Genomic DNA, 112,905 nt, shown 5'->3' with positions numbered 1-112,905 from the left:
GCAGCGCTGTTCCAACCGCTGCGCCTCCAGCAGTTTGCCCTCACCGTTGAATTGGTCCAGCCGCTGCTTCAGCTCTTTCTTGATGGAAATAACCGCCTGATTTAGCGTTGGTTTTGGCGTCACATAGTGAGAGTTCGCATAGACGCGGATCTGTTCAAATGCCCCGGTCCGCTCACCCGTCAGCGGGTCAAACTCGGTGATTGCCTCCAGCTCCTCGCCAAAGAAGGACAGCTTCCAGGCGCGATCTTCCAGGTGAGCGGGGAAGATTTCCAGCGTGTCGCCACGCACCCGGAAAGAGCCGCGCTGAAAGGCCTGATCGTTGCGTTTGTACTGCTGCGCCACCAGGTCAGCCATCACCTGACGCTGGTCGTATTCCGCGCCGACCTTCAGATCCTGGGTCATCGCCGAATAGGTCTCAACCGAGCCGATCCCGTAGATACAGCTGACCGAGGCGATGATGATCACATCGTCGCGTTCCAGCAAGGCCCGCGTCGCCGAGTGGCGCATCCGGTCGATCTGTTCGTTGATCTGGCTTTCTTTCTCGATGAAGGTATCCGAGCGCGCCACATAGGCCTCGGGCTGGTAATAGTCATAAAAGGAGACAAAGTATTCCACCGCATTGTCGGGAAAGAAGCCTTTGAATTCGCCATAAAGCTGCGCCGCCAGGGTCTTGTTTGGCGCCAGAATAATCGCCGGACGCTGGGTCTCTTCGATAATCTTGGCCATGGTGAATGTCTTGCCGGTGCCGGTGGCGCCCAACAGCACCTGATTACGCTCGCCCTCCTTTACCCCGGCGCTGAGTTCCGCAATTGCAGTTGGCTGATCGCCAGCCGGCGAAAACTCGGTATGCATGACAAAGGCCTTACCGCCTTCCAGCTTGGGGCGCTGCACGGCGTCACGCTCAACCATATGCACAGACTGCTGTTCTGGCGTCTTGGCTGCGGATTTGTCTGAATGGGCGTAGGGCATCCGGCTCTCCTGTGAGTCGCGCTGATTTTGGTCTGTTTTTGTTCTTGTTCAAGGGGCATTTGTTGTAATTTCGGGCGCGGGCCTGTTGCCGCAGTGCAAAACCTGTTGAATACGCCGGATTTGTCACCTTGTAGCAAAGGCCGATTGGGCGCATAAATGCGCCAAGACGAGTCACGAGGAGAGCCCATATGCGAGCGCGGATTTACCGGCCAGCCCGAAACGCCATGACATCCGGAATGGCCAAGACCCGCAAATGGGTATTGGACTACGCCCAGGCAAGTGCACGCGAAGTCGATCCTTTGATGGGCTGGACCTCTTCCTCTGATACACAAAGCCAGGTCCGCCTGCGCTTTGACAGCAAAGAGGCCGCGCTGGAATATGCGCAGGACCACGGAATTGATGCCGAAGTGATCGAGCCAAAGGCGCGCAAGGCCAATATCCGTGACGGTGGCTATGGTGAAAACTTCGCCACCGACCGGCGCGTTCCCTGGACCCACTGACCGGCCTCCAACCGGATGGAGATCCGAACCTCAGATCCAACGCTTCCAGCGCTGCGCCCTCTTATTGAGGGCAATCAAAGCCATGGCGCTGCTGCAACCGCTGCGGACAGCGACCATACCTTTGGTGTCGAAGACCTGAGCCACCCGGCCGTACGGTTCTTTGCAGCCTTTGAGGGAGAAACAGCCCTGGGCTGTGGCGCCTTCAAAGCACTGCGTGATGGTACCGCAGAGGTGAAATCCGTGTTTGTCTGTAAATCCGCACGGGGTCGTGGGGTGGCGAAACGGCTGATGGATCATCTGGCAAGCCAAGCCGCAAAGGCAGGTTTTTCGGCGCTGGTACTGGAGACAGGATCGTCGCTGTGCCCGGAGTATGACGCAGCCCGAGCCCTATATGAACGTCTGGGCTACGCCTATTGCCCACCGATTGAAGGCTACGGCGAAGACCCGATGAGCGCCTTTATGCGGCTGCCCCTTCCTGTCAAAGGCTAACAGCCACTGGCAAGTAAACACAGGTCAGTAAACATTGGGCCGCAAAATCTTTTCAAATACCGCTGGGCGCCGCTGGTTGAGCGCTTCTGGCGTCTCTTTTGGAGATCACAGTGGCCTGAGCACGTCACCACGGCAGATTTTCTTCCTCTTTAGGTGATCCAAAATTTGCACCCACCCGTAGTGTTGTTATGATCGAGCTCGTATTAGAACATCACTCTGCTGGCCCTGCAAAAACGGGCCGTCTCAGAACAGGAAGAGCCGTGCCGCGACCAGAGCAGCCAATGTCTCAACTGACGGTCTGGCTTATCGCGGTGCGGGATCACCGGGACCGAGACGCGTTTGCCGGGCTGTTTGACTATTTTGCGCCTCGACTCAAGGGGTTCATCATGCGCAGTGGCACCAGCGCAGCCCAGGCGGAAGAAATTGTTCAGGATGTGATGCTGACAGTTTGGCGTAAGGCGGCGATGTTTGATCCCCACCGTGCGCAGGCCTCGGCCTGGATTTATCAAATCGCCCGAAACCGTCAGATTGATATAATCCGTAAAGAAAACCGGCCAGTGCCAGACGAGTTGGCGCAGGACCCCGGATCGGAACCGGATGCCAGCCAGATCCTGGCGTTTGACCAGGAGGCAGAGCAGCTCAAAACCGCCTTGGACCTGCTGCGGCCCGACCAAAAAGAGATGATAGAGAAAGCCTATATGGGGGATCTCACGCATCAGGAAATAAGCCTTCAAACCGGACTGCCATTGGGCACTGTGAAATCACGTATTCGCCTTGGCCTTGACCGTTTGCGTAAAGAACTAAAGGGGTTGCGCTAGATGCATGCAATCACACACCATATTCCAGATGATATGATGGCAGCCTATGTCGCTGGCACGCTGCCTCACCCGTTTGCAATGGTTGTTGCAACACATATTTCGCTCTGCCCGGACTGCCGGGCGGACTATGGCGCACACCAGACACTGGGGGGCGCGGTACTGCAGCGCACCGAAAATGTTGCGCTCTCTAGCAGCTTAAAATCCAACGTGATGGCGCTGCTTGATGAACCGGTGCGACCTGAACCAATATATGACGCCCGCGACATCTATCCAGGCCCAGTCATGGAAGCCCTGAAAGGCCGTTCGCCGCGCTGGAAGACACTGGGCATGGGGGTCAGACAAAGCATCCTGTCTGCAACAGATACAGGATCCGTGCGGCTGTTGTATATTCCGGCTGGGCAAGCTGTTCCCGACCATAGCCATAATGGCCTGGAACTGACCCTGGTTCTGCAGGGCAGCTTTAGTGATGAAACCGGGAGCTTTGGTGTGGGCGATGTTGAAATCGCGGATGAAGAGCTGGAACACACGCCCATAGCCGATGCAGGGGATGCCTGTATTTGCTTGGCGGCAACCGATGCGCCACTGCGGTTCAACGCCTTCATGCCGCGCTTGTTGCAACCCTTTTTCCGAATATAGGCTGCCCAGGAAACCGTTTGTGCACAGCTGCGCACCTGACAAGTGGTAGCGCTCGATGCACTGCATCTACTTAGCGCATTAGGGACTGGGCTAAATAGGGATTGGGTTAAACAGGGACTGGGCTAAACAGGGACCGGGCTAAACAGGGACCGGGCGAAAAGGCGCGATCCGCCTATTTGCCGCGATACACCAGCCAATCGGGCAGCAGCGTCAAGGCCTTGATGGCCCATGAAAACGGTCGTGGAAAATCCGTGCGAAACCGCCGCGTCTGCATGGCCCAGAGCACATGTTCTGCGGCTGTCTCTGCGGACATCAGCTGCGGCATTGAAAAATCGTTCATGTCAGTCAGGCGCGTTTTTATAAAGCCGGGGTTAACAATGCGAATGGTGACACCGCTGCCGCGCAGATCGTGGCGCATCGTTTCTGCCAGGCTGATCAGCGCTGACTTGCTTGCCCCGTAGCCAACCGCTGCAGGCAATCCCTGATACCCCGCCAATGATCCAATCAACGTGATATCGCCGCTCTCCTTTGCGACAAATTCAGGTAGGATATGGCCCAACACCCGCACAGCGCCGGAAAAATTCACCTCCAGCATGCCCAGGGCTGTCTGGCTGTCCCATTCCTGGCTACGCATCGGGGCATAGGTGCCCGCGTTGTAAACCACACCATCAATCGGCCCCAGGTTTTTTACCGCGTCCTGCACCGAGGTCGCATCGGTCACGTCCATCGCCAGCGGTGTTGCTGATCCAAGAGCCCAAGCAAGCTGTTGTAACCGCTTGCCAGATCTGGCGGACAGAACCACATGCGCCCCCGCATCAACCAGCCCCTTGGCAATCTCCCGCCCCAGGCCTTCGCTTGCGCCGATCACCCAATAGGTCTTTCCCTCCAGCGTGCTCATTATCCAATACTCGACGTCTTGCTGTCAGAAATCAGCGGTTTCGGGGGTTCTGGCTTGCGCAGGAACGGCGCGCCCTTGAGCTTTAGCTTCAGGGCCTGCCAATAAATCAATGCCACAACCCGCACCGCACCCAAAGGACGGCGAATTGCCACCCTGGCCAGGCCCGCCGTTGTTGCTGGGGTTCTCAATCCATTCAATGTGGCCAGAACCCCCTCTTCTCCATGCTCATATGAGATGCGGATATTGAAGGCGCGTTCGGTCATACCAAAGTTGAAGAGATACCGCCCGGCGACCTGCTGAAACGGCGACACATGCATCAGTTTCTCTGCCTCGATCCGGTCAGATCGCTTGATGGGGCGGAAATCGGAATGGGCGCAAAAATAGCAGTGGCGGTGGCCAAAGGTGTTGTTCACTTCTGCAATAAACGCCCGCGGTTCCCCATCAACCACGGCGATCCAAAAGCTGACAGGATTGAAGTTGAACCACAAAAAGCTCGGCTGGGTGAGAAGCAACAGCAGCGCCTGCTCTACAGGAAAGCCGCGCTGGTGCAGTTCATTGCGAAACCACACAACCCCCTGCCCCTGCCCACGCGGCCCACCATGGTGATGGTCGTGCAGCGAGAACAGATTAAAGCGGTTGCGCGACAAAAGCGGTGGCGCCGCGTGGGTCATATCCGTCAACACATAGTCGACCCCATAGCGAAAGGCGTTGGCCAGGCTGCCACGGCGGCTGTGATAGGTTTGGGCTGATACAAGTTCAATCATGTGACCATTACGGAAAACATCGGCCTCTGGATCACCGCGCTGCGAATTTCCTTTATCAAAAGTGATCCGCTTGCCGATCCCCCCCGTATTCCTTGAAACATAATCACACATGAGGACCGCATGTTGGACCAAACCCAAGGCCCGCGCCGCAAAATAGCGATCATCGGAGGTGGCATTTCTGGACTGTCAGCAGCCTACTATCTGTCCGCCACCCATGACGTGACCCTATATGAGGCGGCACCGCGTTTGGGAGGCCATGCGCGCACGGTTTTGGCAGGGCAGAATGGCGATCAGCCAGTCGATACAGGTTTTATCGTTTTCAACTACGCCACCTATCCCTATCTCACCCGCCTGTTTCGCGACCTCGACGTGCCGGTGATCAAAAGCGAAATGAGCTTTTGCGCCAGTATCGACGATGGCAGGATTGAATACGGGCTCAACAGCCTTGCAGCGATCTCCGCACAGAAACAAAACCTGGTCCGGCCGCAATTTTACAAGATGGTGCTGGATATCCTGCGGTTTGGCAAAGAAGCCGAAGCGGCGGCGACGGATGACAGCAAAACCATTGGTGAACTGGTGGATGAGCTGGGGCTTGGGACCTGGTTCCGCGATCATTACCTCATGCCCATGTGCGGCGCGATCTGGTCTACGCCGGTGACCGATGTAGATGCCTTTCCGGCAAAGTCCCTGGTCAATTTTTTCCGCAACCACGCCCTGCTGGCCGGGACCGGCCAACACCAGTGGTGGACGGTCAAAGGCGGCAGCATCGAATATGTGCGCCGACTGGAGGCGGCCCTGCTGGCACGCGGCTGCAAAATTCATACAGGTTCACCAATCCAAACGGTAACCAGAGATACGCGCGGTGTAAGCCTGACGCCGCAGGAGCAATACAGCCAGCGCTTTGATGAGGTCGTCTTTGCCTGCCATTCGGATCAGGCACTACGCATTCTGGGGCAGCAGGCCACAGCTGCTGAAAAAGCCGCCCTGGGCGCGATCCGCTACCAATCCAATACGGCCGTTCTACATTGTGACCCAGGGCAGATGCCCAAACGTCGCAGCTGTTGGTCCAGCTGGGCGTATCGCAGCCAGGATGGGGGAGTTGGCGTGACCTATTGGATGAACCGCCTGCAGAATATTCCCGAAAGCGACCCGCTGTTTGTGACCTTGAATCCGACGCGGCCCATTGCCGCCGACAAGGTCTATGACCGGGTTGAGTTCGCGCACCCGGTCTTTGACCAGGCGGCGCTCGGGGCGCAGCGCGATCTGCGTGGCCTGCAGGGCCAGAACAACAGCTGGTTCGCGGGCGCCTACAACCGTCACGGCTTTCACGAAGATGGCATCGCCAGCGCTATGCGTATTGTTCGCATGATGAATGCGCCCTCACCACTGCTTCACAAAGGATCCCAGCATGACATTGACGCACAAGGCGATGAAATCGCAATTCCTGGAAACCTGCGCGCGACTGCGTGAGGGCCGACTGACCCTGCGGACCCCCGACGGGGAGCGCTATCAGTTTGGGGATCACGGACCAGAGGCCGAAATGCAGATCCGCGATTGGGCAGCGGTCTCTGCGATGGCGGCGCATGGTCAGGTGGGATTGGGTGAGGCCTATGTTCAGGGACTATGGGATACCCCCTCGATTGAGGGGTTGATGTCGCTTGCCATGATCAACCGCGAACATCTTGGCAGTTATGATCAGGCCAGCCCGTTCAACCGCGCCAAGTTTCGTCTTGTGGACAGGGTGCTGCGGGCCAATTCCAAACGTGGCTCCCGTAAAAATATCCGCGCGCATTATGATGTTGGAAACGAGTTTTACCAACTCTGGCTCGACGAAGGCATGACCTATTCCTCGGGTATTTTTGGCGAAACCGGCGATGATCTGGCCCAGGCACAGTCACGCAAAAACGAACGGGTCTTGTCCCGTCTCACCACCGGCGAACGTGTGCTGGAAATCGGCTGTGGGTGGGGTGGCTTTGCAGAACAGGCCAGCGCCGAGGGCCGCGATGTGACAGGCGTCACCATTTCACGCAACCAGCACAGCTATGCCGATTGCCGTCTTGATGGCCGCGCCGACATTCAGCTGCGGGACTACCGCGATGTGCAGGGAACATTCGACAATATCGTCTCTATCGAGATGATCGAAGCGGTGGGCGAAAAATACTGGCCCAGCTACTTTACGGCTCTGAAACAGAACCTGTCGGCAGGTGGCCGCGTCATGCTGCAGGCCATCACGGTACCGGATTCGTTTTTTGAAACCTACCGCACCTCCTCCGATTACATCCGGCAATATGTTTTCCCCGGCGGCATGCTGTTGTCGGATCGGGTGATTGAAAGCCAGGCCACTGCGGCGGGCCTGCAGGTGAAAAACAGTTTTGCCTTTGGCCAGGACTACGGCAAAACCTGCCGGATTTGGGCTGAACGTCTGGTCGCGCAGCAACGCAAGATCGAAGAACAGGGCTATGACGAAGGGTTTTTCCGCAACTGGCAGTACTACCTTGAAATCTGCGCTGCCTCCTTTGCGATTGGGCACACGAATGTCGTCCAGGTCGAGCTGGCCCATGCGTAGTCTGATACTTGGCCTCTGCATCTGGCTGGCACCAATTGTTGCGGCGACCAGCCAGGCCAGCAACCTGCCAAACGGCGCCGAGCAACGCGGCGAGGCAGCCTTCAGATTTCTGGGGTTTCAGATTTACACCGCGCGATTGTTCACCAAAGGCGGCCTGCCCCTGGACTGGTCGCAGGATTTTGGTCTGGAGCTGACCTATAAGCGCAATCTCAGCCAGTCTGATCTGGTAGAGGCCACCCTGCGCGAAATGGACCGCATGGGCAATGCCCTGCCCATGCGCGGGCAGCTGGAAAACTGTTATCAGGCTGTCCGCCCAGGGGACACATATCTGGCCGTCAGCAACGGCCCGGACGAGCTCACTTTCTGGCGCAATGATGTGGCGGTTTGCACGCTGTCTCATGCGGGTATCAAAACCCGGTTCATGGAGATCTTTCTGGGTGAAAACAGCCGCTCGGAGCGCTTTACACAGGCGCTGCTGGGGCAGTGATGCTGTATCCAAGAATTAGCCTTTATGCCCTGATGCTGGCCAGTGCCGGGATCCCTTTGTACATTCACTTGCCACAATACGCCGCCACCGATCTTGGCATCGGGCTTGGGGCCTTGGGGGGTGTTTTGCTGGCCATCCGGCTGTTTGATCTGGTGCAGGACCCGTTGATCGGCTGGGCCGTGGATCGATGGCCGCAAAAGCAGTCCAGCTTTGCTTGGCTCGCTGCCGGTGGGCTGACCCTGGGGTTTCCGCTTTTGTTTGGACTACAAGCCAGCCCCTATGTGTTGGCCAAGATGATCCCCATCCTGTTGCTGCTGTTCTCCGCCTACAGCCTGGGTATGATCTTGCTCTATGGGCGCAGTACTACCCTTGCCAAATCTGCTGAACCACGTGCAGTAATGACGCTGGCCGCATTCCGTGAAAGCGGCATGCTGATCGGTGTGATTTTGGCAGCGATTGCTCCGGCTCTCCTGGTTGGCATGGGGGCTGCGGGACAGGGCTATGGGGCATTTGGCCTGCTGCTGGGTGCAGTGGCAATCGTCACCGCCCTGCTGACCAGACCGGTCTGGTCACAGCCTGCGGTGGCCGGTCGCCCCCTCAGCTATGCCGCCCTGTCCCAGTCCGGGGCCACCAGTCTGCTGATCCTGGCGGTCCTGAACAGTCTGCCGGTGGCCCTGACCTCCACCTTGTTTCTGTTTTTTGTACAAGACTACCTGAACTTACCAAAACTGGCAGGGCCACTGCTGGTACTGTTCTTCCTGTCTGCCGGTCTCAGCGTGCCCTTGTGGACCCTGGTCAGCCACAGGATCGGGGCCAAAGCCACGCTGTTGATCGCCATGCCTTTGGCCATTGCCAGCTTTGTCGGAGCCGGGTTTCTAAATCCGGGAAACGCCTATGGCTTTGCTCTGATCTGTCTGGCGTCAGGGGCGGCGCTGGGGGCCGACATGCTGCTGTTGCCTGCCCTGTTCAGCATTGCCCTGACCAAAGCAGGCCTAAGCGCGGGAACAGCCTTCGGTATTTGGTCCTTTGCCGGAAAACTTGCCCTGGCCCTTGCAGCCGCAGTCACTTTGCCACTGCTACAGGCATTTGGCTTTACCCCTGGCACACACAACAGGCCAGAGGCGCTGTCGGCGCTTGTTGCGGCCTATGCGATCCTTCCTTGTGTCCTGAAATCCGCAGCCTTTTGCTATGCTCTACGGCTGCCCAGTGAAAGCTCCTCCTGATGAAATTGCTTGTCGCCTGCCTCGTGATCCTACTTGTGGCCATAGTTGCCAAAACCTACCTCTTTAGTTTCCGGTTCCAATCGCCACAGGATTACGCTGGAACCGGCCCGCAGTTTGATCTCAAGACACATCTGTCTGGCGAGATCCTGTCCGAAGGGTTGATCTTTGGGCCAAATGGCAAGATGACCAACAGCTTTGTTGCAAAAATGGTCGGCACCTGGGACGGGGACACAGGCACCCTGAGCGAAGAATTCACCTATTCAAATGGGAAAACCCAAAGCCGGAAATGGTATCTGACCCTCGGTCCAAACAATACCTTTACCGCCACAGCTGATGACCTGGTGGGAGAGGCACAGGGGGTGGTTTCCGGGTCAACCGTCCGCTTGCGCTATGAGATCATTCTTCCCGAAGATTCCGGGGGACACACCTTGCAGGCCACAGACTGGATGTACCTTACCGCCGATGGCGCGATCATGAACAAGTCAGAGATGCGAAAATTTGGCCTGAAGGTCGCGGAACTGGTCGCGACAATGAGACCAAATTAAAAACCGCCCAAGCCATGGCCCCAGTTTGAGGGCTATGCAGGATTTTCAAGGCACCTCTGAAACGGCGGCCCCAATTGAAACAACACCCCTAATTGCCGCCGGCAGTCTGCTGCCCGCAGGTAAGGTTGCGAACGTAAATTCTTTTTTTCGGGCCGCCATTCCATTTCTCTAGCAAGTTGACAAGGCAGAGGATTTGACTGATACAGCCGAGACAAGTGCGGGCCGTTAGCTCAGCTGGATTAGAGCAGGGAACTTCTAATTCTCAGGTCGGGGGTTCGAGTCCTCCACGGCTCGCCAAACTTGTCATCTCTCCAAGTGGTGCGAAATGCTGCTCGATAGAATCTGGGTCCATTGTCGACGTCTGACCTATCATGACGAGCTTTGAGCCGCTGGGAGCCTCGGGGGCCTCTTGCCAGCGCCAGCGGGGGCCAACACATTGCAACAGCATTGCGGTTTCGGGTGCCTCCGCCAGTCGAACAAATCCCTTCAGGCGCAAGATACCACTGGGTATATTGTTCAGTAGCGCCTCTATCTCAACACGTTCGATCGGCTGAGCAGCGCTAAACAGCATCGTTGCAAAGCCATGGTCCTGACGACCGCCGCCCTCTGTGCCAATGAGCGCAGGTGCACTCGCCGCGTCGAAAATGATAACGGGCGGCACAGCACAATGAGACGTCCGAAAGATCTGTGCTCGGGGCGCAAGTGCGGCCAATCGTGCGGCGATTGCGTCAACCTCAGGCGCGCTGAGGAGATCGGTCTTGTTCAGTAGAACAAGATTGGCAGGGGCAACCTGACGCTGGAGAAGATCGTCCCAGCCTGTCGATCCCGTGTTCTCCGCCGCATCCACGACCGTCACGATGCAATCGAGCGTGACGCCGTCAACAGCGCTCGCGACATGGGCAATTCCTGCAGGGTCGGATACGCCGCTTGCTTCGACGAGGACGGCATCTACCGGCTCTTCGCGCTCGCTTATTTCAGAAAGCGCACGCGCCACCCCGCCAGACAGGCTGCAACAAATACAGCCGTTGTCGAGCGCTGTTGTGTCGCCTGTGACATTGCCGATCAGCGCCGCGTCGATGTTGAGCGCAGCAAAGTCATTTACCAGCGCGGCGATCTTCATGCCATGTCCCGCCGTCAGCAAATGACGCATCAGCGTGGTCTTGCCCGCCCCGAGAAAACCGCTAACGACGACCACAGGAAGTGCGGCGCGGCGCATGTCGCTTCTTGTGCGGTTCAGCGCTGCCACCTCGACCAGTCCGGAGAGAAAATCGACAGTGTCGAGGGCGCGGCGCAGTTCGGCTGGGGTGGTATTTTTCGGCGTCGTTGTTGCGGGGCTGTTCATGTCGATGGCCTGTCAGTTGTCGGTGGGGAAGATTTGGCCCGCCAAGACCGTTGCGTGAACGCGGATGTCGCGAATATCGTTTACGTCGACCTCGTAAGGATCATCGTCCAGCACTGTAAAATCAGCATGTTTGCCAACTTCGACACTGCCGAGAACCGCATCGCGCCCGATCACATGCGCGGCGTCGATAGTGATCGCACGCATGGCGCGGTCCACGCCGATCCGCTCACCGGGGGCCAGCACGGTTTTCTCGTCCAGCGCGATCCGGTTGACCGCGATCCAGACCGCCGAAAGCGGGCTGATCGGCGTCAGCACCAGCGAAAAATCCGAGTGCAGCGCAAAGACGACGCCTTCGCGCTCGAGGCTGCCAAGCCGAGCCGTGGCCTCGGTGCGATCAAAACCAAAGCCGCTGTCGGCGTGCAGGAGCGCACGGTAGTGCACGAACATGTTGTTGACACTGGCCAGCCCGCCTAGTGCCTTCAGCCGTCGCGCCTGATCCGGAGTGCTGATACAGTAATGCTCGATCGTGAACCGGTGATCAAAGCGGGGATGCGCCAGTTGCAATTGCTCAAGCAAGTCCAGCGTCATTTCGACGGTTGAGCTACTCCCCAATCCTTGGACAGGATCTGGCGTGATTTAAGCTACTCTTTGCATCTGCTGATCGGGGTTGGTTGTTTCGTTTCTCTGCCAATAGATCACAGCGGGTGGTTTGCCGCCAAGGGCGGAATGAGGGCGCTTGTGGTTGTAGAACGCGATCCACTTTCTGACGCCAGCTTTGGCCTCTGATCCGGTCTCCCATGCGTGCAGATAAACGCATTCGTATTTCAGCGACCGCCACAGTCGTTCGACAAAGATATTGTCGAGGAACCGGCCTTTGCCGTCCATTGAGATGCGGATGCCGGATCGACGCAGGCGGTCGGTCCAAGCAAATGACGTGAACTGGCTGCCCTGATCCGTATTCATGATCTCGGGTGGGCCGAACTTGTGGATCGCTTCATTCAAGGCATCAACACAGAACTCGGCTTCCAGCGTGTTTGAGATACGCCACGCCAGCACCTTGCGCGTGTGCCAGTCCATGATGGCGACCAAATATAAAAACCCACGCCGCATCGGCAGGTAGGTGATGTCGGCGCACCAAACTTGGTTGGGCCGATCCACGCGCAAGCCGCGCAACAGATAAGGGTAAATCTTGTGACCCTTCGCTGCCTTGCTGGTGTTGGGCTTCTGATAGATCGGCATGAGGCCCATCAGCCGCATCAGGCGTCTGATCCGCTTCTTATTGACGAGGTGATCGTCATTGCGTAGGTGCCATGTCATCTGACGCACGCCGTAAAACGGCGTTTCCAGGAACTGCTTGTCGATCAGGCGCATCAGATCGAGGTTCATCTCACTTTCGCCCTTCGGCTCATAGTAGAACGAGGACCGCGAGATCGACAGCAGCGAACATTGCTTGCTGACTGACAGACCTTTTAGGTTCGGCTCAATCATCTTGCGCCTCACTTGCCGGTCCAAGGTTTGAGCTTTCTGGCCAAAAAATCGTTGGCGACGGCCAACTCCCCAATCTTGGCGTGCAGGTCTTTGACCTGCTCCTCATCGACTTCCGGTGCCTTCCGTCCGCCACGCTCAAATACGCCCGATGCGCCTTCAAGTAATGCGCGCTTCCACTGATGGATCATCGTTGGGTGCACGCCAAACCGAATGGCCAAATCGCTGACCGTCTCTTCGCCTTTCAACGCCTCCAACGCCTCCAACGCCACCTTGGCTTTGAATTCTGGATGATGTTGCTTCCGTTTCGACATTCCTGATCTCCTTCGTGTTGAAGATCAGCAGACAACAAATAGCAGCTTACGTCAGTGTCCGAATTTCGGGGGGTAGCTCAGATGAACTGATGTCGATTGGCATCGATATCGGCAAAGATACGTTTCATTTGGTTGGTTTTGACCAAGATGGGCAGCGCGTTCTGCGCAAGCAGATCAAGCGCCTCGCTTTGATAACGACATTCGAGAAGTTGCCGCGTTGCGTGGTCGGCATGGAGGCGTGTCTAAGCGCTCACTTTGTCAGCCGCACCCTGCGCAAGATGGGTTTTGAGCCTCGGATCATCCCTGCGATTTACGTGAAGCCTTTCAACAAGGGACAAAAGAACGATTACAACGATGCTGAGGCCATCGCAGAGGCTGCGCTGCGGCCGAACTTGAAGGCGGTCTCCGAGAAGACGCAGGACCAGCTCGACCTACAGGCGTTGCATCGTGTGCGCTCACGTCTGGTGTCGCGTCGTACAGCAACGATCAATCAGATCCGCGCCTTTCTGATCGAACAAGGGATCACTGTCCGCAAAGGCCTGCGCGCGCTGAATAATTCCTTTGAAGCGATCCTGGAGGAGCGCAAAGATGAGATATCACCCCGGATGCGTTCGATCCTGATCGGCCTTTACGGCGACTGGATGTGGATGGATGACCGTATCGACAAGGTCTCAGCAGAGATCGAAGAGATCAGTCGAACCGAAGAGAACTGCCGAAATGTCATGACGATCCCCGGTATTGGTCCGATGATTTCCACGGCGATGGTCGCGGCGGTAGGTGAAGGCGAAGCCTTTGATCGCGGTCGTGACTTTGCGGCCTGGGTCGGCCTCGTTCCCCGACAATACAGCACCGGTGGGCGAACGATCTTGGGGCGGATCTCAAAACGAGGAAGTCGATATCTACGGATGCTGTTCGTCCAAGCAGCAAAAGTCATCATGATGCGGCCACATCGATGGCCCGACTTTAGCTTTGGCGAGTGGCTAATACATGCATCAGAACGCATACATCGCAACAAGGCTGCCGTCGCCCTTGCAAATAAACTGGCGCGCATGGCGTGGAGCATTTTGAGACATAAAACGGCATTTGACGTGCCAAGAGATGAGGTTGCTGTCGGTATCTGATCGACCCTCAGCAATCCAAAGGAGTTCGCGATAGATAGCAAAGCATGGAACGGAAAAATTACGCCCCCAGAGTCTGACGGCCCAAATGGTCATAATCGACCTGTCCGCTAATGAGATCACGGCGCGTGCGTAACCCCAACAAGGCCACGACCCGCGTGTCGATCAACAGGCCGGATACATATGAGCGACTTCCGAGATCATGCCAGAAATCATTTGCGAACAGCAGCTGGTACATACATCTGGGCCGAGAGCAATGATACTCGCGCAGTTTCTATGAGCGTATCATGGGGGGCCAAAAGTCCCGATGTTACGATAGGGCTTAGTCGCCCGAACGGGATAGCCAATGGACCGTGCGACTTTCTTATGGGTAGCTTTGCCAAACTGTGACATTGCCGAACGCCGTTTCGGAAATGTTCGCCAAGCGGCAAATATTCTGGGTGTTTTCAAGGGCGCGTTTTTTGAGCTCGACAGGCTAACCCGCTGTTTCAAATTAGGGTATTGGGTTCTCCACGGTCCGCCAAACTTGTCATCATGTTGCCTATTCAGCCAACTCCCTGCAGAGGGCGGAATTGGGCAATGCCATGCTGTCAAGAATGGTGAAATGGTTGTGATCCTTTTCGATAACCAGATTGGTATCCGCATCCAGGCCATCCCACATCATCGCCAGCAGCTGCGATTGGCGCAAAAATTCTGGCCGTTCCGCGCCACCAACCCAGGCTGTGACCTTGGCCTCAGCAATCGGTCGTCGCAAGGCGGCGCTTTCGGCAGCGGCTTCCGCCTCCGTCAGCTTTAGGGTCGCGTTCATCGCAGTACGCAATAAAGGGCGCAGATCGTGCAATCCGCTGATTGATACCGTCTTTTCAATTCTGGCAGATGTTTTGGGCGGTAGCAGGCTGTCGCAACAGATCATTCGGGTCGCAAGATGTCCCCCCGCCGAATGGCCTGCCAGCCGAATGGGGCCATCAACGCGGTGTCCGACGGCCTCGATGGCTGTTGCGATTTGTTTGGTTATGTCTGAAATCCGCGCCACTGGTGTCAGGGTGTAGCTGGGAATGCAGACCGCCCAGCCATGCGCCCGCGCGCCTTCTGCCAGATCAGTCCAATAGGATTTGTCCAGCCGCATCCAAAACCCGCCATGCACAAAAACCAGAACGCCACGGGTCGGGGTGTCCGGCCAAATCAGATCGAAGACTTCCCGCGCGCTGTCGCCATATGAGATATCGCTGTCGATCCGCACCGGTCCCCTGCGATAATCTGCAGCGCGCGCTGCCCAGAAACCGGGCAGCGCATCAGAGCCTTTGACATGCCCCATGTTGTTGAAGGCATCATCCCAATCGCGCATGTCACTATACTCCGTTTTTGTCATCCGTTACCCGGCCTGATACTTGGGCGCCGAAGCGAGGAATTCACCATAGGCGTCCGCATCGGGAAACGAGAACTGTTCAGCCAGAGGGTTTGACCGCTTGGTCTTGGTTGCCCCCATATCCGCCAGCAATTCATCAAAATGCTTGAAATGGAACGGGGCCGAACACAGGCCGCCATAGACCTGAGCAGCCGGACGTTCCTTGCGCCGCCAGTTCAGCATCATATCGATATTGCTGTTCATCTCATCCGCGCTTGGTTGTTGAGCAAGTTTTCCATCCGCATAGCGCACCAGCCAGTTGGCAATCATTTCCGCCGACAAAATGGTGCAGAAACTGGAGTTGAAACCGACAAATCCCACCTCAGGCAGATCCGGGTTCACCGACAGGCGATAGACCCGGTACTGACCATCGCTTTCCATCAGCTTTTCGCGGTATGCCTCGGGCAAAACAGGAACCCCCAATTTCCACCCCACGGCCAGAACCGAAACATCACATTTCACCCGCTCTCCGTTGGTGAAGACCACGCTGTCACCATCATAGTGGTCTATCGACCCCTGAACGAGGTTCAGCTTGCCGGATTTCAGCGTTTCAAAGAACCCCGGAGTGACCAGTGGCAGCGAACAAGAGGCTTCTTTCTCGATCGGTGTATCCGGTACCATGTTCCATTTCTTCAGCCCTAATTGAAGCTTCAGCATGGTTTCCAGCCCGCGGAAATTGGCCCAGACCAGCGGCTTGGTGACTGCGGCAAACAGCTTTTGCAGCGGGCTCCGCCCCCAACTGTTAAACTGCATCTCCTGTGCGCGCATATAGAGCAGGTGTTTAAAGTTGATGCCGCCAATGAAGTAAGGCACCCGCCACACGTTTTTGCGGTAGACCATGGTCACCTGTTTGGCCCCATGATCCGCCGCGTTCACTGCAATATCGGTTGAAGACTTTGAGCCCCCCAAAACCACCACATGCTTACCCCGTGCGGTCTCTGAATCGGTATACTCCGAGGAGTGCATGACCTGCCCCCCCTGCGCGATAAATGCCTCCTGTCCGGGGTGGGAAATGATGTTCTTATAGGAAAATTGCCCGGTACAGATCGCAACAAAGTCAAATTCTTGCTTGCGGGTTCGCCCTGCACTCTCCAGCGTCAGCGTCCAGCCCGGCTTGCCATCGGCGCGCCGCTCCATTCCCACCACATCCGTGTGCAGCTGATACAGCCGACCAAGCTTGTGCTTGGCGGCATAGGAATGGATATAGGCGTGCACCTGCGGACCCTTTGGCCATTGCGGATAGGCATCCGGCATCGCCATATCGGTAAAGCGATACAGCTCCTTTGGGCTTTGTGTTTGCACACCAGGGTAGGAGCGCGACAATTCCCAGACGCCGCCAAAATCGTGACTGCGTTCAAACCCGATGACGCGGTGGCCTTTTTCGTCAAATGCCTTGGCTGCGGCTAGGCCCGCAACACCGCCGCCAATGACGGCAACTGTTTTTCTACTCACCATCTGGGCTCTCCTTACGCCTCTGGGGGTGGCGGCAGAAAGTCCACCTCATGTAGGGCGGAGATACGCACCAGTTCTTCTGGCTCCGTTACCCCATCCAAGGCACAGAACAGATCATAGATCTTGCGCGACGGAGCCACGCCAAAGACGCATTTCGCCTCGGCCCCTGACCGGTTAAAAACTCCATGCGCCAGGCCCATGGGCATACGGATCAAATCGCCTGGTCCGGCTTTGTTGGGTTTTACATTGCCCTCTTCATAGCCAAAATCCACTTCCAGGTTGCCCTCGACGACCAGGATCCATTCATCCTGGGTCGGATGAACATGCGGCGGGACAAAGGTGTCTGCAGGCACCACCGCGTGCCAGATCATGGCATTGTCGGAGTGCAGTTTGGGGGTGTAAATCTGGCCTACGACGTTCCATACGGCGCCTTCGAGACCTGTGTCGGTTGACGTAACTCCGGCTGTTTCTTTCATGTTATTTTTCCCTGTTATGACAAAATGTCACAAACAGCGTACTGCGCAGTCTCGGTTTGCTTTGTCCAAATTGCGCAAAAAAATGCATTCTCGAAAGTGCTTGCTTTAAGTTTAAAACTTTTTAGGCTGCTTGGGATGGGACCTGTATTCCTAAGCAAATCGGCCGACCCCCTGCGCAGGCACCGCCTGTTGCGGTCAACTGACGTTGACCTTGTACGCGCCTCAGTAGCTGAACAATTCTGCGATCACGATCTGATCCCAGGTGCCGCGCATGGCAGGTTTGACGCCTGCCATAGCCAGGCCCAAGGGCAAAGCCTGTCGCTGAATTACATGCGGTATGGCTGCGATGTGACGATCAACCCCGGAGAGCTGAGTGACTTTTATCTTGTTCAAATTCCACTGCTTGGCGCCGCCAAGGTCCGCAATGGACGCAAGACGGTAGAGGCAACACACAGAACCGGGTCGGTTCTCAATCCAACGCGCGACACCCATATGGTCTGGTATGGGGGCTGTGAGAAACTGTTGCTTCAGATTGACGCCACCGCGTTGCACCAGATGGCCGAGCGGATTTTGGGGCATGCGCTGACTCATCCCATCGTTTTCGATCCCGAGGTCCAGTTGGAATCACCTGCGCTACAAAGCTGGGAACGAAAATTCCGGGCTGCCGTCGCTGTGGCCGACCAAAAAGGCGCCTTCGGAGACAGCCAGCATAAGCACCAAACCCTGTTCGAAGAGGAATTGATAACAGGGTTCCTGATGGCGCAACCCAGCACGGTGCATCATCTGATGACCCAGGCCCAACCGCAGGTGTCGTCACCGCAGATCAATCGCGCCCGCACCTATATCCTTGTATAGGGCGGTTGCAAATTAGGCCACGGTAGCGCCGGTATTTTGCCGGGGCGGGCGGCGCAAAAGTCGTCCACTTTTGCTCTCACTGTCTTTGCAGGGAGGGCCGGAGGATTTTCACCGTGGAAGTATATTTAGCCGTGCGCCGCGCGCATTTCGATGAGGGGCGCAGCAAACGTTCGATCGCCCGTGATTTTGGCCTTGCCCGTGGAACGGTCGACAAGATGTGCGCGTATTCGTCTCCCCCTGGTTACCGCCGGAGCCAGAAAGTTCGGCGCCCGAAGTTGGAAGCCTTCACCGATACAATTGACCAATGGCTTCTGGAGGATCAGAACCGTCCGAAGAAGCAACGCCATACGGCGAAGCGGATCTTTGAACGGCTCCGTGAGGAAGAAGGCTTTACCGGCGGTTATACGACCGTGAAGGACTATGTTCGGGGGCATCGTCAAAAAGCGCGGGAGATGTTCATTCCACTCGCCCATCCTCCGGGTCACGGGCAGGCCGATTTCGGTGAGGCCGTTGTCATCCTGGGGGGCGTGGAACAGAAGATCCACTTTTTTGCCTTTGACCTGCCCTACAGCGATGCATGCTATGTGCGGGCCTATCATGCGGCGACAACAGAAGCCTGGATGGACGGGCATGTTCACGCCTTTGAGTTCTTCGGGCGCGTGCCGCTCTCGGTGGTCTATGACAATGACAGCTGCCTTGTTGCGAAGATCGAAGCCGGAGGGCGGCGTCGGCGGACGCAGATGTTCACGGAGATGTTGTCACACTACCTTTTTGATGATCGCTACGGCCGCCCGGGCAAGGGGAACGATAAAGGCAATGTCGAAGGTCTGGTGGGCTGGTCCCGGCGCAACCTGATGGTGCCGCTGCCGGAATTCCCTGATCTGGACAGCTTCAATGTCTGGCTCGAAGAACAATGTCTGACACGGCAGTCGGCTGTCTTGCATGGGCACCGGGAGACGATCGGGGAACGGCTGAAGCGGGATCTGGCTGCCATGTCGCCACTCCCTGCAATGCCTTACCAAGCCTGCCACAAGGCAACGGGCCGGGTCAGCTCCCAATCTCTGGTGCGCTACAAATCCAATGATTACTCGGTTCCCAGCACCTATGGCTTACGGGAGGTGACGATCCGTGCGTTTGTGGATGTGGTCGAAATCGGCTGTGGTGGTGGGGTCATCGCCCGTCACGCCCGCTGCTACGAGCGCGAACAAATGATCTTCGACCCTGTGCATTACTTTGCCCTTCTGGAGACGAAGCCCGGGGCCTTGGACCAAGCCGCCCCTTTGGTCGATTGGGAGATGCCCGACGAGCTGCAAACCCTGCGTCGCCTAATGGAAGCGAGACATGCCCGCCAAGGGCGCCGAGAGTTCATTCAGGTGCTTCGGCTCCTGGAAAGCTTTGATCTGCCGACTTTGTGCGCGGCGGTGCGGGTGGCGTTGCAAAAGCGGGCGATCGCCTTTGATGCGATCAAGCATCTGGTCCTGTGCCAAGTGGAGCGCCGCCCCGCTCGGCTCGATCTGTCCCTCTACCCCTATCTTCCCCGGACTGCGGTTCAGACGACAAAAGCCGCGAGTTACATGGCGCTCCTGTCGGAGGGAGCCGCATGACGGAAGTCCCGGACCTTCTGCTGGCCCATCACCTCAAGAAGCTCAAACTGCCCACCGTATTGCGCGAATACGAGAAGCAGGCGCGACAGTGCGCCGCCGAGGGGAAGGATCACATCCAGTTCCTCCACAGATTGATCGAATTGGAACTCATCGATCGGGAGCGGCGTATGGTGGAGCGACGGGTCAAGGCGGCGAAGTTCCCGGCGCCCAAAAGTCTGGACAGTTTCGACTTCCAGGCAATCCCCGCCCTGAACAAAGCCAGGGTGTTGGACCTCGCCCGTTGCGGATGGATCGAGCGGCGCGAGAACGTGATCGCTCTGGGGCCAAGTGGCACGGGCAAAACGCATGTCGCTCTTGGCCTTGGACTGGCCGCTTGTCAGAAAGGGATACCGGTTCGCTTCACCACCGCGGCGGCTCTTGTCCATGAGCTGATTGAGGCCAGTGACGAGAAACGGCTCCTGCGCCTGCAAAAGCAGATGCTGGCACCCAAGCTGCTGATCATTGATGAATTAGGCTTCGTGCCATTGAGCAAAACCGGCGCAGAACTCCTCTTCGAACTGATCTCGCAGAGATACGAACGCGCCTCGACATTGATCACCAGCAACCTCCCCTTCGAGGAATGGACTGAAACGCTCGGATCAGAACGTCTCACCGGCGCACTTCTTGATCGGCTCACCCATCATGTCTCCATTCTCGAGATGAACGGTGAAAGCTACCGCCTCGCACAGAGCCGAAAAACAACCCAGAACAACTGATCAGGAATTGCCCCTCACGGGGCAATGCGCCCGGGAACCCGCTTGCTATGTGAGGAGCCGCAGGTCCCCGGGCGCCTCTAAAATCAAACAAACGGCTCAATCCAAACTGGCCTACTTTTACGCCGCCCTAATGGACCAATTTTGCGCCGCCCTTGACATATCCTGGAAAACCTGACCGATCCGATCACCGTGGCCCAGATCGCAGCTGCCGCAGGCTGCAGTATCCGCAGCCTGCAGCTGAGTTTTCAACAAAGCCTTGGCTGCACCCCGGTTGGCTTTCTTCAACGACAACGCCTGAACCATGCGCATCTGCTGGCACAATCGCTGCCCAAGGACACCCTGGTCAGTGGCATCGCCTATGAAGCCGGCTTCTTTCATCTGGGCCGGTTTTCCATTGCCTACCGTGAGGTGTTTGGCTGCTCTCCCAGGGACACCCTGGCGCAGAACCGGTTCTCATAAGACTCGACAGCGTTAGGGGCTCACCGCTCCAGACAGCGCAACTATGCCTTCAGGTCGTGGCAACCACCCAATCCGGGCGGATCCCAGAACTGCGAATAAAGGGCGCGACATCGTGGCCGCGAAACAAGCCGTGATCCGTAATCAGGATGGTGCCAATGCCGGCCGCTGCGCCCCCCAGAACATCGGTGTGCAGCGTATCGCCCACCATGGCGATGCGGTGGCGGGGGATGCCCGCCAGCTGGTTCAGGGCGACCTCAAAGGCATTGCCATAGGGTTTGCCATAGAACTCCGCCCGCAGGCCCGTTTGGGCAATGATGTCATGTGCAATCAAGCCAGGTTCCAACGACAGCCCCTCCTCACGCGGGGCGACCAGATCCGGGTTGGCGACAACCAGCGGCCGGGGGCGGTGTTGCAGCGCCTGCACCACCGCAGCGGTATCAGCCTCGCGCCAACGGGCAGAGGACAGCAGCAGGATCCCACCGGCAGTGTTCAGCAGATCAGGATTGTCAGCCAAATGGGCAATCCGGGCCGTGGTCGGCGCATCGCTGAAATCATCGCCTTGGGCCGCGGCTGCGGCCCAAACCTGTGACGGCAGCAATGTGGTAAGATTGGCAAAAGCAACATCACGGCTGGAGACCACCTCAGAGGCGTCAAAGTCAAAGCCAAGCCGGTGGTATTTTGCCAAGATTTCGCCGCGCGTATAGCTGGCCGCATTGGTCAGAACGATCAGCCGCTTGCCCAAGGCGCGCAGCGCAGCCATCTGCTCTACCGCGCCCTCGATGGCCGTTTCGCCCCGGTTCAAAACGCCAAAGGCATCCAGAATATAGGCGTCAAAATCCGGCGCTGTATCGCTGAGATCCCGCCCGTTGCGGGAATCCTGACAAAAGGCTGCACTGGGCAAGGCTGCCCGCAGGCTCTCATAGCGTTGAAAAGCCCATTTTGTGTCGATCATTGGGGGTGCCTTGAAACTAAATACATCTGGCGGCCAGCAGGACTGGCCGCCAAAAGGCTTATAGGATTTTCTTGCGCATGTAAGAGGAAACCACCTCTCCGAAGACAACAAGCGCCAGGATAGTCAGCAACACCATCGAGACCTCGGGCCAGTTGAAGGTATCAATTGCCCCCTGCAGGATCATGCCGATGCCCCCCGCGCCTACCAGTCCCAGCACGGTGGATTCCCGCAGGTTGATGTCCCAGCGCAGGATCGCAATGGCAAAAAAGGCGGGCATCACTTGCGGCACAATGGCGTAGAGCACGATCTTGAACCGCGAGGCCCCGCAGGCCTCCAGGGCCTCGACGGGCTTGTGATCGATCTCTTCGATGGCTTCCCCCAGCAGTTTGCCCAGAAAACCGATAGACCGGAACATGATGGCGACAATGCCCGCAACAATGCCAGGACCAAAGATGGCCACAAAGAGCAGCGCCCAGATAATGGTGTTGACCGAACGGGACGACACCAGGATGAAGCGGCCAATCCACAGGGTCACCCGGTTCGGGGTGGTGTTCTGCGCCGAAATATAGGCAACCGGCAGCGACACCACGACGGCAAACATGGTGGCCAGTGTGGCGATGTTCACGGTCTGCCAGATGGCCTCCAGGATCGACGGCAGATTGCTGGGATCTGGCGGCATCATCCGGCCAAAGAGATCGCCCATTTGTGTCGGCGCGTCCCAGACCCATTCCCAGATTACGTCAATACTGCTGAGAGCCCAGGCCACGATCAGCAGGGTGAACATCAAACCGCTATAGCGCATCAGACGCTGGCGCAGGGTAAAGCGGGACCAATGGTCAAGTGTCTGCTGCAAAGGTTGACTGTCCATCATGCGATCCGCTTTCTGATAAATCCGCTCACCGCCTCTGACACCAGAATGACGCCGACAATGACCATGGTGATGGCCAGGGCAAAATCATAATCGTAACGGCCAAAGGCATTGGCCAGGGTGGCACCAATGCCACCTGCCCCAACAATCCCAACCACGGCAGAGGCCCGCAGGTTGCTGTCCAGCTGGTAGATGCCCAGGCCCACAAGCCGTGGCATGATCTGGGGCATCACTGCGTAGACCAGGGTCGAGAGAAAGCCCGCACCAACCGAGCGCATCGCCTCAACCTGGCCAAAGTCGATCTCTTCGATCCGTTCCGCCAGCAGTTTTGCCACAAAGCCAATGGAATAGACCACCAGCGTCAGGGCGCCGGCAAAGGGGCCAAAGCCAACCGCCTTGACAAAGATGATGGCGACAATCACCGGGTGAAAGCTGCGCGCCACGATAATGATGCCGCGCCCCAGAAAGTAGATCGGCTTGATCGAGATATTGCGCGCCGCCATAAAGGCCAGCGGCACTGACAGGGCAATGCCGCCCACGGTTGCCAGAATGGCAATCTTCAGGCTTTCCAGAAAGCCGTCGATCAACAGGCCAGAGCGTTCAAAGTTTGGCGGAAAAGCCCCGTTAAAGATCCGCTGCGCCCGGCGCATCCCGTCAGAGACCCGATCCCAATCAATGGGCAATGTGGCCAGGGTGACAACAACATAGATGGCAAGCGCGGCATAGATCCCGTAGCGAAGCGTCGGGTTTTTGATAAAGGCCGGCTTGCGCCAGCTGGTTCTATCGGTGCTCATGCCACGGCTCCGACTTCGGCGCGATCCATGGCCGGCACCCCGGCATAGATTTCATCCATTTCAGGCTTGTCCAGCTTGCCCGGCAGATCATCAAAAATGATCCGTCCGTAGCGCATGCCGACAATGCGGTCGCTGTATTCTTTGGCTTCGGTGACATTGTGGATGTTGATGATCACCGGCAATTTCAGCTCAGAGGCCAGATCGCGCAGCAGTGACATGATCTGCTCGGAGGTCTTGGGGTCGAGCGAGGCTGTAGGCTCATCCGCCAACAGAATTTCTGGGCGCTGCATCAAGGCGCGCACCACACCGACCCGCTGACGTTCGCCGCCCGACAGCTCATCTGCGCGTTTATCGGCGTAATGGGCAATTCCAACCCGCTCCATCAGCTCATAGGCGTGGCGGATGTCGTCGCGCGGATAGCGGCGGGTCAGCGCCGCCCAGGTGGAAATATACCCCAAACGGCCCGACTGGACGTTTTCCATCACCGTCAGACGGTCAATCAGATTGAAGCTCTGAAACACCATACCAATACGGCGGCGTGCAGTGCGCAACTCGCGGCGGTTCAGGGTGGTGAATTCGGTGCCGTTCAGATCAATTGAACCGGAGGTTGGCTCAACCAGCCGATTGATGCAGCGCAAAAGCGTGCTTTTGCCAGCCCCGGAAGAGCCGATAACGGAGGTCAACTGATCGCCTTCGACGGTCAGGTCCAGCTCCTTGAGCACAGGATCGCCGGAGCCATATCGTTTGGTCAGCTTTGAGATTTTTAGCATTGGGGGTCCTCGGGCATAGCGCAGCCGTGCCAATGGCGCGCGCCGCAGCGGGACGCACCAGGCTGGAAAAAATGGTCCCGGACAACGATCGCGCGCTGTCCGGGGTGTTTTGGAAGGGTCTGATTACTTACCAGCGAGCCCTTGTGGCGTGTATTCCACACCGTTGGATTTCTGGATCTGGCGGATGACCGCCCACTGATCCTGGTAGGTGATTGGAATGAATTTGCTCACGCCGGAGAATTCGTCCCCCAGCTTGGTGCCGGCAAAGTCAAAGGTGAAGAAGGCTTCCTTGATCTTATCGGCCAGCGCCGGGTCCAGGTTGTGGGCCAGGTTAAAGGAGGTGGTTGGGAAGGGATCGCTTTCCCAGATCATCCGCACATCCTCAGCGTCGTAAAGTCCACGTTCCGCCATGCGCTCAACCACTTCGGATGCCACGGGGGCCGCGTCATAATCACCTGCCACAACACCCAGCATGGATTGATCGTGAGAGCCAGAATAGGTCACTTCGTAGTCCTTGTCAGGCTCCACACCCAGCGTTGGGAACAAGGCCCGTGGCGCCTGGTTGCCTGAGTTGGAGGTGGGCGAGGTATGTGCAACCCGGCGACCTGCCAGGTCTTTCACTTCCTTGATGTCGCTGTCTGCCTGGGTAAAGACCTGCAGCTTATAGCCAAACTGGCCGTCCTCGGCGCCCATGATGGCAAAGGGCACCGCCCCGGCAAGGTTCACCGCAAAGGGTGTTGGCCCGGTAGAGAAACCCGCCACATGCAAGCGGCCCGAGCGCATGGCCTCCACCTCGGCGGAATTGGATTGCACCGCAAAGAACTGCACATCCTTGCCGGTGACCTCTTCCATGTGGGAAATGAAGGGCGCCCAGATATCTGCATAAACCGCCGGATCCTCAACCGGGGTATAGGCAAAAACCAGGGTGTCCGGGTTGCGCAGCTCTGCCGGGTCGGTTGGGGTATCCGCAACCAGATCGCCGTTGGCGTCACAATAGAGTTCGTCCAGCGCGCCACGGTCGGCGCAGTCTGCGGCGGCAGCGGCAAAAGCGCTCGCCGACAGGATGCCCAGTGCTGTTGCAGCTCGGGTAATAAATGGTGTCATGGTGTCCTCCCTTTTCACGCACGCCTTTAGACGGTCCTCCCAAGGCAATGCGCTGACAAGCCCAAGGTAGGAGCCCACAGCGCGCGGAAGCGAGTCCGCGTCTGTTAATGGAACAGACGAAAAGCCAGTTTAATGTTAACAATATTACAAACCCGGTTGCGCGGGCTTAAAATCTGGCATGATCTGCGTCACTGGATCGGTGATAGCCAAAGCACAGTGGCCGTCTGATGCCGCAGGAAGACACAGAAAGAGGGTGCATGCATATGAGCAAAGCCGAGCCGCTCATTGCGATTGTGGATGACGACGAAAGCGTGCGCACCACCCTTTCCGCCTTAATGCGCGAAAGCGGGTTTGAGGCCCTCAGCTGTCCCGACATCGCGTCGTTTATGGCGCTGGGAGACCCGCCGCCGGTGGATTTGGCTCTGATTGATCTGCGTTTGCGGGGCGAGTCTGGCTTGACCCTGGCCATCCACATCCGCGAACGCTACGAAATTCCCATTGTGATGCTGACCGGAGTGGGAGACGAGATCGACAAGATCATCGGCCTGGAAACTGGCGCCGATGACTATCTGATCAAGCCTTTCAACCCGCGCGAACTGGTCGCGCGCATTCGGGCCGTGCTGCGCCGCTATGGGCATGGCGGCGCAAAACCCACCAGCGCCGCCTCCGGGCAGGGCATTTTTTTTGGCAGCAAGCGCATTGATATTCAAACCCGTCGGGTGCTGGACGCCGAGGGCGAAGAAATCCCGCTGACCAATGCAGAATACCGCCTGCTGGAGTATTTTGCCCGCAACCCCAACCGGGTCATCCCGCGGCCGGAACTGTTGCAAGAACTGGGCTCAGATATGCAGCGCTATGTGGATCGAACCATTGATGTGCTGATTTTGCGCCTGCGCCGCAAGATCGAGCCCGTTGCCTCCAAACCGGTGCATCTGCAGACCCGTCGCGCCCAGGGGTATATTTTCCACCTATCACCAGAAGGCCAGTGATGCCCACGCTGTCAAACCTGAGTGTCCGGTTTCGCCTGTCGGCAGCAATTGCGGTTCTGTTTGGCCTGATCCTGTTGGTCAGCCTGATTGGCTTTCTGGTGTTGAACCGGACTGAGCTGTGGATGAACGTGCTGCACAAGGACACCCTGGCAGAGGTCTCCGAAGCCTTGGATCTGTCACGGGAATCTGCAGATCTGGCAACCTCGGCACCGTTTTTATATGCGCTTTTTCCGCCGTTTCAGCTGGAACAGGAAAAGGCCAAGGTTTTGGCCAACCTGGACCGAATTGAGGCGCTTTCGGCCGACGACCCTGCCCTGGACCTGCCAGTGGCACGGCTGCGGTTTGCCATTGATGATCTGACAACGGCCCTGGCACCGCAGACCGAACGGCAGGCCGCGCTGGATGCCATTGATCGCGACATGGTGCGGCTGAACCAGCGGGTGCGGCGGTTTACCGGGGATCGCACCTTGCCGCTGGCAGAGCGGGAAGTCTGGTCTGGTCTGCAACAGCTAACCGCCAGTGCAATTGGGGCGGGACGGGCCAATGCGCTCATCGAGCTGGGGGAAGCGCACCGTCGCTATTCAAAGCAGCGCGCAGCCTTACTGGCGCAGCTCTTGCCGGTTCATGGGGCGACATTTGCCGAGATTGAGCAGGCCACCCAGCGCGGCGAAAGCCTGTTTGTTCTGAAGCATCGCGATTTGGCGGCGCGGCTTGATGCGGAAAACGCGCTGTTTCGCATCCGGCAAGAAGCCCGCCGTGTCAGCACTTTTGCCGGGGCAAAAGTCGCTCAGGCGGAAAACCGTCTGTCACAGGCCCGCGCAGAGACCTCCAGCAACCTGGCCATTGCCAAAAACGCCTTTTTGGCCCTCACCGCCGCGAGCCTGTTGGTGGCGATCACCTCATCTCTCTATGTGTCACGCTACGTGGCGGGCAATCTGCAACGTATTGCTGAGGCCATGCGCAGGCTTGCAGCGGGCAACCACCGCACAGACCCGCCACAGGGACCAAACTCCGAGGATGAAATTGGCCAGCTCTATGCGGCGTTTCATGTGTTTCGCGAAAGCGCCCGCAAGCTGGAGCGCCGAACCCGCCAGATTGGTCATCAGAACGCACTGTTTTCACGGGTGTTTCGCAATATCAAGGATGGTGCGGCGATTGCCTCTTCCAAAGGGTGGATCGAGGCCGAAAACGACAATCTGCGCCAGCTGCTACGGCTGCCCCCTGCGCAAGGTACTGCCCATGCGCGGGTGCCTGATCTGATAGCGGCGTCCGGTTTTGCTCGGCGCACCTCGGCGAGCGAACATGGCGGGTTTGAAGAATATGCCGACCCCTCCGGCAACGTGTTGGAACTGCGCCGCTCACCTTTGCCAAATGGCGAAGAGGTCTGGCTACTGTCCGAAACCACAGAACGGAAACGAGTGGAGCAACGGCTGGAAGAAATTCGCCGGGTCGAGGCGCTGGGTAAGGTCTCTGGCGAGGTTGCCCATGATTTTGGCAATATCCTGTCTAGCATCTCTGGCAATCTGCACCTTCTTGAAACGGCGGATGCCGAAGAGGCCCAGCATCTGCATACCCGCCTCAGATCCGCCCTGGATCTGGGTATTTCGCTGACAGAGCGGCTGCTGGCTTTTGCCCGCAAACAACATCTGGAACCCCAGGTGACCGACATTGGCGTGCTGATCGAAGGCATGGCGGATCTGTTGGAAATTGCGGTGCCAAGTTCGGTGTCGATGGATTTTGAAATTCCACCAGATCCGGTGCTGGCCAGGGTGGATCCGGGGCAGCTGGAAAGCGCAGTGCTGAACCTCTGCGTCAATGCCGGTCAGGCCATAGGTGAGACCGGCCATATTCGCGTCTGCGTGACGGATGACGACGGGGCACAGCTGTCAATCCACGACGATGGCTGCGGCATGTCTCCCGAGGTGCTGCGCCACGCAACAGAGCCGTTTTATTCCAACCGCAACGATGGCAGCGGCACCGGGTTGGGCCTGTCGATGGTCGACGGCTTTGTCCATCAATCTGGCGGCCAGCTCAGCCTCCGCTCGCGCACAGAGCCCCCGCAGCAAGGCACCATAGTGACACTCAAATTCCCGGCGCTGACAGAAGAAACCAACCAATCCAATGAAATGCTGACACCCGGAACCGCATTGGTGATTGATGACGACCCCACCTACCTGGCCTCTGCGTCAGAGGCCTTGGAGCGGTTGGGCTATATCGTTGTTCGGGCCGGACGTTTTAGCGACGGCACTGCGCAGCTGCACCGCCTGCCGCGGCTGGACCTGGTGCTGAGTGATCTGAATCTGGACAATGGCGCATCCGGCTGGGACATTCTGCACCTTGCCCATCGGCTGTTTCCCAAGTGCCGGCTGGCCCTCATGTCGACCCGCGAAACATACCGTGTTCCACAGGAGCTTGAGGCGGCAGCGCGGCCGGCAAAGCTGCAAAAACCCTTTACGGATGCGATGATGCGCAAACTGGTGGCATCCAAAGGGTGACTTACATCCGGTGGGGCCGGACCACCCATCCAGACAGTGAAGATAGCCAGTGGTGCAGCCTGACCCGCTTAAAGCGGTTTTTGCAGCAAGGCGAGCACAGCGCCAGCCAACAACAAACCGGCGGCGGCCAGTAGGCTGACGCCGATGCTGTTGAACAGATCCCCAACCAATCCAGCGCCATAGGGCCCAAGGGTCTGCGCGACAGCAAACACAACAGTAAAAAGACTGATCGCCCCGGCCCAGCTTTCTGGCGGCAGGTTCTGGCGGGCAAAGTTGGTGACGGCCCCCGGCGCCATAAAGACCGACAGGCCAAAGACCACCGCCGAAATAAGCAGCGCGGGTCCGCTGGGTAGCACTACCGGCAGGGCGGATCCAATCGCGATGCCGGTCAGGATAAGGGCCAGCGGCACGCCAGAATTATAGCGGACCAGAATGGGCCGCCAAACCAGCGGCGACACACAGATGCACAGGCCGAGCATGACCCAGACCAGGGCAATAAACCCGGCGCTCGCCGCCTGTTCGGTCATCCAGGCTGACAAAAAGGTGAGATAGACAATATAGCCCAACCCAAACCCTGCATATCCTGCAAGTTCAGGCAGCATTCTGCGCACCGGCAAAGGTGCGGATCGCAGGGGGTTCTGCACTGCTGGCCGCAGTTGCAGCGCGGCCCACAGGCCCAGGGGCAGAAACGACAGGCTGACCGCGCCAGTCGCAATCCAGCCCATGGGCCAAGATCCGGGGCCAAACCGATCAAGCATCAGCGGCAGCGCTGCACCGGTCAACACGATGCCAACCCCGCCGCCTGATCCAAACAGGATCGCAATGGCCAGCGCGTTGCGCCGCGCATCGTTTTGAAACAGCCCCGCAGCCAGTGCCCCGGCAGAGGAAAAGGACATCGCGCCCAAGGTGCCCGCCAGAATACGCCAGAGCGTCTGCCACCACAGCGCCGCGTTCAGCCCTGTGGCCAGGATTGCTATGGTGGTGGTGACCAGACCAAATGCAAACAAGCGCGACGGTGAAATATGCCGGATCAACACCATGGTCAGGATCGCTCCGGCAACATAGCCCAGCGCATTGGCGGTGTTCAGCCATCCCGCCTGGGCATAGTTCCACCCCATCTCGGCTTTCATCGCAGGCAACATCACACCATAGGCAAACCTGGCAAATCCATTGGTTACAGTAACCCCCAGCGCCAGCCCCGTCAGCACCAGCCAGGGCCGGGTTGGACCCGCAGTGATGGCAGGACCATCCGGTGATGTTGTTGAAAGAGACATAGAAGCCTTGCTTTGTGCGACGTTCCTGAACCTGGAACCCCATCCGCCGCAAGCTGCCAATGAAAGGCCGCCCAAGCAAGCCAATTTATGCACTTGGGCGTGGTTTGTCACCGCGTCGTGACAACTCCGGACCCGCCAGTGTTCAGAGAGTTGGCCCAAAGAACACCCCAAAGCAGGCGCTGCTGCCAGGCCTGTCACAGGCTGCAACCTGGCTATCAATAGAGTATTTCTTGCCGCCGCAGGCTGTGCTACCCAGCCGATGAAACAGATAATGCACGGGTGGTGGTTTTGGAACGGTTCCTTTGGCTGGCAGTCGTATTGGCGGTAATCTGGGTGGTCGAGGTGGTGAACCTGATCTCTGGCTACGCGCTCAACCCAGCGTTCGGACTGCTCCCCCGCTCCCTTGGCGGTTTGGACGGGATCCTGTTTATGCCGTTTCTGCACGGCTCTTTGAGCCACGCTGCCGCCAATACCGCCCCCTTGGTCATTTTCGGCGGCCTTCTGGCGGCCACCGCCCCAAGGCTGGTTTTCAAGGCTTCGGCGCTTATCACTGTGCTAGGCGGTTTCGGCGTCTGGCTCTTTGGTGCATCCGCGATACATGTGGGAGCCTCGGGGCTGATCTTTGGCTGGTTCGGATTTTTGCTCACCCGGGGGGTGATGACCCGGCAACTGGTGCCTCTGTTGGTCACCATTGGGGTGGCCCTGGTATATGGCACGATGATCTGGGGGATCCTGCCGGGACAACCCGGTGTCAGCTGGGAGGCCCATCTGTTTGGCTGTGCGGCGGGGATCTTTGCAGGCTACAGCCTGAGCCGCCGAGCCTAAGTTCAGAATTCCAAACCTTTTGGTTTCAAGGCAGCCTCAGCCCGGGGGTTTCCCGGGCTGAGGCCTGCTTTTGGGTCAGTCTCCCTCTGCCACGCCCTGCGCCCGCAACCGTGCCCGACGTGCGCGGTAACTGGGCAGCAGCACCAGCAGCGCCGCACAGCACAACAGGCCCAGCGTCAGCGGCCGCTCCCAGATAAAGGCGGCGCCATCATAGAGCTGCATGGAGCGCGAAAAGTTATCTTCGAGCATGCCGCCCAGGATGAAGCCGATCAGCAGCGGCGCCAACGGATAATCGGCAAAGCGCAGCGCCGTGGCACAGACCCCAAAGCCCACCAGCAGCAACAGCTCGGTTGCGTTGTTCTGGCCGATATAGGCCCCCATCAGGGTAAAGAAGAGAATGAAGGGGATCAGATAACTGCGCGGAACCGACAGCACCTTGGCAATATAGGGGATCAGCGGCAGGTTCAGGATCAGCAGTACCAGGTTGCCAATGAACATCGACATGATCACCGCCCAGAACACTTCTGGCTGGTCGATCATCAACCGCGGCCCCGGCGTCACGTTCAGCGCAACCAAAGCCCCCAGCAAAATCGCCGTGGTGCCAGAGCCCGGAATACCCAGGGTCAGCAGCGGTACAAAGGATCCGGTGCAGGCGGCGTTATTGGCACTTTCTGGCGCTGCCAGCCCCTTGATCGAGCCTTTGCCAAATTGATCCTGTTCCTGCTTGGGCGCCAGGCTGCGCTCTACCGCATAGCCCAGGAAGCTGGCAATGGTGGCCCCTGCCCCCGGCAAGACGCCAATAAAGAAGCCCTGGACAGACTGCCGCCCGATGACTGGCGCAATGGATTTTGCCTCTGCCCGGCTGATGCGCAGATCGGTGATCGCGCCGCTATCGGCATCCTGCGCGGTTTTGGGCTTTAGCACCAGAAACAGCGCCTCTGGCAGGGCAAACATCGCCATTGCCAGGGTGATAAACCCAAACCCCGACTGAAGATCCATCAACCCCATGGTGAACCGTGGCAGATTGAACAACGCGCCTTCGCCAACGGTGGCCATGATCAATCCCAACGTGGTCATCAACAGCGCCTTGGCCACCTGTCCGGTGCCGGCAAAGGCGGCAATCGCCGACAGGCCAACAACCATCAGGGCAAAATACTCGGGCGAGTGAAACAACAACGCCACCGAAGACAAGGCCGGAGCAAAGATCATCAGCAGCAGCGCACCAATGGTGCCGCCGGCAAAGCTGGCGATGGCAGCAATGGTCAGCGCCTTGCCCGCCTTGCCCTGCCGCGCCATCGGATAGCCATCAAAACTGGAGGCGACAGTTCCCGCCACCCCCGGCGCATTCAGCAGGATTGATGAGGTCGAGCCGCCAAAGATGGCGCCATAATACACCCCCGCCAGCAGGATCAGAGCCGCCGACGGATCCCCCATCGAGATTGCAACCGGGATCATGATCGCAATGATCGACATCGGCCCCAGCCCCGGCAACATGCCGATAAAGGTGCCGATCAGGCAGCCGCCAATCACCATCAGCAGATTCTGTACCGAGAGGGCCGTTTGCAGGCCAATTAACAGTCCTTCAAGCATATCAGCCTCCCCAGAAACCAGGCAGCGGGCGCATGTAGATACCCAAGACCTGCTGAACCAAATACCAAACCACCAGAGTCGCTATCAGGGCAATCGGCACCAGATAGCGCCAGCCCCATTCGCCCAGAATAGCGGCCCCGAGAATAAGAAAGGCCGAGGTCGAGACAATAAACCCGACAGGGCGCAGGCACAGCGCATAGGCTACCATCAGCCCCAGCAGCATCAGCGCCTGGCTCAGATGATAGTCCCCCAACCGGCGGTAATTGATCTCGGCAGGCTTTTCCTCGCTCTTTTCCAGTCCAAACAGGATGGTACAACAGGCGATCACGCCAAGAATGGACAGAACCTTGGGAAAGGTGCTGGGCCAGATCGGGTTGCGTTTCATGAACGGCGCAAGACTGCTGTCCATGGTGAACCAGGCCGTATATCCATAGGCCAGACAAATACTTAACAGGATCAGTGCGATCCAGCGATCAAGAGCCATTTTCCCCTCCCTGCCCTTCAAAGGTGACAAGGCGATAGCCCGCCTTGTCACATGTCGTTTGCTCACCCAGTTGGGTGTTACAGGAAGCCCAGCTTTTTCATCAGATCGCCAATGACTTGTTCCTGTTCTTCCAGGAAGCCTTTGAAATCATCACCTGAGTTATGGATGTTGACCCAGCCATTGCGGGCGCGGACCTCTTCCCACTCGGGCGTGTCATACATCTTGGCCAGGGCGTCCTGATACATCGCCAGCTTGTCCTCAGACAGGCCGGGAGCCGCAAAGAAGCCGCGCCAGTTGACAAAGCTGGTGTCGATGCCCTGCTCCTTCATGGTCATCACATCCGGCGCCACGCCAACGCGCGCGTCAGAGGTGACACCGATGATTTTGACTTCCCCGGCATTGGCCAGGTTAATCGCCTCGGAAAATCCCGTCGACAGGGCTGCGATCTCACCCGAGAGCAGCGCCGCCATGGCCTTGCCGCCGGCGTCATAGGGAATATATTTGACCTCCAGCGCGTCTTTGCCTGCAGCCTCCATCACCATGGCTGCAACCAGATGATCCATACCGCCCGGAACAGAGCCGCCACCAATGGCGGTTTTCGATGGGTTGGCATCATAGGCCGCCAGCAGATCGCTCATGGAATTCACCGGGCTGTCCTTGCCGACAACAATGGCGGCGTAATCGCCGATGGTTCCAGCCACCAGCGTCAGATCGCGAAAGTTATGCGGGAACACCCCGGTAAGCGAGCGGATCACGATCGGGGTCGAGTTGACCATCAAGGTGCCGTGGTTGCTCTCGGCATTTTCGATCAAATAGCCGATGGCCTTACCGCCGCCGCCGCCAGACATGTTTTCATAGGACGCGGTTGCCACCAGCCCCGCCTTGGTCAGGGCCTCACCCGTTCCACGTGCAGTGCCGTCCCAACCGCCACCGGCCCCACCGGGGATCAGAAAGTGAATGCTCTCAAGCGTTTTATGACCCTCGGCCAAGACCGGAGTGGCCAGGCTCCCAACCAGGCTCAAGGTCGCAACTACACTCGCTATCAGGGCGCGACGGCCCATCTTGATTGTCATCATGATTTCCTCCCATTTGACAACTGTCCGAAAGGCGGCTCAGTTGAGAGAGACAAACATGAGAAGCTGTCACCGAGCTGTCACGCGATGAAAAAAGTGAAAAGAGCGCATGAAATTCCTTTTGGTCGAAGACAATATGGACCTGGCAAAAGCGATTTGTGCACGTATGCACCTGGATGGCCACACCATTGATCATGCAGGCAGAATTGACGATGCAATCGCCTTTTCGCAGACCGGAGATTACGATCTGATCCTGCTCGACATCATGCTGCCCGATGGCGACGGGCGCAGCTTTCTCAAACAGCATAGGGAGCAGAAACGCGACACAGCTGTGATTGTTCTGACCGCCCGGTCGCAGGTCTCGGACAGAATCAGCGTGCTGGATCTGGGCGCCGATGACTACATAACCAAACCGTTTGATCACGAAGAACTGCAGGCGCGTTGTCGGGCGGTGTTGCGCCGCAAGACCGGCACATCGCAGGCGGTTTTGCAGCTTGCCGACGTGAGCTTCAACCCGGTCGCCGGGGTGGTCACCGTCTGTGATAAAGTGGTGAACCTGCGCAATCGAGAGTTGCGTTTGCTGGAAGTGTTGTTCAATGCGCCGGGGCAAATTTTCCCCAAGCAGAAACTGGCGGACCGGCTGTTTTCCTACGACGAGGATGTCTCGGAGAATGCTGTTGAGGTCTATATCGCGCGGCTGCGCAAACATCTCGAAGGCTCTGGCCTAAAGATCACCACCCACCGCGGGCTGGGCTATCGGCTGGACCATGATTGAGGCGCCGCAAATCTCGGGTTCCCTGCGCAACCGGCTGGCTGTGACCCTTATCGGCGGGGCCTCACTGTTGGCTCTGCTGCTGTTTCTGGTGGTCAGAAACTACGCCGCCCAGATCGCGCAGCAGGGGCAAGACAGCATCCTCGGGGCCTCGGTCTCCTCTATTCTGGATGCCGCCGTGCTGCGTGATGATCAGGTGGAGATCGACTTTCCCTATGCCTCCTTTTCGATGCTGACCACACCGGCGCATGACCGGGTATTTTACGCCATCTACCGGGATGACCAATTGCTGTCGGGCTATGCGGATCTGCCGCGGCCAGACAATGCTGACAGCCCCGACAGCGGCGAACGCCATTATCAAACCGCTGCGTTCATCGGCAAGCCCATCCGTATCTCAACCGCCTCGCGCACCCTGCTCGGCGCCGACGTCAAAACCCACATCACCGTTTCCGTGGCGCAGACCCAGGACGCGCTCTCGGACCGGCTGAATGCCATCTCGCGCAATGTTGCCTCCTTTGGCATGGGCTTCTTTGTGTTGGTGGTGCTGTTGTCCTTTTGGGTCACCTCCATCACCATTGCGCCGCTCAATCGCCTCGCCACCTCGGTCGCCAGGCGCGGCCCCCAGGATCTAAGCCCGGTTAGCAAACCGGTGCCCACCGAGATGCTGCCGCTGGTGGGGGCCCTTAACAGGTTAATGGCCCGGCTCAATCAATCGCTGACCCAATCCGAAGACTTCATCGCCGAGGCCGCCCATCGGGTGCGCACCCCGCTTGCCACGGTGCGCTCCTACGCCGAAACCACCCTCCAGCGGGTCGATAAAGAACAAAACCGCCAGGCGCTCAGGTCGATGATCCGGGCTATCGACGAAAGCTCGCGCGCGGCGGGGCAACTGCTGGATCATGCAATGATCACCTTTCGCGCCGACCAGCTGGAATACCAGCAATTGGATCTGGTCGATCTGGTACAGGATCTGGTGCTGCGTCTCGCGCCGGTTGCGGAAATGAAAGACATTGATCTGCGGTTTCATGTAGATCAGCCGGTCCACTGTCAGGGCGATCCCATCCTGCTGCAAAATGCCATTCGCAACCTGATCGACAATGCGCTGAAGTATTCCCCAAGCGAAAGCACCATAGACATTCGGGTGTCCGCAAGTCCCCGGCCACAGGTGGAAATCCGTGATCAGGGGCCTGGGTTTCCACCCGATGAAATCTCCGATCTGGCCCTGCGGTTTTCACGCGGCAATAACGCAGCGGGCACAATCGGCTCAGGCCTGGGGCTGACGATTGCCCAGGATGTCGCCATTGCCCATGGTGGAAAGCTAACCCTGTCCAACCTTACAGGAGGCGGCGCATGCGTGTTATTTTCGCTCTGATACTCGCCCTTCTGCCACTGATGACAGCTGCACAGGCCCAGAACACCTGGGAAGAGCGGGCAATGTTTCGCGGCAGTAATGGCGGCCAGACACTCAGGATTCTATCGAGTACCGACGGATCCTTTTTTGCGCCCATCATCACCAGCTTCCTTGCCCAGCGGCCCGATCTGTCCATCGAATACTTTGTCTCGGGAACAGCTGAGATTGACCGCATTTTCCGCCAGGATCCCAGCCAGTTTGATCTGGTCATTTCCAGCGCCATGGATTTGCAGTTCAAGCTGGCCAATGATGGACATGCTTTGGCGATTGAAGATGTCACCACACCTGATTGGGCCCAGTGGCGGCAGAGCCTGTTTGCCTTTACCACGGAACCCGCAGCCATTGTCATTCGGCGCGCCGATTTTGCCGGCCATCCACTGCCACAAACCCGTCAGGACCTGATCCAGGCCCTGCGCAGCCGCCCCGAGGTTTTCCGCAATCGGTTAGGGACGTACGACATTCGCCATTCCGGGCTGGGGTATCTTTTTGCCACCCAGGATGCCCGGGCCTCTGAGACCTATTGGCGGCTGATGGAGGTGATGGGCAATCTGGGCACCCATCTGTATTGCTGTTCCGGCGATATGATCACCGACCTGCAAAATGGTAAGATCGCTGTCGCCTATAATGTGCTTGGCAGCTATGCCTCCGCCCGCACCACCGACACCGATGATCTGGCCGTCATTCTGCCCGCTGATTTCCCCATCACCATGATGCGCAGCGGCTTTGTTTCCGCCGGAACCACACAGCCAGGGCACGCCGGGGATTTTATTCGCCATCTACTCAAAATCCAGTCCGCCCCATTGGACCCCGGGGCCTTTCCCTTGCCGCCACTGATACCGGAATCCGGCTCCCCGCCCCAATCGGCAATCACGCTGGGGCCTGCCCTAATGACCTATCTGGACAGGCTCAAACGGCGCACCTTTCTGAAAGAATGGATCAGCGCCGTTATTCAATAGATGGCCTTAAGGAAAGAGCGGCCTTACCGATAGGTCAGGTTCCGATAAAATCTGCGCGCCGTTCCTGCAAGGCGGCGTGCAGATAATCCACCAGCAGACGCACGCGTAAAACCCGGCGCAGATCACCATGCAGCAGCAACCAGGTAGAACGGTCCTGGTTCAGTTCTGTGCCCGGCACCCGCTGCAATTCGGGGAATTCTTTTTGCACCCAGCTGGCCAGAAAGGTCATCCCGGCCCCAGCCCGCGCCATGTGCAAATGCATCTGCGGGTCGGGAATGGCGTGGCGTATCTTGGCCTCAGGAAAAGGCGAGCTGGCGATCATGTCCAACAGGCTTGGTTCCGCCCCATAGCCGATCCAGCTCAACCCCTGGCCCTTTGGTCCGGCGCCGGGCAAGACCCGTTCGATATAGTCCCGCGCCGCATATATCCCCAGTGACAGCGGGAACAGGCGACGGCCAACTGCCGCGTCCTCGACCTGCAGAACATGGCGGATCGAGACATCGGTTTCGTGGTTTTCAATGGACTCGATGCCAAAGGACAGGCTCAGATCAATGTGAATATCCGGGTAGAGCTTGCTGAATTCGGCGAGGATCGGCGCCAAAAGATAATGCGCCGTCATCGGATCCGCAGACAGGCGCACCCGCCCGGTTGCCTCCCGGTCCAACCCCTGCACCGCATTGAACCCTTTAAGCAACAGCGCCTCTGCCTCCAGCGCTTGCGGCAGCAGCGCCCGCCCGGCGGCGGTCAAATGCAGCCCATCACCACCGCGCCGAAACAGTTGCACCCGCAGCCCGGCCTCCAGGGCCTCTACCTGACGGCGCAGGGTGGCATGGGTGCTGTCGATGGCCTCTGCTGCGGCCCGAAGCGAGCCATGCCTGGCGACAGCCAAAAAGGCGGGGAGCGGTTTCCAATCCAACATGCCGGAACATTATCAATCCATACCGGATCAATTCAAGCCATTTCCGGAACGCAAATAATCCGCCATGCAGCCCCCGAACTCCGACTGAGTAAGGCAGAGCGATGACAAAAACATATCATGCATGGGCGATCCCGCGCTACGGCTGCCCTGAGGTGCTGGAGCCTGTGACCCCGCCGCGACACCCCCCAACGGGGCGGCAACTGCAGATCGAGATCAAGGCCTCCGCCGTGACCCGGGCGGATTGCATGATGCGCGCAGGGGTGCCGCGATTTGCCCGCGCCTTCCTTGGCCTGTCGCGCCCGCGCAACAATCTGGTTGGCACCGGCCTGTCCGGTGTGATCACCGCAATCGGCCCTGGGGTCAAACGCTTTGCTGTTGGCGATGCCGTCTTTGGAGAAAGCGGTCTTTCGTTTGGAGCCAATGCCAGCCACATCTGCCTGGAAGAGGACGCGCTGCTGCTGCAGAAACCCGACAGCCTGCCCCATGCACAGGCCAGCACGCTCTGTGATGGGCCTTTGACCTCGCTGCATTTTCTGACGCAGGTGGCCCAGCTGCACCCCGGCCAGCGCCTGCTGGTGCTGGGGGGCTCTGGCAGCTTGGGCAGTGCGGCCATCCAGATCGCCCGCCATCTGGGCGCCGAAGTCACCGCCACCTGCAGCACCCGCAACGCAGCGCAGGTCAGCGCTCTGGGGGCCCAGCAGGTGATTGACTACACCCGGCTTGATATCGCGGACACGGCCGAAACATTTGACGTGATCTATGACACCCTAGGCGCGTCTTCTTTTGGGCGGCTCAAGCATAATCTGGCAGCGGGCGGGCGGTATCTCTGTCCGGTTCTGGACGCAAAACTGCTTTGCGCTGCGCTGGCGACCTGGCTCTTGGGGGGACGCTGGGCACAGTTTTCAGCGGCGGGCCTGCAGCCCGTGCACCAGCTGCGGGACTTGCTGACCCAGCTGCTGGTGCTAACGCGCAGCGGGGCTTTGACACCTCTCATGGACCGGCACTATGGGCTGGACGAGCTGATCGCCGCCCATCGCTACGTGGACACCGGACGCAAGGTTGGCAATGTCGTGGTGATGGGATCAAGACCCGGATCAACGACCCAGTCGCAGCCACTGCCAGCCCCGCCGCCCCCGGCCATCCCCGATGCGAAGGACCGGGACCAGGGTTAGGCCTGCACTGCCTTCATGAACCGATCCCGGATCACTACAGGGTCCAGCGGGATCACCGGCATCTTGGCATTGCCACTGTCACATTTGACCACCAGAACCGTTGCCTTACCGGCCTCTAACGCCTGTTTCAGCGCCGCGCCGGTGTCGACGTCCTGGACCTCAACCACTCTGTCACAGCCTGCAGCCCGTGCCATACCGGCAAGACAGGTTTTTTTGCCGGTATAGGTCGGCTGATCCCCGGTCGAGCCATAAGAGCCATTGTCGATGATCATCAGAATATAATTGGGCGGCGCGTTATTGCCGATTGTTGGCAGGGTGCCCAGGTTGGTCAGCACCGAGCCATCGCCATCAATCACCACCACCGGTTTAGGCTGCGCCAGCGCGAGCCCCAGGCCAATCGAAGAGGCCAGCCCCATGGTGCCAAGCATATAGAAATTGCTTGGTTGATCGTCGATGGCGTGAAGTTCCTGGCTGGGAATGCCGATGTTACAAACGACAAGCTGATCCCGCAGCAAGGGCGCGATCTCGGAAAGGATTTCAGAACGGATCATTGTTCGCCATAGCCTCCCCAGAAATTGGCATCGGTCAGGATGGCCACTGGTTTATTGCACATGAAGGTATGTTTCAGAATCATGTCGAACTCCTCCACGTCGGACTGTTTGTGGAAATGATAGGTCGGAATATTCAACTGCGCCAACAGGGCCTTGGTGTGCAGCGCCATCTCGACCTGACAGGCCACCGGTTCACGCAGCTCACCGCGATAGGAGATCAGCATCGGCAGGGGCATCCGGTAGTATTGAATCAAGGTCGCCAGCGTATTGATGGTCACCCCGATCGCCGTGTTCTGCATGATGATTGCCGGACGCTTGCCCCCCATCCAGGCTCCGGCACACAGCCCCATGCCCTCGTCCTCTTTGTTGGCGGGAACATGAAAAACCTCGTCGCGCGTCTCAACTTCCTCGATCACCCCGGCCAGCTGTTTGCAGGGAACTGTGGTGACAAATGAAATGTCGTTGGCAACAAGATCATCCACGATTTTCTTGTCGATGTTCATTTTGGACATGCCTTTCCTTGAGCCCTTCCCCCTTGCTCTAGCAGAAGTTCTGCCCGGTGGCATCATTTCACGCCGCCAGGCTCGGGGGATCTATGGTCCCACATCTGGCTTCAGAGCCACCTTGTCACAGTCGGTTTTCATGCTACGCTTTGCCTGTTCTGAGGCCAGAATTTCGGCCTATATTGAGGAGTTTTTTTATGAGTAGTTTGAAACGAATTGCGATCTCAGCCCCCCTGGTTGCCCTGTTTTCCCTTGCACAGTCGCCTGCTTTTGCTGGCGGTGATGGGGGTGGGACCAGCGCCTCGAATGCGTTAAGCAACGCAGCGACCAAGTCTGTGGTGAAGACACTGTCACGGGGCACATCGCGTTGCAGGAAACAACCCGCCGCCTACCGCTACGATTGCTATCGCTGGGTTTACCGGCGCGCCGCAAACCAGTTGCGAACCAATGACGCCTATTCCGAAGCCCAGCAAGCGCTGGAGCAGGTCGAACGCAGCCTGGAAGCGGTGATTGCACAGAACCGCGACACCACGCAGCCCAAACGCAGGCGTGCTCTTGAAACCTATACGCCGGTCAAACCCGCCGCCATCCCAAGGGTAAAGCGCGCCACCATACAGGCGTTGGAAAAGGCCGAAACCATTTTGCTGCGGTCACCCGCAAACAAACAAGAGCATTACACCCGCATCGCAGAAGCGATAAATTCCAACAAGGTTCTGTTGCGCTCTGCCTTGTTGCCGGGCGGCATGATCCGTTTGGCTCAGACCTTGGTCTCAGGCTTTCTGCGCCACGGCTGACGCGCTGCCTACCTGCGGCCTTGCCGCCTGAGACGTCCCAGCGCGCAATGACCTGGCGGGCGCGGCGGCAAAGCAAAACCTATGCCGCCGCCCCTTGCCGCCGCCCTTACCTTGCAGCCTGTGCAACGCCACAGGCCCAAGAAAAGGCCAATAGCGTTACCGGACCACATGCACAGCACAGGCTGCATGGCGCACCACCTGGCTGGCGGTGGAGCCCAGCAGCAAATCCTGCATGCCTGGACGGTGAGATGAGATAATCACCAGATCGGGTTTGTTTGTCTCTGCCCAGTCAAGAATGGAACGCCCTGAGTGGCCTTCTATGACCAGGCTGCTGGCAGCGTTTGGCAGGGTTTTGGCGAGAGCAGCCAGCTCGGCCTCCAGCGCCTTGCGGGTTTCTGCCATATAGTCAGCGGACATATAGGAAATCGCATAGGCCGGAACCTGTTCGACCACATGCAACAGGGTGATCTTGGCATCTGGTGTGGCCAAGATCTGCGCCAGCTTAAGCGATGCTGAGACATCACGGTCTGGATCAAACGAAATTGGTACGAGAATATTATGATACATGAAAAGCCTCCTTGGCTACTCGCCTAAATCAAAGCATGCCCCCGGATCATCCTATGGACCTTGATCCAAATCAGGGGTTTTGCCCTTTGTGAATGTGTCCCGACCTTGAGGTCAAACCGCCTCAAATGTCGCTGCGACCTCATACATGACAGGCTCGAAACTGCGGCACAACTCATTGATTTTCCGGTTCCGCTCGCGCATCTCTGCGGAGCGTAGCATCGCCATGAAATCCTCGCGGCGGCGCCATTGTGAATAGTTTGCAATCCGCGTTTGGGCGTCATTCACGTGCAACCCCGCAGCAATAAATCCGGGCTGTTTGGATATGAACGCGCCATAGGCATCCGTAAGCGCATCCAAGAGATCCTGGCAGGTTCCCGGCGTCATTTCAAAGGTCGTGATAACCGTTTGGATCTCCGCACCATCGGTAATTTTAGGCATTGGCTTCTCCCTGGTTGTTTCGCTACCTGTGACAAGCCTACGATGATTACGCTGAGAAACGGACTCGTTTTTCAGCAGGCGATTGTCAGCGTGGGATGATCACACGTATAACAGGATCATGCTACCGACAACTCTCCGATAAGGCCATGCTCCGCCCTGCACATCTGTTTCTGGCGCTTTGGGCCGCAATCCTGCCTCTGGCTGCCAGTGCCGGAGCCTGGAAGCGCCCTGTGGATACCGGCTTTGCCGCGACCAGCTTTACCCTGCGCAGATCTGACCAGGGGTTGGTAAGCGAGTTTGGCTATTACCGGGATTTTGGCCTCTCAGCGCGGTTTGATCTGGGCATTGATCTGAACCAACAGGACAGCCAATCCGGCCATGTCCTGATCTTTGCCCGCCTGCCACTGCGCCAGGAGGCGGACAAAACCCAAATCGCCGCCGAATTCGCACTTGGTGGCAATCACACCAACCTGCAATGGCACCCGATGTACCGGCTCACCCTGTCTGCCGGACGCAGCAAGCCCACCCGGATCGGAACGCTCTGGGGTTCCCTAGATCTGAGTGTTGAACAGCGCGGCGACGCGGCCCACCCCCTGGGGAAACTGGACGGCAGTTTTGGCATAGATACCAACCGCGCACTCTCACCGCTTTTGCAGATTGAAACCAGCTTTGGCCAGGGGACCGATTTTGCCTACGCCATCACGCCTGGCCTGCGCATCAAGCTTGCTGGCCTGTCCTTTGCCAAAAAACCCATATTCGAAACCAGCGACCTGACCATCGGGCTTGAATATCGGCGCGCAAACACGCAGAGTCTGGGCCTCAAGATAGCCCTGTGGCAGCGCTTCTGACCCAGGCCCTCGCCAGATTTGTCCCCGCTCCCCCGATCCCAAAATTCCTGACGCAACTTCCTCAGCCCAAAAGACTGGTGCCATGACATCGATCCCCCCACAGGCCACCCCGAGCACAAACCCGATCCGCCCGACCGACGATAAGGCCCGCGCCCTAGCGCAAAGCCTGATGAGCCAAGCCCGCTTTGCCGCTCTGGCCACGCTGGATAGCAGCGGCAGCCCGCTGGTATCGCGGGTTGCCTTTGGCCTGTGCGCCGCAGGCCAACCGATCAGCCTGATGTCCAGCCTCGCCCAACACAGCCAGAACCTGGCAGCGAACCCCGCCTGTTCACTGCTGGTCGGAGAGCCCGGCCCAAAGGGAGACCCGCTCACCCATCCCCGGCTTAGTCTGGTTGGCACGGCGCAGTTTGTCGACAACCAAAGCCCGGAACATCAGGAAATGGCCACGCATTACCTGCGCAGCCATCCAAAATCCAAACTCTACATCGGCTTTACGGATTTCTCTTTTGTCCGTTTTTCTGTGCGGCTGGGCAATCTGAACGGCGGTTTTGGTAAGGCTTTCACCCTTACGCCAGACGACCTATCCCCTCCCAGCTAGGCTCTGGCCTACTTATCGACCCGCACCACCACCTGCACCTCGCCACGCAGGGATTCGCCCCAGTTCAACTTAACCTCGTCCCGGTTGCTGCCCTGTTCCAGCTGCACCCAGGGGCGTGGGTATTGATAAGTGCCACTGGAATTGCGCATGGGCCCAATGGCCACCACCGCATCCACCGCCCGCGCACGCCCCTGGAACGGCATGGCCCCGGCGGTCGAAACTGTCCAAGTGCTGGCAACCGTGGCTTGCTCATGGCGGATCCGCAGCGGGCTGGCCACCGCAGTGGAGATCCCATGGAAGGTATTGCCTTCAAAAAATACCGATTTGCTACGACTGAAATCAAGATCGGAAAAACTGGTATCCACCCGGTCAGCCCGGTCAATACTGCCATTGATCGACCGGAACTTATTTCCCGAGATGCTCACCCCATTCAGGAAATGCCCGGTGCCATAGGGTTTGATCACCACATAGCTGAACCAGGGCGCCACATCGCTGGACAGGAACACATTGTCGGTGATCGACAGTGCACTGAACGAAAACCCACCCGTGAAATTCGGGGTTGGATCCTGCTCGTTGGTCCATTCAATAAAGCAGTTGTCGACGTAATTGTCCGAAATGGTGCTGGCACAATAGGTCGAGGCCATAATCAGCCCCGCCGTGCGCACGCCCCCCGCGATACTGTCCCCCTGAAAGAAGTGATTTCCGGTGATGGTGTTATTGGCCCCCGCGAGCAGCGCAAAATGGCGAAACTTGGTCACCCGATTGTTGCGCAGCTTGGCGTCATTGGCATTGACGTTGATCCCAACACTGCTGCGGTTTGGGACGGTTGCGGCCTCTTCCGCCGACAGAAACTGGCAATTGTCCACCAGAATGCCCTGACACCCCGACCCGATCGAGGTAATGCCGCGATCCTTGGGCCGCGAAATAAAGCAATGGTCCAGGCTGAACACCGTCCCTGCCGAGGGCAGGCGCAGCGCGCTGCAGTGGGAGTTGCACTGGATTTCCACCTCAGTCATGCCAAATTTGCTCAGGGCGCTGAAGCCGCTGAAATCGAGCATGTATTTGAAATCCTTGAAGGTAAACACCTGGGTGCCCGCCGCATCATAAAGCGGTGCATTCAGGGTGATCTCACCAGCGCCGGTGTTTTTGCTGCGCACGTAAATCTCGCGGCCGACACCAGCGCCCTCCACCAGCGCCCCTACCGGGATATTGGCGATATTGTTGACATTTTTTAGCTTGCGCGGGTCATTGGGATCATAGGTGGCCTGCTCATTCCAGGTATCCGTATCCCAGGCCGCCCCGCCCGAGGCCGCCAGCTGGCCGTTACGGATCACCCGCCGCGTCGAATAGGAGCTGCGATTGGGCACCGCCGCCTGCATATCAATCGGCGCCGTCACCGTCACCATCCGCCCGGCCAGATCCAGCGATTCATGATCCGCAGAATTCAGCAAAGCTTGAAAGGCCTTTTTGAACCCCTCTTCCTCATTGCCAAAAGCCGCCGCATAGGAGGGAAAGTCAAAACTCTTGCGCAGCAGCAGCATCTTATCCACCGGCATCCGCAGGCTGCCTTCAAAAAACACCGGACTATTTAACGAGACGGTCTGCGCCAAAAAGTACTGGCCGGCAGGCACCAGGATCTGCCGACCCGCCGCCGCCGCATCCGCGGCCTCAAAGGCTGCGGTGTTATCCGTCACATCGTCCCCGATGGCGCCAAAATCCGTGACATCCACCACGCTCACCATATCGCGCAGGAAGGCGCTGGTCAGATCGGTGATCTCGATATCGTCGATGCGGACCACGCCACCATTGGGGCCAATCAGATCCAGTCCAAAGTGACCATAGGTGGCCGCCAGCCCCCAGGGCATATCAACGCCCGCGCGGCTGCCGGTGCCGATGATGGCGCTCACCTCCACCACCGTGCCATAGGCGGTAAGCGTGGTGCTGCTGCCCACCTCAATCACCCCTGCAACGTGGCTATCGCTGCTATCCCCGGCCCAGGCGGCAATCCGCACCGTTGGCAGGGCGCCGCTCACCGCCTTGATCCGGGCCTTCACCTGCAAATAGCAACCGGGCAAAAGCGGCGTTTTCCCCATGGAGCGCAGTTTTTGCGTGCTCGCCAGTTTCTGCAACTCCAGGCAGCCGGCAAAATCCGCATCCGCCACCACAATCGCCGCATTGGGAACCCCGTCATATGTGTCAGAGCCCGGCGTGCCCTCACCGCTCGACCAGACATCCAACCCCGCTTCAAACTCTGGCGGCATCAGCTCTAGACCCGCAGTAATCACCTTGTTCATCCCAAAACCCTTTCCAAGAGCGCGCATGCATATCGCTGACAAAAGCTAGAGATCCCGGTTTAAAACCGCCCGATCACGGCGTGCGCCCCCCCTGCACCCCCTTGATCCCCTGCAGCCGGACTTTGCTTTGGAGCCTGTCCCTCGCCTGAGGCCCGCCCGGCAGGGAAAGGTGGCTGCCCCAGACCAAATCGCCGAGGGGCCCCGCCTCTTAAGGCGGGGATGCGGCTATTTTGTTTGGCATGCAGCCGCCGCCCCCTGCCAGGACCTCAGATCAGGTGAGGGGCAGATCTTCAAAGCTTTGCTTGGGTGGGATCCTGAGCCGAAAACACCCCTCTAAACAAAAAAGAGAGCGCCCAAAGGGCGCTCCCAATTCTTCAAAGCGAAGCGTCACACCAAAAGGGCGTGATCTCAATCCGCCAGGGCCTGGTCCATCAGGGCACGGTCAATCAGCGCAATGGTCTCATCGAAGCCATACAGCGCGATAAAGCCACCAAAGCGCGGTCCCTGGCTGGCGCCCAGCAACACCTCGTAAATGGCGGTGAACCAATCGCGCAGCGGCTCAAACCCGTGGATTTTACCAATGGCAAAGACCACCGATTGCAGAAATTCCTCATCGGCAAAATCGGCCTCTGGCAGGGGCTCATCCTTGCCCAGAATGTCGTTCTTCTTGGCAATCGCCGCCAGCGCGGCCTCTGCCGATTTCAATGCATCCGCCAGATCCTGCAGCGCCACACGTTCCTGATCGCTGGGGGCGCGGAACACCTTGGTTGGTTTGACGTAATCGTTGAAATAGGCCACCGCAAAACCCGCCGCCTGATCCATCGTTGGATTGCTCTGCGGCGTCGCATCCGGGGCATATTTATTGATAAAGCCCCACATGGTTTCCTTGTCCTCAGCACTGGAGGCTGAGGCCAGGTTCAGCAACATCGAGAACGGCACCACCATATCCGACTCTGGCACATCGCCGGCGTGGATATGCCAGACCGGGTTGTTGAGCCGGGCCTTGGTGTCCTGGGTCGCATAGGCCCGCAACTGCTGATGATATTCATCAACTGCCTTGGGGATCACGTCAAAATGCATCCGCTTGGCGGTCTTGGGCTTGAGGTACATGAAATAGGACAGGCTCTCGGCGCTGGCATAGGTCAGCCACTCGTCAATCGAGATACCGTTGCCAGAGGTTTTGGAGATCTTCTGCCCATTGGCATCCAGAAACAATTCATAGGTGAAATGATCTGGCGCCCGGTGCCCCAGGATGCGGCAGATTTTGTCATAGATTGGCGTATTGGTGCTGTGATCCTTGCCGTACATCTCAAAATCGACCCCAAGCGCTGCCCAGCGCGCGCCAAAGTCCGGTTTCCACTGCAGCTTCACATTGCCGCCAGTAACCGGCACGGTCCATTCCTTGCCGTCCTCATCGTCAAAGGTGATGGTGTGGGTCTCGGCGCAGACCTTTTTCATCGGCACATAGAGCACCCGCCCGGTTTCCGGGTGAAACGGCAAAAAGATAGAATAAGTCTGGCGCCGCTCTTCGCGCAGCGAGGCCAGCATCACTTCCATGATCTCATCGTATTTTTCAACGGCGCGTTTCAGCACCTCGTCAAACTGGCCCGAGCCATAAAATTCGGTGGCCGAGTAGAACTCATACTCAAAGCCAAAGGTATCCAGGAACCGGCGCAGCATGGCATTGTTGTGATGGCCAAAGCTCTCGTGGGTGCCAAAGGGATCCGGCACCGAGGTCAGCGGTTTTTGCAGATGTGGCGTCAGGCTGTCGGCATCGGGCACATTGCCTGGCACCTTGCGCATCCCGTCCAGATCATCGGAAAAACAGATGAGCTTGGTTGGAATATCGCTGATCACCTCAAAAGCGTTTTTGATCATGGTGGTCCGGGCCACCTCGCCAAAGGTGCCGATATGCGGCAGGCCAGAGGGGCCATAGCCGGTTTCGAACAGGACATAGCCCTTTTCTGGCGCGCCCTTGGCATAACGTTTGAGCACCCGGCGGGCTTCTTCAAACGGCCAGGCCTTGCTCTTGAGAGCGGTGTCGCGCAAATCAGACATTGCTGTTCTCCATCAGCGGCCCCTGTGGCCGCCTAAATCCTGTCCCGCTGCCCTATGCAGCAGGTCGGCCCGGTCTATTGCGCAGATGCAGCATGAGTCAATGAACAGAGCCGGGCTTGCCTCGGTTTCAGTCGTTAAATTGCGCCTTTTCGACAATCCAGTCCAGAATTTGTCGCACATCCTGCCGCGCGGCAGCCCCGTCCCGCAGCCCGGCAAAATAGCCGCGCGCCGATGTGGTGGTGGGTGCCTGCAAGCGCAACAGGGCGCCGGTCTCGGTGAAACTGTCCAAAATCCCGCCCCAGGCAAGAAAGACTCCCTGCCCCGCCAACCCGGCATTGACCAGCATGGCATAGGAGTTGAAGTCCAGTACCCGCGCCCCACGCGGCATCACCTGACCTGCGGATTTGAACCAACTTGGCCAGTCATGCCACTGGCTGCGTGCCGTCTCCATGGTCAGAAAGGTCATGCGGGAGAATTCATAGCCCTGCGCCGTCATGCCGAGGCGCGCCAGATAGAGCGGACTGGCTGCCGCATAGACCTCATTGCTCAGCAGACGCGCCTCTGCCTCACCGCCGCCACCGGGCAGACCAAAGCGGATGGTCAGATCCCCGGGGCGCACTGCTTCGCCATACTCCTGGCTTATGATACGAATCGTCACCTCAGGAAAGGCCTGCTCCAGCTCTCCCAGGTGTGGAATCAGCCAGAAACCAACAAACCCAGATGGTGCCGTGACCGTCACAATTCGGGTTTCTGCAGCTTTTCTGATTTGTGAGACCGCGTCTTCGATCTGGCCAAACCCACTGTGCAGCGCCTGCAAAAGCTCCTTACCTGCATGGGTTATTCGGGCTGGTTTATGGGTTCTGTCAAACAGGTTACTGCCCAGATCGGCCTCCAGTGTCGCGATCCGACGTGAAATTGCCGGTTGCGAGACATTCAGTTCCTCTGCGGCCGCAGTCAGTGTCCCATGGCGGGCGGCGGCATAGAAGGCTGTGAGCCCTGAAAAGCTGGGTAAACGCTCCATCTAACATAACCTCAACGTATATTGCACTGCAGCTTTAACGCATTGAATGAAACAGAAAAAGCCCCTTATCTGAAACCAATCGCCACCCACTCACACAAACCCTACGGAGGCCTCAGCACATGCAACAGGAATTGCCCCAGGATATTGCGATGGACATTACCACCCTTGCCACTGATCTCAGCGACACCGAACAGCTGCATCAGGCCTCCAATCTGCCCCATCCCCCGCAGGACCACCTGATGGTGGTGGATGCCGCACAGGTGCCCCTGGCAGGCGGCACCGATGCTGCCTTTGGCGAGGTCCGCTGGCGTACCCTGATCAACAGCTGTTCTGAGAAATCCCGTGATATGGTGCTGGGCATTGCCGAGTTTGAACCCCATGGCCGTCTGCTGCCCCATCGCCACGATCCGGCCGAGTTCTATTTGGGCCTCGAAGGTGCCGGCACCGTGATCATCGACGGCACCCCCCATGAGATGCGACCCGGCGTCGCCATCTATGTGCCCGCCAATGCCGAGCACAGCACCCAGGCCGGCCCTGACGGGCTGCGCTTTGCCTATGGGTTTGCCGAAAGCAGCTTTGAACAGATCACCTACCGCTTTACCGGCGCAGAAGAGGCCCAGGCCTAAAATCGACCCCGGTTCCGGCTGTTTCTCGCCAGTTTCGCAGCAATTTCACATCAATAGGCCAGAGGCAGGAGTTGAACCCGTCTCTGGCCAAGCCTATCCTTGGGTTTGAAATGCGCACAAAGGATCTGCCATGACCGAGAAAAACGCACAATCCATGTCCCAGCAGGACTGCCTCGTGGCTCTGATGGTGGCGGTCTCTGCTTCGGACGAAAACATCCGCACCGCCGAGCTGATCAAGATCCAGTCTGCCGTGAACATGCTGCCGGTCTTTGCCGATTACGACATTGACCGCATGACCCGGATTTCCAACACCGTGCTGGATCTGTTTGAACAGGAAGACGGTTTGGAGGCCCTGTTTGGCCTGATCCGCGACGACCTGCCGGAACGCCTGTATGAAACCGCCTATGCGCTGGCCTGTGATGTGGCGGCCGCCGATGGAAAACTGGCTGAAACCGAGCTCGAGCTCCTTGCAGAAGTGCGTTATGAGCTCAATATCGACCGACTGCATGCCGCCGCCATCGAACGTGGCGCCCGCGCCCGCCACATGGTCTAACGCCGGCAGATTATCTTACCAGTCCATCCTGCTGCGTTTGCCCCGGGCTTAAGATCCAGAGCCGACCCCCGTTTGGCGCCTCTTCGCCGCGCCGGTTTCGACAAAATTGGTCTGGTCAGATTGTGCGGTTTTGGCCCTTAAAGACATCCCGACCCCACCATTAAACTGGCTCCAACATCGCCTTTGGAGCCAGTTTATGAACAAGCCACTCGACATCCGTACTGTGCCTTCGGTCTGCCCGCTGGACTGCCCCGACACCTGTAGTCTCAACGTCCAGGTCCAGGGAGATACAGTGGTCGCGGTCAAAGGCTCCACCGCGAACCCCTATACCGCCAATGTGATCTGCAACAAGGTGGCGCGCTACTACCCCGCGTTTGTGCATGGCACAGCCCGGCTCACCCATCCGCTCAAACGGGTGGGGCCACGGGGCTCTGGCCAGTTTGAGCGGATCAGCTGGGACGCAGCACTGGATATGGTGCATGCGGGGTTCAGCAAGGCGATCGCGGACCATGGTCCCGAAAGCGTGCTGCCCTTCAACTATGCCGGCCCCCATGGCGAGCTGGCCGGGGGCTCAATGGATCGGCGGTTCTTTTACCAGATGGGGGCCAGCCTGCTCAACCGTGGCCCGCTGTGCGGCGGGGTGCGCGGGGGCGCCTATGCCAGTCTGTTTGGCGCCGCCCCCGGCATGCCACCGGTACAGATTGAGCATTCCGATCTGGTGCTGGTCTGGGGCAACAATGTCACCGTTTCCAACCTGCATCTGGCGCCACTGCTGAAAAAGCTGCGGGCGCGGAGCGGCACTCTGGTGGTGATCGACCCCAAGCGGATCAAGATCGCCGAACAATGTGATATGTTCCTGCAGATCAAACCCGGCACCGACGTGGTGCTGGCCATGGGGTTGGCCGCCGAGCTGGAGCGGCGCCAGGCGCTGGATGAGGCCTTTATCGCCGATTGGGTTGCGGGCTTTGATCCCTATATGATCCAGGCCCGGCAGTATGGGCTGGCGCGGGTTGTTGAAACCTGCGGCATCAGCGCCGCAGAATTTCATGCCCTCGCCGATGTGATGGTGGCGGCAAAAAATATGGCCTGCGCCTTTGGCAACGGCATTGAACGTGGCCGGTCCGGCGGGTCAGCCCTGCGCGCGGGCATGGCGCTGCCTGCGCTGCTGGGTCACCATGGGCGGTTGGGGGCCGGCGTCATGGCCAAATCCGGCGGCGCCACCCCAAAGACCCAGGCGCGCCTGCACGGCGACCATTTGATCAAGCCCGGAACCCGGATCCTCAACATTGTTGATCTGGCCAATATCCTGCAGGACGACAGCCTAGAGGTCCCGATCACAGCCACCATGATCTACAATCACAATCCGGTGGCCACCCACCCGGATCAGAGCAACCTGATGCGCGCCCTGATGCGCGAGGATTTGTTCATCGCTGGCTGTGACGTGGTGATGACCGACAGCATGGCCTATTGCGATGTAATCCTGCCTGCTGCCTCACATTTTGAGTTCGACGACATTTATGGCGCTTACGGTCAAAACTATCTGCAACGGGCCGCACCGGTGATCCCCTGTGTCGGGGAAAGCCTGCCCAACACCGAGATCTTCCGCCGCCTGGCCGCCCGGTTTGGCTATGATGATGCCCTGTTTCAGGCCAGCGACAGCCAGCTGATGGATGAGGCCATCGACGAAACCCACCCGCAGCTAGAAGGCAAACGCCCCAGCGAGATCGCCCTGGATCGCGCCATCGAAATGATGGCCCCGGATGGTGAACCGCTGGTGATGTGCAAAAACGTCACCCCGGCCACCCCGTCCGGCAAGATTGAGCTGTTCAGCCAGGACTATGAGACGCGCTATGGCTTTGGCGTGCCACGCTATGACCCGGTGCCACAGGCCCTGCCGCTGACACTGATTACCCCCAGCTCAGCCAAGCGGACCAATGCCACCTTTGGCAGTGACACGGCCTCCGCCGGGCCGGAAATGCTGGAGATGCATCCCAAAGACGCCCAGAAACGGGGCTTGCAGGATGGCGCACTTGTCTCGGTCTGGAACGCGCTTGGCGCTGTCACCCTCCAGCTCAAAGTCACCGACACCACCCGCCCCGGCGTGCTGTACTCCCCCAAAGGCACCTGGCGCGGCAGCTCGCAGACCGGGTTCACCGTCAATACCCTGATCCCGGCAGATATCCGCACCGATATCGAGGATGGCGCCTGCTATCACGAGACTTTTGTCGAGGTAAAACCTGCCAAGGCATAGCTTTGGGAATAAAGCGCGCAGGACAGGGCTTGGGCTCCATATCCCAAGGGGGATACGGCACTTTTCCTGCCGCCGGTCACCATAGGCGGCAGGCCTCAGGTGCCGTAGCTTTGTCCCCAACGCTCGATCAGCTGTTGCTGCAGCCGCTTGGCCCTTTTGTTCCAACTCCGGGCGCCGGCCGGGCGCTCGCGTTCTGCCCGGTTGATGCGCGCCCGCGCCTTGGTATCGGCGGCAAAGATCACAAAGGCCAGAACCGTGCCGCTGGAGGTGGCCAAGAACCCCCCCAACCCAGAGACAAAATTCAGGGTTCCCGTTTTAGCGGTCACCTTGATCGGGTGGTTTTTGACAATCCGGCCATTGCCATCGCGCATCGGAAAGCTCTTGAGCAGCGGCTTGAGCCTGCCAGCTTTGTAGGCGGTGACCAGCACCTTGAGCAGGGCATTGGGGGCGACCCGCGAGGCCTCTCCCAGGCCGGAATGATCCACCATTCGGATCGCGCTCACACCGTATTTGGCACGCACCCAACGCGACATTTCAGCCGCCGAATCCTTCAGCCCCCTGGGGCGCTTGCCGCGTTTCGCTGTGGCCGTCATGCCGATCATTTCAGCCATCAGATTGTTAGAGTATTTCAGCATGGCCTTGAGCATCAAATCCAGCGGTGGGCTGTGGTGCTGTGCCAGCAAGGTGGCGGTTGGCAATGATGACACCCTTTTGGCCGCCTTTAGCTTGATGCCATGCGCGCGCGCCATGGTGCGAAACACATCTGCGGCATAGTCCGCCGGGCGGCGCACCGGCAGCCAGCGCGACCCGCCTTTGCCCAGCGCCTGGGAGGCCACGGTCCAGCTGTCCTTCCCGTTGCGATCCGCATAGGTATAGACAGGCAGGGCCCTATTGGCGACTTTCATCCGCGCCATGCTGACCTCGGGACGGTATTTTGTAGTGCGGGCGTCCATAGCGACGCTCCAGCTTTTACCGGCCCGTTTCCATTCAAAATGCACCCGGTTAAAATTCAGCGCGATACCAGCAACCGCGGGGCTATAGCCCACATGATCGGGCTGATCTGCATCAATGGTGGAAATGCGTGGCAGCCCCCCGTCCCACACCATGAACCCGCCGCGCACTTCGCGAACGCCTGCCTTTTTCAGCGCCGCCGCCAGCTGCGCCAGATGATCGGTGTTCAGCATCGGGTCACCGCCACCGGCCAGGATCAAATCGCCCTTCAGCACCCCGCCCGACAGGGTGCCCGTTGACAAAATCTGCGTGGTGAACCGGTAATCTGCTCCCAGACTGTCGAGCGCATAAAGCGCTGTCAGCGCCTTGGCGACGCTGGCCGGCGGCAGTTCCTCTTCGCCCGCATGAGATTCCAGTTCTTTGCCACTTGTGACCTCGGCAACGGCACAGGCGACCCGTCCGGACAGGTCAGACCGCGCCAAGAAGGTCTCCAGGCTACCCGCTGCACTGGCGCGGCTGGCAGCCGCGCCGCCAGAGCCAAGCCCAGCTGTGGCACGGGCCTGGGGCCGCAACGAGGTTTTTGGCGCATTGGCCAGAGCCGCTGGCGCCGCCAGAGCCGCTGCGGCGGCAGAAAGGAAAAAGCGTCTCGAAAACATGTCAGTCAATATCTAATAAAATTGCTACCAAACGGCAAATGAAGACCATATCTACTATTTGCGCCATATCTCATACCTTATCTGCGGCAAAATCACCTGCAAAAATGCTCCCAGCCTGACGGTCTCTCTGCCAAAGGGAGCCGCAAGTCAGGCCAGTTTGGCACGGCAAAGGGCCGTTAAAAAGGCGGCAATTGGCTCTTTTCGGGTCGATCTCACACCAGATTCTCACCCTTTGGCTGACGACCAGCCCCCCGTTGCCCGGATTGCGGTAGAACTCTCCGCGATCATCGGCACATTGACAAAGCACCAGGCCGGGGCCGTTGATCGGGCCAAAATCTGGCTCTGGCTGTCCTTGACCATCTGGCGGCGGTAGATTCGCGCCGCAGGGGACAGGCGCGCAGAAATGCGGTCTCCGGGACGCGCCAGGACGCCAATCGGCACAGTTTCCATAATCTGCTGCCAGTCCTTCCAATGGTGGAAATGCGCCAGATTATCCGCCCCCATCAGCCAGGTGAACCGCACCTGGGGGTAAAGCCGCCGCAACGCCCGCAGAGTTTCGGCGGTGTAGCGGGTACCCAGCCGCGCCTCGACATCGCTGATCCGCACCCTTGGGTGATCCATCAGCGCCTGTGCGGCTGCAATGCGGCGTTCCATACTGGCAGGCGCACGGGTTTTCAGCGGATTACCCGGCGAAACCAGCCACCAGAGGCAATCCAGGTCAAACCGCTGCAAGGCGGCCCGACTGATCTGCACATGGCCCTGGTGCGCCGGATCAAACGACCCGCCGAGCAAGCCCACGGTCATGCCGGGGCGCAGATATGGAAACCCCTGCCTCATCTAAGGCTTGATGCACATAAATCACCGGAATTCCAAGCCCCAAGCACAGGGTGATACCTCAATAGAATTGCAAAAGTTGACCACATGTATTGGCACTGGGTCGCAAGAAAATCGGCGACAAACTGTCAGAGCAGGTCCAACGCATCAACGGCCCGCACGTCATCGTCTTGGATGTAACCACCCGTGAAAATTGTCGCGGATTATTTTGATCCCTGCGTTCTTCCGGCTGACTATTAGAGTTTTGTGCCGGAGAGACATCAGGCCCGCGCCTGTCCTTGGGGAGGGGCGAATGCGCCTTCGTCATACTGAAAACATGCCTCCGGCCTGACGGGAAAGTTAGGCGCGGGATGGGCCACGGCGTGGCACGTTCCAAAGCAGTGGATGACCTTTTCCATATCTCATGATCAACGTGACATTGCCCCTTGGCCTGCCATCCGCTATCACACCAGCCAGCACGAATTTCCCCATCATGGAGCAGTCACATGGCCGCCTATCAATACGTCTACCACATGCAGGGTGTCTCCAAGACCTACCCCGGTGGCAAAAAATGCTTTGAAAACATCCACCTGTCATTTCTTCCCGGCGTGAAAATCGGTGTCGTCGGCGTCAACGGCGCCGGTAAATCGACCCTGATGAAGATCATGGCCGGTCTCGACAAGGATTTCACCGGCGAAGCCTGGGCTGCCGAAGGCGCGCGCGTTGGCTATCTGCCGCAGGAGCCCAAGCTCGACGAGAGCCTGACGGTGCGTGAAAACGTCATGCTGGGTCTGGCCGAGAAAAAGGCCAAGGTGGATCGCTTTAACCAGATCGCGGTTGAGATGGCCGAGAACTACACCGACGAGCTGATGGAAGAGATGACCGCGCTGCAGGACAGCATTGACGCGGAAAACCTCTGGGATCTGGACAGCCAGGTAGATGTCTCGATGGAGGCCCTGCGCTGCCCCCCCGATGATGCCGAGATCGCCAATCTGTCGGGCGGTGAAAAACGCCGGGTGGCCCTGTGCAAACTGCTGCTCGAAGCGCCTGACATGCTGCTGCTCGATGAACCGACCAACCACCTGGATGCGGAAACCATCGCCTGGCTGCAACAGCACCTGATCGACTACAAGGGCACTATCCTGATCGTCACCCACGACCGTTATTTCCTCGATGACATCACCAGCTGGATCCTGGAACTGGACCGCGGCAAGGGCATCCCCTACGAGGGCAACTATTCCGCATGGCTGGAACAAAAGGCCAAGCGCCTGGAGCAGGAAGCCCGCGAGGACAAGTCCAAGCAACAGACCCTGCAGCGCGAGCTGGAGTGGATGCGCCAGGGCGCCAAGGCCCGTCAGGCCAAATCAAAGGCCCGGATCAACGCCTATAACGATCTGGCGGAACAGTCCGAACGCGAAAAGCTCACCCGCGCCCAGATCGTCATCCCCAATGGTCCCCGTCTGGGCAGCAAGGTGATCGAGGTCGAGGGCATTTCGAAACACTATGGCGACAAACAGCTGGTGGAGAACCTCTCCTTTGATCTGCCCCCCGGCGGTATTGTCGGTGTGATCGGCCCCAACGGCGCCGGTAAATCCACCCTGTTCCGCATGCTGACCGGCCAGGAACAGCCCGACAGCGGCTCGGTTTCTTATGGCGACACGGTAAAGCTCTCTTATGTGGATCAGTCCCGCGATGACCTGAAAGACAATGAAACCGTCTGGGAAGCCATCTCTGGTGGCGCTGAAATCATTGAACTCGGCGACGCTCAGGTGAACTCCCGCGCCTATTGCTCTTCGTTCAACTTCAAAGGTGGCGATCAGCAAAAACCGCTGAACCTGCTCTCGGGCGGTGAACGCAACCGAGTCCACATGGCGCGCCTGCTGAAAGAGGGCGGCAACGTGCTGCTCCTCGATGAACCGACCAACGATCTGGACGTGGAGACCCTGCGGGCGCTCGAGGACGCGCTGGTAGATTTTGCCGGCTGCGCCGTGGTGATCTCCCACGACCGTTTCTTCCTCGACCGGATCTGCACCCACATGCTGGCCTTTGAAGGCGACGCCCATGTAGAATGGTTCGAGGGCAACTTTGAAGACTACGAGGAAGACAAGAAACGCCGTTTGGGAGCCGATGCCCTTGAGCCCAAGCGGTTGAAGCACAAGAAGTTTGTGCGGTGAAAGATACAGGCCGGGCTCTACTGCCCGGCCTAATTTATACTTATTGAGGCAATTATGAGCGACGCAAACAAAACCTGTGGCATCGTCATGCCGATTTCAGAATGCGATGGGCGGCCTGCATCCCATTGGGCTGATGTATTAAGGATCATTGAATCGGCCGCAAAGGAAGCAGGCTACCAAGCACGGCTTGTTAGCGACACCTTCGAATCCAACCTAATTCACAAAGAAATTCTTCAGAACATCTACCAAGATGAAATGGTAATTTGTGACGTTAGCGGTAGAAACCCGAATGTTTTCTTCGAACTTGGCATTCGAATGGCCACACAAAAACCTACAGTTATTATTAAAGATGATAAGACCGCTTATCCTTTTGACACTGGTCCGAACAGATATGTCGGTTATCCGCGAGACTTGCGTCACCCAGCAATGGAAAAGTTCAGAGCTGATCTGATCAGCGCGATCAAGAACACCGAAACTCAAGGCGCTGAGAACAGTTTTATTGGTCAGTTGGGGCCCTTCCAAATCCCTGATGTGGAAAGCACTAAACTCCCTGCCAGCGACATCATACTAGATAGGCTTGATAGGTTGGAGCGTTCTATCTCCGCCTCCAAATTCGACCACGATTATGGGTTGGGCATTGCCTTGCCCTCGAGAAGAGAGGAGATCTCCTTTAAGCAACTTGATGAAGAAACCGTTGAAGTTTGCTTACGAGGGTGGCTCTGTTGCACAAATCGGCTGAATGCCGAGGTTGCCCCTTCCCCAGACGGACTCACCCCACGGGCTCTGTGACGGGTATGCCAAGCGCGGTGTAGCCGTTCAGCACGGCGATCCGGATTTGGAGTTCCGCGACCTGACGGTCGAAGTCCCGTGCCATGAGCCTCTGGCCCAGCAGTTTCACGCAATGCATCTTCGTCTCGACACGGCTCCGGCGGTGGTATCCGCTCCATCGTCGCCAGAGGGCGCGGCCCAGATATTTTGATGCTCGCACGGCCTCGTTCCGGGCTGCGGCACCGGCTGTGACGGTCTTCCATGGCTTGGCATTCTTGCGGGGCGGGATGACGGCATGTGCGCTGCGGTCGGCAATGGCGTCGTGGCATTTGCGGGTATCGTAGGCGCCGTCTGCGGTGACACTGCCGATCTCAACCTCCGGCGGGATCTGGTCCAGCAGGTCGGGCAGCACTGGCGCATCTCCGATGTGGCTCCCGGTAATCTCGACGGCTCGGATCTCCAGCGTTTCCTCGTCGATCCCGAGGTGGATCTTGCGCCACACACGCCGTTTGGGGCCGCCATGCTTGCGGGCGTGCCATTCGCCTTCGCCCTCGACCTTGATCCCGGTGCTGTCGATCAGAAGGTGCAACGGACCCTTGGAGCCACGATATGGAATGCGTACGGCGAGGGTCTTCTGGCGGCGGCTCAACGTGCTGAAGTCGGGCACCGTCCAGTCGAGGCCAACAAGCCGCAACAGGCTTTCGACGAAGCCGGTCGTCTGCCGCAGCGCCATGCCGAACAGAACCTTCATCGTCAGACACGTCTGGATGGCGGTGTCACTGTAGGTCTGCTGGCGGCCACGCCTGCCTGACGGCGCGGCATCCCAGCTCATCTCGGGATCGAACCAGATCGTCAGCGAGCCGCGGCGCTTGAGCGCTTCGTTATAGGCTGGCCAGTTCCTGGTCTTGTAGGTCGGTGGTGTCGGTCTGCTCATGCAACCCAGCTACCACGCTGGATTCGCGAGATGAATCCCTCACAGGATTTGTGCAACAGAGCCTACGAGGGTACAACTCCAATCAGATCGAAAACGGCGTCGGCTATTTCCAAAGCCTTATAGCATCTTCAAAGAAAATAGAAATCGAGGTGGACTTCATCTCGACGGCTCATTCCCACTTAACGTTAAGAGGTGAGCACCCTAGTTCAAGTGAACTTCAGCTCGCGCTGGAGGAGGCTATAGAGAACGCAATTCCTTTCTAGAAATGTCTTCTCCCATAACAAAAGGCCCGAGCCTGACCTTGGGGAGGTGCGAATGCGCCTTCCCGGGGGGAAGGTCAGGCGCGGGCCTGACGGCCCAGGGGCAAACCCGCAACTGTCACCTTCCAAAGTCGCCTGTGCCAGCGAAGGGCTCCGCCCGCCCGAACCTCAAACGCTCCCCCAGAGCCTTTGCCGCTACGCGGACCGGTTCGAACTCCACGAGGGAAAGGTCAGGCGCGGGCCGTGCGGCTTGCGCCTCACGTCCCAGGGGGTATCCTGTTGAGGCCGGGCTGAGTTGCGCTGCTGGGTGCGAAGGGCTCCCCCTGTCCCTGCCTCTATGAGCGGCAGCGCAAATGGGTTGAATTTCATCTTTCCAATAATATTCCCTCCGGAGGCAAAGCAGGATGGCGTGCCCTGGTAATCCCCCCATTTTTAATTGGGTCCAGCCGTAGAATTCACGCAGCCGTTTTCAGTTTCATGGCGGGTGTCATGCCGCCGATGCCCATGTTGGGTCGCTCGTTGTTGTAAGTCCAGAGCCATTGTGTTGCCTGGTCCTGTGCCTCCTCGATGGTTTCGAAGATGTATTGCCCCAGCCATTCGCCACGAACGGTGCGGTTGTAGCGCTCGATATAGGCATTCTGTTGGGGCTTACCGGGCTGGATATATTCGAGCCGCACATTGCGTTTCTCAGCCCATTCCATGAGCTTCCCGCTGACGTATTCTGGGCCGTTGTCCACACGAATAGCTTGGGGCTTTCCGCGCCACTCAATGATCTGGTTCAGCGCACGCACGACACGTTCAGCAGGCAGCGAGAAGTCGACCTCAATAGCCAGTCCTTCGCGATTGAAGTCATCCAAGACGTTTAATGCCCTGATCGACCGGCCATCCGCCAGCTGATCCGCCATGAAGTCCATGGACCAAGTTTCATTTGGTCTTTCAGGCACAGCCAGTGGTTCCGGCTTGTCCCGCTTCAAGCGTTTCTTCGGCTTGATACGCAGGTTCAACGCCAGCTCACAGTAGACCCGGTAGACACGTTTATGGTTCCAGCCATAGCCCTGCACGTTGCGCAGATACAAAAAGCACAGGCCGAAGCCCCAGGTCCGCTTGTTAGCCGTCAAGCGTTCAAGCCAATCTGCGATCTCTTCGTTGTCATCGCTCAGCACAGGGCTGTATCTATAGCAGGTCTCGCTGATCTCGAACGCACGGCAGGCCAGAGCTATGCTGACCCCATATTGCGCAACTGCATTCATGGCCATCTCTCGCCGATGAGACGGCCTTAACGCTTTTTTCCAAGCGCTTCTTTCAGCAGGTCGTTTTGCATGCTCATCTCGGCATACATGCGCTTCAGACGACGGTTCTCTTCCGCCATATCCTTCATCTCGGAAATCAAGGACGCGTCCATGCCGCCAAACTTGGCCCGCCATTTGTAAAAACTCGCGCTGCTCATTCCGTGCTCGCGGCAAAGCTCAGAGACCGGCACACCGCCCTCCGCCTGCTTCAACACTGCCATGATTTGCGCGTCGCTAAATCGTCCATTCTTCATCATAAATCTCCTCAGATATCTTGCCGAGAAAATTCTACTTTGGAACACCACTATTTTTAGGGGGGATTACCACCTCGCCGCCCCGCTCTTCCTTGCATTTTGCCTTTTGCTCCTCTTGCGCTAGGCTGGACAGACCTCACGCCGGTCTGTTGCCGTGTTATCCGTTTGAAAGGGTCCCCCAATGCCGATCACCGCCGAAGAAATCGCTGCCAAGATCGAGGCCACCAAGGGCAGAAAGGCCAAGCGCAAAAGACTGACCACCGCGCCCGAAGGCACCAAGGGTAAGAAACTGCCCAGCGATCTGCGCAAGGGGCTGGAGGCGCATTTTCGCAGCAAGCTCTCCAAAGTTCAGGTTCATATCGGCGGCAATGCCAAGGACCTGTGCAAGGAGCTGAAAGCCAAGGCTTTTACCATTGGCAACGATGTCTATTTCGCCCGACCCGCCAGCGCTAAAAACACCGACCTTTTGGTCCATGAGCTTGCTCATGTGTTGCAACAGGGCCGTGGCAAGATGCCAAAACCCCGTGACGGTCAGGCCTTGGTTTCAAAATAGATCGCCCAAATTCCGTGACCAAGCCCTCATGAACCCAAACAATTTTTCTTTGTTTTTTGGGGTTTTGGACACAAAGCCATTCTTCGAAGCCTTAGATCGCGCAAGGTTTGAACAAAATCTTAACCATTTGTCGCTGTATTGGAGAGGCGGTGCCGCGCTAAGTTCTGGCCGTGGCCTCGGTGAGGGAGAAATGTTTTGGCTTTTGTAAGTATCATGTTCGGTTCTGTCTTTGGGCTGCTGTCTGCCGTAACCGGCTTTGCGCTGTTTGACTTGCACGTCTGGCAGAGCCTGCTGCTTTACTCTGGGTCCGGCGTTCTGTTTGCGGTTCTGTCAATCACTATCCTGGCTCTGCGCAGTGGCTTCGCGGCAAAATCGCCCAACCTGGAAAACCAAGCAGCCATTGGCGCCTGATTTCAGGCGCTCGCCCGGACAGGAAATCCCTAGCGGGCCTTAACCCAGCTGACAATCTGACCTTCTCGCAAAGCGCCTGACTGGCGCTTTTTCTCTTTGCCGCGCTCAAAAGCAACCAGGGTCGGGATGCCTTTGATCCGATAGCGCCCGCCAGTGGATTGATGTCTCTGGGTGTCCAGCTTGACCAGACGCGCCTGCCCCGCCAGTTTACTGGACGCCTTGGCATATTCCGGCCCCATCATCTTGCAAGGGCCGCACCAGGGGGCCCAAAAGTCCACCACCAAAGGCAGGTCATCGTTCTGTGCCGCCTTCTGCAGCACCGCCGGGTCCACATCCACGGGCTGTTTCGGCAGCAGCGCCGCGCCACAGCTGCCGCATTTTGCCCCAGCCGTCAGTTTCGCCTCCGGCACCCGGTTCAGCTGCGCGCAGGACAGGCAGGTCAAGGTTTTCATCGCCATCTGTTGCGCCATCACGTGCTCTCCAGTGTATTGTATCCCCGAGATATAAGCGCTGCTTGGGGTTCTACAAGCCAAACAGCAGGGCGACAGGCTTGACCCCACCGTGGGTGACACGCAGACTGGCCAGGACTTGTTCCAACATGTGAGGCCCAGATGATTTCTCGCCGCGCGTTTTCCAGCTCTGCCCTGGCGGGTTTTACCGCCGCAGCGCTGCCCGCTCTGTCCCGACCAAGCCCGGCCATGGCCAAAGAGGCCCCGGTGTTTGATCCAACACCGCAATATGTACGGATCAAAAAAGAGTTCCTCCCCGGTGAGATCCTGATCCTGACCCGGTCATTCTACCTGTATTTTGTGACCGAAAAACGCAAAGCCATTCGCTATGGCGTCGGGGTCGGAAAGGCCGGGCTGGAGTTCACCGGCAGCGCCACCATCCAGCGCAAACGGGAATGGCCCAGCTGGCGACCCACCCAGGAAATGATCGAACGCAGTCCGCGCAGCTATGGGCGGTTCGCCGATAACAGCTATGTTCAGCCCGGCGGGCCGGACAATCCCCTGGGGGCACGGGCGCTTTATCTGTTTCAAAACGGGGTGGACACCTATTTTCGCATCCATGGCACCACCCAGCCCGAAACCATTGGCTCATCCGCCTCCAATGGCTGCATCCGGATGTTGAACGAACATGTAACCGATCTTTATAATCGAGTCCCCATCGGCACCAAAGTCACGGTTTTATAGCCGCCGCCAGTCCAAACCGCGGGATAAAAGCGCCGCCCAAGCGCCTATTTGGCCTGTTGGCGCCCATCACGCGCGCAAGATGCAACGCTTGCTGCAGTGACAGCAAAGACTACAAGATTTTTTCTTGCGTGAGGGCTTCTTCTGTCCAATGCTGTCACCGCGAGGTCATAAAAGGGGTGCAAATGGACCCTGATGGGGGGCGCTCCCCCAGAATGAACGCGCCATACTGCCGCATGCTGCGGGCAGAGCACGTGAGAAGAAACTAGGAGAAGAGACGATGGCAACTGGCACCGTCAAATGGTTCAACACCACAAAAGGCTTCGGCTTTATCGCCCCCGACAGTGGCGGAAGCGATGTATTTGTTCACATTTCTGCGGTTGAACGGTCCGGCCTAACCGGCCTCGCAGACAACCAAAAAGTCAGCTACGAAATGCAGCCCGGCCGCGACGGTCGTGAATCCGCTGTAGATCTCGCGCTGCTTTGAGCCGCCAAAGATGACCCATTCTGGCGGCCCCTGTTTCGGTCGGGGCCGCTTTTGATTCCTGGCCCTAGCTCTTGGCTGCGGCAGCTTCAATCCGGGCTGCCAGCTGCAGTACAACAGGGCCCAGCGCCGCCACATTCAAGGCCACCCCCCTGGCATTGGGGTGAATATTATCCCCCTGCATATAGGCCTGCGCCGCCGCCGGATCATCGCCCGCAACCGCGCGAATTCCGGCAAAGGCATCCGGGTGCAACAGCGCACCAAACTCCTGCGCCAGCTCTGCATAGATGCTGTCAAAACTTGCCTTATATTCGGGTCCGAAATTCCCCGGCGCCTGCATCCCGATCAACAGCACCTCAACCTCTTGCGCCTGTGCTGCCACCAGGATCTGACGCAGGTTTGCACGGGCCTGAAGCGGCGGCAGACCGCGCAGCAGATCATTGCCGCCCAACAGCACAATCAGCCCCTGCGGCTGATCCGCCAGCGTCCAGTCGATCCGGGCAGCGCCGCCAGCGGTGGTATCGCCGGACACCCCTGCATTGGTCAACCGGACCTCAGCTCCCTGTTCTTGCAGCCAGTGTTGCAATTGCGGCACCAGCCCGTCGCCCTGGGGCAATCCATAGCCCTGGACCAGACTATCTCCGAAGGCCGTGATCCGCAGGTCCTCGGCGCGCGTATCAGAGGCGTAGGTCACGATAAAAATCATCCCAAACAGGGCTAAAACCTTGTGCATTGCAGCAAATGCTCCATATCCGATAGAGTATATTTAACAGGCGCAGCTTCATGACAGAAACAGATAGACCCGTTCTTCACCTTCAAGATGCGTCTTTAACGCTGAATGGCAATACCGGACCGGTGCGAATTCTGCAGGATATCTCTTTGGATGTCGCACGCGGGGAAACCCTGGGCCTGATTGGCCCCTCGGGATCTGGCAAGTCGTCGCTGTTGATGTTGATGGGCGGGCTGGAGCTGGCAACCGGCGGCCATATTGCTGCGCTGGGGCAGGATCTGACCGCCATGGATGAGGACGCTCTGGCGCGGTTTCGCCGCAATCACATGGGGGTGGTGTTCCAAAGTTTTCATCTGATTCCAACCATGACAGCGCTGGAAAATGTCGCCACCCCGTTGGAGCTGGCAGGACGGCGCGACGCCTTTGACGTCGCCCTGGCTGAGCTTGAAGCCGTGGGTCTGGGCCATCGTGCGGGTCATTTCCCGGCGCAGCTGTCGGGCGGGGAACAACAACGTGTGGCCCTGGCCCGCGCCCTGGCACCGCGCCCTGAGATCCTGCTGGCGGATGAGCCAACCGGCAATCTGGATGAGGCCAATGGCGCCGCTGTGATGGATCTGCTGTTTGACTTGCGCGACCGCTCAGGCGCCACATTGATCATGGTGACCCATGCACCTGAACTGGCCAGCCGCTGTGATCGGGTGATCCGCCTGCGTGATGGCCGGCTGGCAGACCCCTCAGCCGCAAGTGAGGCGGCAGAATGACGGGCCAGTCGCTCAGCCAGTCCCGCAGCCAGTCCCGCACGCCCGCCTTCTCACTCCGTCTTGCCTGGCGCTTTGCCCTGCGTGAGCTGCGCAGCGGCGTCAAAGGCTTTCGCATCTTTCTCGCTTGTCTGGCTCTTGGGGTGGCGGTGATTGCCGCCATTGGCTCGATCCGCGCCTCGATTGAGGCCGGCTTGACCCAAGAAGGCGCCAGTCTGCTGGGCGGCGACGCTGAACTCACCTTTACCTATCGCTTTGCCAATGACGAAGAGCGCGCCTGGATGGCCACCCATTCCGAGGCGGTCTCGCAGATTGTCGAGTTCCGCTCGATGGCGACCTTAGGCGACGAACGCGCCCTGACCCAGGTCAAAGCGGTTGATAATGCCTATCCGCTGACCGGCAGCCTGACCCTGCAACCCGACATCCCCCTGGCGCAGGCGCTGGCGGGCAATGGCACGCTGCCCGGTGTGGCGATGATGCCGGTTCTGGCGGATCGGCTGGGGCTCAAGCCCGGGGATACGGTCCGCTTTGGCACCCGCGACTTTGTGCTGATGGCCACCATCAAAACCGAGCCAGACGCCGCCGCCTCCGGCTTTGCCCTGGGGCCACGTACCCTGGTGGCCCGCCCAGCCCTAGAGGGCTCCGGCCTTTTGGCGCCCGGCTCGCTCTATTCCACCAAATACCGGCTGGCGCTGGCCCCGGACACCGATCTCGACGCGCTGCAGGCCGAGGCCCGCGCCCAGTTTGAGGACAACGGCATGCGCTGGCGTGATGCCCGCAACGGCGCCCCCGGCATTGCCACCTTTGTCGACCGTCTGGGCGGGTTTCTGGTGCTGGTCGGGCTCTCTGGTCTGGCGGTGGGCGGCGTTGGCGTATCTGCTGCTGTGCGCGCCTATCTGGCCACCAAGACCGAAACCATCGCCACCCTGCGCACCCTTGGCGCTGAACGGCAGGTGATTTTCCTCACTTATTTCTTGCAAATCGGCGCACTGACCCTGCTGGGGGTCAGCATCGGGCTGCTGCTCGGCGGGTTGGGGCCAATCCTGCTGGGGCCGATGATTGCAGCGCAACTGCCCTTCCCGGCGGTTTTTGCGGTCTACCCCGCCACCCTGGTTGAGGCGGCACTTTATGGCTTTCTCACTGCCTTTATCTTTGCCCTGTGGCCGCTGGCCCGGGCCGAGCGCATCCGCGCTGCCTCGCTGTTTCGCGGCGCCTTGGGCGAGGTAAGCCGCCTGCCGGCGCTCCGCTATATTCTGGCAACCGTCCTGGCGCTGGTCCTGCTTGTGGGCTCGGCCGCCTGGTTCTCTGGCGCCGCAAAGCTGACGCTCTGGACTGCAGGGGGGCTGATGGGCGCCCTGCTGGTGCTGTTGATTGCCGCCCTGGGTCTGGGCTGGCTGGCACGGCGTGGTTCCCACATCACCCGTGGCCGCCCGGCGCTGCGATGGGCACTGGCCGCGATTGGCACCGCCCGCGATGGCGCCGTGCCTGCGGTCCTGGCGCTGGGTCTGGGGCTGACGGTTCTGGCCGCCATTGGCCAGATCGACGGCAATATGCGCCGCGCCATTGCCGGCAATCTGCCCGATGTGGCCCCCTCTTATTTCTTTGTCGACATTCAGCGCGATCAGATGCCTGCCTTCCTGCACCGTGTCGAGGGCGACCCGGCTGTCAGCAAGGTTGAAAGCGCGCCAATGTTGCGGGCGGTCATTACCAAGATCAACGGCACCCCCGCACAGGAGGTCGCAGGCGATCACTGGGTGGTGCGCGGCGATCGTGGCGTCACCTATGCGGCAGCACAGCCCAAAGGCACCGAGGTGGTGGCAGGCAGCTGGTGGCCCGAGGATTACACCGGCCCGCCGCAGGTCAGCTTTGCCGCTGAAGAGGCCGAGGAACTGGGCCTGGACCTGGGCGACACCATCACCCTGAACGTGCTGGGCCGTGACATACAGGCCGAAATCACCAGCTTTCGCAATGTCGATTTCTCCACTGCCGGCATGGGTTTTGTGCTGACCCTGAATGAGGCGGCACTGGCCGGTGCGCCGCATAGTTTTATCGCCACGGTCTATGCCGAGACCAGCGCAGAGGCGCAGATCCTGCGGGATCTGGCGCAGGAAATGCCCAATATCACCGCCATCCGGGTCCGCGATGCCATTGACCGGGTCTCTGATATTTTGCGCCAGCTGGCCGCTGCCACCAGCTATGGTGCCGCTGCCACCCTGATCACTGGGTTTCTGGTGCTGCTGGGCACCGCCGCCGCCGGAGAGCCCGCCCGGCGCTACGAAGCTGCCTTGCTCAAGACCCTTGGGGCCTCTCGCCGCAAAATCCTGCTGAGCTTTGCCCTGCGGTCTATCATTCTGGGCGCAGGCGCTGGGGGTGTTGCCCTGCTGGCAGGCGTTGCCGGCGCCTGGGCGGTGAATATCTATGTCTTTGAGACCGCCTATGTGGTGATCTGGCCCAATGCGCTGGCGGTGGTCTCTGGGGGCATCGCAACCACGCTGCTGGCCGGGTTGATCTTTGCCTGGCGCCCACTGGCCGCCCGTCCCGCCCGTATTTTGCGAGCCCGTGAATAAAGCAAGCGCGCGAAAGCGCCTTTTGCCTTCAGGAACATATACCCCCAGGCCAAATCCGCCCCAGGCCAAATCAGGCCCGGTTTGGCCAGCCATGTCTCTGGCAGACCTAACCCGCTGCAGCCGTCGCGACACCTGTCGCGGAACCTGCGCAGGCAACCGGCTGCAAGATCCGCATCAGGTCGTGATTTTCGCAGATCAGCGCTTCCAGGGTGATGTCGTCCAGCGAGGCATAAAAAGCCTGTGCCGCATCCGCAAGCGCCACCTTCAGGCGGCAGGCACTGGAGAGCGGGCAGGTGTTGTCGGCATCGGCAAAACACTCCACCATTGGCAGCGCGCCTTCGACATCGCGAAACACCTCGCCAATCTGGATCTGTTCAGGTTGACGCCCCAGGGTCATGCCGCCGTTGCGCCCGCGCTGGGTATGCAGATAGCCAAGCTGGCTCAGCTGGTTGATGACTTGGGCCAGATGGTTTTCCGAGATATTGCAACACTCGGCGATCTCGGCCTTGGTGACCAAACGATCCGCGTTTGCTGCACAATACATCAGCAGTCGGACGGCGATATTGGTCCTTTTTGTAATGCGCATGATCCTGGCTCCCGCTACTTTCAGCTAGGGGTTTATTGCACAACCCGCCAAAAAGCGGTTTGACATACATCAATTGCCCCGGCTTCAAAAATGGAATGACGATGAAATGACGCTCCACCCTCCTTATTTCTTTGGCTATGGCAGCCTGGTAAACACCGCCACCCACGACTACCTGGATCCACAGCCCGCGCGGCTCCGCGGCTGGCGGCGCAGCTGGTGCCATACCCCCCTGCGTGATGTGGCCTTTCTCACCGTCGAACCCGCACCGCAGGTTGAAATCGACGGGTTGATCGCCGCCGTCCCGAATGCCGACTGGCAGGCTCTGGATGACCGCGAGTTTGCCTATGACCGTCTGCCCGCAGATCAACAAGTCCGCCATGCCCTGCCTGATCATACCGAAATTTCCTTTTATGCGGTGCCGACAGAGGCGCAAAACCAAGGCAGCCATCGCCACCCGATCTTGCTGAGCTACCTTGATGTGGTGGTGCAGGGCCATCTGCAGGTCTTTGGTACGGCGGGTGTGGATGCGTTTTTTGCCAGCACTGCGGGCTGGGACGCCCCTATCCTGAACGACCGGCAACAGCCACGCTATCCCCGCCACCAGGTTCTGTCCGCCACCGAGCAGCAGCTGGTGGACCAGCATCTGACCCAGCTGAACGCCCAGGTGCTGAGCTAGCTCTTTTCCCCGGCAGGCCAAGGTTCCGCCACACCCAAAAGGCGCGATACAATCGCTCCGCGCGCCGCACCGCGCCGGGCAAGGCCCGGCGCCCGGCCCAACTGTGTCGTCCCATTCTTTGAATGGGGCTGAACAGGCGGGAGCCCCCCCTTTCCTTGTCCCAGCGCACAAAAAAGGCGACCCTCCTTTAGGGTCGCCTGCTGTTTGTTGCGCTGTCGCTAGCCAGGTTGTTTGCCAGGTCGCTTGTCGCGATTTAGCCGCGCGCTTGCACAACCGACATCAGCGCCAACAGCGCGCTCATGTCTGGTCCGCGTTCGCGCCCGGTGACCGCCTTGCGCAGCGGCATGAACAAGCCCTTGCCCTTGCGGCCAGTGGCCTCTTTCACTGCGGTGGTCCAGCTCTTCCAGCTCTCATTATCATAGGGGCCTTCCGGCAGCAGTTTCATCGCCTCAGCGATGAATTCCGCATCCTCATCGGCGATCAGCGGTGCGGCACCGTTTTGGCACAGATCCCACCAGCCCTGCAGATCTTTCAGCGTGGTGATGTTTTCCTTGGCCATTGCCCAAAAGCCCTCTTGCTTGTCTGCAGGTACGCCCAGGGCCTCTACATGTGGTTGCACCTGGTCCAGCGTCAGCGACTGCAAATAGCGTGCGGTCAGCGGATACAGATCCTCCACATCAAACTTGGTGGGCGCCGCGCCAAAGCGGTTGATGTCAAAGCCCTCAACCAGCTCCGCCATCTCAGCGCGCACTTCAACCGGATCCGAAGACCCCAACCGGGCCATCAGGCTCAGCAATGCCATGGGCTGCACGCCTGCTTCGCGCAGGTCGCGCAGCGCCAGGGTGCCAAGCCGTTTGGACAGCGCTTCGCCCTGGGGGCCGGTCAACAACGAGTGATGAGCAAATTCGGGCACCGCGCCGCCCAGCGCCTTGATGATCTGGATCTGAGTGGCGGTATTGGTCACATGGTCCGATCCCCGCACCACATGGGTGACGCCCATTTCGGTGTCATCCACCACCGATGCCAGGGTATACAGGAACTGACCATCGCCCCGGATCAGCACCGGGTCGGATACCGACGCGGCATCAATCGAGATATCGCCCAGTACGCCGTCTTTCCACTCGATACGCTCATGGTCCAGCTTAAAGCGCCAGACACCATCGCCGCGTTCCGCCCGCAGTGCTGCTTTTTCATCCTCGGACAGCGCCAGGGCTGCGCGGTCATAGACCGGTGGCTTGCCCATGTTCAGCTGTTTCTTGCGCTTCAGGTCCAGCTCGGTTGGGGTCTCAAAGGCCTCATAAAAGCGGCCAATGCTGCGCAGCTCATCCGCGGCAGCAACATAGCGCTCCAGCCGTTCGGACTGGCGCTCAACCCGGTCCCAGGTCAGGCCAAGCCATTCCAGGTCCTGCTTGATCGCATCGACATATTCTTCCTTCGAGCGCTCAGGGTCGGTATCATCAATACGCAGAATGAACTCTCCGCCGGCCTTGCGGGCGATCAAGAAATTCATCAGCGCGGTGCGCAGATTGCCGACGTGGATATATCCAGTGGGCGACGGGGCAAAACGAGTGGTTGTCATTAGATATCTCCTGTTGCCCTGCCCATCTCACATAGGGCTGGCTTTGTCCAGTTTTTGCCACCTGCCGCGCCGTATCCCTGCCGCTACAATCGCCGCAGATATGCGCCATGCTTTGCCCCGACTAAACCCGCCACAGGCCGGCGCCCCGAGCCATAAAACACCCAGCTACAAGGCACCCCCGCCTAAAACGCCGACACACAGTTGCGTGAGGTTTGCCTTAAACCTCTTTGATTTGCGCCATGCTCGGCTAGGCTCTCAGCGACGATCAAGACGCGAACCTTCCAAGTGACCCTTTGAATTCGCCAAACCGGCGACATCCAATCCACCGCCACCTTGGCAGAAAGGACTTCCCTATGACCGTAAAATTCACCCGCCGTACCGCCCTGACCGCAGCAGCAGCCCTGCCGCTGGCCGCAACCGCCCGCAGCGCCAGTGCCAGCGCCGAGCTGGCCAAAGCACCCGCGTCCCAAACGCGCAGCTTCAAACTTGGTGACTTTACCGTCACCACATTGCTGGACGGCAGCCGACCCGTCGAAAATCCGCAGCCGATTTTTGGCGGCGGTGCCAGTGATGCCGAGTTCGCCGCCACCTCGGCGCAGAACTTCATTCCCACCGACGTTGCGCAATTCTTCTTTACCCCAACACTTGTCGACACTGGTCAAGAGAAGATCCTGTTTGATACCGGCCTGGGCCAAGGCGGCATTCAGATGGCGCTGGCCGAGGTGGGCCTGACCCCGCAGGATATCGACGTGGTTGTGCTCACCCATATGCACCCGGATCATATCGGTGGCATGACCACGGCGGGGGCAGAAACCTTCTCAAAGGCGCGCTATATCACCGGGCGTCAGGAGTTTGATTTCTGGGGCACACAGGCAGAAGGCAACCGCATAGGCGATCTGATGGCCAAGAAAGTGACACCGTTTGCCGAAAAGCTCTCGTTTCTGGAGGATGGCGCCTCGGTTGCTTCCGGGATCAGCGCGGTGGCCAGCTTTGGCCATACCCCCGGCCATATGGGCTACATGCTGGACAGCGGCGGGCAGCAGCTGATGCTGACCGCAGATCTGGCCAATCACTATGTCTGGTCCTTTGCCCACCCGGACTGGGAAGTGAAGTTCGACATGGACAAAGAGGCCGCGACCGGCGCGCGGCGGAAAATCCTCGATATGCTCGCCAGCACCCGCACGCCGATGATTGGCTACCACATGCCCTTCCCGGCGGCCGGCTATGTGGAAACACGCGGCTCCGGTTTCCGCTTTGTGCCTGTCAGCTATCAGATGATGGGCTAAACCCAAACAAAACTCGAATAAAACGAAAGGAGCTGTCCGGCAAACGCCGTGGCAGCTCCTGATCTATTTTTTCCAAAACCGCGACAGGCGGAATTCATGTGGGTCCACCACGGGCGCATCCCCGGTGACCAGATCCGCTGTCAGACGTCCCGCCGCCGGACCGATGCCAAACCCATGGCCGCTGTATCCGGTGGAGACAAACAACCCGGGCAGATCATCCACCTGCGAAATCACGGGCACTGCATCCGGGGTGACATCAATCAACCCGCCCCAGCTCTGCACCACATCGGCACCTTGCAATACCGGAAAGGCCCTTTGCGCCGCTTCCCAGCCCTGTTTGATCGCCTTTTGCGACGGTGCAGGATCAAGCACCCGGGCGTTTTCAAATGGCGTGGTCTGCTGTGGCGTCCAGCGCCGGTCCTGTGCAGCCTCTTCGCGCCACCGGCCCGACCCCGTGAGACGCAGCTGAAGCGAGCGCCATTCCTGCAGATAACTGGGAAGGAATTTCAGCCCCAGGCGCAGCGTATCGGGAACAATATCGACGATGTTTTCTGTGCCATTGGCAATGGTATAACCGCCATCCAGCCGCTTGCGCAGCGAAAAGCCATTGCTCCAGATCGCGGTTTCCGGCCCATCCTGAACCGCCGAGGTCCGCAGCACGGAATTCAAGACCTTGAGCTGCGGCAGGGAAACCCCCGCATTGCCCAGAAACAGCCGCGACCAGGCGCCGCCCGCGACCACCACAGCCGAACAGGCCACCCGCCCCCGTTCGGTAATCACATTGCTGACCCGCCCCGCTTCGGTTTCAACCGCGCGCACCGCGCATTCCGTCATCACCTTGGCCCCTGCGGCCTGCGCTGCCCGCGCAATGGCATGGGTGGCCAATTGCGGCTCGGCACGCCCATCAAGCGGGGTGTAGTAGCCGGAGATCACTTTGCCCTGATATCCGGGCATCACCGGCTTCAGCAGATCACCACGCAGCATTTGCCCCGGCAGATCCAGCGCCGCCAGATGCGGTGCCCAGGTTTCCAGCTTTGCCTCTTCGCGTCCGCTTTCGGCAGTGTAGAGAATACCAGAGCGCTGATAGCCGGTGGGATGGCCAGTGCGCGCCTCCAGCCCCTCCCAGATTTTCATCGCCTCTGCCATCAGTGGCAGCTCGCGCGGGTCTCGCTGGGAAATCCGCACCCAGCCCCAATTGCGTGAACTCTGCTCGCCTGCAATCTGACCCTTTTCGCACAGCAACACGGAAACCCCGCGCTCGGCCAGTTCAAGTGCCGTCGAGGCACCAATGATCCCCCCCCCAACAACAACCGCATCAACGCGTTTGGGCAGGGCAAGATCGGCTTGGAAATAGGGCAGCTTAGGTCCAGGCATGAGATGGTCTATGCCGCGCCGCTGGCTTTTGGTCCAGAGGACAAAACAGCCCCCCGGCAGGCCGGGAACAAAATGTGATTTTTCGGACGCATGGTTGGCACTCTTGGGACATAGCTTTTTGTGTGAAGCGAATAAAATCAGGCCAAATCAGGTGCCAAAGCACCAAGATCACGCGGCCTGGTCTCAATATAATAGTTAAGAAGAGTCACGAAAACGATTGACAATAGGGTAGCGCCGATCAAGCCAAAAGGCGCGTGGAGACAGCCGTGCACCCGGGGCCGACTGAAAGCGTTTGTATTCACTGATATAAATCAGATGCTCGACCCGCTTGGCTGTTTCGCGCGCGAAACCTTTGGCCACACAATCCGCGATTGAGCCGTCCTGATCGACCAGAATCTCCAGAATGGCGTCCAGCTCGGGGTAGTCCGGCAGGCTATCGCTGTCTTTCTGGTCGTCGCGCAATTCAGCCGAGGGCGGTTTGTCGATCACATTGGGGCGGATCACCTCACCTGCCGGCCCCATCATCCAGGGGCGGTGATTGCCATTGCGCCAGCGGCAAGTTTCAAACACCCGGGTTTTATAGAGATCCTTGATCGGGTTGTAGCCACCGTTCATGTCGCCATAAATGGTCGCATAGCCAACGGCCACTTCGGATTTATTGCCGGTGGTGAGCAGCATCTCGCCAAACTTGTTCGACATCGCCATCAGCAACAGCCCCCGCAGGCGGGACTGGATGTTTTCCTCGGTGAGGTCTTCATCGCGCCCGGCAAACAGCGGCGCCAGCGTGTTTGAGATGGCACTGCGGCCTTCGGCAATGGGCACATAATCGTAATGCACCCCCAGGGCTTCGGCCACGGCCTCGGCGTCATCCAGCGATTCCCGGCTGGTGTATTCAGAGGGCAGCATCACACAGCGCACATTTTCGGCGCCAATCGCATCCACGGCAATGGCGGCAACAATGGCGGAATCCACCCCGCCCGACAGCCCCAACAGCGCCTTTTTGAACCCGGTCTTACCCATGTAGTCACGTAAGGATTCGACCATGGTGCGATAGTCCTGCTCCCATTCATCGGGCAGATGGGCCTTTTCGCCCTCAACAGCGCGCCAGCCGTCGGGGGTGCGCTGCAGATCCAGCTGGGTTATTGCCTCGTCAAACACCGGCATTTGCAGCGCCAGAGCCCCGCCGGGATTCAACACAAATGTGCCGCCATCAAAGACCTGGTCATCCTGACCGCCAACCAGATTGAGATAGATCACCGGCAGGCCCGTCTCTACCGCGCGGGCCACCATGTGATTCTGCCGCACTTCCATCTTGTTGCGGTAATAGGGCGAGCCATTGGGAATCAGCAGGAATTCAGCGCCGGTCTCTTCCAGAGTTTCCGCCACGTCCTCGTGCCAGCCATCTTCGCAGATCGGCGAACCAATGCGGGTATCGCCCACCGCATAAGGACCGCCCAGAGGCCCCACATCAAAAATCCGCACCTCGTCAAACACGGTTTCATTGGGCAAATGGTGCTTCAGACACTGCGAAGAAATCTTGCCGTCCTTGAGGATCAAATAGGCATTAAAGAGCTTATCCCCGTCGACCCAGGGACAGCCAATTGCCAGCGCCGGACCATCAGCGCAGTCCTGTGCCAGCTGTTCGGCGGCGGCCATAGCGGCCTGTTGGAACACTGGCCTCATCACCAGATCCTGAGTATTATAGCCGGTCAGAAACATCTCCGGCAGCGCCACCAGATCGGCCCCGGCCTTGCGCCCCTCGGCCCAGGCCGCCCGCGCCTTTGCAGCATTGCCAACAAGATCCCCGACGGTGGGATTCAATTGCGCCAGTGTCACCCGGAAACGATTAGCCATTCTGCACAAGCCCTTTGCAAAACATGTTGCAAGTCGTTTATCAGATCAGGAGCCAAGGAAAAGGGCCGAGTGCAAAAGACATTGCGACACGCGTGTTGCTCGCTTAGTTTCCTAGCAAGTCGCCCAGAAGTCACCCATTGGCAAACGCAAATCCCGCGCTGGTTTCAGACTGGCACAGGTAAGACAGAGGTTTTTATGACCGGTTACAGCAGAACGCTTGCGATCCTTTCCTTTCTGACCCTGGCCAGCGCCACCGGCAGCCCCCTCTGGGCCCAGGATGGCACCATCATCACCAGTGAGGACGAAATCGGCGGGGTCTATGAGGGCACCTTCCGCGGCGGCGTGCAGCATGGCACCGGCACCTATCGCCTGCCCAATGGCTATGAATACTCTGGCGACTGGGTCGATGGGGAAATTCTCGGCCAGGGGGTTGCACGCTTTCCCAATGGCGCCGTCTATGAAGGCGAGTTCGTCAAGGGAAAACCCGAAGGTCTGGGCAAGATCACGCTCTCGGATGGCGGCACCTATGAGGGCGAATGGATGGCCGGCGTCATCAATGGCCAGGGCGTCGCAGTCTATGCCAATGGGGTGCGCTATGAGGGCAGCTTTGTGCAGGGGGAGCACCAGGGCAAAGGGGTGATGCAAAACCCCGGCGGCTATGAATACGACGGGGATTGGATCGAAGGACGCAAAGAGGGGACCGCCACCATTACCTATCCCGATGGCGCCACCTATCAGGGCGATATTGTCGATGGTTTGCTGCATGGCACCGGCACATTGCAGATGCCCGACGGGCTGCACTATGAAGGCGAGTGGGTCGGCAATCAGATGCACGGCATCGGCACCCTCACCCAGCCCAACGGCGATGTCTACACCGGTCCGCTCGACCAGGGGCGGCGCCAGGGGATTGGCACCCAGACCCATGCCAATGGCGACGTCTATGAAGGCATGTTCCAGGATGACCTGCGCCACGGCACCGGCACCTTTACCAAAACCGACGGCTATACCTATACTGGCGACTGGCTGGCCGGCCAGATCGAGGGCAATGGCCGCGTCACCTATCCCGATGGCTCGGTCTATGTGGGGCAGTTTCAGGATGATCTGTCCCATGGCACCGGCAAAATCACCTATCCGGATGGCTCGACCTATGAAGGCGACTGGATTGCCGGGGTGATCGAAGGCAATGGCACCGCCACCTATCCCAATGGGGTCACCTACACGGGCGCGTTTCAGAATGCCCGCAACCATGGTCAGGGCGTCATGACGGACGCCAGCGGCTATCGCTATGATGGCGGCTGGAAGGATGGGCAGCGCCACGGCGAAGCCCGCGTCACCTATGCGGATGGCTCGATCTACAGCGGTAGCTTCGTGAACAGCCAGCGCCATGGCAAAGGCAAGATCGAGATGCCCAACGGCTTTACCTATGAAGGCGACTGGAGTGAAGGCAAGATCACCGGCTCAGGCACTGCCACCTATGCCACCGGAGATGTCTACGTCGGCAGCTTTGTGAACGGCAAACGCCAGGGGGCCGGCACCATGACCTATGTCAGCGGCCAAACCGTCAGTGGCGAATGGGACAAGGGCGCGCCCCCCAGTGCAGATGGATCGGCAGCCGAGGCCGAGGGAAACACCGCCGACGACACCTAAGCCCCCATCGGGCAAGGCCAAGATCGGTGCCGACGTGTCAATCTTGGCCTGCAATCGTGGCCTGACAGTGCGGATGCAACAGCAACGGGTTGAGCCCGCATCGCCAAGACCTGCCCCAAGGCAACAGTAAGGCAGCAGCACGCCGCTCAGCGTTGCCGCGGTATTGGGCCCTTGCCGCTGTCCAGAGCAGCAAAATTCTCTCTTTTCATTCACCCCTGCCTCTGTATAAATCACCCCATGACCATTTGCGCAGATATCCCCATGACCAACGCCGCGTCGCGTGCTGTGTCTCTGCGCGCCCTACTACTGCTCCTAGTCCGCCTCTGAGCGTGCCTTTTGGCGCGTCCGCTCAGAGGAGAATGGATTTACGCGTCAGAACACACCCCCAGAAATGGACTTCAGGACAGAGCTAGAAAGATTTCAAAATGACAAATGTTACCGACAAAGGTCGCGTGCTGATCTTCGACACCACCCTGCGTGATGGCGAACAGAGCCCCGGCGCCACCATGACCCATGACGAAAAACTCGAGATTGCCGAGCTGCTGGATGACATGGGCGTCGACATTATCGAAGCCGGCTTTCCCATCGCATCTGAAGGCGACTTCAAGGCGGTGAGCGAAATCGCAGAGCGGTCAAAGAATTCGGTGATCTGCGGACTCGCCCGTGCCAATTACAAAGACATCGACCGCTGCGCCGAGGCCGTGCGCAACGCTGCGCGACCGCGCATCCATACCTTTATCGGCACCTCGCCGCTGCACCGCGCCATTCCCAATCTTTCCATGGATGAGATGGCCGACAAGATCCACGAAACCGTCACCCATGCGCGCAACCTGGTGGACAATGTGCAGTGGTCACCGATGGACGCCACCCGCACCGAGTGGGACTACCTGTGCCGGGTGATCGAGATCGCCATCAAGGCTGGTGCGACCACCATCAACATCCCCGACACTGTCGGTTATACGGCCCCGGCTGAGAGTGCTGATCTGATCAAACGCCTGATCGAAACAGTTCCCGGCGCCGATGAGGTGATCTTTGCCACCCATTGTCACAATGACCTTGGCATGGCGACGGCAAACTCGCTGGCGGCCGTGGCCGGTGGTGCGCGTCAGATCGAATGCACCATCAATGGCCTGGGTGAACGGGCCGGCAATACCGCGCTCGAAGAGGTGGTGATGGCGCTGAAAGTACGCAGTGACATCATGCCCTGGGTGACCGGCATCGACACCTCCAAGATCATGCATATCTCGCGGCGCGTTGCCACTGTTTCGGGGTTCAACGTGCAGTTCAACAAGGCCATCGTCGGCAAGAACGCCTTTGCCCATGAAAGCGGCATCCACCAGGATGGCATGCTCAAGAACAAGGAAACCTTTGAGATCATGCGCCCCGAAGATGTGGGTCTGGCCGGCACCTCGTTGCCGCTTGGCAAACACTCGGGCCGCGCGGCCCTGCGCGACAAGCTCACCACTCTGGGGTTTGAAGTCGGCGACAACCAGCTGAAAGATCTGTTTGTGCGCTTCAAAGAACTGGCCGACCGCAAGAAGGAAGTCTTTGACGACGATATTGTCGCCCTCATGCGGGTCGGTGAGGATGCCGAAAATGACCATCTGCAGCTGGTCTCGATGAAGGTTGTCTGTGGCACTGGCGGCCCGGCAGAGGCAACGGTTGAGATGGAAATCGACGGCAAAGACCTGACAGCGGTGGAAAGCGGCGACGGCCCTGTGGATGCCACCTTCAAGGCGATCCGCAAGCTCTATCCAAACACCGCCCGCTTGCAGCTGTATCAGGTGAACGCAGTGACCGAAGGCACCGATGCCCAAGCCACTGTTTCGGTCCGGCTGGAAGAGGACGGCATCATCGCCACCGGCGAGAGCGCCAATACCGATACGGTTGTGGCCTCGGCCAAGGCCTATATCAACGCGCTGAACCGGGTGATCGTGCGGCGCGGCAAAGTCGGCGAAGGCGTCGACACCCGCGAGATTTCATACAAAGACGTCACCTGAGGGTAAGCCTCATGGCAGCGTGACAGCATCATGCGCCGCACAGCAGTGTGGCGCATGATGTGCAAATACCCGACGACAGGCAAAAACCCCGCAGCTCAGCTCAGCGCTGCAAAAAGCGCGTCCAGGCGGGCGCATTCGGCCTCGGTGCCGAAGGGCGTATTGACCACAAACATGCCAGAGCCAATCATCCGGTGCCCTTCGCGCGCTGGTGGAAACCGCACCTCGTGACGCAGGGCACCGGGCAGGTTCTGGTTTTCCAGCGCCCGCAGCATCGGCCCATGGGCACCATCCTTCAGGATCGGGTACCACAGGGCAATAATGCCGACGTTCCACTTGCGATGCAGAGTGGCGATAATGCCGGGGATGCGGCCATAGTCGCTTTTGATTTCATAGCTTGGATCAATCAACAACACGCCACGCCGCGGGGTGGGCGGCGCCAGGGACTGAGCCAGCTCAAACCCGTCCTGCAGATGCACCTTGGCCCGCCCCCGTGGCAGCGCCTGCCGCAGGGCGTCATGTTCGCCGGGGTGCAGCTCGGCAAAATGCAGGCTGTCCTGCGGGCGCAGCAGGGTCGAGGCAATCAGCGGCGAGCCGGGATAGGCCATATCGCCATGTGCCGCCTGACAGGCCGCCAGCGCCTGGCGCAGCGGATGCTCGGCTGGCAACAGACCATCGTCCAGAATGCGATCAATGCCCGCCGCCGCCTCGCCGGTTTTCACCGCCTCCGGCGCATCCAGATGGTACAGCCCCCGCCCGGCGTGGGTTTCGATATAGCTGACCGGTTTGTCCTTGCGGGTGAGGTAGGACAGAATCACCGCCAGCAGCGCATGTTTCTGCACATCGGCCAGGTTTCCGGCGTGATAGATATGTTGATAGGATAGCATAGCACCGGCTTTAGCGTGAAATTGCCCCATGCGAAACCTCGAAAGACCCCCGGCGGGAGCTCGGTGGGATCTCGGCGGGATCTCGGCACCTGCCTGCTTGCGGCGATCTCTGCCCATTGCCCTGCCGCCAGCAAAGCACAAGTCCGATGCCCAGAATATCGCCCAGGCCGGCGAAAAGGCGCTAGTTGACCTTAAAACGCCCTTTCGCGGCAGGGCTGCGCTGGTATAAGACCTTGATCTGCGGCCCTCGCGGAGTCGCCCCACGTTGCAGTTCAATAGGATCCTATTTTTATGGCGCTTTTCGGAAATCTTGGCGGTTTGTTCACCACGGACATGGCCATCGACCTCGGCACCGCAAATACGCTGGTCTATGTCAAAGGCCGCGGCGTGATCCTTTCGGAACCCTCTGTGGTGGCCTATCACATCAAAGACGGGGTGAAAAAGGTTCTGGCAGTTGGCGAAGACGCCAAGCTGATGCTGGGCCGGACCCCGGGCAGCATTCAGGCGATCCGCCCCATGCGCGAAGGGGTGATTGCCGATTTTGACACTGCCGAAGAGATGATCAAACATTTCATTCGCAAGGTGCACAAACGTTCGCCTTTCTCCCGCAAGCCAAAGATCATTGTCTGTGTGCCCCATGGTGCCACCCCAGTTGAGAAACGCGCAATTCGCACCTCGGTGCTGTCTGCGGGGGCTGGACGCGCTGGGCTGATCGCCGAACCCATTGCCGCTGCCATTGGCGCTGGCATGCCCATCACCGACCCCACCGGCAACATGGTTGTTGATATCGGCGGCGGCACCACCGAGGTTGCGGTTCTGTCGCTGGGCGACATCGTTTATGCACGCTCGGTGCGTGTGGGGGGCGACCGGATGGACGAAGCCATCATCTCTTACCTGCGCCGCCAGCAAAACCTGCTGATCGGCGAAGCCACCGCCGAACGGATAAAGACCTCGATCGGCACCGCCCGGATGCCCGACGATGGCCGCGGCCAGTCGATGCAGATCCGCGGGCGCGACCTGCTGAACGGCGTGCCAAAAGAAATCGAAATCAGCCAGGCCCAGGTCGCCGAAGCCCTGGCAGAACCGGTACAGCAGATCTGCGAAGCGGTGATGACCGCACTCGAAACAACACCGCCGGATCTGGCCGCTGACATCGTCGACCGGGGCGTAATGCTCACCGGGGGCGGTGCGCTGCTGGGGGATCTGGATCTGGCGCTGCGCGAACAGACCGGGCTGGCCGTCTCGATTGCGGATGAATGCCTGAACTGTGTGGCACTTGGCACCGGCAAGGCGCTGGAGTTCGAAAAGCAGCTGCGCCACGCCATCGACTACGACAGCTAAGCCAACACCTGCCCTGCCCGCGCAGAACCATGCGGGGCAGTGACAGCCGTCGGAAAGGAGCCCCTTGGCCAAAGATCGCTCCCAGCGCGAAGACTATACAACCCCGCTGCGCCGCCTGCTGGTGGTGCTGGCCTGTCTCTGTCTGGCTGCACTGTTTCTGGTCTGGAGGATCGACAGCCCAAGGGTCGAACGGTTTCGCGCACAGCTGATCGACGCGGTGGTGCCCAATATGGACTGGGCCATGGTGCCGGTAACGGGGGCCATCAACCTGTTCCGGGATTTCCAAAGCTACCAGCGTCTGAGCGACCAGAACCGCGAGCTGCGTTCTGAGTTGCGGCAGATGCGGGCCTGGAAAGAGGCCGCCCTACAGCTGGAGCAGGAAAACGCCCGGCTGCTGGATCTGAACAACGTGCGGCTTGATCCAAAACTCACATTTATTACCGGCGTGGTCATGGCTGACAGTGGCTCGCCGTTTCGTCAGTCGGTGATTTTGAACGTGGGCGCCCGCGACGGCATCCAGGATGGCTGGGCCACCATGGATGGCATCGGCCTGGTAGGGCGCATTTCCGGCACCGGGCGCAATACGGCCAGGGTGGTGCTGTTGACTGATGCCGCCAGCGCGGTGCCCGTCACCATCCAGCCTTCGGGGCAGACCGCGCTGGTGACAGGCGACAACAGTACTGCCCCCCTGCTCACCTTTTTGGAAAATGATGATCTGGTGCGCCCCGGCGACCGGGTGATTACCTCTGGCGATGGCGATGTTTTTCCCGCCGGTCTGCTTGTCGGGCAGGCAACGCTGGATCGCAGTGGCCGCATGCGGGTGCGGCTGTCGGCAGATTATGAACGGCTGGAGTTTCTGCGGGTCCTGCGCCATCATGGCACCCAGGTCATCCGCGATCCCGGCGGGCTGATCGTCCCGGCCCCCGGCGCCAATACCCCCAGATCCCGTCCCGGCGATCTTGAGCTTGGCACCACAAATAGCCCCGCCGACGGGGCGGTCGCTCCCAGTGGAAACGGAGCCGACAATGGCTGAGGTTACCCCCGGTAGAATTCATCTCATGCGGGTTGGTTTTGCAGCGCTTGCCTTTGTGGTCATCTTCTTTCACCTGCTGCCCCTGAACACCCAGGTCCGCAGCTGGGCGCCGCCGGATCTGATTATTTGCCTCGCCATGGCCTGGTCGCTGCGCCGCCCCGACTATGTGCCGGTGCTGCTTCTGATTCCGGTGCTGCTGATCGCCGATCTGCTGTTTCAACGCCCGCCCGGTTTGTTGACCCTGCTGGTGGTGCTGGGCTGCGAATTCCTGCGCGCGCGCGCGCAGCCACAGCATGAAACCACCTTTATCGCGGAATGGCTTTCGGTTGCCCTGGTGATCACCGTCATCACCTTGCTAAACCGCCTGACCCTGTCCATCTTTGCCATTCCCCGCGCCCCGCTGAGCTTGTCTGGGAGCGAAATGTTTGCCACAATTGCCTCCTATCCGCTGGTGGCCCTGTTCAGCCAAAGCCTTCTGGGCGTGCGCAAACTCTCTGCCGCCGAAGCCGAAATTCTGGAAGCCCGAAAATGAGACGTTCCCCCAAAGATCAGGAAGGCGCCCACCGCAAGCTGAGCCGCCGCGCCCTGCTGCTGGGGGGGATGCAACTTGGCCTGGTGGGGGCGCTGGCCGCACGGATGCGGTACTTGCAGATCGACCAGGCGGACCAGTTTCGCCTGCTGGCCGAAGAAAATCGCATCAATATCCGCCTGCTGGCGCCGGCACGCGGCGAGATCTTTGATCGAAACGGTCGGGTGTTGGCCCATAACTCGCCCTCTTACCGGATTATCATCGTCCCCGAAGATGCCGGCGACGTTGAGCAGGTCATCGGCAAGCTGTCTGAGCTGATCCCCCTGCCGCCCGAGGACATCGAGCGCGCCCGTACTGAAATTCGCCGTGGCCGCCCCTTCCTGCCGATTACCCTGGCCGACCAGCTGAATTGGGAGGACATCTCCAAGGTTGCGGTGAATGCCCCCGCCCTGCCTGGCATCACCCCCGAGGTGGGCCTGACCCGGATCTATCCCCAGCTTGATGATTTTGCCCATGTGGTGGGCTATGTAGGTCCGGTGTCGGATTATGATCTCAGCAAACTGGAAGCGCCTGATCCCATCCTGCGCATTCCGCGCTTTCAGATCGGCAAGGTCGGGTTTGAGGCCAAGCGCGAAGACATGCTGCGCGGCACCGCCGGGGCCAAACGCATCGAGGTCAACGCCGGTGGCCGGGTGATGCGCGAGCTGGACCGCAAAGAAGGTCAGGCTGGCGCTGATATGCAGCTGGCAGTGGACACGGAGCTGCAAAATTATGCCCAGGCGCGGCTCGGCAAAGAAAGCGCCGCCGTGGTGGTGATGGATTGTGAAAACGGCGATCTGCGCGCCATTGCCTCAGCGCCGAGTTTTGACCCCAACCAATTTGTGCGCGGCATCTCAGTGGCCGACTACCGCATGCTGACCGACGATCCCTACCGGCCATTGGCCAACAAGACCGTGCAGGGCACCTACCCTCCCGGTTCGACCTTCAAGATGGTGACCTCCCTCGCTGCCCTTGAAGAGGGGTTGATCGGGCCGGAAGACACTGTCTATTGCCCCGGCCACCTAGAGGTCTCTGGACGTAGGTTCCACTGCTGGAAACGCGCTGGTCACGGCCATGTCGACCTCAACACCTCGCTCAAGCAATCCTGCGATGTGTATTACTATGACCTTGCGATCAAGGTCGGCATCGACAAGATCTCGGCCATGGCCAATCGGCTGGGGTTGGGGGTACGTCACGATTTGCCAATGTCAGCGGTGGCCAGCGGGCTGGCCCCCAACCGCGACTGGAAATCACGGGTAAAAGGCCAGGAATGGCTGGTGGGGGATACCGTAAATGCCTCAATCGGCCAGGGCTTTATGCTGGCCTCGCCGCTGCAACTGGCGGTAATGACCGCCAGACTGGCCACCGGGCGCAACCTGTCGCCCCGACTGATCAAATCCATTGATGGCATTGAGCAACCCTCAGGTGCGGGTGAAAGCCTAGGCCTGAATGAAAACAATCTGCGCATGGTTCGCCGTGGCATGTATTCGGTCAGCAATGACCGGCGCGGCACCGGCTACCGCTCGCGCATTATCGCCGAAGGCATGCGCATGGGGGGCAAGAGCGGCACCAGCCAGGTGCGCAACATCACCGCCGCCGAGCGCGCCGCCGGGGTGATCCGCAACAAGGATCTGCCCTGGGAGCGCCGGGACCATGCGCTTTATGTCTGCTTTGCCCCCTTTGACGACCCCAAATTTGCGGTTTCGGTGATTGTCGAACACGGCGGCGGTGGCTCCAGCGTCGCAGCCCCGATTGCCCGCGATGTGATGTTGCAAGCGCTTTATGACGGCACCCCACCGCTGGAGGCCTACCCCAAAGGCGACCGCAAACGGATCAAGGCGCAGCAGGACAGGTTAGCGCGCGAGCGTGCCAAACGTGCCGAAAACCCGGACAGTGACCGCGCATGAGTTATCTAGAGTATAACGCCAAATCGACGCCCTCGGGCCTGCGCAAGATCTTATACCTGAACTGGCAGCTGACCCTGTTGCTGGCCTCGGTGGCCGGGGTCGGCTTTTTGATGCTCTATTCCGTGGCGGGCGGCTCCTTTTCCCCCTGGGCCGAACCGCAGTTCAAACGCTTTTTGCTCGGCATGGGCGTGATGCTGGTGGTGGCCCTGATCCCGATCTGGTTCTGGCGAAACATCTCGATCCTGGCCTATCTGACCTCCGTTGTCTTGCTCTTGGCGGTTGAGTTCTTTGGCACCGTCGGCATGGGGGCGCAGCGCTGGATCGACCTGGGGTTTATGCGATTGCAGCCCTCTGAGCTGATGAAGATCACTCTGGTTATGTTGCTGGCGGCCTATTACGACTGGCTGCCAGCTGAACGCAGCTCGCGCCCGGTCTGGGTCTTGGTACCGGTGCTGATGATCCTGTTCCCCACCTTCCTGGTGCTGCGCCAGCCTGACCTCGGGACCTCGATCCTGCTGATGGCAGCCGGCGGTGGGGTGATGTTTCTGGCCGGAGTACACTGGGCCTATTTCACCGCCGTCATCGCCGCCGGTCTCGGCCTGGTGGCGGCTGTCTTTCAAAGCCGCGGCACCGACTGGCAGCTGCTGAAGAATTATCAATATCTGCGCATCGACACCTTCCTCGACCCGTCACAAGACCCCCTGGGCGCAGGTTATCATATCACCCAGTCCAAAATCGCCCTGGGGTCCGGCGGCTGGTCCGGGCGCGGCTACATGCAGGGCACCCAATCGCGGCTGAACTTCCTGCCGGAAAAACACACCGATTTCATCTTCACCACCCTGGCCGAAGAGTTCGGCTTTATCGGCGGGCTCACCCTGCTGAGCCTCTATGTGCTGATCATCGTGTTTTGTGTAGCCACCGCGCTGGCGGCCAAAGATCGCTTCTCCTCTTTGGTGAGCCTCGGCGTCGCGCTGACTTTCTTTTTGTTCTTTGCCGTGAATATGTCGATGGTCATGGGGTTGGCGCCGGTGGTCGGGGTGCCGCTGCCGCTGGTCTCTTATGGCGGCTCGGCGATGCTGGTGCTGCTGGCGGCCTTTGGTCTGGTGCAAAGCGCCAATATTCACCGCCCGCGCTAATCCACCCCGCCGCCCTACAGGATCTGCTGCACACAGTTCAGCGCCTACTCCATCCTGCAGAAATTGCCCCCCGGCAGCAAATTGTAACCCCCAGGTGTCGACTGCATCACCCATCGGCCCGAACCAAAAGCGCCCAATCAGGAGCCCGCAACATGAGCATCTTTCACCTCGCCTACCACGTAGATGACCTGGACAAGGCCCGCGCCTTTTATGGCGGCCTGTTGGGATGTGTCGAGGGACGCAGCACCGACACCTGGGTCGATTTCAACTTCTTTGGTCACCAGATCTCCCTGCATCTCGGTCCGGTCTTTGCCACCAGCAAGACCGGCAAGGTCGGTGACCACATGGTCCCCATGCCCCACCTTGGGGTGATCCTGCCGCAGAAGGACTGGCAGGCCCTGGCGGACCAGCTGACCGCAGCTCGGCTTGACTTCACCCTGGCGCCAGTGACACGGTTTGCTGGCGAGCCCGGCGAGCAAAGCACCATGTTTTTCCATGACCCAGCCGGCAATCCAATTGAAATCAAGGGCTTCAAGGACATGACCGGAGTATTTGCCACATGATCAAGGTTCAGTTTGCCGCCCGCCCCGAACGCTGGGAAAGCTACCAGGCCCCGCTGAAAGCTGCCTTTTCCCAGGCCGGGCTGCAGGTGGATCTACGCCAGGATCACCCGGCAGCAGAGGTGGACTATGTGATCTATGCGCCCAATTCTGACCTGCAGGATTTTACCAGCTATACCGCCTGCAAGGCTGTGCTCAGCCTCTGGGCCGGGGTGGAGAAAATCACCGGCAACACAACCCTTACCCAGCCGCTGTGCCGCATGGTTGACCCCGGCCTGACCGCCGGAATGGTGGAATGGGTCACAGGCCATGTGCTGCGCTATCACCTGGATCTAGATCGCAGCCTCAATACCCAGGACCGCTGGGACCCGGTGGTGCCGCCCCTGGCCCAGGAGCGCCCGGTCACCCTGCTTGGTCTCGGCGCTCTCGGAACCGCCTGCGCCACGACCCTGGCCCAGCTCGGCTTTCCAGTCACCGGCTGGTCACGCTCCGCCAAATCTATCGCCGGGATCACCTGTGAACATGGCACCGAAGGCTTTCAAAACGCCCTGCAACAGGCGCAGATCCTCATACTGCTGCTGCCGGAAACCGCTGCAACAGAAAACACGCTCAATGCAGAAACCCTTGCCATGCTGCCCAAAGGCGCACGCATCATCAATCCCGGCCGCGGCCCCCTGATCGACGACGCAGCCCTGCTGGCAGCCCTGGACAGTGGACAAATCGCCCATGCCACCCTAGATGTTTTCCGTCAGGAGCCCCTCCCAATGGACCACCCCTTCTGGCCTCACCCACGCATCACGGTCACGCCCCATATCGCCGCAGAAACGCGGCCGCTGACAGCCGCACAGATGATTGCCAAAAACATCCATCGCGGCGAAAGCAGCCGACCCTTTCTCAACCAGGTCAATCGTCAGCTCGGCTACTGATCCACCCAAGCGGCAAACACCCGCTACCAACACGGGCTACAAACACGGGCAACGGCAACTCCCTCCCCCAATTCATCTTACAGAAAATACCTCGGGGGAGGTCGCAGACCGGGGGCAGCGCCCCCTGCCCCGGCTCGCTCCTGCCCTTAGGCTTCGACCAGCCCGCGCCCTTTCAGCAGGGCCTCCACCCCAGGCAGACGCCCGCGAAACGCGGTGTACAAATCCACCGGATCCACCGATCCACCAGTAGAGAGGATATGGGTCTCCAGCGCCTGGGCGCGCTCGGGATCAAAGGCACCGCCAGCCTCTTCAAAGGCAGCAAAGGCATCTGCATCCATGACCTCGGACCACATGTAGCTGTAATACCCCGAAGAATAGCCATCGCCAGAAAAGACATGGGCAAACTGGGGGGTCGCATGGCGCATTTTGATCGCAGGGGGCATGCCAATTTCTGCCAGAACCTCCGCTTGTTTTGCCATCACATCCTCAGGCGCCGCGCCTTCATGAAAGGCCAGATCAACCAGAGCCGAGGCAACATATTCAACCGTCTGGAATCCCATATCGTAGGTCGAGGCCCCCAGAACCTTGTTCAGTAACACAGGTGGCATGGCTTCGCCGGTCTCGGCATGGGTGGCAAATTCACGCAAGACCTCGGGCACTTCCAGCCAGTGCTCATATAGCTGGCTGGGCAGCTCGACAAAATCACGCGCAACCGAGGTGCCGGAAATGCTCTCGTAGCGCACATTCGACAACATCTGATGCAGCGCATGGCCAAACTCATGGAACAGGGTGCGGGCGTCATCCCAGGACAACAATGCCGGCTCAGCCTTGGCAAAGTTGCAGACATTGATCACGATCGGGCTGGTTACTTTGGGGAAATGAGCCTGGGCGCGCATGGCAGAACACCAGGCCCCAGAGCGTTTGGAGCCACGGGCAAAATAGTCGCCAATAAACACCGCCAGGTGTTTGCCATCGCGGGTGACCTCCCAGGCGCGGCAATCCGCATGATAAAGCGGCACATCCAGCGGTGTGAACTCCAGCCCAAACAAACGGTTGGCGCAGGCAAAGCTGGCCTCGATCATCCGGTCCAGTTGCAGATAGGGCTTCAGTTCCGCCTCATCCAAATCATGCTCCACCTTGCGCCGCTTCTCGGCGTAGTAACGCCAGTCCCAGGGCTCCAACTCGCCGTTGATACCATCCTCATGCATCATCTGCGCCAGAATTTCCGCATCCGCATTTGCCCGCGCCACGGCAGGCTGCCAAACATCCATCAACAGGCCGCGCACCGCGTCCGGGGTTTTGGCCATTTCGGTTTCCAGCTTGTAGTCAGCAAAGCTGTCATAGCCCAGTAGCGCCGCCCGTTCGGCACGCAAGGCAAGGATCTCGGCGGCGATGGCGCGGTTATCCGTCTCCCCCCCGTTGGCGCCGCGCGCTGTGAAGGCTGCAAAGGCCTTTTGCCGCAGATCTCGGCGGGGTGAAAACTGCAGAAATGGCGTAATGATCGAGCGCGACAGGGTCACAACGGGGCCAGCGGCCTCTTTCTCCTGTCCGGCGGCACGTGCGGCATCCACCACAAAATCCGGCAAACCTTCAAGGTCCTCTTCGCCCAGTTCCATGTACCAGTCGCGCTCATCCGCCAAAAGGTTCTGAGTGAACTCGGTGCCCAGGGTGGCCAGCCGCCCCTTGATCTCCTGCATGCGGGTGTCAGCCGCGCCTTCCAGCGCCGCGCCACCGCGCAAAAAGCCACGATGGGTGAGCATCAAAACCCGCTGCTGCTCAGCGCTGAGATCCAGACTGTCGCGCTGATCCCAAACCTGCTTGATGCGCGCATACAGCGCCTTATTCGCGGTAATGGATGAAAAATGCGCGGCCAGTTTTGGGGAAAACTGCCGCTGCAGCGCCTGCCGCTCTGGATTGCTGTCTGCGCCCGCCACGGTGTAAAAAACCGACAGAACCTGCTCCAGCGCCTGCACCGGCGTCTCCAGGGCCTCGATCACATTGGCAAATGTGGCCGGCTCTGGGGTCTCTGCGATTTCCTTGATCCAGGCCTGATGCTGCGCCAAAGCCTGATCCAACGCGGGCGCAAAATCCGCGTCAGTAATCTGATCAAAGGGGGCAATTTCAAAAGCGGTGTCCCAGGGGACCAAGAGGGGGTTGGACATGTCAAAACTCCTTTGGCCGCGACGCTAGCGGCAAACTTGGGCGGCTGCAATCAGGGTCCCAAGCGGTCTGCAAAATCAAATGAGCCGGGCCAGCCACATGAATGCACATGAACAGGGTAAATCTAGCCGCCCACCTCAGGACTGTCGACCAGAGTGGCCGACAAGATGCGGATCGGCACCCCCGCAATATTGGCTGCGCGCGCGATGCGCCATTCAAACCGGCCCATGCGCCCATCGGTGTCGATCAGCACCACCACCGCCTCCTTGCCGGTCACCTCGGCGGCAAACAGGGCCTGCTGAATACTGTCCAGGCTGCTGCGCTTATCCAGGCCGAACTCAACCACCCGGCGGTCGTTCTCGCAATCTATCCGGATTGAGGCGGCGCCGTCGGGATAGGTGAAATCATGCACGGCTTCAGGCGTGCCGCCAAATAGGGCACCGCAGAGGGCGGTAATGAAAAAGGCTTCGTTCAAATGCAGGGATGCTTTCGTCTTATCTATCGCTGCCGCACACCGGACAATCCTGGCGGGGCGACAGGCGGATCTTGCGGCTTTCGCCATAAAGCCCATCATAGATTAACATTTCACCCTGCAAAGTAGCGCCCGCGCCGGTCAACGCCTTGATCGCCTCCACCGCCATCATTGCGCCAACAACCCCCGGCAGCGGGCCGATCACCCCGGCCTGCGCACAGGAGGGCGCCAGCCCTTCGGCCGGGGCTTCGGGGAAGATACATTGATAGCAGGGGCCGCCTGATTTGGGGTGAAACAGGCTGAGCTGGCCTTCCCACTGCGACAATGCACCGGAAATGAGCGGCTTGCCGAGCTTCACCGCGGTTTCGTTCACCAGATAGCGGGTCTCAAAATTATCGGTTCCATCCAGGATCAGATCAAAATCGGCAAACAGATCCGCGGCGATATCCGCGGTCAGCCTGCGATGAAAGGGGCGCACCTCAACATAGGGGTTTTGCGCCCGCATCGCCGCCTCGGCTGAAAAAACCTTGGGCATGCCGATATCCTGATCCCGGTGGATCACCTGACGCTGCAGGTTGGCGTTTTCCACCTCGTCATCGTCGATCACCCCGATGGTGCCAACGCCGGCCGCCGCCAGATATTGTAAGGCAGGCGCCCCAAGCCCGCCGGCACCTGTCACCAGCACCCTGGCCTGTTTCAGCTTCTTTTGCCCCGGTCCGCCCAGCTCACGCAGCACGATATGGCGGGCATAGCGGTTCAACTCAGTGTCGGAAAACAGGGAGGGAGGCTGTGACATGGGGCTGCCTTCTGCATGGGCGCGGGTCTTGAGCTGAGAGATAATCCAGCCATAGCCCGCCGCCAAGAGGCCAAAACCGCCAAGGATCAGCCAGGGTTTTGGCGAACCTCCTGTTGCCGTGCGCAAATCATGGCCCTCGGGGAGGGTCAACTGCAGCAGCAGCACAGTGGCAAACAACACCGAGAGCAGGCAAGCCCGCATGGCGCGGCTCCAGCCCAGATAGGCGCCGCCCCACCAGATAAACGCAGCCAGAGCCAGAATGCGCAGCATCAGACTCTCCCGGTGGAGCCAAAGCCACCGCTGCCGCGTTCAGACTCGGGCAGGGTGTCAACCAGGGTGAACTGCGCCTGCAACACCGGAGCCAGCACCATCTGCGCGATGCGATCCCCGTGGGCGATGGTAAAATCTGCCTCTCCGGCGTTCATCACGATCACCCCCAGCGGGCCGCGATAGTCGCTGTCGATGGTGCCGGGGCTGTTTGGCAGGGTAATCCCATGTTTCAGCGCCAACCCTGATCGCGGGCGGACCTGCACCTCATAGCCCTGAGGGATCTCCAGCCGCAGCCCTGTGGGGACCAAGGCACGCGCACCCGGCGCCAGAGTCAGGCTGGCGCGATCCGGCAGATTGGCCCGCAGGTCCGCCCCGGCAGCTCCGGCAGTTTCATAGGCGGGCAGGGGCAGGCTCTGATCTGCGCCCGCATCATGGGCTATTTTGATCTCAACCATAGGGGCCTCATTGATTTGGGTTCTGTAACAACAAAAGGGGCCATGCAACGCGGCACGGACTGCTGGGCTTAATATTCACGGGCCTCAGCTTTTGCTGTTGAGCGTTGTGGCAATACGGGCGGCCAGCCGGGTGGCAACCTCTGCCTTGCCCATGCGCGGCCATTCCTCGGCGCCCTGATCGGAAATCAGGATCACCGCGTTCTCATCCCCGCCCATGATACCCGTAGCGGGCGAGACGTCATTGGCGACAATCCAGTCACAGCCCTTGCGCAGGCGCTTGGCGGTGGCGTTCTCCACCACATCATTGGTCTCGGCAGCAAAGCCAACCACCAGCGGTGGCCGCCCCTTCGCCATCCGCGACACCGTTTTTAGGATATCCGGGTTCTCTGCGAACTCCAGCACCGGCAGCCCGTCCTTTGATTTCTTCAGCTTGCGGTCCGAGGCGCTGGCGACGCGCCAATCGGCAACAGCCGCCGCAAAGACCCCGGCATCCACCGGTAAGGCCGCCTGCACTGCGGCCTCCATCTCAAGCGCGCTTTGCACCGCCACGACCTCCACCCCTTCGGGGGGCCGGATCTCTGCAGGGCCCGTGATAAACACCACTTCCGCGCCCTGATCGCGCAGAGCACGGGCCAGCGCTGTCCCCTGCGCCCCGGAGGAACGATTGGCGATATAGCGCACCGGGTCAATGGGCTCATGGGTCGGGCCAGAGGTCACCAGGATGCGACGCCCGGCCAGGCTGCCCTGCGGTGCATTCGCCCCCAGCTGCGCCGTGATGGCGGCCAGGATTTCAGCCGGTTCCGCCAGTCGGCCCGGGCCAAATTCACCACAGGCCATGCCGCCCTCATTGGGGCCGATAAACTGCACCCCGTCGCCGCGCAGGGTTTTGATATTGCGCTGGGTTGCCGCATGGTTCCACATGCGCACATTCATCGCAGGCGCCAGCAGAACCTTTGTATCCGTCGCCAACAGCAGGGTGGAGGCCAGATCATTGGCCAGCCCATGCGCCATTTTTGCCATCAGATCCGCAGTCGCAGGGGCGACCACAACCAGATCCGCGCTGCGCGACAGCTGGATATGGCCCATTTCGGCCTCAGCCGTCAGGTCAAACAGATCCCGGTGCACCGCTGTCCCGGCCAGGGCGGAGACCGACAAGGGCGTGACAAATTCTTCGCCTGCGCGGGTCAAAACCGGTGTGACGCTGGCACCCTGATCCTGCAGGCGCCGGATCAGCTCCAGTGATTTATAGGCCGCAATGCCGCCGCCAATGATCAGAAGAATTTTCTTTCCTGCCAGCATCTCAACTGCCCTTTGTTAACCGGACTTGGTCACAAGCCCGCGGCAACCCTAGCCGTTGCGGGACAAAGAGTGAAACGCTTTTGCCGCGCGGCGGCGGCCCACCTTCAGCGGCACGACAGATGTCTTAATCGGATTTGGCAAAACCCAGGCAGGGATCGGGACGCTGCACCGTCGGCGCCGACAGCACCACATCAAATTGCCCCTGGATTGCCCCCTCTTCCATCTGACCCAAGGCCCGGATCACCACATCAGGGAGCGCGCGTTGCAGGTAGACCGCGAGGCCACGGTCCAGCCGCGCATGACCATTGCCGGTGATCACCACCACCGGGCCGCCAGTCTGCTCCAGCGCCCGTTTTGCCGCGGCAGCAAGACTGGCGTCGCGCAGCCGCTGCACATCCACCAGCATCGGCAGGACATGGTCCGGCAAGGCATTGCAATGATTTGCCATCTGCTCCGCTTCCCGCGTAGCCTGCTCTGCGACGGGCAACGGCTGATCCAGCCCAAACTGCTGCGCCTGCGCGCCAAAATGGTTGGCGACCCCAAGCCGCAGGGCCTCCTTGGATTGCGCGCGCGGAACCAAGGCCCCGAACTGCATCGCCCGCGCCGCCCGCTTGAACACCGGTGCATAGAGGGTAAAATCAGGCCAGCCTGAAGCCTCCCACTCCAACACCCGGGCAGTCTCTGCTGGGTTTTGCAGGATCTGCGGTGTCAGCGCCTCGGCCTGTTCCTGAGTGATCATCTCCCAGACTACGGCTCTGGGCTGTAGTGCTGCGACCAATTCGGCCTGCACCTGATGATGCCTTTTGTTGTCATGCACCTCGCCCAGGATGGAGACATCCGCCCCGGCCAGAACATCAGCGACCTGCGCCACCGTCTGAGCCACCGTCTGAACCACCGTCTGCGCCAATCTCTGCGCCTGAAGCCCAGGCGCCGTCGCCTCAGCCCGAGCAGCTGATGTCAGACCAATACTGGTCGCGAGACCAATTGTCAGAACCGCTGCAGCGCTGATCCGCACAGGTTTTCTGATCGCGGCCTGTAATATCACACCCCGCCCAATTACAGTCCGGACATTTACAGTCCGGCCTGTCCCAACGGCGCCGACCAAGGCGGCCATGCGACCTCGGATGTATCCGAAAAAACAACCATGCCTGTTCATAAAAGCAGGTTTTGCACTTCCCCTGAGCGACGATCAAGCGTTTTTCTCATTTTGACAAAGGCCGCCGCCTCCAGCTGACGCACCCGCTCTTTGGACAGGCTCAGCTCGCGCCCAAGGTCCTCAAGCGTGCGCGGCGGGCTGCGTAGTTTACGCGCCATCACGATCCGCCGCTCGCGGCCGGTCAAGCTCTGCATCGCCTGCACCAACCAGCCGCGCAACTTGCGACGATCATGGCGCCTCTCGACCAGCTCTGCGGCCTGGGCGCCGTCATCCTCGAGGATCTCGATCCATTCGCGCCCATCAGGCTCGCTCGACTGCACCGCATTGAGTGAAAAATCATTGCCCGACAAACGGCCATCCATCATTTCAACATCCCGGATAGGCACCCCGATTTCAGAGGCGATTTGCTGATGCAGCTGATGTTTGTCCAGCCGCACCCCCTGCGTATCGGCCTGTCGTTCGAGCTGAGCCTGCACCCGGCGCAGGTTGAAGAACAGCGATTTCTGCGACGAAGTGGACCCCGTGCGCACCAACGACCAGTTGCGCATCACATAGTCCTGCACCGAGGCCTTGATCCACCAGACCGCATAGGTCGAAAACCGCACGCCACGATCCGGGTCGAACTTATCCGCGGCCTTCATCAGGCCCAGGCCAGCCTCCTGTATCAGGTCATTCATAGGCGCGCCGTAGCGTTTGAATTTCACCGCCATCGAAATGGCCAGCCGCATATAGGCATTGATCAACCGATGCAGCGCCTCAACGTCGCCGTCATCACGCCAGGCATGCGCCAGCCGTTTCTCTGTTTCTGCATCCAGCAGCTCTGCTTTCATCGCCTTTTTGGGCAATGGGTTTTCGGTGATATGGTCAAGCGTCATTGTTCCCTCCGGGCTCAGATCGTCTTGAAAAGCGGCAGACTAAGGCGCGGCACTGCCTTGGCCTCAGATATGGCCTAGGATCGGTATCTGCGCAGCGCAATGCCACGGTACTGCCTCGAAAATCTGCGTCTCAGGTCTGTCGTCAGACCCCTGCCTGCCGTGCAGAGTGGCTATCGCGCAAACTGGCAGGCCAGCGCAGCGGCACGGATGCTGTCTGCCCCTTGTTTTGGGCGCCTCCAGCAGGTACGCACAAAAGCGAAACCGTTCCTGTCCAAGGGTAAAGAACTTGTCTGCACCTGTCACATTCATTCTGGGCGGCGCCGCGTCGGGAAAGTCTAAATTCGCCGAGGGTTTGTGTTTTAAATCAACTAAGCCAAAGTCTTACCTTGCTACATCACAAGTGTTTGATGATGAGATGCAAGCCAAGATCGCGGCCCATTTACGGCAACGCGGCCGCGATTGGACCACCTATGAGGAACCTCTGGAAGCCGCCAAGCTGTTGCATCAGCTGCCCCAGGATCACATCTGCCTGCTGGACTGCGCCACCATGTGGCTGACCAACCACCTGTTGGCTGAGCACGATCTGGCAGCGGCCCAGGCCAACCTGTTAGAGGCCATCGAGGCCTGCCCGGCAGAGCTGGTGATTGTCTCCAATGAGGTTGGTCTTGGCATTGTGCCGGAAAATGCCCTGGCGCGTCGGTTCCGCGAGGCTCAGGGGCGGCTCAACATTGCGCTGGCGGCGCGCGCCGATGCGGTGGTGCAGGTCACCGCTGGGCTGCCACTGGTTTTGAAAGGTCAGCTATGACATCGCGCCTGTTTCTTGTCCGCCATGGTCCCACCCATGCCAAAACCATGGTTGGCTGGTCTGATCTGCCCGCAGATCTTTCGGATACTGCTGCCTTGTCGCGGCTTGAAGCGGCTTTGCCACCCGAGGCTCTGGTAGTCTCCTCCGATCTGATCCGCGCGGTTGAAACCGCAACGGCAGTGCAAGGCAACCGCCAGCGCCTGCCCCATATGCCGGCCCTGCGCGAAATCCATTTTGGCGACTGGGAGCTGCGTAGCTGGAAAGAGATCGACGCCGAAGACCCCAGCCGCATTCGGGCCTATTGGGAGACCCCTGGCGACACCACCCCTCCCGGAGGGGAAAGCTGGAATGAAGTCTGTGCCCGGGTCAACGATGCCATTGACAGCCTGCTTGCCACCCATGCCGGGCGTGATCTGGTGGTGGTCGGCCATTTTGGCCAGATCCTGACGCAGATTCAGCGGGCTGCAGGCCTCAGCGCAGAGGCGGCTTTCTCGCACCGTATTGACAACCTGTCGGTTAGTGAGCTGTTCTATGGACCAGAGGGCTGGCGCAGCGGTGCGCTCAACCAGCTTATCTAAGGTCAGAATTCATCAACTTTTGTGATGCATTCCCTCACAAATATTCGATTTGAGAATACATCTTGCGTTGCTAAGCTGCTGCCATGGCTTATGAACTTTATATTGGTGATCGCATGTATTCCAGTTGGTCGTTGCGCGGCTGGCTCATGCTCGAAAAATTTGCAATCCCGCATAACACCCATCTGGTGGGGCTCTACGCCGGCACCATGGCGCAGGATATGGCCCATCTGGCCCCTGCCCGCCTGGTCCCGGCGCTGGAAACCGATCAGGGGCTGGTGATTGGCGAGAGCCTGGCCATGGGGGAAACTCTGGCTGAACATTTCCCAACAGCCGGGCTTTGGCCCAGGGCTGCAGATCAACGCGCCACAGCGCGCTGGTTGGTGAGCGAAATGGTCGCCGGGTTTTCAGCCCTGCGCGGCGATTGTCCGATGCAGCTGTCCCATGTCTGGCAAGGATTCACCCCCTCCAAGGCGGTGCTGGCAGATCTTGCACGGATTGAGGCGCTTTTTGCCCATGCCCGCAAAATCTCTGGTGCGCCGGATGGCTATCTCTTTGGCAGCTACTCGCTGGCAGAAGTGTTCTACACCCCAGTGGCCGCGCGGATCATTGGCTATGACCTGCCGGTCTCTGCCGCAACCCGCGCCTACTGCGAGCTGCTGCTGTCAGATCCGGCGGTTCTGAAATGGCAGAGCCTCGCACGGGAGGTCACCTACGATCCCGAACCCTACCTTCTGGATCTGGAGCGGGCGGCCTGGCCCATCGGCTAGCCTGGCCCAATCGCCTGCCCCTTTTCCCGCAGGCCCTCGACCTGGTTGCGGCCCAAAGCGGCCAACAGCGTAAGGCTTGCGGGAAATCAGCACAAAAAGCGCCATGTTTCCCACCAGACATGCAGACTCCAATACCACGGAGGCTATGATTTTTCCTTGTTTGATCAAGGGAATGGAGTGGCATGATCAGCCGTGCAAACACAGTTGCCTTTCACGGCATAGATGCACGCCCCGTCGAGGTGCAATGCTCCCTGGTGGCTGGCCTGCCTGCCTTTGCCATCGTCGGCCTGCCGGATAAAGCGGTATCAGAGGCCCGTGAACGGGTGCGCGCCGCCTTTGCCTCCATGTCGATCGCCCTGCCGGCCAAGCGGATAACGGTCAACCTGTCGCCTGCGGATCTGCCCAAGGAAGGCAGCCATTTTGATCTTCCCATCGCTCTGGCCCTGCTCGCTGCCATTGGTCTCATCCCGCCGGACGCGGTGGCGCAAACCGTCGCTTTGGGCGAGCTGTCCCTGGATGGCATGCTGATGCCTGTCACCGGTGCCCTGCCCGCCGCAATGGGGGCCGCTGCCACCGACCGGCATCTGCTCTGCCCCAAAGCCTCGGCGGCTGAGGCTGCCTGGGCCGGTGATGCGCTGGTCATAGGCGCGGCCAGCCTGACCGAAGTGGTGCGCCATTTTACCGGCGAAATGCCGCTCGCCCCGGCCCGCCCCGGTGAGATGCGCAGCGAACCCATTCGGCGCGATCTGCGCGACATCAAGGGGCAGGAACAGGCCAAGCGCGCCCTGGAAATCGCCGCCGCCGGACGCCATCATCTGCTGCTTGTCGGCCCACCCGGCTCCGGAAAATCCATGCTGGCGGCCCGGCTGCCCTCGATCCTGCCGCCGCTCACCCCGGCTGAGGCGCTGGAAACCGCGATGATCCACTCCCTCTGTGGCCTCATCGACGAAGGCGGCATCAATCGCAGCCGCCCCTTTCGCGAACCCCATCACACCGCCTCGATGGCGGCTATCGTTGGTGGCGGCAGGCGGGCGCAACCCGGTGAGATCAGCCTGGCCCACAACGGCGTGTTGTTTCTGGATGAATTGCCTGAATTCAACCGCGCGGTGCTGGAAACCCTGCGCCAGCCGCTGGAGGCCGGCGAGGTGATGATTGCCCGAGCCAATGCCCATATCCGCTACCCCAGCCGGTTTATGCTGGTGGCGGCGGCCAACCCCTGCAAATGCGGCTATCTGGCCGATGCCGCCCGCGCCTGCGCCCGGGCGCCGGGCTGTGGCGAGGATTATCTGGGGCGCATTTCCGGCCCGATGCTGGACCGGTTTGACCTGCGTATCGAAGTGCCGCCCGTGGCCTATACGGATCTGGATCTGCCCGCCGCGGATGAGGGCTCCCCCGAAGCGGCGCAGCGGGTGGCCATCGCCCGTGAAATCCAGGCGGCGCGCTATCGCGACCTGCCCGAGGTCTGGCTGAATGCGGATGCCGAAGGCGCGGTACTGGAGCAGGCCACCGCATTGACCGACACTAGCCGCCAGCTGTTGCAGCGCGCCGCTGAACAATTCGGCCTCTCGGCGCGTGGCTATCACCGGGTGATGCGCGTTGCCCGCACCATAGCCGACCTTGCCTGCTGTGATCAGGTTGAACGTCCACATCTGGCCGAGGCCCTGAGCTTTCGCCTGCCATTAGTCAGCTGAGGTTGCGGCAAAGGCTGTACGCACAAAAACTGCGGCCTCTTCAAGCGCCGCCTGGCCCTCGGGCAGGATACCGGCCAGAAACTGCCAGACATGGGGCACATCCTTCCAGACCTTCAAATGCACCTCACCGCCTGCTGCCAGCAGCCGCGCCGCCATGCGATCCGCATCGGATCGCAGCACTTCGCCATCGCCAACCTGGATCAGCACCGGCGGCGGGTTTGGAAAATCGGCAAACAGCGGCGAGGCCCGCGCATCTGTCGGCTGGGCACCGCCCAGGTAAAGATCAACCGCTTCCTGCATCCGTGCTGTGGGGATGATGGCATCCCGGTGACGGTTGCCCTGAACGCTGGCACCGCTCAGGGTTAGATCGCACCAGGGCGAAAACGCCACCAGCCCGGCAGGGCGCTGCTGCTCTGGGTCCTGCTCCGACAGAAGATGCGCAAACAGGGCCAGTGCCAGGCCGCCCCCAGCACTATCACCGGCCAATAGGATATCACGGGCAGCATATCCGCTGCGGCGCAGATGGTGCCAACATGCCAGGGCATCGTCAAAGGCGGCAGGGAACGGCGCTTGCTGCAGCAGACGATAGTCCGGGATCAGGATCTCTGTCGAACAGGCACGGGACAGGCGCGACAACATCCCCTGATAGCTGCGCGCACTGCCGACCAGATAGGCACCGCCATGCAGAAACAGAATAACCCGCCCCGGCTGGCACTTGCCCTGCGAAAGCAAATAGAGCGGCACAGGCCCCGGGCGGCGCTGAAACCGTGTCAGCGGCAGTGCCGGGCTGAGCACAGGTGCCAGGCACTCAAAGCTGCGCCGCGCCATATCGGGGTGTCCAGCCCGCTCCAGCACCGGCTTCACCCCATAGCGCATCCATGCATTGATGGCCCGGCGCTGCCAGCTCATCAGCTGATTTTGGCCTCAATGGCCTGCCAGATCTTTTCAGCGATATTCACCCCGTCAAAGCGCTCCAACTCCTGGATGCCAGTGGGGGAGGTCACGTTGATTTCGGTCAGATAGTCGCCGATCACGTCGATACCGACAAAGATCTGGCCCTTTTCTTTCAACAGCGGCCCGATTGCGGCACAAATTTCCAGATCGCGCTCGGTCAGGCCGACCTTTTCAGGGCGTCCCCCCACATGCATGTTCGAGCGGGTTTCGCCCGCCGCAGGCACCCGGTTGATCGCCCCGACCGGTTCGCCATCCACCAGGATCACCCGTTTGTCGCCATTGCTGACATCGGGCAGGAACTTCTGCACGATCAGTGGCTCGCGGCTAAAGCCGGTGAACAGCTCATGCAATGAGGTCAGGTTGCGGTCATTGGCATCCAACCGGAACACCCCGGCGCCGCCGTTGCCATAAAGCGGTTTCAAGATCACATCGCCATGCTTGGCCTTGAAGGCCTTGATGGTGTCCAGATCGCGGGCAATGGCCGTGGGCGGGGTCAGGTCGGGGAAGTCCAGAACCAGCAGCTTTTCCGGATAGTTACGCACCCAGAAGGGGTCATTCACCACCAGGCAGTCGTCTTTCAGCCGGTCCAGAAGATGGGTCAAAGTGATGTAATGCATGTCAAAAGGCGGATCCTGACGCAGCCAGATCACGTCAAACTCGGCCAGATCAACTTCGCGCATCTCTCCCAGGATAGCGGGCGTCCCAGCCACCCGCTGCACGGTCATGTCCTGGCCGCGTGCGGTGATCTTGCCCTCCTGATAGGCCAGCTGATCGGGCAGGTAGAAAAACAGCTCATGGCCCCGCGCCTGGGCCTCTTCCGCCAGGCGGAAGCTGCTGTCGGCGTTGATGTCCACACCCATAATCGGGTCCATCTGGAAGGCAATTTTCATGGCAGGTTCCCTTTTGCTTTCGCCATAGATGGCGCAGCCGGGGGCGAGGTTCAATATGCCTTGTTCAAATTGCTGCGACCAGGATCAGCCCTGACCATAGGCGTTTTCCAGGATCTCGACCTCGCCTGTGCCAAAGACCAGCACCACATCAATGCGCGCCTCGCTCAAGGCGCCCTCAGGTTGCTGATCCAGAAACAAGGCGGCTGAGGCCTGCACCCGGCGCATTTGCCGTGGGGTGATCCGCGCAAGTGCCGCCGCATAGCTGGGGCCGGTCTTGACCTCGGCAAAGACCAGCAGCGCGCCCCTGCGCAGGATCAGGTCGATCTCTCCGGCAGCCCCGCGCCAGCGCTGCTCAACCAGCGCATAACCCAGCGCCTCATAGGCGCGCGCCGCTTGGTCCTCTGCCGCAGCCCCCGCAAGATGCGCGCGCAATCCGGTAGAGGCAGGCGGCTTGGGCATCTTAGCTCTCTTTCGCCAGTTTCAGCGCCAACTGGTAGACCTTGCGGCGGGGCATTTCATGGGCCTCCGAGACGATGGCGGCGGCATCTTTAACCGAGTTATTGACCAGAGCGGCCCGCAGATCACTTTCGATGTCACCGTCGCTTGCGACCACCTGCGAGGCCCGATCCACCAGCACGACAATTTCGCCCTTCACCGGGTGATCCACCAGGCTGGTGGCCAAATCGGCCAAGGGCAGGCGCCGCACCTCTTCGAATTTCTTGGTCAGCTCGCGACACAGCGCCGCCGGGCGATTGCCCAGCACATCCGCCATATCCGCAACCGAGGCGGCGATCCGTTTGGGGGATTCGTAAAAGGCCAGAGTGCCGGGAATCGCCGCAACCTCTTCCAGCCGTTTGCGCCGAGCCCCGCTGGCATTGGGTAAAAAGCCCGCAAAAAAGAACGCATCTGTCGGCAGACCCGCCAGCGCCAGCGCCGTGGTCACAGCTGTGGCTCCGGGCGCCGAGGTCACCAGATGTCCCGCCTCCGCGGCGGCTTTGGACAGGCCATATCCAGGATCGGCGATCAGTGGCATGCCCGCTTCGGAGGCATAGGCAACCGATTTTCCGGCCGCCAATGCGGCCAGCAATTTGCCGCGTGCACCCACTCCGCTATGATCATGGTAGGCAATCACATGGCGCTCACCCAGCGGCACGCCGTGGATTTCCATCAGACGGCGCAGCGACCGGGTGTCTTCGGCGGCGATCAGATCTGCCGAGGCCAGCACATCCAGCGCCCGCAGCGTGATGTCGCGCGCCGTGCCCAGAGGTGTTGCCACAAAATACAGTCCCGGCAACAAATTGACGATCTGATGATTCACGCTGGACCCGCCTTTTTGGTCGTTTATTATCCCCCCGGAACCAACACGGTGCACAAGCGCCGGACAAGGGGAGTTACAAGTCTATTATGTTTGCTGTTTTCAAGCGGGCCCGCAAGGCAACTTTGTCTGCAATCGCCGCGATTTCCACATTTGCACTGGCCGCCTGCGATCCGATTGCGATCGGCGGCGGACCCACAATCAATACGTCTAAACCCGTTCCCGTCGCGCTGCTGGTGCCGCGCGGCTCCGCCCAGTCTGGCGACTCGGTGCTGGCGCAAAGCCTGGAAAACGCTGCGCGTCTGGCGATCGCGGATCTGCAGGGCGTGCAGATTGACCTGCGCATCTATGACACGGCCGGCGATCCGACCCGTGCCGCTGCCGCCGCCACAGAGGCGGTGAATGGTGGTGCCCGGATCATTCTGGGCCCGGTCTATGCCGAAGCCGCCAATGCTGCCGGCATCGCCGCCGCCCGCAAGGGCGTCAATGTTCTGGCCTTTTCCAACACCACCTCGATCGCGGGCGGCAACGTCTTCATTCTGGGGCCAACCTATGACAACACCGCCCGCCGCCTGACCGCCTATGCCAAGTCCCAGGGCAAAAACAATATCCTGATTGCAGGCGGCAACAACGCCTCGGGGCTGGCAGGACAAGCTGCGATCCGCAACGCTGCGGCCCAGTCCGGTGTAACTGTTACCAGCAGCATTGGCTACGAGCTGTCACAAAAGGGCGTCATCAATGCCATTCCACAAATCCGCTCTGCGACAGGCAGCGGCGGCGTGGATGCGCTGTTCTTGACCGCCACCACGGCCGGCGCCCTGCCACTGCTGACTCAATTGCTGCCCGAAGCCGGGGTCAAACCCACCGACGTGCAATACATTGGCCTGACCCGCTGGGATGTTCCCGCCCAGACCCTGGCGCTGCCGGGGGTTCAGGGCAGCTGGTTCGCCATGCCGGATCCCGGCAAGGCCCGTGGCTTCCGCGATCGCTACGAGGCAACCTATGGCAATGCGCCCCATTCCATTGGTGGGCTGGCCTATGATGGGATCGCCGCAATTGGCGCACTGGTCGGCGCTGGCAAAGCGGATGCTCTGACAGCGGCAGCGCTGACACAGGGTGCAGGGTTCCACGGCACCGGCGGTATCTTCCGTCTGCGCCCTGATGGCACCAATGACCGCGGCCTGGCCATTGCAACGATTCAAGAACAGAAGGTAGTCATCATTGACGCAGCCCCCAGCAGCTTCCCCGGCGCAGGATCCTGATCCTGCCCGGACGGCCCATCACGATCAGCCCATAGCTCCCTTTGGCTCTGGGCTGATTTGCGATGCTACCGCTATTTTTGACTTCGCTGAGGTCCAGGCCCAGCTTGCAACCCTTGCCAAAGAGGTTGCGCCAGATGCCCTGCGCGGCGAAGCCGTTGCGCTGCTGCGTGAGGCCAATCAGCAGGGCCGCGCCATCATTGCAGCGGCCTTTGCCGAGGCCCCGTTTTCTGCCCGCGCCCTGACAAAATCCTACAGTTATCTGACCGATGGGCTGGTGCTGACGGCCTTCCATGTGGCCACCACTTATCTGCATCCCGTGGGCACCCCGACATCGGGTGAACGGATCGCCCTCATCGCGGTCGGGGGCTATGGCCGCGGCGAAATGGCACCGTTTTCCGACGTCGATCTGATGTTCCTTACCCCTTACAAGATCACCGCCTGGGCTGAGAGCCTCATTGAATCGATGCTCTATATCCTCTGGGATCTGCGGCTCAAGGTGGGACACTCCAGCCGGACGATAAAAGACTGCATCCGGCTTGGGACGGAAGATTACACCATCCGCACCGCCATGCTGGAGCAGAGATTCCTTACCGGCGACCGCGATCTGGCAGATGAGCTGGAAACCCGTCTGCGCAGCGAGCTGTTTTCCCGCGACGCCCATGATTTCATCGAAGCAAAACTGACCGAGCGAGACGATCGTCATTCGAAACAGGGCCAGCGCTATATGGTTGAGCCCAACGTGAAAGAGGGCAAAGGCGGTCTGCGTGATCTGCAATCGCTCTACTGGATCGCCAAATATGTCTATCAGGTGCAGGACGTCGCTGATCTGGTCCCCCTGGGCCTGTTCTCCCCGGAAGAGCTCGACACGTTTTCCACCGCCGCCAACTTCCTGTGGGCGGTGCGTTCGCATCTGCATTTGGCCACCAAGCGCCCGACTGAGCAGCTCAACTTTGATTTGCAGGTCGAGGTCGCAAGCCGCATGGGCTACAAGGATCGCGCCGGTCGGCGCGGCGTTGAAATCTTCATGCAGGAGTATTTCCGCCATGCCACAACCGTGGGCGATATCACCCGGATCCTGCTGACCAAGCTTGAGGCCAGCCAGCAAAAAGACGCCCCCCTGCTGGAGCGGATCTTCCGCCGACGCCCCAAAGTGAAATCGGATTACAAAGTCATTCACAACCGGCTGGATGTGAATGACCCAGAGGCCTTTCTCAACAACAAGTTGAACCTGTTGAGGATCTTTGAAGAGGCGCTGCGCACCGGCATGTTGATCCACCCGGATGCCATGCGGCTGGTCACCGCCAATCTGGATCTGATCGACGACGATATGCGCAACAACAAGGAAGCCCGGCGGATCTTCCTTGATCTGCTGTTGAAACATGGCAACCCGGAACGCGCCCTGCGCCGGATGAACGAGCTTGGCGTGCTCTCCGCCTTTATCCCCGAATTTGAACCCATCGTGGCGATGATGCAGTTCAACATGTATCACTCCTACACCGTGGATGAGCACACCATTCAGGTGATCTCTAACCTCACCGCCATCGAGAAGGGCGAACTGGAAGAAGAGCTGCCCCTGTCGTCGGAAGTGATCCACAAGGGGATCAACCGCAAGGTCCTGTTGGTTGCCATGCTGCTGCATGACATCGGTAAGGGACGCGAGCTGGATCATTCCATTTTGGGGGCGCAGATCGCCCGCAAGGTGGCCCCGCGTCTCGGTCTCAACAAGGTGGACAGCGAAACGGTGGAGTGGCTGGTGCGCAATCACCTCTTGATGTCGGATATGGCGCAGAAACGCGATATTGCCGACCCGCGCACCGTGCGGGGTTTTGCCAAGGCGGTGCAATCGGTCAAGCGGCTGGATCTGCTCTTGCTGCTGACGGTCTGCGACATTCGCGGTGTTGGCCCGGACACCTGGAACAACTGGAAAGCTGCGTTGCTGCGTGCGCTCTACAACCAGACCCGCGAGGCGCTGGAAAATGGCATGGAGGCGCTCAACCGCGAGCACCGTGGTGCCGCCGGCAAAAAGGCCCTGCGCGCCGCCCTGTCCGACTGGTCCAAGACCGATCTCAAACGCGAAACCGGGCGCCACTATGACCCCTATTGGCAGGGGCTTCATGTTACCGCCCATGTGGATTTTGCTGAAATGCTGAAAGAGCTTGAGGCAAAAAACGATGCCAGTGAGGTGGGTATTCGCCTGCATCCGGACGATGATCGCGACGCCACCCGTGCATGTTTTGTCATGGCCGACCATCCCGGGATTTTTGCCCGGTTGTCCGGCGCCCTGGCTTTGGTCGGGGCCAATGTGGTCGATGCCCGCAGCTACACCACCAAGGACGGATATGTGACCGATGCCTTCTGGATCCAGGATGCGGATGAGCATCCGTTTGAGGCCTCGCGGCTGCCGCGACTGACCCAGATGATCCTGAAGACCCTCAACGGAGAGGTGATGACCGGTGAGGCGCTGGAGTCCCGCGCCAAGTTTAAAAAGCGCGAAAAGGCCTTTAAGGTCCCCACCCATATCACCTTTGATAATGAGGGATCCGAGATCTACACCATCATCGAGGTCGACACCCGCGACCGCACCGGGCTGCTGTATGATCTGACCCGCACACTGGCCGGAGCCAATGTCTATATCGCCAATGCGGTGATCGCGACCTATGGTGAACAGGTGGTGGATACCTTCTACGTCAAGGATATGTTTGGCTTGAAATACCACACAAAATCAAAACAGGATTTCCTGGAACGCAAACTGCGCGAGGCGATCTCCGAAGGGTCTAAACGGGCGCGATCATGAAGCCGGTAAAATTGCTGTCGGGCTTTATGACGGTTGGCTTTTGGACCCTGGCCAGCCGGATCTTGGGCTTTGCCCGCGATATCATGATTGCCAGCTTCCTGGGCACCGGCCCCGTGGCCGAGGCCTTTTTGGTGGCCTTTAGCCTGCCCAACATGTTCCGCCGCTTCTTTGCCGAGGGCGCGTTCAACACCGCCTTTGTGCCGCTGTTTTCCAAAAAGCTGCAAAAGAATGACGATCCCGTCGGCTTTGCCCGCGATGCGCTGACCGGCCTGGCGACGGTTGTGATCGTCTTTACCCTGTTGGCACAGCTGGTAATGCCCTGGCTGGTTCTGGCCATGGCCAGCGGTTTTCGCAATGATGCGCGTTTTGATCTGACGGTTGATTTTGGCCGCATCACCTTCGCCTATATTCTGTTTATCTCGCTGGCGGCGCTGCTCTCGGGGGTGCTCAATGCCTCGGGGCGTTTTGCTGCTGCCGCAGCGGCTCCGGTCTTGCTCAACATCGTGCTGGTTGGCGCGTTGTTACTCGGCGAAAGCGGTCTGCTGGATGCCTATCTTCCTGCCAGCCGCCCTGATTTGCCTGGGTTTTCCCAGGGGACGTTACTGGTCTGGGCCACGCTTTTAGCCGGGGTCGCGCAGATGGCCCTGGTCTGGGTCGCTGCCAGTCGGGCGGGCTATCGCCTGACCCCGCGTCGGCCACAACTCACCCCGGACCTGAAACGTCTGGCAGTGATTGCGGCACCTGCAATGTTGGCCGGGGGGGTGGTGCAGATCAACCTGCTGGTCGGGCGTCAGGTCGCCAGCTTCTTTGACGGGGCGATTGCCTGGCTTAGCTATGCGGACCGGCTGTATCAGCTGCCTCTGGGCGTGGTGGGCATTGCAGTGGGTATCGTCCTGCTGCCAGATCTGTCCCGTCGGTTGGCCTCTGAGGATGCAGCGGGATCGCAATACGCCTTCAGCCGCGCTGGCGAGATTTCCCTGGCGCTGACCATTCCCTCTGCCATCGCGCTGGTGGCCATTCCCCTGCCGCTTGTCTCGGTCCTGTTTGAGCGCGGCGCCTTTTCCTTCACGGATAGCCAGGCCACGGCCCTTGCGGTCGCCATCTACGGGTTAGGCCTGCCTGCCTTTGTGCTGCAAAAGGTGCTGCAGCCGCTCTATTTTGCCCGCGAAGACACCCGGACCCCGTTCCGCTTTGCGCTGAACGCGATGGTGGTCAACGCCCTGGTGGCCATTGCAGGCGCGGCACTGCTTGGCTTCATCGGGGCCGCCATCGGTACCACGGTTGCGGGCTGGGCCATGGTCTGGCAACTGGCGCGCGGCACCAAAGATATGGGGCAAAGTGCGCGGTTTGATGCAAGGTTCAAGCAGCGGATCTGGCGGATTCTGGTGGCGGCCCTGCTGATGGGAGGGCTGCTCTGGGGCGCTGCCCTGGTGCTGGAGCCCTGGCTGTTCAGCGCCGGCATCCGCTATCCGGCGCTGGCGTTATTGGTCCTGATCGGCATCTGCGGCTATTTTGCGATTGGTGCCAGTATCGGTGCCTTCCGGCTGTCAGATTTCAAATCCAGCCTGCGTCGCGGCAAAGGTTAAGGCCACACGACCTGCGGCCCCCTCGCCAGCCACCTGCGCAACCGCGCCGCGCGTCAGCGCGGCGCCCGGCCCAACGGGATGCAGCATCTTGATGCTGCGAGACGGGCGGGAGCCCCCCCCCTTTTTTGTTGCTAGTCGCGACGGATATTGCTGCGGATACGCGCCCAGCCGCCCGGGGCCAGAAAGAACGACAATCCAAATCCGGTGGCAAAGCCACACAGATCGGCAACCCAGTCCTTTTGGCCGCCAAACAGCAGGCCAAACAGCAGCTGGATCCCCATCAAAAAGGCAATCAGCGAAAAGGCACGGCTTTGCTGGGCGCCCACAAGGGACAATTGCCGCCACAGGATATAGGTAAAGGCACCGATCAAGCCATAGACCGCCGGGAAGCCCCCGATCAACGGCACCTCGCCATTGATCAGCACCGCATATCCAACCGCACCGCCCACAGCAGAGGCCAAAAAGATGATGACCATCACCAGATCGCCCATGACCTCACCCACCATCTTGCCCATCGCCAGCACAAAGACACAAACAAACAGCGCATGGGTAAAGGCGCCATGCACGAAGGTATAAGACAAGAACCGGATCAGATGCTCGGCCGGCCATTGCCCGGTCTCGACCATCCACCAGAAGATTTCTGAGGAAAACGCATAAGACTGAAAGGCCTCCAGCCGCCAGCCAATGGCCTCAGGCCCGCCAATGATGCCCCGCATCCCCAGCGAAAACGCCGCCTCGATCCCCATAATCACCAGAACCAGCGCCACCACTGCCGGCGGCAATGGGTTGACGGGAGAGATATTTGGATCGTCACTCATAGCTTGTCGTACTCCTTGGCCTGTTACGTTGGCCTGTCACGTTGGCCTGTCACGGTTCATTTGTGGCAGATACAGCCCCTGCACAGCCCGCCCATGGGCGCTGCCCGGTTGACGCTGCCCTGGCCCATGGGTAAGCGACTAGGGATCATAATTCCAGACGGGAGTTTCGCCCCATGAGCGATACGACATTTACGCCGCGCGTCTTTTCCGGCATTCAGCCTTCCGGCAACCTGCACCTGGGCAACTACCTTGGCGCCCTAAAGCGCTTTGTCGATTGGCAGGACCGCGATGTGGAAAGCATCTACTGCATGGTTGACCTGCACGCGATCACCGTCTGGCAAGATCCCAGCAACCTGCGCCAAGCCACCCGAGAGCTCTGCGCCGGGTTCATTGCCGCAGGTATCGACCCTGAAAAATCCATCTTGATCAACCAAAGCCAGGTGCCCGAACACGCGCAACTGGCCTGGATCTTCAACTGTGTCGCCCGGATGGGCTGGATGCAGCGGATGACCCAATTCAAGGACAAAGCAGGCAAGAACGCGCAAAACGCCTCCCTTGGCCTGCTCGCCTACCCCTCGCTGATGGCAGCCGACATCCTGATCTACCACGCCACCCATGTGCCGGTTGGTGAGGATCAGAAACAGCACCTTGAACTGACACGCGACATCGCAACCAAGTTCAATCACGACTATGGCGTCGATTTTTTCCCGCTCACCGAACCGGTGATCGAAGGCGCTGCCACCCGCGTGATGTCCCTGCGCGATGGCTCCAAAAAGATGTCGAAATCCGACGCCTCAGATGCCAGCCGTATCAACATGACAGACGATGCCGAGGCGATTGCCAAAAAGATCCGCAAGGCCAAAACCGACCCGGATGCGCTGCCCTCCGAGGCCAAGGGCCTGGAAGAACGCCCCGAGGCCCGCAATCTGGTCAATATCTATGCAGCCCTGAATGAACAGAGCGTCGATCAGGTGCTGGCGGATGTTGGCGGCAAGCAGTTCTCGGAATTCAAACCCATGCTGGTGGACCTGGCCGTAGCCAAACTGGCGCCGATCGGTACCGAGATGAGCCGCCTGATGCAACACCCCGATGAGATCGACAAGATCCTCACCCGCGGCTCTGAGCGCGCCCGCGCCATCACCGCGCCGATCCTGCGCCAGACCTATGACATCGTCGGCCTGATCCCACCGGTTGAAGCCTAAAAACCCAGCCGATCCATTTCCAGCATTGCCCCCGCCCCGAGAAATCAGGGCGGGTTTTTTTATGCCCAATTCATTGACCGCAGGGCGCTCAGGCCGGACGACTGCGCCCCCTGCAGCGACTGCCAGTATGACAATCAGTACGGCAAACCGAGCGCGCCCAGAGACAGGTTTCTATGGTGACTTTCCATCGCTAAAATGGTTTCGATACATTGGCGACCCCACCGAAAAGGACCACCAAGCATGATTGCCTATGTCACCGTCGGGGCAGATGACATCGCCCGCGCCAAACGGTTTTACGCCGCGATCCTGCCCGCCCTTGGCTACAGTATGACAGAAGGTCCTGAGGGGCTCAGCTACGCGCTGCCTGCACCACCGGGCCAAGCTGCTGCGCTGCCGGATTTTTACGTCAAACCAACCTTTGATGGGCGTCCGGCCTCGGCTGGCAACGGTGCCATGACCGCGTTTGAGGCGCGCAGTCAAAGCCAGGTGCGTGACCTATACGCGGCCGCGCTGACGGCAGGGGGCTTTGATGCGGGTCAGCCGGGGTTTCGTGACGCATATGGCGCGCATTTTTATGTGTGCTACCTGCGGGACCCTCAGGGCAATAAAATCGCTCTGTTCTCCAGCGACCCAAACGAGCCAGGGCGCGACGAATAGCGCCGGTCAACACGTGGCCCCCAGGGACGCCGCTTTTTATAGCCCCCGCACCCCGTTCAGGGTCAGGGTCGCCACCAGCTCTGCATAGTCCTCGCGCGCGTCTGAGCCCGCGCCGGAATTCCACATGTAGTACCAGTTCAACATGCCAAAAACCGACATGGTGGCAGAGCGCAGTTTCTCGTCGTTTTCCTCAAACACCTCTGGAGCCACTGCCTTTAGGGTGTCGCTGAGGAACTGCACCATCTCGCGCTGATATGCGCGCAGCAATTTTTGCTGCTCTTCCGGCAGCGCGCCCATTGCGCCCGACTGGACTTTGTGTTCGTCGTCAGCCCCCTGATAGGCCAACAGGATCTCTGCCACGACCCGGCGCAGGCGATCATCGGGGGAGACCCCGTTCAAATCCACACCACAGACCCGGTCGCGCAGCTCGCAGAGGTAGGTATCAAGAAGGCCGAACAACACGGCCTCCTTACTGTCGTAATAGTGATAGATATTGGCCTTGGAGATCCCGCATTGCCGCGCCAGCTGGGTCATCGAAGCGCGATCATAGCCCGCCTCGGCAAAGACCTTGGCGGCAGATTTCAGAATCTGGGCACGCTTTTCATCGTGATCTTTTGCAATGGTGCGGGCCATGGGCTCAACTCACTCTCTGATTAATCGGCGTCGCGGTTGTCGATGACACGCTTGGCCTTGCCCTGGCTGCGCTCGACCTCGCCGGGTTCGCCAACGATGATCTCGGTGGAGACGCCAACCATATCCTTGATCCGTTTGGTCAACATCCGCGCCGCAGCGGTTTTGCTCAGCTCATCGGTGGCGTCCGGGTTCGCCTCGACAAAGACCCGCATCGCATCCATGCGACCGGATTTGTACAGCTCGATCTGGTAGTGCGGCGCCAGACCACCCGTGGCCATCAGCTGCTCTTCGATCTGGCTGGGGAAGACATTGACCCCGCGCAGAATGATCATATCGTCACTGCGACCTGTGATCTTTTCCATCCGCCGCATGCTGCGCGCGGTGCCGGGCAACAGCCGGGTCAGATCGCGGGTGCGATAGCGCACCATCGGCAGGCCTTCCTTGGTGAGGGTGGTAAAGACCAGCTCGCCCATTTCGCCATCGGGCAGCACTTCGCCAGTCTTGGGGTCAATGATCTCGGGCAGGAAATGGTCCTCCCAGATCACCGGGCCATCCTTGGTTTCAACGCATTCGCTGGCCACCCCCGGCCCCATGATCTCGGACAACCCATAGATATCAACCGCATGCATATCAAAGGCGGCCTCGACCTCGCGGCGCATGGCATCCGTCCAGGGCTCGGCGCCAAAAATGCCGACCTGCAACGAGCTGTCACGCGGGTCCAGGCCAACCTTATGAAACTGCTCAAGGATATTGAGCATATAAGAAGGCGTCACCATGATGCCATCAGGCTGGAAATCGGTGATCAACCCCACCTGCTTTTCGGTCTGGCCACCAGACATAGGCACCACAGTCGCGCCCAGGCGTTCAATCCCGTAATGGGCCCCCAGCCCGCCGGTGAACAGCCCATAGCCATAGGCATTATGCACCATATTGCCCTTACGCAGACCCGCGGCACGCAGGGACCGCGCCACCAGATCGGCCCAGTTGGAGATGTCATTGGCGGTATAGCCCACGACCGTGGGCTTGCCCGTGGTCCCAGAGGAGGCATGCAGGCGGATGATCTGTTCGCGCGGGACGGCAAACAGGCCAAAGGGGTAGTTGTCGCGCAGGTCGTTTTTATGGGTGAAGGGGAACTTCGACAGGTCCGACAGCTGCTGCAGGTCATCCGGGTGGACGCCCGCCGCATCAAAGCGCTCTTTATACATGGGCACATTGTCATAGGCATGACGCAGGGACCACTTTAGGCGTTCCAACTGGAGGGCACGAATTTCGTCGATCGAGGCAATCTCGATGGCATCGAGGTCGGCCTTATTAGGGGACAGGTCTTTCATGGTGTTCTCCTCACCTATTCTTCAAACAACTGGCCCTTGATCGCGCGGGAAAGCCCGCGAAAGGCAGCGATCATCTGGCCGGTTTGGGTCTCTACTGTCACGTCATAAATGCCGCTGCGCCCGGTCAAAGAGACCTCTGTGGCGCGGGCAATCAGCCGCTCTCCCAGTTTACCGGGGGCGGTAAAGGTGATGGAATTGCTCTGCGCCACCGTCGATTGGTTGCGGCTGTTGCAGGCAAAGGCAAAGGCGCTGTCGGCCAGCATGAAGGTCACGCCGCCGTGGCAAATCCCATGGCCGTTGCAATGATGCGGTTCCACCGTCAGCTCCAGGGTCGCGCGGCCTTCATCAATTGCGGTGATTTCCATCCCCGCCCATTTTGAGGCATTGTCGCTGGCCCACATGGAGGCCGCCGATTTCTCGGCCCGTTCTTTCGGGGTCATGGTGGCGGTCATGGTCATTTTCCCTGAAATTTCGGCGCGCGTTTTTCCAAAAAGGAAGAGACGCCCTCGGCATAATCTGCGCTTTCACCGCAGGTCTTCATCGCGTCGGCCTCTTGCTCCAGATGCGCGTCCAAGGTGGCAACGGCGGCATCCTGAATGCAGTGCTTGCTAAGCCCCAGTCCCAGGGTTGGGCCATTGCCCAGCTGCGCGGCCATGGCACGCGCCGTTTCCATCAGATCGCCGTCCGGCAGCGCCTTCCAGATCAGCCCCCAGTCTTCGGCCTGTTTGGCGGACAAGGGCTGGGCGGTAAAGGCCAGGCCCTTGGCGCGGGCCTCTCCCAGCAGGCGCGGCAGATGCCAGCTGCCGCCGGTGTCAGGGATCAACCCCACTTTGGAGAAAGACTGGATAAACTTGGCGCTTTCAGCGGCAAAGACCATGTCACAGGCCAGCGCGATATTGGCGCCCGCTCCGGCAGCGACACCATTGACGGCGCAGATAACCGGAAAGTGCAGCGATCGGATCAGCCGCACCAGCGGCGCGTAAAAGGTCCGCACCGTATTACCCAGATCCGGCGGGCCATCCATCTTGCTGGGGTCGCGATCCCCCAGATCCTGCCCGGCGCAAAATCCGCGTCCGGCGCCCGTCAACAGAATCGCCCGCGCGCCACCATCACGTGCGGCCTCGATTGCGGTGCGCAGGGCATAGTGCATCTCATCGTTGAAACTATTGAGCCGATCGGGCCTATTCAGGGTGATCTCCACCCAAGCGCCATGATCCGCAACCAGAATAGATTCGGACATTTCTCTCTCCCTCATACAGCCCCTGCGCCAGTCAGAACCA

At 59.6% G+C, this 112,905-nt stretch carries 108 protein-coding genes and 1 tRNA gene (1 of these 109 running past the window's edge); 56 read left to right on the top strand and 53 right to left on the bottom strand.

Translation table 11 applies throughout. The features are described from left to right. Window positions 1-969, bottom strand: the 5' end (the start) of a protein-coding gene (gene uvrB / locus JZI28_RS02745) for an excinuclease ABC subunit UvrB (protein WP_375699166.1). Its footprint begins 1,257 nt before the window's first position; the window shows 969 of its 2,226 coding nt (coding positions 1-969); it begins with the start codon at window positions 967-969; its stop codon lies off the left edge, out of view. Window positions 970-1,157: 188 nt separating this feature from the next. Here uvrB and JZI28_RS02740 point away from each other — a divergent pair, with 188 nt between their 5' ends. From JZI28_RS02740 to JZI28_RS02725, 4 genes are all read left to right on the top strand, one after another. After that, window positions 1,158-1,469: an ETC complex I subunit gene (locus tag JZI28_RS02740; RefSeq protein WP_295447351.1), complete on the top strand. Its 312-nt coding sequence runs from the start codon at window positions 1,158-1,160 to the stop codon at window positions 1,467-1,469. Between the two features lie 15 nt (window positions 1,470-1,484). After that, window positions 1,485-1,958: a GNAT family N-acetyltransferase gene (locus JZI28_RS02735; protein WP_375699165.1), complete on the top strand. Its 474-nt coding sequence runs from the start codon at window positions 1,485-1,487 to the stop codon at window positions 1,956-1,958. 281 nt (window positions 1,959-2,239) lie between these two features. Next, on the top strand, window positions 2,240-2,776 hold the full coding sequence (locus JZI28_RS02730) for a sigma-70 family RNA polymerase sigma factor (RefSeq protein WP_375699164.1): 537 nt from the start codon (window positions 2,240-2,242) through the stop codon (window positions 2,774-2,776). After that, window positions 2,777-3,412, top strand: coding sequence for a ChrR family anti-sigma-E factor (locus tag JZI28_RS02725; RefSeq protein WP_295447345.1), 636 nt, complete (start codon window positions 2,777-2,779; stop codon window positions 3,410-3,412). A gap of 172 nt (window positions 3,413-3,584) precedes the next feature. Here JZI28_RS02725 and JZI28_RS02720 read toward each other — a convergent pair whose 3' ends face one another. Together JZI28_RS02720 and JZI28_RS02715 are read right to left on the bottom strand one after the other, a co-directional pair. Continuing rightward, entirely contained in the window at window positions 3,585-4,310 is a 726-nt protein-coding gene (locus tag JZI28_RS02720; RefSeq protein ID WP_375699163.1) for an SDR family NAD(P)-dependent oxidoreductase, read from the bottom strand. Continuing rightward, window positions 4,310-5,074: a DUF1365 domain-containing protein gene (locus JZI28_RS02715; RefSeq protein ID WP_375699162.1), complete on the bottom strand. Its 765-nt coding sequence runs from the start codon at window positions 5,072-5,074 to the stop codon at window positions 4,310-4,312. Before JZI28_RS02715 ends, JZI28_RS02720 begins: the two co-directional genes overlap by 1 nt. Window positions 5,075-5,194: 120 nt before the next feature. Here JZI28_RS02715 and JZI28_RS02710 point away from each other — a divergent pair, with 120 nt between their 5' ends. The 6 genes from JZI28_RS02710 (at window position 5,195) to JZI28_RS02685 (ending at window position 10,192) form a co-directional block, all read left to right on the top strand. Continuing rightward, window positions 5,195-6,544, top strand: a complete 1,350-nt coding sequence (locus JZI28_RS02710) for an FAD-dependent oxidoreductase (protein WP_353402557.1) — start codon at window positions 5,195-5,197, stop codon at window positions 6,542-6,544. Continuing rightward, window positions 6,483-7,640, top strand: a complete 1,158-nt coding sequence (locus tag JZI28_RS02705) for a class I SAM-dependent methyltransferase (protein ID WP_375699161.1) — start codon at window positions 6,483-6,485, stop codon at window positions 7,638-7,640. The genes JZI28_RS02710 and JZI28_RS02705 overlap by 62 nt, the downstream gene beginning before the upstream one ends. Then, window positions 7,633-8,127: a hypothetical protein gene (locus tag JZI28_RS02700; protein WP_375699160.1), complete on the top strand. Its 495-nt coding sequence runs from the start codon at window positions 7,633-7,635 to the stop codon at window positions 8,125-8,127. Before JZI28_RS02705 ends, JZI28_RS02700 begins: the two co-directional genes overlap by 8 nt. After that, complete coding sequence (locus tag JZI28_RS02695; RefSeq protein ID WP_375699159.1) at window positions 8,127-9,350, top strand: MFS transporter; 1,224 nt, start codon at window positions 8,127-8,129, stop codon at window positions 9,348-9,350. Before JZI28_RS02700 ends, JZI28_RS02695 begins: the two co-directional genes overlap by 1 nt. Continuing rightward, a complete protein-coding gene (locus tag JZI28_RS02690) occupies window positions 9,350-9,895 on the top strand; it encodes a DUF3833 domain-containing protein (protein WP_375699158.1) in 546 nt (181 codons plus the stop codon). The genes JZI28_RS02695 and JZI28_RS02690 overlap by 1 nt, the downstream gene beginning before the upstream one ends. 219 nt (window positions 9,896-10,114) lie before the next feature. Further along, window positions 10,115-10,192 (top strand) — tRNA-Arg (locus tag JZI28_RS02685). On the opposite strand, the gene JZI28_RS02680 is transcribed toward JZI28_RS02685, so the two are convergent. From JZI28_RS02680 to JZI28_RS02670, 3 genes are all read right to left on the bottom strand, one after another. Continuing rightward, window positions 10,158-11,237 carry a CobW family GTP-binding protein gene (locus tag JZI28_RS02680; RefSeq protein ID WP_375699157.1) on the bottom strand — a complete coding sequence of 360 codons (1,080 nt, stop codon included), beginning with the start codon at window positions 11,235-11,237 and terminating at the stop codon, window positions 10,158-10,160. The genes JZI28_RS02685 and JZI28_RS02680 overlap by 35 nt on opposite strands. A gap of 12 nt (window positions 11,238-11,249) precedes the next feature. Beyond that, the gene (locus JZI28_RS02675; protein ID WP_375699156.1) at window positions 11,250-11,825 is read right to left on the bottom strand and encodes an amidohydrolase family protein; all 576 of its coding nucleotides are present in this window, start codon (window positions 11,823-11,825) and stop codon (window positions 11,250-11,252) included. Window positions 11,826-11,873: 48 nt separating this feature from the next. After that, window positions 11,874-13,036, bottom strand: a protein-coding gene (locus tag JZI28_RS02670; RefSeq protein ID WP_375699155.1) for an IS3 family transposase whose coding sequence is annotated in 2 segments (ribosomal slippage) — window positions 11,874-12,766 and window positions 12,766-13,036 — 1,164 coding nt in all. Because the reading frame shifts where the segments join, the coding sequence is not laid out codon by codon here. Window positions 13,037-13,098: 62 nt separating this feature from the next. Here JZI28_RS02670 and JZI28_RS02665 point away from each other — a divergent pair. Further along, entirely contained in the window at window positions 13,099-14,157 is a 1,059-nt protein-coding gene (locus JZI28_RS02665) for an IS110 family transposase (protein WP_375700068.1), read from the top strand. A gap of 538 nt (window positions 14,158-14,695) precedes the next feature. On the opposite strand, the gene JZI28_RS02660 is transcribed toward JZI28_RS02665, so the two are convergent. Genes JZI28_RS02660 through JZI28_RS02650 form a run of 3 tightly spaced genes read right to left on the bottom strand, consistent with a single transcriptional unit; the run spans window position 14,696 to window position 17,487 of the window. Further along, entirely contained in the window at window positions 14,696-15,523 is an 828-nt protein-coding gene (locus JZI28_RS02660) for an alpha/beta hydrolase (RefSeq protein ID WP_375699154.1), read from the bottom strand. Between the two features lie 3 nt (window positions 15,524-15,526). Then, a complete protein-coding gene (locus JZI28_RS02655; RefSeq protein ID WP_375699153.1) occupies window positions 15,527-17,014 on the bottom strand; it encodes a flavin-containing monooxygenase in 1,488 nt (495 codons plus the stop codon). An 11-nt stretch (window positions 17,015-17,025) separates the two neighbouring features. Then, a complete protein-coding gene (locus tag JZI28_RS02650) occupies window positions 17,026-17,487 on the bottom strand; it encodes a cupin domain-containing protein (protein ID WP_375699152.1) in 462 nt (153 codons plus the stop codon). Between the two features lie 189 nt (window positions 17,488-17,676). Between JZI28_RS02650 and JZI28_RS02645 the strand changes: the two genes are divergently transcribed. The 4 genes from JZI28_RS02645 (at window position 17,677) to JZI28_RS02630 (ending at window position 21,160) form a co-directional block, all read left to right on the top strand. Then, the gene (locus JZI28_RS02645; RefSeq protein ID WP_375699151.1) at window positions 17,677-18,342 is read left to right on the top strand and encodes a hypothetical protein; all 666 of its coding nucleotides are present in this window, start codon (window positions 17,677-17,679) and stop codon (window positions 18,340-18,342) included. A gap of 104 nt (window positions 18,343-18,446) precedes the next feature. Continuing rightward, window positions 18,447-19,946, top strand: a complete 1,500-nt coding sequence (istA, locus tag JZI28_RS02640; protein ID WP_375700067.1) for an IS21 family transposase — start codon at window positions 18,447-18,449, stop codon at window positions 19,944-19,946. Further along, complete coding sequence (gene istB, locus JZI28_RS02635; protein WP_274841184.1) at window positions 19,943-20,701, top strand: IS21-like element helper ATPase IstB; 759 nt, start codon at window positions 19,943-19,945, stop codon at window positions 20,699-20,701. The genes istA and istB overlap by 4 nt, the downstream gene beginning before the upstream one ends. Window positions 20,702-20,890: 189 nt before the next feature. Further along, entirely contained in the window at window positions 20,891-21,160 is a 270-nt protein-coding gene (locus tag JZI28_RS02630; RefSeq protein ID WP_375699150.1) for a helix-turn-helix domain-containing protein, read from the top strand. Between the two features lie 49 nt (window positions 21,161-21,209). Here the strand turns inward: JZI28_RS02630 and JZI28_RS02625 are convergent, their stop codons facing one another. The 5 genes from JZI28_RS02625 to phnD all read right to left on the bottom strand — a co-directional run bounded on the left by JZI28_RS02625 (window position 21,210) and on the right by phnD (window position 25,648). Then, window positions 21,210-22,112, bottom strand: a complete 903-nt coding sequence (locus tag JZI28_RS02625; RefSeq protein ID WP_375699149.1) for an HAD-IIA family hydrolase — start codon at window positions 22,110-22,112, stop codon at window positions 21,210-21,212. Between the two features lie 58 nt (window positions 22,113-22,170). After that, window positions 22,171-22,983 carry a phosphonate ABC transporter, permease protein PhnE gene (phnE, locus tag JZI28_RS02620; RefSeq protein ID WP_375699148.1) on the bottom strand — a complete coding sequence of 271 codons (813 nt, stop codon included), beginning with the start codon at window positions 22,981-22,983 and terminating at the stop codon, window positions 22,171-22,173. Continuing rightward, the gene (phnE, locus tag JZI28_RS02615; protein ID WP_297339474.1) at window positions 22,980-23,774 is read right to left on the bottom strand and encodes a phosphonate ABC transporter, permease protein PhnE; all 795 of its coding nucleotides are present in this window, start codon (window positions 23,772-23,774) and stop codon (window positions 22,980-22,982) included. Before phnE (JZI28_RS02615) ends, phnE (JZI28_RS02620) begins: the two co-directional genes overlap by 4 nt. After that, entirely contained in the window at window positions 23,771-24,544 is a 774-nt protein-coding gene (phnC, locus tag JZI28_RS02610) for a phosphonate ABC transporter ATP-binding protein (protein ID WP_295453273.1), read from the bottom strand. The genes phnE (JZI28_RS02615) and phnC overlap by 4 nt, the downstream gene beginning before the upstream one ends. Window positions 24,545-24,667: 123 nt before the next feature. Next, window positions 24,668-25,648: a phosphate/phosphite/phosphonate ABC transporter substrate-binding protein gene (phnD, locus tag JZI28_RS02605; protein ID WP_348155101.1), complete on the bottom strand. Its 981-nt coding sequence runs from the start codon at window positions 25,646-25,648 to the stop codon at window positions 24,668-24,670. Window positions 25,649-25,905: 257 nt separating this feature from the next. Between phnD and JZI28_RS02600 the strand changes: the two genes are divergently transcribed. Beyond that, on the top strand, window positions 25,906-26,637 hold the full coding sequence (locus JZI28_RS02600; protein WP_375699147.1) for a response regulator transcription factor: 732 nt from the start codon (window positions 25,906-25,908) through the stop codon (window positions 26,635-26,637). Further along, window positions 26,637-29,132 (top strand): ATP-binding protein, encoded by a 2,496-nt coding sequence (locus tag JZI28_RS02595; RefSeq protein WP_375699146.1) that lies wholly within the window; start codon window positions 26,637-26,639, stop codon window positions 29,130-29,132. Before JZI28_RS02600 ends, JZI28_RS02595 begins: the two co-directional genes overlap by 1 nt. A gap of 68 nt (window positions 29,133-29,200) precedes the next feature. Here JZI28_RS02595 and JZI28_RS02590 read toward each other — a convergent pair whose 3' ends face one another. Next, the gene (locus JZI28_RS02590; protein ID WP_375699145.1) at window positions 29,201-30,406 is read right to left on the bottom strand and encodes a YbfB/YjiJ family MFS transporter; all 1,206 of its coding nucleotides are present in this window, start codon (window positions 30,404-30,406) and stop codon (window positions 29,201-29,203) included. 282 nt (window positions 30,407-30,688) lie between these two features. Here JZI28_RS02590 and JZI28_RS02585 point away from each other — a divergent pair, with 282 nt between their 5' ends. Further along, window positions 30,689-31,231 carry a rhomboid family intramembrane serine protease gene (locus tag JZI28_RS02585; RefSeq protein WP_375700066.1) on the top strand — a complete coding sequence of 181 codons (543 nt, stop codon included), beginning with the start codon at window positions 30,689-30,691 and terminating at the stop codon, window positions 31,229-31,231. Window positions 31,232-31,306: 75 nt separating this feature from the next. Here the strand turns inward: JZI28_RS02585 and JZI28_RS02580 are convergent, their stop codons facing one another. The 3 genes from JZI28_RS02580 to JZI28_RS02570 form a co-directional block, all read right to left on the bottom strand. Next, window positions 31,307-32,821: a tripartite tricarboxylate transporter permease gene (locus JZI28_RS02580; protein WP_375699144.1), complete on the bottom strand. Its 1,515-nt coding sequence runs from the start codon at window positions 32,819-32,821 to the stop codon at window positions 31,307-31,309. 1 nt (window position 32,822) lies between these two features. Further along, on the bottom strand, window positions 32,823-33,305 hold the full coding sequence (locus JZI28_RS02575) for a tripartite tricarboxylate transporter TctB family protein (protein WP_375699143.1): 483 nt from the start codon (window positions 33,303-33,305) through the stop codon (window positions 32,823-32,825). Between the two features lie 77 nt (window positions 33,306-33,382). Continuing rightward, window positions 33,383-34,381, bottom strand: a complete 999-nt coding sequence (locus JZI28_RS02570) for a Bug family tripartite tricarboxylate transporter substrate binding protein (protein ID WP_375699142.1) — start codon at window positions 34,379-34,381, stop codon at window positions 33,383-33,385. Between the two features lie 106 nt (window positions 34,382-34,487). Here JZI28_RS02570 and JZI28_RS02565 point away from each other — a divergent pair, with 106 nt between their 5' ends. From JZI28_RS02565 to JZI28_RS02555, 3 genes are read left to right on the top strand one after another with little or no spacing between them, the layout of a single operon-like run. Beyond that, window positions 34,488-35,153, top strand: a complete 666-nt coding sequence (locus JZI28_RS02565; protein ID WP_297339465.1) for a response regulator transcription factor — start codon at window positions 34,488-34,490, stop codon at window positions 35,151-35,153. Continuing rightward, entirely contained in the window at window positions 35,146-36,522 is a 1,377-nt protein-coding gene (locus JZI28_RS02560; protein ID WP_375699141.1) for a sensor histidine kinase N-terminal domain-containing protein, read from the top strand. The genes JZI28_RS02565 and JZI28_RS02560 overlap by 8 nt, the downstream gene beginning before the upstream one ends. Then, complete coding sequence (locus tag JZI28_RS02555; protein WP_375699140.1) at window positions 36,501-37,517, top strand: ABC transporter substrate-binding protein; 1,017 nt, start codon at window positions 36,501-36,503, stop codon at window positions 37,515-37,517. The genes JZI28_RS02560 and JZI28_RS02555 overlap by 22 nt, the downstream gene beginning before the upstream one ends. A gap of 34 nt (window positions 37,518-37,551) precedes the next feature. Here JZI28_RS02555 and JZI28_RS02550 read toward each other — a convergent pair whose 3' ends face one another. Beyond that, complete coding sequence (locus JZI28_RS02550; protein ID WP_375699139.1) at window positions 37,552-38,436, bottom strand: LysR family transcriptional regulator; 885 nt, start codon at window positions 38,434-38,436, stop codon at window positions 37,552-37,554. 101 nt (window positions 38,437-38,537) lie between these two features. On the opposite strand from JZI28_RS02550, the gene JZI28_RS02545 reads away from it, so the two are divergent. Then, window positions 38,538-39,608 (top strand): NAD(P)-dependent alcohol dehydrogenase, encoded by a 1,071-nt coding sequence (locus tag JZI28_RS02545; RefSeq protein WP_375699138.1) that lies wholly within the window; start codon window positions 38,538-38,540, stop codon window positions 39,606-39,608. Here JZI28_RS02545 and comE read toward each other — a convergent pair. Further along, on the bottom strand, window positions 39,605-40,159 hold the full coding sequence (comE, locus tag JZI28_RS02540) for a sulfopyruvate decarboxylase subunit beta (protein WP_295453308.1): 555 nt from the start codon (window positions 40,157-40,159) through the stop codon (window positions 39,605-39,607). The two genes, JZI28_RS02545 and comE, sit on opposite strands and share 4 nt — an antisense overlap. Further along, on the bottom strand, window positions 40,156-40,662 hold the full coding sequence (locus JZI28_RS02535; RefSeq protein ID WP_375700065.1) for a sulfopyruvate decarboxylase subunit alpha: 507 nt from the start codon (window positions 40,660-40,662) through the stop codon (window positions 40,156-40,158). The genes comE and JZI28_RS02535 overlap by 4 nt, the downstream gene beginning before the upstream one ends. Before the next feature lie 197 nt (window positions 40,663-40,859). Between JZI28_RS02535 and JZI28_RS02530 the strand changes: the two genes are divergently transcribed. Further along, the gene (locus JZI28_RS02530; RefSeq protein WP_375699137.1) at window positions 40,860-41,456 is read left to right on the top strand and encodes a hypothetical protein; all 597 of its coding nucleotides are present in this window, start codon (window positions 40,860-40,862) and stop codon (window positions 41,454-41,456) included. A gap of 156 nt (window positions 41,457-41,612) precedes the next feature. Here JZI28_RS02530 and JZI28_RS02525 read toward each other — a convergent pair whose 3' ends face one another. Then, window positions 41,613-42,023, bottom strand: coding sequence for a universal stress protein (locus JZI28_RS02525; RefSeq protein ID WP_375699136.1), 411 nt, complete (start codon window positions 42,021-42,023; stop codon window positions 41,613-41,615). Between the two features lie 111 nt (window positions 42,024-42,134). After that, window positions 42,135-42,461, bottom strand: coding sequence for an antibiotic biosynthesis monooxygenase (locus JZI28_RS02520; RefSeq protein ID WP_295453315.1), 327 nt, complete (start codon window positions 42,459-42,461; stop codon window positions 42,135-42,137). 146 nt (window positions 42,462-42,607) lie between these two features. Here JZI28_RS02520 and JZI28_RS02515 point away from each other — a divergent pair, with 146 nt between their 5' ends. Both JZI28_RS02515 and JZI28_RS02510 read left to right on the top strand, forming a co-directional pair. Next, complete coding sequence (locus tag JZI28_RS02515; protein ID WP_375699135.1) at window positions 42,608-43,309, top strand: hypothetical protein; 702 nt, start codon at window positions 42,608-42,610, stop codon at window positions 43,307-43,309. An 82-nt stretch (window positions 43,310-43,391) separates the two neighbouring features. Beyond that, window positions 43,392-43,907, top strand: coding sequence for a HugZ family protein (locus JZI28_RS02510; RefSeq protein ID WP_375699134.1), 516 nt, complete (start codon window positions 43,392-43,394; stop codon window positions 43,905-43,907). An 8-nt stretch (window positions 43,908-43,915) separates the two neighbouring features. On the opposite strand, the gene JZI28_RS02505 is transcribed toward JZI28_RS02510, so the two are convergent. From JZI28_RS02505 to JZI28_RS02495, 3 genes are all read right to left on the bottom strand, one after another. Then, window positions 43,916-46,201 carry a glycosyl hydrolase family 28-related protein gene (locus JZI28_RS02505; protein ID WP_375699133.1) on the bottom strand — a complete coding sequence of 762 codons (2,286 nt, stop codon included), beginning with the start codon at window positions 46,199-46,201 and terminating at the stop codon, window positions 43,916-43,918. Window positions 46,202-46,609: 408 nt separating this feature from the next. Beyond that, window positions 46,610-48,259: a lysine--tRNA ligase gene (locus JZI28_RS02500; RefSeq protein ID WP_375699132.1), complete on the bottom strand. Its 1,650-nt coding sequence runs from the start codon at window positions 48,257-48,259 to the stop codon at window positions 46,610-46,612. 127 nt (window positions 48,260-48,386) lie between these two features. Continuing rightward, complete coding sequence (locus JZI28_RS02495) at window positions 48,387-49,280, bottom strand: LysR family transcriptional regulator (RefSeq protein ID WP_375699131.1); 894 nt, start codon at window positions 49,278-49,280, stop codon at window positions 48,387-48,389. A gap of 119 nt (window positions 49,281-49,399) precedes the next feature. Here JZI28_RS02495 and JZI28_RS02490 point away from each other — a divergent pair, with 119 nt between their 5' ends. From JZI28_RS02490 to JZI28_RS02480, 3 genes are all read left to right on the top strand, one after another. Next, window positions 49,400-49,906, top strand: a complete 507-nt coding sequence (locus tag JZI28_RS02490) for a cupin domain-containing protein (protein ID WP_375699130.1) — start codon at window positions 49,400-49,402, stop codon at window positions 49,904-49,906. A 130-nt stretch (window positions 49,907-50,036) separates the two neighbouring features. Next, the gene (locus tag JZI28_RS02485; protein ID WP_295453335.1) at window positions 50,037-50,459 is read left to right on the top strand and encodes a tellurite resistance TerB family protein; all 423 of its coding nucleotides are present in this window, start codon (window positions 50,037-50,039) and stop codon (window positions 50,457-50,459) included. Between the two features lie 196 nt (window positions 50,460-50,655). Continuing rightward, entirely contained in the window at window positions 50,656-52,710 is a 2,055-nt protein-coding gene (locus JZI28_RS02480) for a molybdopterin-dependent oxidoreductase (protein ID WP_375699129.1), read from the top strand. Between the two features lie 95 nt (window positions 52,711-52,805). On the opposite strand, the gene dacB is transcribed toward JZI28_RS02480, so the two are convergent. Continuing rightward, the gene (gene dacB, locus JZI28_RS02475; protein WP_375699128.1) at window positions 52,806-54,317 is read right to left on the bottom strand and encodes a D-alanyl-D-alanine carboxypeptidase/D-alanyl-D-alanine-endopeptidase; all 1,512 of its coding nucleotides are present in this window, start codon (window positions 54,315-54,317) and stop codon (window positions 52,806-52,808) included. 225 nt (window positions 54,318-54,542) lie between these two features. Further along, a complete protein-coding gene (locus JZI28_RS02470) occupies window positions 54,543-55,154 on the bottom strand; it encodes a nicotinate-nucleotide adenylyltransferase (RefSeq protein WP_295453344.1) in 612 nt (203 codons plus the stop codon). A gap of 482 nt (window positions 55,155-55,636) precedes the next feature. On the opposite strand from JZI28_RS02470, the gene ettA reads away from it, so the two are divergent. Both ettA and JZI28_RS02460 read left to right on the top strand, forming a co-directional pair. Continuing rightward, window positions 55,637-57,304 (top strand): energy-dependent translational throttle protein EttA, encoded by a 1,668-nt coding sequence (gene ettA, locus JZI28_RS02465; protein ID WP_375699127.1) that lies wholly within the window; start codon window positions 55,637-55,639, stop codon window positions 57,302-57,304. Between the two features lie 54 nt (window positions 57,305-57,358). After that, the gene (locus tag JZI28_RS02460; protein WP_375699126.1) at window positions 57,359-58,093 is read left to right on the top strand and encodes a hypothetical protein; all 735 of its coding nucleotides are present in this window, start codon (window positions 57,359-57,361) and stop codon (window positions 58,091-58,093) included. Here JZI28_RS02460 and JZI28_RS02455 read toward each other — a convergent pair. Together JZI28_RS02455 and JZI28_RS02450 are read right to left on the bottom strand one after the other, a co-directional pair. Further along, entirely contained in the window at window positions 58,074-59,006 is a 933-nt protein-coding gene (locus tag JZI28_RS02455; RefSeq protein WP_375697975.1) for an IS5 family transposase, read from the bottom strand. The genes JZI28_RS02460 and JZI28_RS02455 overlap by 20 nt on opposite strands. A 715-nt stretch (window positions 59,007-59,721) precedes the next feature. Beyond that, a protein-coding gene (locus JZI28_RS02450; protein WP_375697739.1) for an IS3 family transposase occupies window positions 59,722-60,809 on the bottom strand; the annotation gives its coding sequence in 2 pieces (ribosomal slippage) (window positions 59,722-60,548 and window positions 60,548-60,809; 1,089 coding nt in all). Window positions 60,810-60,990: 181 nt separating this feature from the next. Between JZI28_RS02450 and JZI28_RS02445 the strand changes: the two genes are divergently transcribed. Further along, complete coding sequence (locus tag JZI28_RS02445; protein ID WP_348155170.1) at window positions 60,991-61,362, top strand: DUF4157 domain-containing protein; 372 nt, start codon at window positions 60,991-60,993, stop codon at window positions 61,360-61,362. Between the two features lie 195 nt (window positions 61,363-61,557). Beyond that, window positions 61,558-61,773 (top strand): hypothetical protein, encoded by a 216-nt coding sequence (locus tag JZI28_RS02440; protein ID WP_297339281.1) that lies wholly within the window; start codon window positions 61,558-61,560, stop codon window positions 61,771-61,773. 29 nt (window positions 61,774-61,802) lie between these two features. Here JZI28_RS02440 and JZI28_RS02435 read toward each other — a convergent pair whose 3' ends face one another. Then, complete coding sequence (locus tag JZI28_RS02435) at window positions 61,803-62,231, bottom strand: thioredoxin domain-containing protein (protein ID WP_295453411.1); 429 nt, start codon at window positions 62,229-62,231, stop codon at window positions 61,803-61,805. A 153-nt stretch (window positions 62,232-62,384) separates the two neighbouring features. Here JZI28_RS02435 and JZI28_RS02430 point away from each other — a divergent pair, with 153 nt between their 5' ends. Both JZI28_RS02430 and JZI28_RS02425 read left to right on the top strand, forming a co-directional pair. Further along, the gene (locus tag JZI28_RS02430; RefSeq protein ID WP_375699125.1) at window positions 62,385-62,966 is read left to right on the top strand and encodes a L,D-transpeptidase; all 582 of its coding nucleotides are present in this window, start codon (window positions 62,385-62,387) and stop codon (window positions 62,964-62,966) included. Window positions 62,967-63,243: 277 nt separating this feature from the next. Further along, a complete protein-coding gene (locus JZI28_RS02425; protein WP_027241328.1) occupies window positions 63,244-63,450 on the top strand; it encodes a cold-shock protein in 207 nt (68 codons plus the stop codon). Between the two features lie 64 nt (window positions 63,451-63,514). Here JZI28_RS02425 and JZI28_RS02420 read toward each other — a convergent pair whose 3' ends face one another. Further along, window positions 63,515-64,180: an arylesterase gene (locus JZI28_RS02420; protein ID WP_375699124.1), complete on the bottom strand. Its 666-nt coding sequence runs from the start codon at window positions 64,178-64,180 to the stop codon at window positions 63,515-63,517. Between the two features lie 50 nt (window positions 64,181-64,230). Between JZI28_RS02420 and JZI28_RS02415 the strand changes: the two genes are divergently transcribed. Both JZI28_RS02415 and JZI28_RS02410 read left to right on the top strand, forming a co-directional pair. Then, a complete protein-coding gene (locus JZI28_RS02415) occupies window positions 64,231-64,938 on the top strand; it encodes an ABC transporter ATP-binding protein (RefSeq protein WP_375699123.1) in 708 nt (235 codons plus the stop codon). Continuing rightward, on the top strand, window positions 64,935-67,502 hold the full coding sequence (locus tag JZI28_RS02410; RefSeq protein WP_375699122.1) for an ABC transporter permease: 2,568 nt from the start codon (window positions 64,935-64,937) through the stop codon (window positions 67,500-67,502). The genes JZI28_RS02415 and JZI28_RS02410 overlap by 4 nt, the downstream gene beginning before the upstream one ends. Window positions 67,503-67,608: 106 nt before the next feature. On the opposite strand, the gene JZI28_RS02405 is transcribed toward JZI28_RS02410, so the two are convergent. Next, complete coding sequence (locus JZI28_RS02405; RefSeq protein WP_295453367.1) at window positions 67,609-68,088, bottom strand: Rrf2 family transcriptional regulator; 480 nt, start codon at window positions 68,086-68,088, stop codon at window positions 67,609-67,611. A 106-nt stretch (window positions 68,089-68,194) separates the two neighbouring features. On the opposite strand from JZI28_RS02405, the gene JZI28_RS02400 reads away from it, so the two are divergent. Continuing rightward, a complete protein-coding gene (locus JZI28_RS02400; protein ID WP_375699121.1) occupies window positions 68,195-68,764 on the top strand; it encodes a gamma-glutamylcyclotransferase family protein in 570 nt (189 codons plus the stop codon). 253 nt (window positions 68,765-69,017) lie between these two features. Here JZI28_RS02400 and gltX read toward each other — a convergent pair whose 3' ends face one another. Then, the gene (gene gltX, locus JZI28_RS02395; RefSeq protein WP_375699120.1) at window positions 69,018-70,343 is read right to left on the bottom strand and encodes a glutamate--tRNA ligase; all 1,326 of its coding nucleotides are present in this window, start codon (window positions 70,341-70,343) and stop codon (window positions 69,018-69,020) included. A gap of 353 nt (window positions 70,344-70,696) precedes the next feature. Between gltX and JZI28_RS02390 the strand changes: the two genes are divergently transcribed. Further along, complete coding sequence (locus tag JZI28_RS02390; RefSeq protein WP_375699119.1) at window positions 70,697-71,629, top strand: MBL fold metallo-hydrolase; 933 nt, start codon at window positions 70,697-70,699, stop codon at window positions 71,627-71,629. Window positions 71,630-71,692: 63 nt separating this feature from the next. Here JZI28_RS02390 and JZI28_RS02385 read toward each other — a convergent pair whose 3' ends face one another. Together JZI28_RS02385 and JZI28_RS02380 are read right to left on the bottom strand one after the other, a co-directional pair. Then, window positions 71,693-73,003: an NAD(P)/FAD-dependent oxidoreductase gene (locus JZI28_RS02385; RefSeq protein ID WP_375699118.1), complete on the bottom strand. Its 1,311-nt coding sequence runs from the start codon at window positions 73,001-73,003 to the stop codon at window positions 71,693-71,695. 195 nt (window positions 73,004-73,198) lie between these two features. Further along, a complete protein-coding gene (locus JZI28_RS02380) occupies window positions 73,199-74,857 on the bottom strand; it encodes an NAD+ synthase (RefSeq protein WP_375699117.1) in 1,659 nt (552 codons plus the stop codon). 195 nt (window positions 74,858-75,052) lie between these two features. Here JZI28_RS02380 and JZI28_RS02375 point away from each other — a divergent pair, with 195 nt between their 5' ends. Together JZI28_RS02375 and JZI28_RS02370 are read left to right on the top strand one after the other, a co-directional pair. Then, window positions 75,053-76,504 carry a 2-isopropylmalate synthase gene (locus tag JZI28_RS02375; protein ID WP_375699116.1) on the top strand — a complete coding sequence of 484 codons (1,452 nt, stop codon included), beginning with the start codon at window positions 75,053-75,055 and terminating at the stop codon, window positions 76,502-76,504. A gap of 425 nt (window positions 76,505-76,929) precedes the next feature. Further along, entirely contained in the window at window positions 76,930-78,504 is a 1,575-nt protein-coding gene (locus JZI28_RS02370) for a 2-isopropylmalate synthase (protein WP_348155199.1), read from the top strand. Window positions 78,505-78,599: 95 nt separating this feature from the next. On the opposite strand, the gene JZI28_RS02365 is transcribed toward JZI28_RS02370, so the two are convergent. Further along, the gene (locus tag JZI28_RS02365; RefSeq protein ID WP_375699115.1) at window positions 78,600-79,388 is read right to left on the bottom strand and encodes a 23S rRNA (adenine(2030)-N(6))-methyltransferase RlmJ; all 789 of its coding nucleotides are present in this window, start codon (window positions 79,386-79,388) and stop codon (window positions 78,600-78,602) included. Window positions 79,389-79,679: 291 nt separating this feature from the next. Here JZI28_RS02365 and JZI28_RS02360 point away from each other — a divergent pair, with 291 nt between their 5' ends. The 7 genes from JZI28_RS02360 (at window position 79,680) to JZI28_RS02330 (ending at window position 86,859) form a co-directional block, all read left to right on the top strand. Continuing rightward, window positions 79,680-80,729 carry a rod shape-determining protein gene (locus JZI28_RS02360; protein ID WP_009809486.1) on the top strand — a complete coding sequence of 350 codons (1,050 nt, stop codon included), beginning with the start codon at window positions 79,680-79,682 and terminating at the stop codon, window positions 80,727-80,729. Window positions 80,730-80,793: 64 nt separating this feature from the next. Then, window positions 80,794-81,762 (top strand): rod shape-determining protein MreC, encoded by a 969-nt coding sequence (gene mreC / locus JZI28_RS02355; protein ID WP_375699114.1) that lies wholly within the window; start codon window positions 80,794-80,796, stop codon window positions 81,760-81,762. Then, window positions 81,755-82,294 (top strand): rod shape-determining protein MreD, encoded by a 540-nt coding sequence (locus JZI28_RS02350; protein ID WP_375699113.1) that lies wholly within the window; start codon window positions 81,755-81,757, stop codon window positions 82,292-82,294. The genes mreC and JZI28_RS02350 overlap by 8 nt, the downstream gene beginning before the upstream one ends. After that, window positions 82,291-84,237, top strand: coding sequence for a penicillin-binding protein 2 (gene mrdA / locus JZI28_RS02345; protein WP_375699112.1), 1,947 nt, complete (start codon window positions 82,291-82,293; stop codon window positions 84,235-84,237). Before JZI28_RS02350 ends, mrdA begins: the two co-directional genes overlap by 4 nt. Continuing rightward, complete coding sequence (gene rodA / locus JZI28_RS02340; RefSeq protein WP_375699111.1) at window positions 84,234-85,373, top strand: rod shape-determining protein RodA; 1,140 nt, start codon at window positions 84,234-84,236, stop codon at window positions 85,371-85,373. The genes mrdA and rodA overlap by 4 nt, the downstream gene beginning before the upstream one ends. Window positions 85,374-85,525: 152 nt before the next feature. Next, a complete protein-coding gene (locus JZI28_RS02335) occupies window positions 85,526-85,936 on the top strand; it encodes a VOC family protein (RefSeq protein ID WP_295452566.1) in 411 nt (136 codons plus the stop codon). Beyond that, window positions 85,933-86,859, top strand: coding sequence for a 2-hydroxyacid dehydrogenase (locus JZI28_RS02330; protein ID WP_375699110.1), 927 nt, complete (start codon window positions 85,933-85,935; stop codon window positions 86,857-86,859). The genes JZI28_RS02335 and JZI28_RS02330 overlap by 4 nt, the downstream gene beginning before the upstream one ends. A gap of 146 nt (window positions 86,860-87,005) precedes the next feature. On the opposite strand, the gene JZI28_RS02325 is transcribed toward JZI28_RS02330, so the two are convergent. The 7 genes from JZI28_RS02325 to JZI28_RS02295 form a co-directional block, all read right to left on the bottom strand. Further along, window positions 87,006-89,021 carry a M3 family metallopeptidase gene (locus tag JZI28_RS02325; RefSeq protein ID WP_375699109.1) on the bottom strand — a complete coding sequence of 672 codons (2,016 nt, stop codon included), beginning with the start codon at window positions 89,019-89,021 and terminating at the stop codon, window positions 87,006-87,008. Between the two features lie 122 nt (window positions 89,022-89,143). Beyond that, window positions 89,144-89,494, bottom strand: a complete 351-nt coding sequence (locus JZI28_RS02320; protein ID WP_375699108.1) for a hypothetical protein — start codon at window positions 89,492-89,494, stop codon at window positions 89,144-89,146. Window positions 89,495-89,513: 19 nt separating this feature from the next. Further along, window positions 89,514-90,557 carry a ThiF family adenylyltransferase gene (locus JZI28_RS02315; RefSeq protein WP_375699107.1) on the bottom strand — a complete coding sequence of 348 codons (1,044 nt, stop codon included), beginning with the start codon at window positions 90,555-90,557 and terminating at the stop codon, window positions 89,514-89,516. Beyond that, a complete protein-coding gene (gene dut / locus JZI28_RS02310) occupies window positions 90,557-91,012 on the bottom strand; it encodes a dUTP diphosphatase (protein ID WP_375699106.1) in 456 nt (151 codons plus the stop codon). The genes JZI28_RS02315 and dut overlap by 1 nt, the downstream gene beginning before the upstream one ends. 84 nt (window positions 91,013-91,096) lie before the next feature. Continuing rightward, entirely contained in the window at window positions 91,097-92,311 is a 1,215-nt protein-coding gene (coaBC, locus tag JZI28_RS02305) for a bifunctional phosphopantothenoylcysteine decarboxylase/phosphopantothenate--cysteine ligase CoaBC (RefSeq protein WP_375699105.1), read from the bottom strand. Between the two features lie 124 nt (window positions 92,312-92,435). Then, on the bottom strand, window positions 92,436-93,326 hold the full coding sequence (locus JZI28_RS02300; RefSeq protein WP_375699104.1) for a ChaN family lipoprotein: 891 nt from the start codon (window positions 93,324-93,326) through the stop codon (window positions 92,436-92,438). A gap of 137 nt (window positions 93,327-93,463) precedes the next feature. Further along, a complete protein-coding gene (locus JZI28_RS02295) occupies window positions 93,464-94,342 on the bottom strand; it encodes an RNA polymerase factor sigma-32 (RefSeq protein ID WP_297341218.1) in 879 nt (292 codons plus the stop codon). 166 nt (window positions 94,343-94,508) lie between these two features. Between JZI28_RS02295 and cobU the strand changes: the two genes are divergently transcribed. The 4 genes from cobU to JZI28_RS02275 all read left to right on the top strand — a co-directional run bounded on the left by cobU (window position 94,509) and on the right by JZI28_RS02275 (window position 98,183). Further along, a complete protein-coding gene (cobU, locus tag JZI28_RS02290) occupies window positions 94,509-95,147 on the top strand; it encodes a bifunctional adenosylcobinamide kinase/adenosylcobinamide-phosphate guanylyltransferase (RefSeq protein WP_375699103.1) in 639 nt (212 codons plus the stop codon). Then, window positions 95,144-95,725 carry a histidine phosphatase family protein gene (locus JZI28_RS02285; protein WP_375699102.1) on the top strand — a complete coding sequence of 194 codons (582 nt, stop codon included), beginning with the start codon at window positions 95,144-95,146 and terminating at the stop codon, window positions 95,723-95,725. Before cobU ends, JZI28_RS02285 begins: the two co-directional genes overlap by 4 nt. An 83-nt stretch (window positions 95,726-95,808) precedes the next feature. Then, window positions 95,809-96,492 (top strand): glutathione S-transferase, encoded by a 684-nt coding sequence (locus JZI28_RS02280; RefSeq protein WP_375699101.1) that lies wholly within the window; start codon window positions 95,809-95,811, stop codon window positions 96,490-96,492. Window positions 96,493-96,674: 182 nt separating this feature from the next. After that, window positions 96,675-98,183 carry a YifB family Mg chelatase-like AAA ATPase gene (locus JZI28_RS02275; RefSeq protein WP_375699100.1) on the top strand — a complete coding sequence of 503 codons (1,509 nt, stop codon included), beginning with the start codon at window positions 96,675-96,677 and terminating at the stop codon, window positions 98,181-98,183. Here the strand turns inward: JZI28_RS02275 and JZI28_RS02270 are convergent. From JZI28_RS02270 to rsmI, 4 genes are all read right to left on the bottom strand, one after another. Beyond that, a complete protein-coding gene (locus tag JZI28_RS02270; protein WP_375699099.1) occupies window positions 98,172-99,092 on the bottom strand; it encodes an alpha/beta hydrolase in 921 nt (306 codons plus the stop codon). The genes JZI28_RS02275 and JZI28_RS02270 overlap by 12 nt on opposite strands. Continuing rightward, on the bottom strand, window positions 99,092-100,027 hold the full coding sequence (gene gshB, locus JZI28_RS02265) for a glutathione synthase (RefSeq protein WP_297341024.1): 936 nt from the start codon (window positions 100,025-100,027) through the stop codon (window positions 99,092-99,094). Before gshB ends, JZI28_RS02270 begins: the two co-directional genes overlap by 1 nt. Before the next feature lie 84 nt (window positions 100,028-100,111). Further along, window positions 100,112-100,486, bottom strand: a complete 375-nt coding sequence (locus JZI28_RS02260; protein ID WP_295452529.1) for a YraN family protein — start codon at window positions 100,484-100,486, stop codon at window positions 100,112-100,114. A gap of 1 nt (window position 100,487) precedes the next feature. Then, window positions 100,488-101,345, bottom strand: coding sequence for a 16S rRNA (cytidine(1402)-2'-O)-methyltransferase (gene rsmI, locus JZI28_RS02255; RefSeq protein WP_375699098.1), 858 nt, complete (start codon window positions 101,343-101,345; stop codon window positions 100,488-100,490). Between the two features lie 86 nt (window positions 101,346-101,431). On the opposite strand from rsmI, the gene JZI28_RS02250 reads away from it, so the two are divergent. The 3 genes from JZI28_RS02250 to murJ are packed head-to-tail and all read left to right on the top strand — an operon-like array spanning window position 101,432 to window position 106,984. Further along, on the top strand, window positions 101,432-102,604 hold the full coding sequence (locus tag JZI28_RS02250) for a penicillin-binding protein activator (protein WP_297341021.1): 1,173 nt from the start codon (window positions 101,432-101,434) through the stop codon (window positions 102,602-102,604). After that, on the top strand, window positions 102,564-105,398 hold the full coding sequence (locus JZI28_RS02245) for a [protein-PII] uridylyltransferase (RefSeq protein WP_375699097.1): 2,835 nt from the start codon (window positions 102,564-102,566) through the stop codon (window positions 105,396-105,398). Before JZI28_RS02250 ends, JZI28_RS02245 begins: the two co-directional genes overlap by 41 nt. Beyond that, the gene (gene murJ / locus JZI28_RS02240) at window positions 105,395-106,984 is read left to right on the top strand and encodes a murein biosynthesis integral membrane protein MurJ (RefSeq protein ID WP_375699096.1); all 1,590 of its coding nucleotides are present in this window, start codon (window positions 105,395-105,397) and stop codon (window positions 106,982-106,984) included. The genes JZI28_RS02245 and murJ overlap by 4 nt, the downstream gene beginning before the upstream one ends. A gap of 131 nt (window positions 106,985-107,115) precedes the next feature. Here murJ and JZI28_RS02235 read toward each other — a convergent pair whose 3' ends face one another. Next, entirely contained in the window at window positions 107,116-107,802 is a 687-nt protein-coding gene (locus tag JZI28_RS02235; RefSeq protein WP_348150306.1) for a rhomboid family intramembrane serine protease, read from the bottom strand. 173 nt (window positions 107,803-107,975) lie between these two features. On the opposite strand from JZI28_RS02235, the gene trpS reads away from it, so the two are divergent. Continuing rightward, window positions 107,976-109,004 (top strand): tryptophan--tRNA ligase, encoded by a 1,029-nt coding sequence (gene trpS / locus JZI28_RS02230; protein WP_297338666.1) that lies wholly within the window; start codon window positions 107,976-107,978, stop codon window positions 109,002-109,004. A 240-nt stretch (window positions 109,005-109,244) separates the two neighbouring features. Beyond that, window positions 109,245-109,661 carry a VOC family protein gene (locus tag JZI28_RS02225; RefSeq protein ID WP_375699095.1) on the top strand — a complete coding sequence of 139 codons (417 nt, stop codon included), beginning with the start codon at window positions 109,245-109,247 and terminating at the stop codon, window positions 109,659-109,661. A 36-nt stretch (window positions 109,662-109,697) separates the two neighbouring features. Here the strand turns inward: JZI28_RS02225 and JZI28_RS02220 are convergent, their stop codons facing one another. The 4 genes from JZI28_RS02220 to paaG are packed head-to-tail and all read right to left on the bottom strand — an operon-like array spanning window position 109,698 to window position 112,865. Beyond that, complete coding sequence (locus JZI28_RS02220; protein ID WP_297338668.1) at window positions 109,698-110,294, bottom strand: TetR/AcrR family transcriptional regulator; 597 nt, start codon at window positions 110,292-110,294, stop codon at window positions 109,698-109,700. Window positions 110,295-110,314: 20 nt separating this feature from the next. Continuing rightward, window positions 110,315-111,625 carry a phenylacetate--CoA ligase PaaK gene (gene paaK / locus JZI28_RS02215; RefSeq protein WP_297338669.1) on the bottom strand — a complete coding sequence of 437 codons (1,311 nt, stop codon included), beginning with the start codon at window positions 111,623-111,625 and terminating at the stop codon, window positions 110,315-110,317. Between the two features lie 14 nt (window positions 111,626-111,639). Then, window positions 111,640-112,065, bottom strand: a complete 426-nt coding sequence (gene paaI / locus JZI28_RS02210; RefSeq protein WP_375700064.1) for a hydroxyphenylacetyl-CoA thioesterase PaaI — start codon at window positions 112,063-112,065, stop codon at window positions 111,640-111,642. 14 nt (window positions 112,066-112,079) lie between these two features. Next, window positions 112,080-112,865, bottom strand: a complete 786-nt coding sequence (paaG, locus tag JZI28_RS02205) for a 2-(1,2-epoxy-1,2-dihydrophenyl)acetyl-CoA isomerase PaaG (protein WP_375699094.1) — start codon at window positions 112,863-112,865, stop codon at window positions 112,080-112,082. Window positions 112,866-112,905 lie beyond the last annotated feature (40 nt).

The organism is Pseudophaeobacter sp. TrK17 (assembly GCF_042192375.1).
Classification (GTDB): Bacteria; Pseudomonadota; Alphaproteobacteria; order Rhodobacterales; family Rhodobacteraceae; genus Pseudophaeobacter.
The sequence above is the reverse complement of the archived record's forward strand: the minus strand, read 5'-3'. Positions and strand labels throughout refer to the sequence as shown.

Bases quoted from the DNA above. Each gene is read 5' to 3' on its own strand.
- JZI28_RS02485 (WP_295453335.1), top strand. From the start codon at position 50,037: ATGACCGAGAAAAACGCACAATCCATGTCCCAGCAGGACTGCCTCGTG.
- JZI28_RS02430 (WP_375699125.1), top strand. From the start codon at position 62,385: ATGATTTCTCGCCGCGCGTTTTCCAGCTCTGCCCTGGCGGGTTTTACC.
- JZI28_RS02330 (WP_375699110.1), top strand. From the start codon at position 85,933: ATGATCAAGGTTCAGTTTGCCGCCCGCCCCGAACGCTGGGAAAGCTAC.
- JZI28_RS02350 (WP_375699113.1), top strand. From the start codon at position 81,755: ATGGCTGAGGTTACCCCCGGTAGAATTCATCTCATGCGGGTTGGTTTT.
- JZI28_RS02535 (WP_375700065.1), bottom strand. From the start codon at position 40,662: ATGAACATCGACAAGAAAATCGTGGATGATCTTGTTGCCAACGACATT.
- phnD (WP_348155101.1), bottom strand. From the start codon at position 25,648: ATGACACCATTTATTACCCGAGCTGCAACAGCACTGGGCATCCTGTCG.
- murJ (WP_375699096.1), top strand. From the start codon at position 105,395: ATGAAGCCGGTAAAATTGCTGTCGGGCTTTATGACGGTTGGCTTTTGG.
- JZI28_RS02660 (WP_375699154.1), bottom strand. From the start codon at position 15,523: ATGACAAAAACGGAGTATAGTGACATGCGCGATTGGGATGATGCCTTC.
- JZI28_RS02525 (WP_375699136.1), bottom strand. From the start codon at position 42,023: ATGTATCATAATATTCTCGTACCAATTTCGTTTGATCCAGACCGTGAT.
- JZI28_RS02225 (WP_375699095.1), top strand. From the start codon at position 109,245: ATGATTGCCTATGTCACCGTCGGGGCAGATGACATCGCCCGCGCCAAA.
- JZI28_RS02720 (WP_375699163.1), bottom strand. From the start codon at position 4,310: ATGAGCACGCTGGAGGGAAAGACCTATTGGGTGATCGGCGCAAGCGAA.
- JZI28_RS02700 (WP_375699160.1), top strand. From the start codon at position 7,633: ATGCGTAGTCTGATACTTGGCCTCTGCATCTGGCTGGCACCAATTGTT.
- JZI28_RS02435 (WP_295453411.1), bottom strand. From the start codon at position 62,231: ATGGCGATGAAAACCTTGACCTGCCTGTCCTGCGCGCAGCTGAACCGG.
- JZI28_RS02375 (WP_375699116.1), top strand. From the start codon at position 75,053: ATGACCGGTTACAGCAGAACGCTTGCGATCCTTTCCTTTCTGACCCTG.
- JZI28_RS02285 (WP_375699102.1), top strand. From the start codon at position 95,144: ATGACATCGCGCCTGTTTCTTGTCCGCCATGGTCCCACCCATGCCAAA.
- trpS (WP_297338666.1), top strand. From the start codon at position 107,976: ATGAGCGATACGACATTTACGCCGCGCGTCTTTTCCGGCATTCAGCCT.
- JZI28_RS02675 (WP_375699156.1), bottom strand. From the start codon at position 11,825: ATGACGCTGGACTTGCTTGAGCAATTGCAACTGGCGCATCCCCGCTTT.
- gltX (WP_375699120.1), bottom strand. From the start codon at position 70,343: ATGACAACCACTCGTTTTGCCCCGTCGCCCACTGGATATATCCACGTC.
- JZI28_RS02560 (WP_375699141.1), top strand. From the start codon at position 35,146: ATGATTGAGGCGCCGCAAATCTCGGGTTCCCTGCGCAACCGGCTGGCT.
- dut (WP_375699106.1), bottom strand. From the start codon at position 91,012: ATGGTTGAGATCAAAATAGCCCATGATGCGGGCGCAGATCAGAGCCTG.
- phnE (WP_297339474.1), bottom strand. From the start codon at position 23,774: ATGAGCACCGATAGAACCAGCTGGCGCAAGCCGGCCTTTATCAAAAAC.
- JZI28_RS02520 (WP_295453315.1), bottom strand. From the start codon at position 42,461: ATGCCTAAAATTACCGATGGTGCGGAGATCCAAACGGTTATCACGACC.
- JZI28_RS02725 (WP_295447345.1), top strand. From the start codon at position 2,777: ATGCATGCAATCACACACCATATTCCAGATGATATGATGGCAGCCTAT.
- JZI28_RS02385 (WP_375699118.1), bottom strand. From the start codon at position 73,003: ATGCCTGGACCTAAGCTGCCCTATTTCCAAGCCGATCTTGCCCTGCCC.
- JZI28_RS02235 (WP_348150306.1), bottom strand. From the start codon at position 107,802: ATGAGTGACGATCCAAATATCTCTCCCGTCAACCCATTGCCGCCGGCA.
- JZI28_RS02730 (WP_375699164.1), top strand. From the start codon at position 2,240: ATGTCTCAACTGACGGTCTGGCTTATCGCGGTGCGGGATCACCGGGAC.
- JZI28_RS02250 (WP_297341021.1), top strand. From the start codon at position 101,432: ATGTTTGCTGTTTTCAAGCGGGCCCGCAAGGCAACTTTGTCTGCAATC.
- JZI28_RS02410 (WP_375699122.1), top strand. From the start codon at position 64,935: ATGACGGGCCAGTCGCTCAGCCAGTCCCGCAGCCAGTCCCGCACGCCC.
- comE (WP_295453308.1), bottom strand. From the start codon at position 40,159: ATGATCCGTTCTGAAATCCTTTCCGAGATCGCGCCCTTGCTGCGGGAT.
- JZI28_RS02695 (WP_375699159.1), top strand. From the start codon at position 8,127: ATGCTGTATCCAAGAATTAGCCTTTATGCCCTGATGCTGGCCAGTGCC.
- JZI28_RS02650 (WP_375699152.1), bottom strand. From the start codon at position 17,487: ATGAAAGAAACAGCCGGAGTTACGTCAACCGACACAGGTCTCGAAGGC.
- paaG (WP_375699094.1), bottom strand. From the start codon at position 112,865: ATGTCCGAATCTATTCTGGTTGCGGATCATGGCGCTTGGGTGGAGATC.
- JZI28_RS02545 (WP_375699138.1), top strand. From the start codon at position 38,538: ATGACAAAAACATATCATGCATGGGCGATCCCGCGCTACGGCTGCCCT.
- JZI28_RS02480 (WP_375699129.1), top strand. From the start codon at position 50,656: ATGAACAAGCCACTCGACATCCGTACTGTGCCTTCGGTCTGCCCGCTG.
- JZI28_RS02295 (WP_297341218.1), bottom strand. From the start codon at position 94,342: ATGACGCTTGACCATATCACCGAAAACCCATTGCCCAAAAAGGCGATG.
- gshB (WP_297341024.1), bottom strand. From the start codon at position 100,027: ATGAAAATTGCCTTCCAGATGGACCCGATTATGGGTGTGGACATCAAC.
- coaBC (WP_375699105.1), bottom strand. From the start codon at position 92,311: ATGCTGGCAGGAAAGAAAATTCTTCTGATCATTGGCGGCGGCATTGCG.
- JZI28_RS02680 (WP_375699157.1), bottom strand. From the start codon at position 11,237: ATGAACAGCCCCGCAACAACGACGCCGAAAAATACCACCCCAGCCGAA.
- JZI28_RS02315 (WP_375699107.1), bottom strand. From the start codon at position 90,557: ATGCTGCGCATTCTGGCTCTGGCTGCGTTTATCTGGTGGGGCGGCGCC.
- JZI28_RS02570 (WP_375699142.1), bottom strand. From the start codon at position 34,381: ATGATGACAATCAAGATGGGCCGTCGCGCCCTGATAGCGAGTGTAGTT.
- JZI28_RS02600 (WP_375699147.1), top strand. From the start codon at position 25,906: ATGCATATGAGCAAAGCCGAGCCGCTCATTGCGATTGTGGATGACGAC.
- JZI28_RS02325 (WP_375699109.1), bottom strand. From the start codon at position 89,021: ATGTCCAACCCCCTCTTGGTCCCCTGGGACACCGCTTTTGAAATTGCC.
- JZI28_RS02495 (WP_375699131.1), bottom strand. From the start codon at position 49,280: ATGGAGCGTTTACCCAGCTTTTCAGGGCTCACAGCCTTCTATGCCGCC.
- JZI28_RS02705 (WP_375699161.1), top strand. From the start codon at position 6,483: ATGACATTGACGCACAAGGCGATGAAATCGCAATTCCTGGAAACCTGC.
- JZI28_RS02505 (WP_375699133.1), bottom strand. From the start codon at position 46,201: ATGAACAAGGTGATTACTGCGGGTCTAGAGCTGATGCCGCCAGAGTTT.
- dacB (WP_375699128.1), bottom strand. From the start codon at position 54,317: ATGTTTTCGAGACGCTTTTTCCTTTCTGCCGCCGCAGCGGCTCTGGCG.
- JZI28_RS02735 (WP_375699165.1), top strand. From the start codon at position 1,485: ATGGAGATCCGAACCTCAGATCCAACGCTTCCAGCGCTGCGCCCTCTT.
- phnE (WP_375699148.1), bottom strand. From the start codon at position 22,983: ATGATGGACAGTCAACCTTTGCAGCAGACACTTGACCATTGGTCCCGC.
- paaI (WP_375700064.1), bottom strand. From the start codon at position 112,065: ATGACCCCGAAAGAACGGGCCGAGAAATCGGCGGCCTCCATGTGGGCC.
- JZI28_RS02710 (WP_353402557.1), top strand. From the start codon at position 5,195: ATGTTGGACCAAACCCAAGGCCCGCGCCGCAAAATAGCGATCATCGGA.
- JZI28_RS02510 (WP_375699134.1), top strand. From the start codon at position 43,392: ATGACATCGATCCCCCCACAGGCCACCCCGAGCACAAACCCGATCCGC.
- JZI28_RS02405 (WP_295453367.1), bottom strand. From the start codon at position 68,088: ATGCGCATTACAAAAAGGACCAATATCGCCGTCCGACTGCTGATGTAT.
- JZI28_RS02275 (WP_375699100.1), top strand. From the start codon at position 96,675: ATGATCAGCCGTGCAAACACAGTTGCCTTTCACGGCATAGATGCACGC.
- ettA (WP_375699127.1), top strand. From the start codon at position 55,637: ATGGCCGCCTATCAATACGTCTACCACATGCAGGGTGTCTCCAAGACC.
- JZI28_RS02625 (WP_375699149.1), bottom strand. From the start codon at position 22,112: ATGATCGACACAAAATGGGCTTTTCAACGCTATGAGAGCCTGCGGGCA.
- JZI28_RS02655 (WP_375699153.1), bottom strand. From the start codon at position 17,014: ATGGTGAGTAGAAAAACAGTTGCCGTCATTGGCGGCGGTGTTGCGGGC.
- paaK (WP_297338669.1), bottom strand. From the start codon at position 111,625: ATGAAAGACCTGTCCCCTAATAAGGCCGACCTCGATGCCATCGAGATT.
- JZI28_RS02530 (WP_375699137.1), top strand. From the start codon at position 40,860: ATGAGTAGTTTGAAACGAATTGCGATCTCAGCCCCCCTGGTTGCCCTG.
- JZI28_RS02515 (WP_375699135.1), top strand. From the start codon at position 42,608: ATGCTCCGCCCTGCACATCTGTTTCTGGCGCTTTGGGCCGCAATCCTG.
- JZI28_RS02590 (WP_375699145.1), bottom strand. From the start codon at position 30,406: ATGTCTCTTTCAACAACATCACCGGATGGTCCTGCCATCACTGCGGGT.
- JZI28_RS02370 (WP_348155199.1), top strand. From the start codon at position 76,930: ATGACAAATGTTACCGACAAAGGTCGCGTGCTGATCTTCGACACCACC.
- JZI28_RS02220 (WP_297338668.1), bottom strand. From the start codon at position 110,294: ATGGCCCGCACCATTGCAAAAGATCACGATGAAAAGCGTGCCCAGATT.
- JZI28_RS02690 (WP_375699158.1), top strand. From the start codon at position 9,350: ATGAAATTGCTTGTCGCCTGCCTCGTGATCCTACTTGTGGCCATAGTT.
- JZI28_RS02380 (WP_375699117.1), bottom strand. From the start codon at position 74,857: ATGGCTAATCGTTTCCGGGTGACACTGGCGCAATTGAATCCCACCGTC.
- JZI28_RS02555 (WP_375699140.1), top strand. From the start codon at position 36,501: ATGCGTGTTATTTTCGCTCTGATACTCGCCCTTCTGCCACTGATGACA.
- phnC (WP_295453273.1), bottom strand. From the start codon at position 24,544: ATGCTAAAAATCTCAAAGCTGACCAAACGATATGGCTCCGGCGATCCT.
- JZI28_RS02270 (WP_375699099.1), bottom strand. From the start codon at position 99,092: ATGAGCTGGCAGCGCCGGGCCATCAATGCATGGATGCGCTATGGGGTG.
- JZI28_RS02740 (WP_295447351.1), top strand. From the start codon at position 1,158: ATGCGAGCGCGGATTTACCGGCCAGCCCGAAACGCCATGACATCCGGA.
- JZI28_RS02715 (WP_375699162.1), bottom strand. From the start codon at position 5,074: ATGATTGAACTTGTATCAGCCCAAACCTATCACAGCCGCCGTGGCAGC.
- JZI28_RS02400 (WP_375699121.1), top strand. From the start codon at position 68,195: ATGACGCTCCACCCTCCTTATTTCTTTGGCTATGGCAGCCTGGTAAAC.
- JZI28_RS02425 (WP_027241328.1), top strand. From the start codon at position 63,244: ATGGCAACTGGCACCGTCAAATGGTTCAACACCACAAAAGGCTTCGGC.
- JZI28_RS02365 (WP_375699115.1), bottom strand. From the start codon at position 79,388: ATGCTATCCTATCAACATATCTATCACGCCGGAAACCTGGCCGATGTG.
- JZI28_RS02460 (WP_375699126.1), top strand. From the start codon at position 57,359: ATGAGCGACGCAAACAAAACCTGTGGCATCGTCATGCCGATTTCAGAA.
- JZI28_RS02420 (WP_375699124.1), bottom strand. From the start codon at position 64,180: ATGCACAAGGTTTTAGCCCTGTTTGGGATGATTTTTATCGTGACCTAC.
- JZI28_RS02580 (WP_375699144.1), bottom strand. From the start codon at position 32,821: ATGCTTGAAGGACTGTTAATTGGCCTGCAAACGGCCCTCTCGGTACAG.
- JZI28_RS02390 (WP_375699119.1), top strand. From the start codon at position 70,697: ATGACCGTAAAATTCACCCGCCGTACCGCCCTGACCGCAGCAGCAGCC.
- JZI28_RS02445 (WP_348155170.1), top strand. From the start codon at position 60,991: ATGCCGATCACCGCCGAAGAAATCGCTGCCAAGATCGAGGCCACCAAG.
- JZI28_RS02260 (WP_295452529.1), bottom strand. From the start codon at position 100,486: ATGCCCAAGCCGCCTGCCTCTACCGGATTGCGCGCGCATCTTGCGGGG.
- JZI28_RS02335 (WP_295452566.1), top strand. From the start codon at position 85,526: ATGAGCATCTTTCACCTCGCCTACCACGTAGATGACCTGGACAAGGCC.
- JZI28_RS02595 (WP_375699146.1), top strand. From the start codon at position 26,637: ATGCCCACGCTGTCAAACCTGAGTGTCCGGTTTCGCCTGTCGGCAGCA.
- JZI28_RS02470 (WP_295453344.1), bottom strand. From the start codon at position 55,154: ATGAGGCAGGGGTTTCCATATCTGCGCCCCGGCATGACCGTGGGCTTG.
- JZI28_RS02565 (WP_297339465.1), top strand. From the start codon at position 34,488: ATGAAATTCCTTTTGGTCGAAGACAATATGGACCTGGCAAAAGCGATT.
- JZI28_RS02575 (WP_375699143.1), bottom strand. From the start codon at position 33,305: ATGGCTCTTGATCGCTGGATCGCACTGATCCTGTTAAGTATTTGTCTG.
- JZI28_RS02455 (WP_375697975.1), bottom strand. From the start codon at position 59,006: ATGAGCAGACCGACACCACCGACCTACAAGACCAGGAACTGGCCAGCC.
- JZI28_RS02415 (WP_375699123.1), top strand. From the start codon at position 64,231: ATGACAGAAACAGATAGACCCGTTCTTCACCTTCAAGATGCGTCTTTA.
- JZI28_RS02550 (WP_375699139.1), bottom strand. From the start codon at position 38,436: ATGTTGGATTGGAAACCGCTCCCCGCCTTTTTGGCTGTCGCCAGGCAT.
- rodA (WP_375699111.1), top strand. From the start codon at position 84,234: ATGAGTTATCTAGAGTATAACGCCAAATCGACGCCCTCGGGCCTGCGC.
- JZI28_RS02280 (WP_375699101.1), top strand. From the start codon at position 95,809: ATGGCTTATGAACTTTATATTGGTGATCGCATGTATTCCAGTTGGTCG.
- JZI28_RS02500 (WP_375699132.1), bottom strand. From the start codon at position 48,259: ATGTCTGATTTGCGCGACACCGCTCTCAAGAGCAAGGCCTGGCCGTTT.
- JZI28_RS02490 (WP_375699130.1), top strand. From the start codon at position 49,400: ATGCAACAGGAATTGCCCCAGGATATTGCGATGGACATTACCACCCTT.
- istB (WP_274841184.1), top strand. From the start codon at position 19,943: ATGACGGAAGTCCCGGACCTTCTGCTGGCCCATCACCTCAAGAAGCTC.
- mrdA (WP_375699112.1), top strand. From the start codon at position 82,291: ATGAGACGTTCCCCCAAAGATCAGGAAGGCGCCCACCGCAAGCTGAGC.
- JZI28_RS02360 (WP_009809486.1), top strand. From the start codon at position 79,680: ATGGCGCTTTTCGGAAATCTTGGCGGTTTGTTCACCACGGACATGGCC.